The sequence below is a fragment of the Lentzea albidocapillata subsp. violacea genome (genome assembly GCF_900100275.1).
Classification (GTDB): Bacteria; Actinomycetota; Actinomycetes; order Mycobacteriales; family Pseudonocardiaceae; genus Lentzea; species Lentzea violacea.
Map to the genome: position 1 here is coordinate 1 of NZ_FNET01000020.1, position 113,567 is coordinate 113,567.

Annotated in this window: 106 protein-coding genes and 1 tRNA gene (1 of these 107 running past the window's edge); 53 read left to right on the forward strand and 54 right to left on the reverse strand. The window is 68.0% G+C overall.

Going from position 1 to position 113,567, the window contains the following annotated elements:
* Positions 1-324 (forward strand): transposase (locus tag BLR21_RS32315; RefSeq protein WP_143027974.1); only part of this gene is annotated, 324 nt, incomplete at its 5' end.
* A 380-nt stretch (positions 325-704) separates the two neighbouring features.
* On the opposite strand, the gene rpsA is transcribed toward BLR21_RS32315, so the two are convergent.
* Positions 705-2,195 (reverse strand): 30S ribosomal protein S1, encoded by a 1,491-nt coding sequence (rpsA, locus tag BLR21_RS32320; protein WP_030476833.1) that lies wholly within the window; start codon positions 2,193-2,195, stop codon positions 705-707.
* A 181-nt stretch (positions 2,196-2,376) separates the two neighbouring features.
* Here rpsA and BLR21_RS32325 point away from each other — a divergent pair, with 181 nt between their 5' ends.
* The 6 genes from BLR21_RS32325 to BLR21_RS32350 all read left to right on the forward strand — a co-directional run bounded on the left by BLR21_RS32325 (position 2,377) and on the right by BLR21_RS32350 (position 7,833).
* Entirely contained in the window at positions 2,377-3,210 is an 834-nt protein-coding gene (locus BLR21_RS32325; RefSeq protein ID WP_090012042.1) for a class I SAM-dependent methyltransferase, read from the forward strand.
* A gap of 11 nt (positions 3,211-3,221) precedes the next feature.
* On the forward strand, positions 3,222-4,142 hold the full coding sequence (locus BLR21_RS32330; RefSeq protein ID WP_090012044.1) for a GNAT family N-acetyltransferase: 921 nt from the start codon (positions 3,222-3,224) through the stop codon (positions 4,140-4,142).
* Positions 4,143-4,220: 78 nt separating this feature from the next.
* Complete coding sequence (locus BLR21_RS32335; RefSeq protein ID WP_090012045.1) at positions 4,221-4,847, forward strand: hypothetical protein; 627 nt, start codon at positions 4,221-4,223, stop codon at positions 4,845-4,847.
* Complete coding sequence (locus BLR21_RS32340; RefSeq protein ID WP_090012047.1) at positions 4,844-6,718, forward strand: YhgE/Pip domain-containing protein; 1,875 nt, start codon at positions 4,844-4,846, stop codon at positions 6,716-6,718. Before BLR21_RS32335 ends, BLR21_RS32340 begins: the two co-directional genes overlap by 4 nt.
* On the forward strand, positions 6,715-7,290 hold the full coding sequence (locus tag BLR21_RS32345; RefSeq protein ID WP_030476838.1) for a TetR/AcrR family transcriptional regulator: 576 nt from the start codon (positions 6,715-6,717) through the stop codon (positions 7,288-7,290). The genes BLR21_RS32340 and BLR21_RS32345 overlap by 4 nt, the downstream gene beginning before the upstream one ends.
* Positions 7,291-7,371: 81 nt before the next feature.
* Positions 7,372-7,833 (forward strand): hypothetical protein, encoded by a 462-nt coding sequence (locus BLR21_RS32350; protein ID WP_143027975.1) that lies wholly within the window; start codon positions 7,372-7,374, stop codon positions 7,831-7,833.
* A 4-nt stretch (positions 7,834-7,837) separates the two neighbouring features.
* Here the strand turns inward: BLR21_RS32350 and BLR21_RS32355 are convergent, their stop codons facing one another.
* The 4 genes from BLR21_RS32355 to BLR21_RS32370 form a co-directional block, all read right to left on the reverse strand.
* Positions 7,838-8,350: a Rossmann-fold NAD(P)-binding domain-containing protein gene (locus tag BLR21_RS32355; protein WP_256335087.1), complete on the reverse strand. Its 513-nt coding sequence runs from the start codon at positions 8,348-8,350 to the stop codon at positions 7,838-7,840.
* Positions 8,347-8,919, reverse strand: coding sequence for a P-loop NTPase family protein (locus BLR21_RS42855; RefSeq protein WP_090012053.1), 573 nt, complete (start codon positions 8,917-8,919; stop codon positions 8,347-8,349). Before BLR21_RS42855 ends, BLR21_RS32355 begins: the two co-directional genes overlap by 4 nt.
* Before the next feature lie 212 nt (positions 8,920-9,131).
* The gene (locus tag BLR21_RS32365) at positions 9,132-9,335 is read right to left on the reverse strand and encodes a cold-shock protein (RefSeq protein ID WP_030476842.1); all 204 of its coding nucleotides are present in this window, start codon (positions 9,333-9,335) and stop codon (positions 9,132-9,134) included.
* Positions 9,336-9,505: 170 nt separating this feature from the next.
* Positions 9,506-10,021 carry a hypothetical protein gene (locus BLR21_RS32370; protein ID WP_143027978.1) on the reverse strand — a complete coding sequence of 172 codons (516 nt, stop codon included), beginning with the start codon at positions 10,019-10,021 and terminating at the stop codon, positions 9,506-9,508.
* A gap of 137 nt (positions 10,022-10,158) precedes the next feature.
* Between BLR21_RS32370 and BLR21_RS32375 the strand changes: the two genes are divergently transcribed.
* Entirely contained in the window at positions 10,159-11,733 is a 1,575-nt protein-coding gene (locus BLR21_RS32375; protein ID WP_143027979.1) for a hypothetical protein, read from the forward strand.
* 4 nt (positions 11,734-11,737) lie between these two features.
* Here the strand turns inward: BLR21_RS32375 and BLR21_RS32380 are convergent, their stop codons facing one another.
* Together BLR21_RS32380 and BLR21_RS32385 are read right to left on the reverse strand one after the other, a co-directional pair.
* The gene (locus BLR21_RS32380; protein ID WP_090012060.1) at positions 11,738-12,784 is read right to left on the reverse strand and encodes a Gfo/Idh/MocA family protein; all 1,047 of its coding nucleotides are present in this window, start codon (positions 12,782-12,784) and stop codon (positions 11,738-11,740) included.
* A 183-nt stretch (positions 12,785-12,967) separates the two neighbouring features.
* Positions 12,968-14,233 (reverse strand): Gfo/Idh/MocA family protein, encoded by a 1,266-nt coding sequence (locus tag BLR21_RS32385; protein WP_090012062.1) that lies wholly within the window; start codon positions 14,231-14,233, stop codon positions 12,968-12,970.
* Between the two features lie 68 nt (positions 14,234-14,301).
* On the opposite strand from BLR21_RS32385, the gene BLR21_RS32390 reads away from it, so the two are divergent.
* Positions 14,302-15,213, forward strand: coding sequence for a nucleoside hydrolase (locus tag BLR21_RS32390; RefSeq protein WP_090012064.1), 912 nt, complete (start codon positions 14,302-14,304; stop codon positions 15,211-15,213).
* On the opposite strand, the gene BLR21_RS32395 is transcribed toward BLR21_RS32390, so the two are convergent.
* From BLR21_RS32395 to BLR21_RS32405, 3 genes are all read right to left on the reverse strand, one after another.
* The gene (locus tag BLR21_RS32395; RefSeq protein ID WP_143027980.1) at positions 15,191-16,654 is read right to left on the reverse strand and encodes a DUF8189 domain-containing protein; all 1,464 of its coding nucleotides are present in this window, start codon (positions 16,652-16,654) and stop codon (positions 15,191-15,193) included. The genes BLR21_RS32390 and BLR21_RS32395 overlap by 23 nt on opposite strands.
* Before the next feature lie 100 nt (positions 16,655-16,754).
* Positions 16,755-17,222, reverse strand: coding sequence for an NlpC/P60 family protein (locus tag BLR21_RS32400; RefSeq protein ID WP_090012069.1), 468 nt, complete (start codon positions 17,220-17,222; stop codon positions 16,755-16,757).
* 24 nt (positions 17,223-17,246) lie between these two features.
* A complete protein-coding gene (locus BLR21_RS32405) occupies positions 17,247-17,759 on the reverse strand; it encodes a GNAT family N-acetyltransferase (RefSeq protein WP_090012071.1) in 513 nt (170 codons plus the stop codon).
* A 77-nt stretch (positions 17,760-17,836) separates the two neighbouring features.
* Between BLR21_RS32405 and BLR21_RS32410 the strand changes: the two genes are divergently transcribed.
* Together BLR21_RS32410 and BLR21_RS32415 are read left to right on the forward strand one after the other, a co-directional pair.
* Positions 17,837-18,283: a winged helix-turn-helix transcriptional regulator gene (locus BLR21_RS32410; protein ID WP_090012073.1), complete on the forward strand. Its 447-nt coding sequence runs from the start codon at positions 17,837-17,839 to the stop codon at positions 18,281-18,283.
* 86 nt (positions 18,284-18,369) lie between these two features.
* Positions 18,370-19,830, forward strand: a complete 1,461-nt coding sequence (locus BLR21_RS32415) for an alkaline phosphatase family protein (protein WP_090012075.1) — start codon at positions 18,370-18,372, stop codon at positions 19,828-19,830.
* Between the two features lie 23 nt (positions 19,831-19,853).
* On the opposite strand, the gene BLR21_RS32420 is transcribed toward BLR21_RS32415, so the two are convergent.
* Positions 19,854-20,456 (reverse strand): TetR/AcrR family transcriptional regulator, encoded by a 603-nt coding sequence (locus tag BLR21_RS32420; protein ID WP_256335088.1) that lies wholly within the window; start codon positions 20,454-20,456, stop codon positions 19,854-19,856.
* A 63-nt stretch (positions 20,457-20,519) separates the two neighbouring features.
* Between BLR21_RS32420 and BLR21_RS32425 the strand changes: the two genes are divergently transcribed.
* Both BLR21_RS32425 and BLR21_RS32430 read left to right on the forward strand, forming a co-directional pair.
* Positions 20,520-20,966, forward strand: coding sequence for a hypothetical protein (locus BLR21_RS32425; protein ID WP_090012078.1), 447 nt, complete (start codon positions 20,520-20,522; stop codon positions 20,964-20,966).
* On the forward strand, positions 20,953-22,170 hold the full coding sequence (locus BLR21_RS32430) for an aminotransferase class V-fold PLP-dependent enzyme (RefSeq protein ID WP_218131033.1): 1,218 nt from the start codon (positions 20,953-20,955) through the stop codon (positions 22,168-22,170). The genes BLR21_RS32425 and BLR21_RS32430 overlap by 14 nt, the downstream gene beginning before the upstream one ends.
* Here the strand turns inward: BLR21_RS32430 and BLR21_RS32435 are convergent.
* From BLR21_RS32435 to polA, 3 genes are all read right to left on the reverse strand, one after another.
* Positions 22,151-22,954 (reverse strand): hypothetical protein, encoded by an 804-nt coding sequence (locus BLR21_RS32435; RefSeq protein WP_090012082.1) that lies wholly within the window; start codon positions 22,952-22,954, stop codon positions 22,151-22,153. The two genes, BLR21_RS32430 and BLR21_RS32435, sit on opposite strands and share 20 nt — an antisense overlap.
* A gap of 98 nt (positions 22,955-23,052) precedes the next feature.
* On the reverse strand, positions 23,053-23,685 hold the full coding sequence (locus tag BLR21_RS32440; RefSeq protein WP_090012084.1) for a SecDF P1 head subdomain-containing protein: 633 nt from the start codon (positions 23,683-23,685) through the stop codon (positions 23,053-23,055).
* Positions 23,686-23,814: 129 nt separating this feature from the next.
* The gene (gene polA, locus BLR21_RS32445; protein WP_090012086.1) at positions 23,815-26,601 is read right to left on the reverse strand and encodes a DNA polymerase I; all 2,787 of its coding nucleotides are present in this window, start codon (positions 26,599-26,601) and stop codon (positions 23,815-23,817) included.
* Here polA and BLR21_RS32450 point away from each other — a divergent pair.
* Positions 26,594-26,953 carry a hotdog fold thioesterase gene (locus BLR21_RS32450; RefSeq protein ID WP_090012088.1) on the forward strand — a complete coding sequence of 120 codons (360 nt, stop codon included), beginning with the start codon at positions 26,594-26,596 and terminating at the stop codon, positions 26,951-26,953. The two genes, polA and BLR21_RS32450, sit on opposite strands and share 8 nt — an antisense overlap.
* A 70-nt stretch (positions 26,954-27,023) precedes the next feature.
* On the opposite strand, the gene BLR21_RS32455 is transcribed toward BLR21_RS32450, so the two are convergent.
* From BLR21_RS32455 to BLR21_RS32475, 5 genes are all read right to left on the reverse strand, one after another.
* Positions 27,024-27,740: an ABC transporter ATP-binding protein gene (locus BLR21_RS32455; RefSeq protein WP_090012089.1), complete on the reverse strand. Its 717-nt coding sequence runs from the start codon at positions 27,738-27,740 to the stop codon at positions 27,024-27,026.
* Entirely contained in the window at positions 27,737-28,558 is an 822-nt protein-coding gene (locus BLR21_RS32460; RefSeq protein ID WP_090012091.1) for an ABC transporter ATP-binding protein, read from the reverse strand. Before BLR21_RS32460 ends, BLR21_RS32455 begins: the two co-directional genes overlap by 4 nt.
* Positions 28,555-30,267, reverse strand: a complete 1,713-nt coding sequence (locus BLR21_RS32465) for a branched-chain amino acid ABC transporter permease (protein ID WP_090012093.1) — start codon at positions 30,265-30,267, stop codon at positions 28,555-28,557. The genes BLR21_RS32460 and BLR21_RS32465 overlap by 4 nt, the downstream gene beginning before the upstream one ends.
* Complete coding sequence (locus tag BLR21_RS32470; RefSeq protein WP_090012095.1) at positions 30,264-31,178, reverse strand: branched-chain amino acid ABC transporter permease; 915 nt, start codon at positions 31,176-31,178, stop codon at positions 30,264-30,266. The genes BLR21_RS32465 and BLR21_RS32470 overlap by 4 nt, the downstream gene beginning before the upstream one ends.
* A gap of 76 nt (positions 31,179-31,254) precedes the next feature.
* Positions 31,255-32,484 (reverse strand): branched-chain amino acid ABC transporter substrate-binding protein, encoded by a 1,230-nt coding sequence (locus BLR21_RS32475; RefSeq protein WP_090012097.1) that lies wholly within the window; start codon positions 32,482-32,484, stop codon positions 31,255-31,257.
* Between the two features lie 225 nt (positions 32,485-32,709).
* On the opposite strand from BLR21_RS32475, the gene BLR21_RS32480 reads away from it, so the two are divergent.
* Positions 32,710-34,338: a hypothetical protein gene (locus BLR21_RS32480; protein WP_143027981.1), complete on the forward strand. Its 1,629-nt coding sequence runs from the start codon at positions 32,710-32,712 to the stop codon at positions 34,336-34,338.
* Here the strand turns inward: BLR21_RS32480 and BLR21_RS32485 are convergent, their stop codons facing one another.
* The 4 genes from BLR21_RS32485 to BLR21_RS32500 all read right to left on the reverse strand — a co-directional run bounded on the left by BLR21_RS32485 (position 34,339) and on the right by BLR21_RS32500 (position 36,974).
* Positions 34,339-34,950 (reverse strand): ANTAR domain-containing response regulator, encoded by a 612-nt coding sequence (locus BLR21_RS32485; protein WP_030476865.1) that lies wholly within the window; start codon positions 34,948-34,950, stop codon positions 34,339-34,341. It abuts the gene before it with no gap.
* 42 nt (positions 34,951-34,992) lie between these two features.
* Positions 34,993-35,814 carry a hypothetical protein gene (locus BLR21_RS32490; RefSeq protein WP_090012102.1) on the reverse strand — a complete coding sequence of 274 codons (822 nt, stop codon included), beginning with the start codon at positions 35,812-35,814 and terminating at the stop codon, positions 34,993-34,995.
* Between the two features lie 204 nt (positions 35,815-36,018).
* On the reverse strand, positions 36,019-36,561 hold the full coding sequence (locus BLR21_RS32495) for a signal protein (RefSeq protein WP_143027982.1): 543 nt from the start codon (positions 36,559-36,561) through the stop codon (positions 36,019-36,021).
* A gap of 56 nt (positions 36,562-36,617) precedes the next feature.
* Positions 36,618-36,974 (reverse strand): PLDc N-terminal domain-containing protein, encoded by a 357-nt coding sequence (locus BLR21_RS32500; RefSeq protein ID WP_090012247.1) that lies wholly within the window; start codon positions 36,972-36,974, stop codon positions 36,618-36,620.
* A 297-nt stretch (positions 36,975-37,271) separates the two neighbouring features.
* On the opposite strand from BLR21_RS32500, the gene BLR21_RS32505 reads away from it, so the two are divergent.
* From BLR21_RS32505 to BLR21_RS32525, 5 genes are all read left to right on the forward strand, one after another.
* Positions 37,272-38,858, forward strand: coding sequence for a thiamine pyrophosphate-binding protein (locus tag BLR21_RS32505; protein ID WP_090012106.1), 1,587 nt, complete (start codon positions 37,272-37,274; stop codon positions 38,856-38,858).
* Positions 38,859-38,886: 28 nt separating this feature from the next.
* Positions 38,887-40,266, forward strand: coding sequence for an ArnT family glycosyltransferase (locus BLR21_RS32510; protein ID WP_090012108.1), 1,380 nt, complete (start codon positions 38,887-38,889; stop codon positions 40,264-40,266).
* Between the two features lie 110 nt (positions 40,267-40,376).
* Positions 40,377-41,210 (forward strand): helix-turn-helix domain-containing protein, encoded by an 834-nt coding sequence (locus tag BLR21_RS32515; protein ID WP_090012110.1) that lies wholly within the window; start codon positions 40,377-40,379, stop codon positions 41,208-41,210.
* 13 nt (positions 41,211-41,223) lie between these two features.
* Positions 41,224-41,394, forward strand: a complete 171-nt coding sequence (locus BLR21_RS32520; RefSeq protein ID WP_090012112.1) for a DUF397 domain-containing protein — start codon at positions 41,224-41,226, stop codon at positions 41,392-41,394.
* Entirely contained in the window at positions 41,391-41,876 is a 486-nt protein-coding gene (locus BLR21_RS32525; RefSeq protein ID WP_090012114.1) for a DinB family protein, read from the forward strand. The genes BLR21_RS32520 and BLR21_RS32525 overlap by 4 nt, the downstream gene beginning before the upstream one ends.
* Before the next feature lie 29 nt (positions 41,877-41,905).
* Here BLR21_RS32525 and BLR21_RS32530 read toward each other — a convergent pair whose 3' ends face one another.
* Complete coding sequence (locus tag BLR21_RS32530) at positions 41,906-42,823, reverse strand: LysR family transcriptional regulator (protein WP_090012116.1); 918 nt, start codon at positions 42,821-42,823, stop codon at positions 41,906-41,908.
* An 81-nt stretch (positions 42,824-42,904) separates the two neighbouring features.
* On the opposite strand from BLR21_RS32530, the gene BLR21_RS32535 reads away from it, so the two are divergent.
* The 6 genes from BLR21_RS32535 to BLR21_RS32560 all read left to right on the forward strand — a co-directional run bounded on the left by BLR21_RS32535 (position 42,905) and on the right by BLR21_RS32560 (position 49,708).
* Positions 42,905-44,389 carry an aldehyde dehydrogenase family protein gene (locus BLR21_RS32535; protein WP_090012118.1) on the forward strand — a complete coding sequence of 495 codons (1,485 nt, stop codon included), beginning with the start codon at positions 42,905-42,907 and terminating at the stop codon, positions 44,387-44,389.
* A 43-nt stretch (positions 44,390-44,432) separates the two neighbouring features.
* Positions 44,433-45,530 (forward strand): NAD(P)/FAD-dependent oxidoreductase, encoded by a 1,098-nt coding sequence (locus tag BLR21_RS32540; protein ID WP_218131039.1) that lies wholly within the window; start codon positions 44,433-44,435, stop codon positions 45,528-45,530.
* Positions 45,531-45,538: 8 nt separating this feature from the next.
* On the forward strand, positions 45,539-46,657 hold the full coding sequence (locus BLR21_RS32545) for a Glu/Leu/Phe/Val family dehydrogenase (protein ID WP_218131034.1): 1,119 nt from the start codon (positions 45,539-45,541) through the stop codon (positions 46,655-46,657).
* A 157-nt stretch (positions 46,658-46,814) separates the two neighbouring features.
* Positions 46,815-47,900 carry a CaiB/BaiF CoA transferase family protein gene (locus BLR21_RS32550; protein ID WP_090012122.1) on the forward strand — a complete coding sequence of 362 codons (1,086 nt, stop codon included), beginning with the start codon at positions 46,815-46,817 and terminating at the stop codon, positions 47,898-47,900.
* Position 47,901: 1 nt separating this feature from the next.
* Positions 47,902-49,062: an acyl-CoA dehydrogenase family protein gene (locus BLR21_RS32555; protein ID WP_090012124.1), complete on the forward strand. Its 1,161-nt coding sequence runs from the start codon at positions 47,902-47,904 to the stop codon at positions 49,060-49,062.
* Positions 49,063-49,165: 103 nt separating this feature from the next.
* On the forward strand, positions 49,166-49,708 hold the full coding sequence (locus BLR21_RS32560; RefSeq protein ID WP_176929903.1) for a TetR/AcrR family transcriptional regulator: 543 nt from the start codon (positions 49,166-49,168) through the stop codon (positions 49,706-49,708).
* A gap of 24 nt (positions 49,709-49,732) precedes the next feature.
* On the opposite strand, the gene BLR21_RS32565 is transcribed toward BLR21_RS32560, so the two are convergent.
* Genes BLR21_RS32565 through BLR21_RS32580 form a run of 4 tightly spaced genes read right to left on the reverse strand, consistent with a single transcriptional unit; the run spans position 49,733 to position 52,568 of the window.
* Entirely contained in the window at positions 49,733-50,428 is a 696-nt protein-coding gene (locus BLR21_RS32565; RefSeq protein ID WP_090012126.1) for a peptidylprolyl isomerase, read from the reverse strand.
* A gap of 50 nt (positions 50,429-50,478) precedes the next feature.
* Positions 50,479-50,811 (reverse strand): hypothetical protein, encoded by a 333-nt coding sequence (locus BLR21_RS32570; RefSeq protein WP_090012128.1) that lies wholly within the window; start codon positions 50,809-50,811, stop codon positions 50,479-50,481.
* A gap of 60 nt (positions 50,812-50,871) precedes the next feature.
* Positions 50,872-51,498 (reverse strand): response regulator, encoded by a 627-nt coding sequence (locus tag BLR21_RS32575; protein ID WP_090012252.1) that lies wholly within the window; start codon positions 51,496-51,498, stop codon positions 50,872-50,874.
* On the reverse strand, positions 51,495-52,568 hold the full coding sequence (locus BLR21_RS32580) for a sensor histidine kinase (protein ID WP_176929904.1): 1,074 nt from the start codon (positions 52,566-52,568) through the stop codon (positions 51,495-51,497). The genes BLR21_RS32575 and BLR21_RS32580 overlap by 4 nt, the downstream gene beginning before the upstream one ends.
* A 108-nt stretch (positions 52,569-52,676) precedes the next feature.
* Here BLR21_RS32580 and BLR21_RS32585 point away from each other — a divergent pair, with 108 nt between their 5' ends.
* The 5 genes from BLR21_RS32585 to BLR21_RS32605 all read left to right on the forward strand — a co-directional run bounded on the left by BLR21_RS32585 (position 52,677) and on the right by BLR21_RS32605 (position 58,280).
* Positions 52,677-53,360 (forward strand): ABC transporter ATP-binding protein, encoded by a 684-nt coding sequence (locus BLR21_RS32585; protein ID WP_256335091.1) that lies wholly within the window; start codon positions 52,677-52,679, stop codon positions 53,358-53,360.
* Positions 53,357-55,132: an FtsX-like permease family protein gene (locus tag BLR21_RS32590; protein WP_090012132.1), complete on the forward strand. Its 1,776-nt coding sequence runs from the start codon at positions 53,357-53,359 to the stop codon at positions 55,130-55,132. The genes BLR21_RS32585 and BLR21_RS32590 overlap by 4 nt, the downstream gene beginning before the upstream one ends.
* A 54-nt stretch (positions 55,133-55,186) precedes the next feature.
* Positions 55,187-55,381: an antitoxin gene (locus tag BLR21_RS32595; RefSeq protein WP_090012134.1), complete on the forward strand. Its 195-nt coding sequence runs from the start codon at positions 55,187-55,189 to the stop codon at positions 55,379-55,381.
* Between the two features lie 147 nt (positions 55,382-55,528).
* Positions 55,529-57,544 carry an NACHT domain-containing protein gene (locus BLR21_RS32600; RefSeq protein ID WP_143027983.1) on the forward strand — a complete coding sequence of 672 codons (2,016 nt, stop codon included), beginning with the start codon at positions 55,529-55,531 and terminating at the stop codon, positions 57,542-57,544.
* Between the two features lie 52 nt (positions 57,545-57,596).
* Positions 57,597-58,280: an RlpA-like double-psi beta-barrel domain-containing protein gene (locus BLR21_RS32605; RefSeq protein ID WP_090012137.1), complete on the forward strand. Its 684-nt coding sequence runs from the start codon at positions 57,597-57,599 to the stop codon at positions 58,278-58,280.
* Positions 58,281-58,285: 5 nt separating this feature from the next.
* On the opposite strand, the gene recQ is transcribed toward BLR21_RS32605, so the two are convergent.
* Together recQ and BLR21_RS32615 are read right to left on the reverse strand one after the other, a co-directional pair.
* Entirely contained in the window at positions 58,286-60,268 is a 1,983-nt protein-coding gene (recQ, locus tag BLR21_RS32610; protein ID WP_090012257.1) for a DNA helicase RecQ, read from the reverse strand.
* Positions 60,269-60,408: 140 nt separating this feature from the next.
* Positions 60,409-62,259, reverse strand: coding sequence for a Xaa-Pro dipeptidyl-peptidase (locus BLR21_RS32615; protein ID WP_090012139.1), 1,851 nt, complete (start codon positions 62,257-62,259; stop codon positions 60,409-60,411).
* 101 nt (positions 62,260-62,360) lie between these two features.
* On the opposite strand from BLR21_RS32615, the gene BLR21_RS32620 reads away from it, so the two are divergent.
* From BLR21_RS32620 to BLR21_RS32635, 4 genes are all read left to right on the forward strand, one after another.
* A complete protein-coding gene (locus BLR21_RS32620) occupies positions 62,361-63,299 on the forward strand; it encodes a maleylacetate reductase (RefSeq protein WP_090012140.1) in 939 nt (312 codons plus the stop codon).
* A 91-nt stretch (positions 63,300-63,390) separates the two neighbouring features.
* Positions 63,391-64,689, forward strand: coding sequence for an alpha/beta hydrolase (locus tag BLR21_RS32625; protein WP_090012142.1), 1,299 nt, complete (start codon positions 63,391-63,393; stop codon positions 64,687-64,689).
* Positions 64,686-67,151, forward strand: a complete 2,466-nt coding sequence (locus tag BLR21_RS32630) for a DUF2156 domain-containing protein (RefSeq protein ID WP_090012143.1) — start codon at positions 64,686-64,688, stop codon at positions 67,149-67,151. The genes BLR21_RS32625 and BLR21_RS32630 overlap by 4 nt, the downstream gene beginning before the upstream one ends.
* A 64-nt stretch (positions 67,152-67,215) precedes the next feature.
* Entirely contained in the window at positions 67,216-69,369 is a 2,154-nt protein-coding gene (locus BLR21_RS32635; protein ID WP_090012145.1) for an ATP-binding protein, read from the forward strand.
* Here the strand turns inward: BLR21_RS32635 and BLR21_RS32640 are convergent.
* The 4 genes from BLR21_RS32640 to BLR21_RS32655 form a co-directional block, all read right to left on the reverse strand.
* A complete protein-coding gene (locus BLR21_RS32640; protein ID WP_090012147.1) occupies positions 69,366-69,974 on the reverse strand; it encodes a LysE family translocator in 609 nt (202 codons plus the stop codon). The genes BLR21_RS32635 and BLR21_RS32640 overlap by 4 nt on opposite strands.
* Before the next feature lie 19 nt (positions 69,975-69,993).
* Positions 69,994-70,602: a LysE family translocator gene (locus BLR21_RS32645; RefSeq protein ID WP_090012149.1), complete on the reverse strand. Its 609-nt coding sequence runs from the start codon at positions 70,600-70,602 to the stop codon at positions 69,994-69,996.
* Positions 70,603-70,680: 78 nt separating this feature from the next.
* Complete coding sequence (locus tag BLR21_RS32650) at positions 70,681-71,352, reverse strand: response regulator (protein ID WP_030476897.1); 672 nt, start codon at positions 71,350-71,352, stop codon at positions 70,681-70,683.
* A complete protein-coding gene (locus BLR21_RS32655; protein WP_256335094.1) occupies positions 71,349-72,857 on the reverse strand; it encodes an ATP-binding protein in 1,509 nt (502 codons plus the stop codon). The genes BLR21_RS32650 and BLR21_RS32655 overlap by 4 nt, the downstream gene beginning before the upstream one ends.
* 204 nt (positions 72,858-73,061) lie before the next feature.
* On the opposite strand from BLR21_RS32655, the gene BLR21_RS32660 reads away from it, so the two are divergent.
* From BLR21_RS32660 to BLR21_RS32675, 4 genes are all read left to right on the forward strand, one after another.
* Positions 73,062-74,036, forward strand: coding sequence for a Bug family tripartite tricarboxylate transporter substrate binding protein (locus BLR21_RS32660; RefSeq protein WP_090012153.1), 975 nt, complete (start codon positions 73,062-73,064; stop codon positions 74,034-74,036).
* Positions 74,033-74,524, forward strand: a complete 492-nt coding sequence (locus BLR21_RS32665; RefSeq protein WP_090012155.1) for a tripartite tricarboxylate transporter TctB family protein — start codon at positions 74,033-74,035, stop codon at positions 74,522-74,524. Before BLR21_RS32660 ends, BLR21_RS32665 begins: the two co-directional genes overlap by 4 nt.
* Complete coding sequence (locus BLR21_RS32670; protein ID WP_030476901.1) at positions 74,517-76,013, forward strand: tripartite tricarboxylate transporter permease; 1,497 nt, start codon at positions 74,517-74,519, stop codon at positions 76,011-76,013. The genes BLR21_RS32665 and BLR21_RS32670 overlap by 8 nt, the downstream gene beginning before the upstream one ends.
* A 155-nt stretch (positions 76,014-76,168) precedes the next feature.
* Positions 76,169-76,516: a helix-turn-helix domain-containing protein gene (locus BLR21_RS32675; protein ID WP_090012157.1), complete on the forward strand. Its 348-nt coding sequence runs from the start codon at positions 76,169-76,171 to the stop codon at positions 76,514-76,516.
* On the opposite strand, the gene BLR21_RS32680 is transcribed toward BLR21_RS32675, so the two are convergent.
* Genes BLR21_RS32680 through BLR21_RS32695 form a run of 4 tightly spaced genes read right to left on the reverse strand, consistent with a single transcriptional unit; the run spans position 76,513 to position 80,611 of the window.
* Positions 76,513-77,103: a ClpP family protease gene (locus BLR21_RS32680; RefSeq protein ID WP_030476903.1), complete on the reverse strand. Its 591-nt coding sequence runs from the start codon at positions 77,101-77,103 to the stop codon at positions 76,513-76,515. The two genes, BLR21_RS32675 and BLR21_RS32680, sit on opposite strands and share 4 nt — an antisense overlap.
* A complete protein-coding gene (locus BLR21_RS32685) occupies positions 77,100-77,714 on the reverse strand; it encodes a ClpP family protease (protein ID WP_090012159.1) in 615 nt (204 codons plus the stop codon). Before BLR21_RS32685 ends, BLR21_RS32680 begins: the two co-directional genes overlap by 4 nt.
* Positions 77,715-77,771: 57 nt before the next feature.
* Positions 77,772-79,061 carry a salicylate synthase gene (locus tag BLR21_RS32690; RefSeq protein WP_218131035.1) on the reverse strand — a complete coding sequence of 430 codons (1,290 nt, stop codon included), beginning with the start codon at positions 79,059-79,061 and terminating at the stop codon, positions 77,772-77,774.
* On the reverse strand, positions 79,058-80,611 hold the full coding sequence (locus BLR21_RS32695; protein ID WP_090012161.1) for an SIP domain-containing protein: 1,554 nt from the start codon (positions 80,609-80,611) through the stop codon (positions 79,058-79,060). The genes BLR21_RS32690 and BLR21_RS32695 overlap by 4 nt, the downstream gene beginning before the upstream one ends.
* A 214-nt stretch (positions 80,612-80,825) precedes the next feature.
* Between BLR21_RS32695 and BLR21_RS32700 the strand changes: the two genes are divergently transcribed.
* Complete coding sequence (locus tag BLR21_RS32700; RefSeq protein ID WP_176929905.1) at positions 80,826-81,707, forward strand: ABC transporter substrate-binding protein; 882 nt, start codon at positions 80,826-80,828, stop codon at positions 81,705-81,707.
* Positions 81,708-86,675 carry a non-ribosomal peptide synthetase gene (locus BLR21_RS32705; RefSeq protein WP_090012166.1) on the forward strand — a complete coding sequence of 1,656 codons (4,968 nt, stop codon included), beginning with the start codon at positions 81,708-81,710 and terminating at the stop codon, positions 86,673-86,675.
* On the opposite strand, the gene BLR21_RS32710 is transcribed toward BLR21_RS32705, so the two are convergent.
* From BLR21_RS32710 to BLR21_RS32720, 3 genes are read right to left on the reverse strand one after another with little or no spacing between them, the layout of a single operon-like run.
* Positions 86,662-88,236 (reverse strand): (2,3-dihydroxybenzoyl)adenylate synthase, encoded by a 1,575-nt coding sequence (locus BLR21_RS32710; RefSeq protein WP_090012168.1) that lies wholly within the window; start codon positions 88,234-88,236, stop codon positions 86,662-86,664. The genes BLR21_RS32705 and BLR21_RS32710 overlap by 14 nt on opposite strands.
* The gene (locus BLR21_RS32715; protein ID WP_218131036.1) at positions 88,223-90,109 is read right to left on the reverse strand and encodes a phosphopantetheine-binding protein; all 1,887 of its coding nucleotides are present in this window, start codon (positions 90,107-90,109) and stop codon (positions 88,223-88,225) included. The genes BLR21_RS32710 and BLR21_RS32715 overlap by 14 nt, the downstream gene beginning before the upstream one ends.
* Positions 90,110-90,114: 5 nt before the next feature.
* Complete coding sequence (locus tag BLR21_RS32720; RefSeq protein ID WP_256335095.1) at positions 90,115-91,554, reverse strand: AMP-binding protein; 1,440 nt, start codon at positions 91,552-91,554, stop codon at positions 90,115-90,117.
* Positions 91,555-92,098: 544 nt separating this feature from the next.
* Between BLR21_RS32720 and BLR21_RS41935 the strand changes: the two genes are divergently transcribed.
* Both BLR21_RS41935 and BLR21_RS32725 read left to right on the forward strand, forming a co-directional pair.
* A complete protein-coding gene (locus tag BLR21_RS41935; protein WP_143027984.1) occupies positions 92,099-93,439 on the forward strand; it encodes a hypothetical protein in 1,341 nt (446 codons plus the stop codon).
* A 48-nt stretch (positions 93,440-93,487) separates the two neighbouring features.
* A complete protein-coding gene (locus BLR21_RS32725) occupies positions 93,488-94,060 on the forward strand; it encodes an NUDIX domain-containing protein (protein WP_090012175.1) in 573 nt (190 codons plus the stop codon).
* Here the strand turns inward: BLR21_RS32725 and BLR21_RS32730 are convergent.
* Both BLR21_RS32730 and BLR21_RS32735 read right to left on the reverse strand, forming a co-directional pair.
* On the reverse strand, positions 94,028-95,116 hold the full coding sequence (locus BLR21_RS32730; RefSeq protein ID WP_256335092.1) for an NsdA family TPR-like regulatory protein: 1,089 nt from the start codon (positions 95,114-95,116) through the stop codon (positions 94,028-94,030). The two genes, BLR21_RS32725 and BLR21_RS32730, sit on opposite strands and share 33 nt — an antisense overlap.
* A 230-nt stretch (positions 95,117-95,346) precedes the next feature.
* Positions 95,347-95,721, reverse strand: coding sequence for a helix-turn-helix domain-containing protein (locus BLR21_RS32735; protein ID WP_090012262.1), 375 nt, complete (start codon positions 95,719-95,721; stop codon positions 95,347-95,349).
* Between the two features lie 154 nt (positions 95,722-95,875).
* On the opposite strand from BLR21_RS32735, the gene BLR21_RS32740 reads away from it, so the two are divergent.
* The 5 genes from BLR21_RS32740 to BLR21_RS32760 are packed head-to-tail and all read left to right on the forward strand — an operon-like array spanning position 95,876 to position 99,852.
* Positions 95,876-96,160, forward strand: a complete 285-nt coding sequence (locus BLR21_RS32740) for a helix-turn-helix domain-containing protein (RefSeq protein WP_090012179.1) — start codon at positions 95,876-95,878, stop codon at positions 96,158-96,160.
* Positions 96,157-96,513, forward strand: a complete 357-nt coding sequence (locus BLR21_RS32745; protein WP_090012265.1) for a WhiB family transcriptional regulator — start codon at positions 96,157-96,159, stop codon at positions 96,511-96,513. Before BLR21_RS32740 ends, BLR21_RS32745 begins: the two co-directional genes overlap by 4 nt.
* Positions 96,514-96,515: 2 nt before the next feature.
* The gene (locus BLR21_RS32750; RefSeq protein ID WP_420843927.1) at positions 96,516-96,845 is read left to right on the forward strand and encodes a hypothetical protein; all 330 of its coding nucleotides are present in this window, start codon (positions 96,516-96,518) and stop codon (positions 96,843-96,845) included.
* Positions 96,842-97,687: a hypothetical protein gene (locus BLR21_RS32755; protein WP_090012181.1), complete on the forward strand. Its 846-nt coding sequence runs from the start codon at positions 96,842-96,844 to the stop codon at positions 97,685-97,687. The genes BLR21_RS32750 and BLR21_RS32755 overlap by 4 nt, the downstream gene beginning before the upstream one ends.
* Positions 97,684-99,852, forward strand: a complete 2,169-nt coding sequence (locus BLR21_RS32760) for an FtsK/SpoIIIE domain-containing protein (RefSeq protein WP_090012183.1) — start codon at positions 97,684-97,686, stop codon at positions 99,850-99,852. The genes BLR21_RS32755 and BLR21_RS32760 overlap by 4 nt, the downstream gene beginning before the upstream one ends.
* 228 nt (positions 99,853-100,080) lie before the next feature.
* Here BLR21_RS32760 and BLR21_RS41940 read toward each other — a convergent pair whose 3' ends face one another.
* From BLR21_RS41940 to BLR21_RS32785, 5 genes are all read right to left on the reverse strand, one after another.
* Positions 100,081-100,434, reverse strand: coding sequence for a hypothetical protein (locus BLR21_RS41940; RefSeq protein ID WP_143027985.1), 354 nt, complete (start codon positions 100,432-100,434; stop codon positions 100,081-100,083).
* A 131-nt stretch (positions 100,435-100,565) separates the two neighbouring features.
* On the reverse strand, positions 100,566-101,210 hold the full coding sequence (locus tag BLR21_RS32770; protein ID WP_143027986.1) for a hypothetical protein: 645 nt from the start codon (positions 101,208-101,210) through the stop codon (positions 100,566-100,568).
* Between the two features lie 71 nt (positions 101,211-101,281).
* On the reverse strand, positions 101,282-102,163 hold the full coding sequence (locus BLR21_RS32775) for a helix-turn-helix domain-containing protein (RefSeq protein ID WP_143027987.1): 882 nt from the start codon (positions 102,161-102,163) through the stop codon (positions 101,282-101,284).
* A gap of 113 nt (positions 102,164-102,276) precedes the next feature.
* Positions 102,277-103,053 carry a DUF5753 domain-containing protein gene (locus tag BLR21_RS32780; RefSeq protein ID WP_090012191.1) on the reverse strand — a complete coding sequence of 259 codons (777 nt, stop codon included), beginning with the start codon at positions 103,051-103,053 and terminating at the stop codon, positions 102,277-102,279.
* Positions 103,054-103,157: 104 nt separating this feature from the next.
* A complete protein-coding gene (locus BLR21_RS32785) occupies positions 103,158-103,391 on the reverse strand; it encodes a hypothetical protein (protein WP_090012193.1) in 234 nt (77 codons plus the stop codon).
* A gap of 110 nt (positions 103,392-103,501) precedes the next feature.
* On the opposite strand from BLR21_RS32785, the gene BLR21_RS41945 reads away from it, so the two are divergent.
* On the forward strand, positions 103,502-104,668 hold the full coding sequence (locus BLR21_RS41945) for an NsdA family TPR-like regulatory protein (protein WP_176929906.1): 1,167 nt from the start codon (positions 103,502-103,504) through the stop codon (positions 104,666-104,668).
* Here BLR21_RS41945 and BLR21_RS32795 read toward each other — a convergent pair.
* The 3 genes from BLR21_RS32795 to BLR21_RS32805 all read right to left on the reverse strand — a co-directional run bounded on the left by BLR21_RS32795 (position 104,665) and on the right by BLR21_RS32805 (position 106,437).
* Positions 104,665-105,942, reverse strand: a complete 1,278-nt coding sequence (locus BLR21_RS32795) for a tyrosine-type recombinase/integrase (protein ID WP_090012197.1) — start codon at positions 105,940-105,942, stop codon at positions 104,665-104,667. The genes BLR21_RS41945 and BLR21_RS32795 overlap by 4 nt on opposite strands.
* Before the next feature lie 82 nt (positions 105,943-106,024).
* Positions 106,025-106,101: transfer RNA gene (locus BLR21_RS32800), tRNA-Leu, on the reverse strand.
* A 54-nt stretch (positions 106,102-106,155) separates the two neighbouring features.
* A complete protein-coding gene (locus tag BLR21_RS32805) occupies positions 106,156-106,437 on the reverse strand; it encodes a metal-sensitive transcriptional regulator (protein WP_090012199.1) in 282 nt (93 codons plus the stop codon).
* A 324-nt stretch (positions 106,438-106,761) separates the two neighbouring features.
* Between BLR21_RS32805 and BLR21_RS32810 the strand changes: the two genes are divergently transcribed.
* Positions 106,762-107,103: a histone-like nucleoid-structuring protein Lsr2 gene (locus BLR21_RS32810; RefSeq protein ID WP_030476951.1), complete on the forward strand. Its 342-nt coding sequence runs from the start codon at positions 106,762-106,764 to the stop codon at positions 107,101-107,103.
* A 110-nt stretch (positions 107,104-107,213) separates the two neighbouring features.
* Here BLR21_RS32810 and pabB read toward each other — a convergent pair whose 3' ends face one another.
* From pabB to BLR21_RS32825, 3 genes are all read right to left on the reverse strand, one after another.
* On the reverse strand, positions 107,214-109,199 hold the full coding sequence (pabB, locus tag BLR21_RS32815; RefSeq protein ID WP_090012201.1) for an aminodeoxychorismate synthase component I: 1,986 nt from the start codon (positions 109,197-109,199) through the stop codon (positions 107,214-107,216).
* A gap of 89 nt (positions 109,200-109,288) precedes the next feature.
* Positions 109,289-110,140, reverse strand: a complete 852-nt coding sequence (locus BLR21_RS32820; RefSeq protein WP_090012203.1) for a hypothetical protein — start codon at positions 110,138-110,140, stop codon at positions 109,289-109,291.
* A complete protein-coding gene (locus tag BLR21_RS32825; RefSeq protein WP_090012205.1) occupies positions 110,137-110,634 on the reverse strand; it encodes a SigE family RNA polymerase sigma factor in 498 nt (165 codons plus the stop codon). Before BLR21_RS32825 ends, BLR21_RS32820 begins: the two co-directional genes overlap by 4 nt.
* An 89-nt stretch (positions 110,635-110,723) precedes the next feature.
* Between BLR21_RS32825 and BLR21_RS32830 the strand changes: the two genes are divergently transcribed.
* The 3 genes from BLR21_RS32830 to speD form a co-directional block, all read left to right on the forward strand.
* On the forward strand, positions 110,724-111,908 hold the full coding sequence (locus BLR21_RS32830) for a metallophosphoesterase (RefSeq protein WP_338061080.1): 1,185 nt from the start codon (positions 110,724-110,726) through the stop codon (positions 111,906-111,908).
* A gap of 108 nt (positions 111,909-112,016) precedes the next feature.
* On the forward strand, positions 112,017-113,183 hold the full coding sequence (locus tag BLR21_RS32835) for a type III PLP-dependent enzyme (RefSeq protein WP_090012208.1): 1,167 nt from the start codon (positions 112,017-112,019) through the stop codon (positions 113,181-113,183).
* Positions 113,184-113,217: 34 nt separating this feature from the next.
* Positions 113,218-113,567 carry the 5' portion of an adenosylmethionine decarboxylase gene (speD, locus tag BLR21_RS32840; protein ID WP_030476957.1) on the forward strand. It continues 46 nt past the right edge of the window, so 350 of the gene's 396 nt are visible here — the first part of the coding sequence; its start codon is at positions 113,218-113,220; its stop codon lies beyond the right edge, outside the window.

The window sequence follows — 113,567 nt, forward strand, 5'->3', positions numbered from 1 at the left end:
CAGCTCCTCGTCACCGCCGGCGACAACCCCGAACGCCTGCACAGCGAAGCCTCCTTCGCCAAACTCTGCGGCGTCGCCCCACTACCCGCCTCATCCGGACGAACCGACCGCCACCGCCTCAACAAAGGCGGCGAACGCCAAGCCAACCGCGTCCTGCACATCGTCGCCGTCGTCCGCCTGCGCTACTGCCCACGCACCCAGGCCTACCTGCAACGACGCACCGAACAAGGCCTCACCAAACGCGACATCATCCGCTGCCTCAAGCGCTATATCCTCCGCGAAGCCCACACAGCGATCATGAAAGACCTCGCACTCACTGCTTGACATCTATAGGAGCGTCCCTCAAAGCAACAGGCAGCCGCCCACAGCAACAGGCGTGCCATCTACCTACGTGCGGCGCTACCCCCTGATCAGATTGCCGGGGTCTGGGGCAGAGCCCCAGGGGAAGCACGCAACCGCAAGCTCGCCGCCCGCAAGGCGACCACCCGCCCGGTCGCGGCACGCCCGGTCGCGGCACGCAAAGGCGACCACCCGCCCGGTCTCGGCCCGCAAGCCCGACCACCCTCCCGGTCGCCACCCACCCGGCCGCCGCCCACCCGGCCGCCGCCCGCAACCCAACCACCCACAACAGCCGTGCCCCAAAACAACAAAGACCCCCACACCCAAAACCGGGTGCAGGGGCCTTCGAAGGTCTAACTAGCGACTCACATGCCGCCCGACAGCTTCTCCCGCAGAGCAGCAAGCTGCTCATCGGAGGCAAGCGTGCCACCGGACTGAGCCGGCGCGCCCACGGACGTGGAAGGAGCCTCGCCACCGGAGGTGTAGTTGCCCGCACCCTCGGCCGAAGCCTCTTCCTCGGCCTCGGCGGCCTTGCGGATCTGCTTCATGTGGGCCTCGTAACGAGTGTGCGCCTCGGCGTACTGGCGCTCCCACTCCTCACGCTGCTTGTCGAAGCCGTCCTGCCACTCCTGGGTCTCCGGGTCGAAGCCCTCGGGGTAGATGTAGTTGCCCTGGTCGTCGTACTCGGCGGCCATGCCGTACTGGGTCGGGTCGAACTCGGTGTCGACCGTGAAGCCCTCGTTGGCCTGCTTGAGCGACAGCGAGATGCGGCGACGGTCGAGGTCGATGTCGATGACCTTGACCATGACGTCGTCGCCGACCTGGACGACCTGCTCCGGGATCTCCACGTGGCGCTCGGCCAGCTCGGAGATGTGGACCAGGCCCTCGATGCCCTCGTCCACGCGGACGAACGCACCGAACGGAACCAGCTTGGTGACCTTGCCCGGCACGATCTGGCCGATCGCGTGGGTGCGGGCGAACTGGCGCCACGGGTCTTCCTGCGTCGCCTTGAGCGACAGCGACACGCGCTCGCGCTCCATGTCGACGTCGAGGACCTCGACGGTGACTTCCTGGCCGACCTCGACAACCTCGGACGGGTGGTCGATGTGCTTCCAGGACAGCTCCGACACGTGGACGAGACCGTCGACGCCACCCAGGTCCACGAAGGCACCGAAGTTGACGATCGAGGACACGACGCCCTTGCGGACCTGGCCCTTCTGCAGCTGGTTGAGGAACTCGCTGCGGACCTCGGACTGGGTCTGCTCCAGCCACGCGCGGCGGGACAGGACCACGTTGTTGCGGTTCTTGTCCAGCTCGATGATCTTCGCCTCGAGCTCACGGCCGACGTACGGCTGGAGGTCGCGGACGCGACGCATCTCGACGAGCGAGGCGGGGAGGAAGCCGCGGAGGCCGATGTCGAGGATGAGACCACCCTTGACGACCTCGATGACCGTGCCCTTGACGGGCTCGTCCTTCTCCTTGAGGGCTTCGATGGTGCCCCACGCGCGCTCGTACTGGGCGCGCTTCTTGGAGAGGATCAGACGGCCTTCCTTGTCCTCCTTCTGGAGAACAAGCGCCTCGACCTCGTCACCGACCTTGACAACCTCGTTGGGGTCGACGTCGTGCTTGATCGACAGTTCACGCGAGGGGATGACGCCCTCGGTCTTGTAGCCGATGTCGAGCAGGACCTCGTCCCGGTCGACCTTGACGATGGTGCCCTCAACGATGTCGCCATCGTTGAAGTACTTGATCGTCAAGTCGATAGCTGCGAGGAAGTCCTCCTCCGTCCCGATGTCGTTGATCGCGACCTGCTTGGGAGCAGCGGCAACGGGGGCGGTGGTGGTGTCGGTGGACATTAGGTAGGTGGCTCCGGTACGGATTGGCATCGATTGGCTGGGTGGTGGTGCGCGCGCAGCGACTCAGAGACCTGGAAAGCCGGCACTTCTGGATCATGGGCAGCGCTAACCCACTACGCACGCGATATCGTACGCGGCCGTGAGACGCGCAAGCAAACCAGCCCCCATGTGAAGGAGCAGTGTGTCCAACCAGCACGCGAGCGCGGAACAAGCGCTCGGTACCGCCGGCATCGTCAAGCGCGGGGCGGACGCCGCGGAGTCGCGCGTGGCGAACCAGATCTGGTGGGACGCGGACGCCGACGACTACCACGAGACGCACGGCGAGTTCCTCGGCGCGGCGGACTTCGTGTGGTGCCCGGAGGGCCTGCGCGAGGCCGATGCCCGGTTCCTGGGTGAAATCGCTGGTCAGCGCATCCTGGAGGTGGGCTGCGGCAGTGCGATGTGCGCCCGCTGGCTCAAGGAGAACAAGGCCGACGTCACCGCGTTCGACATCTCCGCCGGCATGCTCCGCCACGCCCGCAGGAACAACGCCGAGACCGGCATCGACGTGCCGCTCGTCCAGGCCAGCGCGGACCAGCTGCCGTTCCGGGACGACTCCTTCGACGCCGCGTGCAGCGCGTTCGGCGCCGTGCCGTTCGTGGCGGACGTCCAGGAGGTCTTCGGTGAGGTCGCCCGTGTGCTCAGGCCCGGCGCGCCCTGGGTGTTCGCGGTCAACCACCCGATGAGGTGGATCTTCCCCGACGACCCCGGACCGCTCGGTCTCACCGTCACGCAGTCGTACTTCGACCGCACGCCCTATGTAGAGGTGGACGAGGAGGGCAAGGCGACCTACGTCGAGCACCACCGCACGCTCGGCGACTACGTCCGGGCGCTCACGAACACCGGTTTCGTGCTCGAGGACCTGGTCGAACCCGAATGGCCGAAGGGCCACACGCGCAACTGGGGCCAGTGGAGCCCGCTGCGCGGCAAGCTCTTCCCCGGCACCGCGATCTTCCGGACCCGCCTGACGTCGTAATCTCACCTGCCATGACCTCGGCACGCGGACTAGTGGCGGCCCAGTCAGCCCGTTTCGCCTCACTGGACCCGTTGCTTCCGCCCGCCACCGAACCGCCCACGGACGGCCACGTCATCTCGGCGGCGCTGGCGGACGGCACCCGCGTGGCCGGGATCATCAGCCACCAGAGCTTCGAGCCGCACACGACCACGCGGCTGTGGTCGGCGGCCGAGGTGTGGGAGATGCTGCCGCTCGTCGGCGAGTCCCAGGGCATGGACGCGCTGCTCACCCGCTTCCGCCGGCACCTCGACACGCAGGAAGTGCACGACGACACGGCGTGCGTCGTGCACTGGCCGAGCCGCGACACCAAAGCCGCACGGGCGTTCCTCGACCACGGACTCGTGCCGCTGTCCGTGCTCGCCGTGCGCCTGAGGACTCCGGCACAGCACATCTCGCGCACGCTGACGATGCGCCGTGCGACCCCGCACGACCTGGAGACCGTGCTGGAGCTGTCGCTCACGGAGCTGGAGTACTCCTCCTACGTCGGCTCGACGATCGTGCGCCCGAACGCCGCCCAGGTGAAACGCCATGCGCTGATCGAGCGACTCGAGAACGCGAGCCCCATCTGGCTCGCCGAGCGCGACGGCATCGCGGTGGCGCTCGCCGAGTGCGCGATCGTGTCGTCCGAACCCGGCACGGCCGCGGCCGCCAGACTCCCCCGCGGCCGCTGGGGCTATGTGAACTGCGTCTCGGTCCTGCCGGGCGCCCGTGGCACCGGCATCGGCCAGCAGCTCCTCGCCTACGCCCACCAGGAACTTCACCGGATGGGCACGGTCGGCACGTACCTCTACTACAACCCGCCGAACCCGCTGAGCAGCGTCTTCTGGCCCCGTCAGGGCTACCGGCCGCTGTGGACCGTCTGGGAAGTACGCCCCGCGTCAGCCCTTAGGTGACCTATGTCCGAGTTGCAGGGCGCCGAGGTCTGCGCGAGAATTTGTACTGACCGGTCAGTTTAAAAGGAAGGTAAAGCCGTGGAGATCCACGCAAGTCGCGCAGGCGTCAACGGGGGCCATGGTCCCCTGCTCCGGCCGACTTCGCTGACCGTGCAGCCCGGCGAGCTCACGCTGGTCGCGGGCGAGCCCGGCACCGGTCACACGGCGTTCGGCCTGCTGCTCTCCGGCCGCATCAAGCCCTCGACGGGCACCGTGTCCCCGGACGCGAAGACGCTGCGCAAGCGCGTCGTCCTGGTCGACGCCCCCGAGGTGAACGAGCCGGAGGAGGCGCTGAGCCTGTCCGCCGTCGTCGGCGAGGAGCTCGCGATGAACGGCATGCCGTCCGGCAAGAAGGCGGTGCACGACTGGTTGGTGCAGCACGCCGCCGACGAGCACGCGGACAAGCGCTTCGAGCACGTTCCGGCGCGGACGCGGTGCGCGGTGCTCCTCGAACTGGCCGCGTCACGTCCGGGCGTGACGGCGCTCGTCCTCGACTGCCCCGACCGCTACCACCCCGACCCGCGCGAGTGGTTCGCCCTGGCCCACGACCACGTGACCCCCGAACGGTCCGTCGTCGTCCTGTGCTCGAACTCCTCCGCCCACATCCTCGACATCCCGCACGCGCGCCTTGGTGAGGACAACACCAAGATGGAGATCACCGCATGAGCGCCCTACGCATGGCCTTCAACGAACTTCGCCGGGTCACGTCCGGCAAGCTGCCCAAACTCGCCGTTCTGGCACTGGCGCTCGTGCCCCTGCTGTACGCGTCGCTCTACCTGTACGCCAACAAGGACCCGTACGCGAACCTCGACCACGTGCCCGCCGCACTGGTCGTGAAGGACAAGGGCGCCAAGGACCTCAACGCGGGCAAGGACGTCGCGGACGAGCTGCTCAACGGCAAGAAGTTCAACTGGAAGGTCGTCGACGACGCCGACGAGGGCGTCCGGAAGGGCGAGTACATCTTCGCCCTCACGCTGCCGGAGGACTTCTCCGAGGCGCTCACGTCCGCGGAGCAGAACAAGCCGCGCCAGGGCGTGCTGACCCTGACGACCAACGACGCCAACAACTACCTGGGCAGCACGATCGCGAACCAGGTCGTCTCCGAGGTGCGCCGCGCGGTGACCGCGAAGGTCTCCACCGAGGCCGCGGACAGGCTGTTGCTCGGCTTCTCCACGATCCGCCAGGAGACCGCCAAGGCCGTCGACGGCGCCAAGCAGCTCGCGGACGGCAACGCCGAGCTGCGCGACAAGATCACCGAGCTGGACAAGGGCGTTCAACAGCTCTCCACCGGTGCCGCGCAGCTCAATGGCGGCACACGGGAGCTGCGTTCCCAGACCGCGCCGCTGCCCGACGGCGCGAGGAAGATCGCCGACGGGGCCCGCCAGGTCGCGAACGGCAACGAGACCGCCGCGACCCAGGCCGAGGAGTACGCGAAGAAGGCCCAGGCCCTCGTCGGCGTGCTCGACCAGGCAGACGGCGACATCGCGGAACGGTTGCGCGCCTTGGGATTCACCGAGGACCAGGTGCAGAACGTGCTGACCACGATCGGTCAGGTGCGCAAGCCGGTCGACGATGCCAACGGCAAGGTCCAGGGTGCCGCCGGCGACCTGCGCAAGCTTGCCACCGGCGCGGACCAGGTCGCCGACGGCGCCGAGCAGCTCTCGGCGAAGATGCCGGGGCTGGTCGACGGCATCGCGAAGCTCGACGACGGCGCCACCAGGCTCCGTGAGGGCCTGCAGACGGCCGCGCAGGGAACGCCGCAGCTCAAGGACGGCGCCGCGAAACTGGCCGACGGATCGGTGCAGCTGCGGGACGGCCTGTCCGGTGGCGTGGACAAGATCCCGAACCAGGACGACCCGACCCGGGCGGCCATCGCGCAGGCGATCGGCGACCCGGTGGCGGTGCGCGGGCTGTCCCAGACGAAGGCCGCCACGTACGGCGCCGGCCTCGCCCCGTTCTTCCTGGGCCTGGCGACGTGGATCGGCGCGTTCGTGCTGTTCCTGCTGCTGCGCCCGCTCTCACGCCGTGCGCTCGCCGCCGGTCAGTCAGCGCTCAGGGTCGCGTTGGGCGGTTGGCTGCCGGGTGCGTTGCTCGGCATCGTGCAGGTGCTCGTGATGTTCACGGTCGTGCGATTCGTAGTGGACATCGAGCCGTCGAACCCCATCGGCACGTTCGGGTTCCTCGCGCTGATGTCGCTGACGTTCGTGGCGATCCTGCACGCGCTGAACGCCGCGTTCGGCGCCGTCGGCAAGTTCCTCGGCCTGATCCTGCTGATCCTCCAGCTGGTCAGCGCGGGTGGCACGTTCCCGTGGCAGACGATCCCGGTGCCGCTGTACCCGCTGCACTACGGCCTGCCGATGGGCTATGCGGTCGACGGCCTGCGCCACCTGATGTACGGCGGTGACCTGGGCAGCGTCGGAAAGGACGCCCTCATCCTTCTCGCCTGGCTGGTCGGAGCCCTAGCCTTGACGTCCGTGGCGGCCTACAAGCAGCGCGTGTGGACAGCATCCAAGCTGAAGCCGGAGCTCGTGCTGTGAGCGCGCGGACGACGGCGACCAGGCAGAAGCTCTTCGACGCGGCGTTGAAGCTCGTCGGCGAACGGGGCGCGGCCTCGGTGACGGTCGACGAGATCGCCGCGGAGGCGGGCGTCGCCAAGGGCACGATCTACTACAACTTCGCCTCGAAGGACGCCCTGGTCGAAGCGCTGCTGCACCACGGCGTGGAGATCCTCGCGGGCCGGCTGCGGTCCGCGGAGGGGTCCGAGGACTCGCTGGAGGCGCTGGTCGACGAGATGCTCGGCTTCTGGGCCGAGTACCCGGCGTTCGGCCAGCTCCTCGTCTCGGAGCTGTGGCGCACACCGGGCCAATGGCACGGCACTCTCTCGTTGCTGCGCGACGACATCGTCTCGATCGTGCGCGGCCAGATGAAGCGCCTGGCCGACGCGGGCCGCCTGCCCGCGGGGGTCGAGGTCGGCACCGCGTCGGCGGCGTTGTTCGGCACGTTGCTCGTGATCGCGCTGGACTGGCAGGTGTTCCAGCCGGAGCGGTCACGGGCGGACGTGCGCGAGTCGGTCATGCTGCTGGTGCGCGGGATGCGTTCGGCGCGTTAGAGCTGAGCGCGCGGAGTCACCCCCGAACGAGCGACGCGTTTGAGCGAGCAGGGCCACCTGCCCGCCGGTACGAACGAAGACATGCCGAAACTGCTGAACATCGCCACCGCCCTGCTCGCGACCATCGCCCTCACGGCCTCCCCGGCGCTGGCCGAGCCCGAGCCGGTGAAGGCCACCGCCGACTTCCAGGAAGCGCTGTTCACGCCCGTCGACGGCGTGCTCGACCTGGAGGAGACAGCCGAGGGCATCAAGGTCAGCGGCGTGTTCCAGAAGGGCTTCTCCTCCGACGTGCCGTCGGACTACCAGCTGGTGGTCCTCGACGGCGCGGAGGTGGTGCTGGACTTCAGCAAGGACTTCCAGAAGGTCGCCGAGATCGAGGCGGCGGAGGTCGCGGAGTTCGAGTTCGTCACGGAGACGAGGCAGAAGATCGCGGACCTCCGCAACGAGGACCTGGTCGTCCGCCAGCTCGTGGACGTCGCGGCCGGCATCAAGGTGCTGGCGGAGATCGGCCGGGCCAGGATCGTGAAGACCGAGGTCCGGTAGGGCTTCAGCGGGCGTCCTCGTGGTGCAGCGAGGGCACCCGTCCCTCCAGTCCTCGTTCGACGGCCTGCAGCACCGCACGGTTCGTGCGCAGCGTGGCGTCGTGGGCGAAGTGACCGAGCAACACCTGCTGCGTCGGGTGCGGGAGCACTGGGTCGGGCACCGGCGCGGACGTGTGCACCTCCACCACCGGCGCTCCTTCTGCGAGAAGGTGTCGCACGGCGTTGAGGACGCTCACGCGATAGCTGTCGTGCACCCACGCCACGAGCAGGTTCACCAGGTGGCCGTCGAGCTCGTACTCGACCTCCGACGCGAGCTTGGCGGGCTCCGCCCAGTCCGCCCGCACCCACGTCGGCCGATGGCCCAGTGAGAGCGACGCCCGCGCCGCCCGTCCGGGACCGTCGTCGGCCATCAGCGGCTGCGTGCGTGAGGGCAGCACCACCCGCCATCCACGTGCCACGAGCTGGCCCGCGCAGCCTGCCAGCATGCCTGTCCCGCCGAGCACCAGCGCAGTTCTCACCGAGCACGCTCCTCCCCGACCGAGGCGAGCGGTCCCGAGAGCCACCGCTCCACCTGCGCCTGCCCGCGCAGCCGCACGACCACCACGTCGTCGACCAGGGCGAGCACCCTGGCCCGGTTGCGCCGGTAGCTCTTCCAGCCCCACCGCAGGATGTGCTCCGGGTCGGTGAACGCCGACCACAGCGACGACTCCCGATTACCGTTCCACAACTCCACCCCTGCCGCGCGACGTCTGATCGTGCGACTCACCAGCCGTCCCATCACCACCGGGAACCGGTGGTCGAGCCACACCACCGTGTCCGCCCTGGCGAGCAACGCGGGCCGTGCCGACCGGTACTGGTATTCGGTAACCCAGTGGTCGTCCTGTGCGAACGCGGCGACCTCCGCGAAGAACTCCGGCCGCGGCGTCCACTGCGGACCCCAGTAGAGGCTGTCCAGCTCGACCCGCCGCAGTTCGCGCTGCTCGGCGATGCGCAGGCAGAGCGTCGACTTGCCGGATCCGGCGTTGCCGGCGACGAGGATGCGCCGGGGCACGTGCGGCAGCGGATCAGCTGGTCCGAGCAACGGCATCGGGTCAGGCTAGTGGAGCGACCCGGAACGTCGGCGAGGTAATCCACGCTCAGCAGGGCACCTCGCGGCGCGTCTGACCGCGAATTCCCCCGGCAACGTTCCGGGCCACACCACCAACGAAAACCCGATGAGCACGACACGGTGCGGAGCGGGCCCGGAAACGCCCGAAGGGCCCCCGGAAAACTCCGGAGGCCCTTCGGGGTGAAACAACGTCAGAGAGCGGTGACGTTCGTCGCCTGCGGGCCCTTCTGGCCCTGCGTGATGTCGAACGAGACCTTCTGGTTCTCCTCGAGGCTGCGGTAGCCGCCGCCGTTGAGGGCCGAGTAGTGAACGAAGACGTCAGCGCCGCCGTCCTCGGGGGCGATGAAGCCGAAGCCCTTTTCAGCGTTGAACCACTTGACGGTGCCGTTTGCCATGTACTGCTTCTCCTTGATTACTGAAGAGCGAGCCGCACTGTGCGGCCACTCCGTGGTTGGTCATGAGCCTTGCCCCAACCGTGAAGAAGGAGAAGCACTCGCAACTGAAGTTAGGCGAGCGTGTAAGACACGAACACGAAACTGCAACCAACAAAGAAGTATACCCCAACCTAGCCGCGTTTGCGTTGAGGTACCGCGAACCTCCGCTGCATGATCGAGATGCGGAAGACGAGGAAGCACGCGAGCCCGCCCGCACCGATCGCGCACAACGTCGACAGGGTCGAAAACACCACGTAGAAGGGGGTGTCGAGCAGCAACGACTCGAGCACGTCGCACAGCACCATGGCGAGGAACGCGTACTGCCAGGGCTTGATCAACGGGCTCGCCACGCGCTGGGCGAACGGCACTTCGCGCTGCGCCGGGTCGCTCGCCTTCCATACCTGCGAGACCGTCCGCACGCCGTGCAACGCGATCGCCTCGGCATTGTGGGTCACACCGCGGAACCACACGATGGACGCCACGCCCGCCGGCACGACCAGCATGATGGCAAGGAAGCTCCACGACGACGAGCCGCCCTGCCAGTCGTTGATCGTGCCCCAGATCGACTCGGCGGCGACCAGCGCGATCAGGCCCATGCTGACGTAGCCGGTGACCCGGACGTCCTTCAGGTCGATGTAGGCGCTCACGACCACCCCCGGTAAGTACGGACCTGGGCGCGCAGGGTACTCGGCGAGCGGCTGGTGCTGTCCGAGGCCCGCTGGCCTGCGCCGATCTGGCGCTGAGCCGTGTCACGGCCGTGATCGGCGCACCGCAGGCTGTACCGATGCGAACTGGGGGGTTTCTGCGCTGGGTGGCACATCCGCTGACAGTCGGCGCCACCGTGGTGCTGCTGCTCAACGACCACGTGTTCAAGCAGGCGTGGCCGGGGCTCGTCACCGGCAAGCTCAGCGACGTTGCCGGACTGGTGGTGGCACCGCCGGTGCTCGGGCTGCTGGTGAGCCTGTTCCTCGCCGACCGGATCGCCGCCGGAGTTTCGGTGCTGTTGACCGGCGCCGGATTCGCGGTGGTCAAGCTGACCCCCGCGGGCGCCGAGGTCGCGTCGGCGGCGTGGTCGGTCGTCAACGGGCCCTCGGGCGTCCTGGCCGATCCGGCCGACCTGGTCGCGCTGCCCGCGCTGGGCCTCGCCTGGTGGGCCTGGCGCCGGGTGTCGGCGGCCCCGCCGCTGCCGGACGGTCTGGTTTCCAGGGTGCGGGTGCTGGTCGCGGTGCCGTTCGCGGTCCTGGCGATCGCCGCGACGTCGGCGCCCGGCGACACGGTCCCGTCGGTCGACTCCGTGACCGGCGCGGACGAGGGCGGCACGCGGGTGATGATCCAGGTGGACAGGCGGACCTACACCTCTGCGTCGGGCGTCGGCGACTGGACGCCTGTGCCGGAGACCCCGGAGAGCCTGCTGACGTCGCCACCGCAGCGTCAGCGGAAGACCGAAGCCTGCGTACCCGATGACCCCGCACACTGCTACCGCGTGCACGGCGGCGGTGACCTCTCCGGTTATGCGAAGTCGGCACGCGGGGGCCGCCTGCTCGGCGTCGACGAGACGACCGACAACGGCCGGACCTGGCGCACCGCGTGGGAGGTGCCGGCCGCCCGGTGGCCGTTCGTCCTGAGCCAGCACCGGTTTCCCCGCGGGTTCGAGCGCCCTGGCGAGGTCGCCAGTGTGGAGGTCCTGGTCCGCGCCGTCCCAGGTGGGCACGAGGTGTTCGTGGCCAACGGGGCGGAGGGTCTGGCGGTCTGCGGCGTCGACGGCACCTGGCGCCGCGTACCGGTCGTGGTCGCCGAGACCGGGCTGGAAATCCGGCCGGTGCCGCTCACCGCGTTCGGCCACGGGCTCGGGGAGGAGATCATCGATGCCGGACTGATCGCCCTGCTCGCCCTGCTGATCGGGGTGTCGGTGGCGGCCGGCCGAGCTCGTGCCCGTACCGGATATGGCCTCGTCGCCGTACTTCCGGCCGGCCTTCTCCTCGTGGGGGCTGTCCCGCTCACCGCCATGGTGTCGTTCTTCAGCAACTCCACCGCGACGATCGGGCTGGGGCTGGTGGTGGCGCTGTTCCAGGTCATCGCCGGTACCGGGCTCACGATGACGGTGGGGGTGCTGCGCCGATCACGCGTGCTGGTGGTCGGCGCCGCCGCCGTGCTGACCGGCCTGGCATTCCTAGGTCCCGTCTTCGGCTGGACCGCAGGTCAGCCGACCGAGCGTGATCCCGCCATCGGGCTCGGTCTGGTCCTCGCGGCGGTGAGCCTGGTCCTGGTCGTCGCGGCCGGATGGTGGGCCGGGCGTGACCCGGTCCAGCGGCCGGTTCCGAAGGACCCTGGCTGGCCTCCGCTGCCGTCTCCCCGGTAGCCGGCTACCTGCCGAAACCGCAGCCCAGCTCGGTGAAGGTCGCGATCTTCTCGGCCGCCCGCACGACGACCTCGTCGATGCCGTCGAGCACCACCCGTTCACCGACGCGGCGGGCGGGCAGCAGCGGTACGTCGGCCTTGCCGCACTGCTCGGCGATCGACGTGAACGCCCGCGCGGCGGCCAGCGGCGCGACCAGGGGCTCGCCGGTCTGCCGGTGCCGGATGAGGTTCTCCAGGAGGTCGACCGACGGTGCCACGGCCATGCGGTGGTCGTTGACCGTCAGCCTGTCGTCGTCGTACCACCAGACGGCCTGCCCGAGCGTCCCGTGCACCAGGACGACCGGTGGCAACGATGTCGCCGCGCAGAGCGTGGTGGCGACCACGACCGGCGGCGCACCATCAGCCGTCACCCGGACACAGGCCGTGTCGTCCGCACTGATCGTGTCGCGGCACCGGTACAACTCCAGTTCGACAGCAATGTCGGCTCGTTCCTCGACATCGGCGAGCAGCAGCGCGTTCTGCAGCGCGTGCGCGAACGGGTTGACGAGCGTCCCGTCCTCGCCCTGCCGTCCCGCCCACTCGGAGCGCTCGTAGTAGGAGTCCGAGCGCACCCAGCGCCCGGCGGCGCCGATGCCCGTGATGTCGCCCAGCGCCCCGGAGCCGATCAACGAGCAGAGCCGCCGGTACGAGCCCGTGCCCTGCGTCTGGAAGCCGATCTGGCACACCATGCCGCGGTCCAGCGCCACCGCGGAGATCTCGTCGAAGTCGGTCACCGACAGCACCGCCGGCTTCTCGACCAGCACGTCGCAGCCCAGTTCGAACGCCGCCAGCACGTGGTCGCGGTGTGTCGCGGGCGGTGAGGAGACCACGACGACCTCGGGGTGGAGCTCGGCCGCCAGCGACGGCAGATCGGGGTAGGACGGCACCGGCACGTCGACGTCCGCCACGTCGACCACGCCGACGAACGTGGCGAGCCCGTCGTGGCCGAGCCGGACCAGGTTCTCCACGTGCCGCGCCCCATGTCCCCGAGCACCGACCAGCGCAACACGCATCGCTCTCACCCTTCTCGGGCGGACTCCGCCACCAACGCGGCCACCAGCATCAGCCGAGGTGCCGGTAATTTCAATGCGCCGCGCCAACCAAGACTCGTTTGCGGCAGCATCCCGGCACCAACGGCGCCCGAAGCGTCAACACAGCCACCCGAACGGGCAATGGCGCCGGGACCACGGTGACCGCTATCGGAGGTCGAGGACGTCGGCGACGTGGACCGGCTGCCCGGTCTCGAAGCTGCGGTTGGCGGCGAACCCGGTCAGCAGGGAGAGCGTGCCGTCGTAGTGCGTCGCCTTGCGCCCGAGCGGGTCCTCCTGCCCGGCGGGGCCGTACAGCGCGTCGACCATGCGCTGGTCGGCGCCACCGTGCCCGTGCCGGTCGTACTCCAGCGGGATGTCCTCGCGTTCGGCGAACAGCCGTTGCACCGAGAGCTTCGCCCACCCCTGCTCGGGGTTTGCGGCGACGCCGTGCACAGACGGGTCCTGACCCGACACCCAGGAGTTCTCGACGACCTCCAGTTCGAGACGACCCCTGCTGCCGTTGACCATCAGCCGGTAGCCCTCCCACGGCGAATAGGCCGTGAGGTGGTAGGTCAGATTCGCCCCGCTGGCGTAGCGCACGAGCACGGACATGTCGTCCTCAATGGACACGCCGGGCTCGAACGGGTTCTGGTCGCGGCGATAGCCGTCCTCGTGCCGTGCGTCGACGTAGAGCTTCTTGAGCCAGGCGTTCTGCTCCAGATCGACATCGAACCTGCCGTCGTGCGTGTACCCGTGACGCTCGCCGTTCTCGCTGCCGTAGAAGAACAACCGGCCGTGCGCGTACACGGTTTCGGGCACCGAGCCGACCCACCAGTTGAGCAGGTCGAAGTGATGGGTCGCCTTGTGGACCATGAGACCGCCGGAGTTGGCCTTGTCACGGTGCCAGCGGCGGAAGTAGTCGGCGCCGTGCCGGGTGTCCAGCAACCATTCGAAGTGGACGGACCCGATCTCACCGACAGCGCCGTCCGCGAGCAGCGCGCGCACCTTCTCGTGGATCGGGTTGTAGCGGTAGTTGAAGGTGACCGTGACGCTGCCTTCGTTGCGATGCACCGCGTCCAGGATCTTGCCGGCCGACGGGACGTCCGTCGTCATCGGCTTCTCCGTCACGACGTCACAACCGGCGTCCAACGCCTCAACGATGTACGTGTCGTGGAAACGGTCGACGGTGGTCACCACCACCACGTCGACCCGTTGCTCGTCGAGCATCTTCAGGAAGTCTTCGGCGTCGTACGTGGGAACCGGCTCGACGCCCAGTTCCGCGAGGCGGTCGTTGTGGACGTCCATCCTGGTCCGGTTCACGTCGGCGAACGCCACGAGCTCGCAGGTGCCCGCGTGTTCGACCGCGATGGCGCGGACGTGCCGCTCCGCCCGCGCTCCCGTGCCGACCACCGCGTACCGCCTGCGCGCCATCCCGACCTCCGCTGAAAACGTTTTCTCCACGCTAGCGGCACGCGCCCCGACCTCGTCAAGATGAGGTCATGCCGACTCCTGTGGTGCTCGACTGCGACCCCGGCCACGACGACGCGATCGCGATCCTGCTCGCGGCCGGCTCACCCGAGATCGACCTGCGCGCGATCACCACCGTGGCCGCGAACCAGACGCTGGAGAAGGTCACCGCGAACGCCCAGCGGATCTGCTCCGCCGCCGGTATCTCGGTGCCGATCGCGCGCGGGTGCGCACAACCGCTGGTGCGACCGCTGTACGTGGCGGAGGACATCCACGGGGAGTCCGGAATGGACGGTCCGGCGTTCGGCCCGCTGACCGTCGGAGTGGTGGAGGAACACGCGATCGAAGTGATGCACGCCCACATGCCGGCGACCCTGGTGGCCACCGGCGCGCTGACGAACGTGGCGATGTACCTGCGGCGGTACGGGCCTGCCGCGGTGCGCGAGATCGTGCTCATGGGCGGGTCGACCGAGCGCGGCAACACCACGCCGTACGCGGAGTTCAACATCTACGTCGACCCGGAGGCGGCCGCGATCGTCTTCGGCAGCGGCGTGCCGATCACGATGATCGGGCTGAACGTGACGCACCAGGCGTTGGTCACGCCGGACATCGTGGCTCAGTTGAACGCCCTGGGGCCGCTCGGGCGGACGTGCGGGGAGCTGATGACGTTCTTCGCGGCGACCTACCGCGACGTGTTCGGGTTCGCCGCGCCACCGCTGCACGACCCGGTGGCGGTGGCGCGGGTGATCGATCCGACGCTGGTGACCTGCGTCGAGGCGTTCGTCGGGATCGAGACCACGGGGACGTTCACGCGCGGCGCGACGGTCGTGGACCTGCACGGCCGGCTCGGCCGGGAGCCGAACGCGCAGGTGGCCGTCGGGCTGGACGTGGACCGGTTCTTCGATCTCGTCGTCGAGGCTCTCAGGACACTGTCTTGTCGCTGAGCTTGGCCCACTGGCTCCAGCCCGCCTTCTCCTTGTAGAAGCGGCGGATCAGCTTGCCGTCGTCGGTGCGGGCGAAGACCTCCACGGTCTTCGTCTGCGCGTGGTACATCGCGGTCGGCGCCTCGGCGACCTTGGTGGTGCCGAGCCTGGCCCACGTGGTCCAGCCGCCGTCGGTCGCGCGGGAGTGCTCGACGATGCCGCCCTCACCGAGCTGCACGACGTCGATGGACCCGGTCGTGGAGTTGAAGACCGCCGACGGCGCGCCGGTGCCCTTGCCGCCCAACGACTTCCAGACGCCCGCCCCGTACTGCTCGACGCTGCCGGACTCCGTGCGCACGAAGACCTGGTCGACGGCGACGCTCGGGTCGCTGACGATCTTCTTGTCGCCCTGGTCCGCCCAGGTGCTGCCGTCCCACTTCACGAGCTTGCCGTCGGCGGAACGCGCGTAGACGTCCTTGTCGGCGACGGCCGGGTTGCCCTCGATCCTGCGGTCGCCGACCGGCGCCCACCTGTCGGTGAAGCGGAGCAGGAAGCCGTCCGCGCCGCGGGCGAGGACCTCGACGGCCTTTGTCTTGTCGTTCCAGAACAGCGTCGGCTCACCCGCGACGGCCGTGTCGCCGAGCGCGAGCCACCTGCCGTCGACGCGGCGGTAGATCCTGTCGTCCGTACCGCGCGCGAACACCTCGACGATCTTCGTCTGCGGGTTCATCAGCGCGACCGGCTCGCCGGCGAAGAGCTCGGGCCCGAGCTGCTGCCAGCCGTTCCAGCGGCTCGTCTTGTGGAAGTTCGTGACGATCGTGCCGTCGGCGGCGCGCGCGAAGATCTCGAGCTGCTGCTGGCCGGTGTTCGAGATCTGCGGGCCGGCGCTGACGACGAGCTTGTCCGTCACCGGCGTCTCGCTGCCGGCGCTACCGGCTTCGAGAATGTTGTTGTAGCGCAGGGGCACGTACTTGCGAGCCGTGCCGGCACTCCACACGCGCTGCACGGGCCTGCTGCCGTCCGGCCCGGCCTGCTCGCGCACGATGGGCCGCGTCTTGGCCGCGTCCGCCCAGCCGATGAACAGCGCGACGTGGTTCTCGCGGTCGTTGAGCGCGTCGCCGGGACGGAGGTCCTTCCAGTCGATGCGGTGCGCGACCTGCTCGAGGATGTGCGTGGTGTAGGAGATGCGCAGGCCCCAGGCCATGGAGACGAAGCCGGAGCAGTCGGTGCGGTAGGCGCCGTACTTGTTGCCGAAGCAGTCGCTCTGGCTGTACGGCACACGGGCGCTGATCCACGTCCGGGAGCGCGCCAGGATCTCGCTGCGCGTGATCTTGGAGTTGGCCTCGTACGTCCCGCAGACCACCCCGTCCTCGGCAGCGGCGACCGCGACATCAGGCATGGCCAGCGTCGAGCCGAACGTGATGGCCGCCGCGGCGACCGCCAACATCCCCCACGATCTCATGCGGGTCACCGTAGCAAGGCGATGTGAAGTTTTGGTCCGGTCGAACGTCCTGTCTTCCGACGGTCAACCGTGAACGCGCGGGCACCCGGGTGGATGATCGTCACGCCTCGTCGAGCACGCTCAGATACCGGCGAGGCACGTACAGCTCCGCTTCGGTCTCATAGGGATAGGCGAGGGCGCGCAAGCGTGTGCTGTATCCACCGGCTTGCTCGTAGGCCCAGTACCGTCCGGGCTCCTCCGCCCACGACGCGAAGATCACCACGTGCCGCGTCAGGTTGGTGCCGTCCGCGCGGATGACGACGTCGCCCGGCCGCAGTTCGCGCGCGGGGATCAGGCCGCTCACCGAGACCAGGGCCGGGGTGTCGAACCCGCCGTGCCGGTCGTCCGGTTTGCCGGGCAGCCCCCACGCCATCGACACGAACCCCGAGCAGTCGGCGCGGTAGATGCCGTGTTCGTTCTGATGGAACCTCTTCTGGCTGTACGGGACCGAGTCGCGCAGCCAGGAACACGCGCGCTCCATGATCTCGGAGCGGCGGATCAGGCGGCCGGCGGCACGAGCGGTGGTCACGCGGACATGGTCGGGACCTGATCTCTAAGTTCCCTGCAAACTCTCTACAAGGTCGGCGTCACTGATCTCGGCGGTGACCCAGGCGAGCGGGTAGCTCAGTTCGATCGTGTCGATCTCCCTGGTCAGCCGCACGCCGGGCAGCACCCTGCGCACCAGCGCGAGCATCGCGTGGTTGTCGGGCAGGACGTTGCCGTGCAGTTCGGCGACGCCCATCCGGGCCGCGATCGACGTCAGTTCCTCCAGCAGGAGACGGCCGACGCCACGGCGCTGCCACAGGTCGATCACGGCGACCGCGATCTCCGCACCGCACTCGCCGGTCCTGATGACCCTCGCGATGCCGATCGGCTCACCGCCGACCGTCGCGCACACGGCCGCGTGCCGTTCGCCGTCCACGTCGGTCAGCACTCGGCGCGCGGACGCGGTCAGCCTCGGCGTCGGCGAGTGGAACCGCAGGTAGCGGCTTCGCGCGGACAGTCCTGCGAACACCGCGTCGACAGCTTCCGGCGCGGTGTCGCGGTTGAGCTCGGTGACGCGCATGAGGATCGACCCCTCTGAGTTCGGAATCCGAACTGTAGCTGAGTTCGAAAATCGAACGCAAGGGATATCCTTGACTCATGCCGTACTCGAGTTTCGCGAGCATGCCCTGCACGCTGAGCCGCCCCGCGGCGCTGCTGGGCGAGCGCTGGACGCTGCTGCTGCTCCGCCAGATCTTCCTGGGCACCCGCCGCTTCGAGGACTTCCAGGCGACGATGGACATCTCGCGGAGCGTCCTGACCGATCGGCTGAACGTGCTGCTGCAGGAGAACGTGCTCAAGCGCGTGCCCTATCACGAGGATGGCCGCACACGGCACGAGTACCGCCTCACGGAGAAGGGGCGCGACCTCTACCCCGTGCTGATGGCTCTGCGGACGTGGGGCGAGAAGTGGATGGCTCCAGAAGAAGAGGAGTCGTTCCACCTGCACCACCGCGACTGCGGCGGAGACGTGCGGGCGAAGGTCGAGTGCACCGAGTGCGCCGCCGAACTGACCGCCCGCGACGTGCAGGTCACGGCCAAGCGGTGAACTTGTACTGACAACTGCCGAATCCCAGGTGAACTCGAGATCCACACCATTGCTGAATACGGTTGCAGGCAGCGAGTGTTCCTGTCATGACAAGAGCTGCTCTTGCGGTACTGCTGCCCCTCCTGCTGGTGACCCCGGCTGCTGTCGCGGCACCGGCGAAGACGCCGAAGGTGCTCGTGATCGGGCTCGACGGCGCCCGCTACGACAAGCTGGTCAGCGGTGACAACCCCAACATCAAGGCGCTGCTGAACCGCGGCTACGGCGCCCGCAGCGCGCTGTACGGGTCGGGCATGGCCCAGACCTCCAGCGGCCCCGGCTGGTCGACGATCCTCACCGGCGTCTGGCCGGACAAGCACAAGGTGAAGGACAACTCCTTCGCCGGCAACGCCCTCACGTCGTACCCGAGCTGGCTGGAGCGCGCGAACACCGCGAACCCGGCCCTGTCGACGTACGCGGCGGTGGACTGGAAGCCGATCAGCGACCACGTCCTGCGCACCGGCCAGGACCGCAAGTACGTGCTCGACGGTGACGCGGCGGGCTACACCGGCTCGGACGAGAAGATCACCGTCGACGCCGAGCGGCACCTGAGGACCGACGCCGCCGACGCGTCGTTCGTCTACCTCGGCCAGATCGACATCGCGGGCCACAACAGCGGCGCCGACTCCTCCCAGTACGCCGCGGCCATGCGCACCAACGACGCGCAGATCGGCCGTCTGGTCAAGGCCGTCGAGGCACGGCCGTCGTACGCCTCCGAGGACTGGCTGATCATGATCACCACTGACCACGGCCACACGGCGGCGGGCGGCCACGGCGGTGACTCACCCGAGGAGCGGATGACGTTCGTGATCTCCACCGGCCCGGCGCGCCCCGCCGTGGCACCGAAACTGGTCGACGTGGCAGCGTCCGCGCTGCAGCACCTCAACGTCCCGGCGTCGCTCGACGGCTACGCGCTCGGCACCGCGCCGGTCGACCCGTTCGACTCGGTGACGCTGAAGCCACGGCAGGACGAGACCGGCGTGCCCGCTTCGGTTCTCGGCTGGACACACCAGGGTCCGGCGGGCTGGACCGTGACCACCGCCTCGTCGATGCCGCAGGGCGTCGCGGAGTGGCAGGGCTGGTCGTTCACCACCGACGACTTCTGGACCCGCACCGCGCCCTCTCAATCGCGTGAGGCGAACGTGCGCGCACGTGGCGTCTTCGCCGTCGCCGACCCCGACGAGTGGGACGACAAGGGTTCGCCTTCCGCGCGCGGCAAGTTCGACTCGACGCTGACCTCGCCCGCCCACGACGTGACGGGCAGGCCGAGCCTCAAGGTCGGCTACTTCTCGCACTACCTGCAGGAGGGCACGCAGCGCGGCACGGTCAGCGTGTCGTTCGACGGCGGCCCCGAGCAGGTCGTCCGCACCCACAACACGGACGGTCTCGCCCAGCAGGTCTCGCTGACCGTGACCGTCCCGGCGGGTGCCCGCACGGCGCGCGTCTCCTGGCGCCTCTTCGACGCCGGCAACAACTGGTACTGGGCCGTCGACGCGCCTCGCCTGTCCTGATCCGGCGGTGTGGGTCGTGGAGGCTACCGCAGCGAGTCGAGGTGCCTGCGCAGCAACGACACCGTGAGCTCCCGTGTCATCCGGTCCGGGTGCAGCACCCCGTCGAGGGTGATGCCGTTGAGCAGCGACGCCAGCCGTTCGGCCTCCAGGTCGACGTCGTGCGTGGCCCCGATGGTCCCGGCCTCGGTCATCACGGTCAGCGCGCGGCGGCAGAGCATGCGCAGGCCGTCGTAGAGCCGCTCGGCGTGCGGCACGAGCGACGGCCGGGTGCGCGCGGCGGTGACGAAGGCCAGCCACAGCACGGCTTCGTCGCGGCGGCGGTCGTCGAGCGGGAGTACCTCGGAGAGCACGCGTTCGGCCGGCCGGCGCGGGTCGGTGCGGTCCGGCAACCGCCGCACGTGGGCGAAGACGCGCTGTTCCGTCGAGTGGATGAGGGCCTCGACAGCGAAGATGATCATGTCGTCGTGGCTGTCGAAGTAGTGGCGGATCGAGCCGATCGCGAGGCCCGCCTCCACCGCCACGTTGCGCAGCGAGGCCTGTTCGACGCCGTCCCGCACGACCACGCGGAACACCGCCTCGGCGACGGCTTGGCGGCGGGCGGCGGGATCCACGACTCTCGGTGACACCTCCCGTTTGTAGCATGACCCTGCTAGTTTAAGTAGCAGGGTCATGCTACATAGGGGGAAGCAATGACATATCTGCTGATCGCGGCCGGTGTGCTGTACGTGCTCGTACGCCGGTTCCGGGGAGAACCGCTCAACGCCAGGGACCTGCTGGCGCCGCCCGCGTTCCTGTTGTTCTTCGGCATCCGTGCGGTCGACGAGTTCCATCTGGTCTATCTGCTCCCGCTCGCCGCCGGCTTCGCGTTCGGGGCGATCCGGGGGATGACGATCAAGCTGTTCGAACGCGACGGCCACCTGTGGCAGCGGTACACGCCGTGGACCTTGCTCGTGTGGGTGGCGTCGATCGGCACGAGCTTCGGCTTCCTGCTGCTGCTCGACCACCACGCGCCGACGCAGCTCTCCATCGGCGTGAGCATGCTCGGCGAGCTGTGCGCCGTGGGCGTGAAGGCGTTGAACACCGGCCTGCCGTTCGCACCGGAACGGGTGTCCAATGGCAGGCATGGAACGTCGTGACTTCCTCGTGGGGGCAGGGCTGCTCGCCGTCGCACCGACCGCGTCGTCAGCCGCACAGGGAGCGGACTGGGGCGCCGTGCGCCGCGAGTTCCGGCTGGACCCGGATCTGACCAACCTGGGGCTCTTCTACCTCGCGTCGAACCCGCGCGAGGTGAGGGACGCGGTCGAGGAGTTCAAGCGCAGGCTCGACGCCAACTCGCACGACCTGATGCCCGAGCAGGCGCAGGAGGTCGCCGTCGCGCTCGGGCAGTACGTCGGTGGCGCCGCGGACGACATCGCGTTCGTGCCCAACACGACCATGGGTCTCTCGATCGTCTACGGCGGCCTCAAACTGCGCCCGGACCAGGAGTTGCTGCTCAGCGACCAGGACCACGCGTGGCACCAGCAGGCGGCCAGGCTCGCGGCGGGGCGGGTGGGCGCGAAGGTCCGGGTCGGCACGCTCTACGAGAACCCGGCGAAGGCCACCGAGGACGAGATCGCGACCCGGCTGCGGAACTCGATCACGCCGCAGACCCGTGCCGTCGGCATCACGTGGGTGCAGTCGAGCACGGGCCTGCGCATGCCGGTGCGAGCCTGCGCGCAGGTCGTGGCCGAGGCCAACAAGGGCCGCAAACAGGAAGACCGCTGTCTCCTCGTCGTAGACGGCGTGCACGGACTGGCGGCCGTGCACGACGACGCGGCGCGCATGGGCGCGGACGTGTTCGTCGCCGGCACGCACAAGTGGCTGTTCGGGCCGCGTGGCACCGGCATGGTGTGGGTGAATCCCGAGGTGCGCGGCGAGATCGTGCCGATGCTGCCGAGCCTGAGCGACCGCAGCGAGACGGCGTTGCTCGGGCCCGGCGGCTTCCACGCGTTCGAGCAGTACTTCGGGGTGCAGGCGGCGGTGCGGTTCCACCAACGCCTCGGCCGCGACCGCGTGGCGGCCCGGATCGCCGAACTGTCCGGGCGGTTCTCCGACGGGCTGGCCGAGATCCCCGGCGTCGTCGTGCACACGCCACGCGACCCGGCGACGTCCGCGGGCATGGTGTGCTTCGACGTCACCGGGCACAGCGGCCCCGAGGTCGTGGGACTGCTGGCGCGCAAGCAGATCCAGATCACGACGGCGTCCTACCGGATCCCGTACGCGCGAGTCGGCACGTCGATCCTCAACACACCGGAGGAGATCGACCGGACGGTGCGGGAGATCAGCGCCCTGGCTCGGTGATGCGGGGCAGTTCGGCCGTTCCCGGCGGTTCGAGCTGCACGCTGGTGTTCTCCGTCCTCACCTGTGGCTGGTTCATCGCCTCGTGCGCGAACCAACCTCCTCCGAGAACGAGCCCGAGCAGTCCCGCCGCGATGAACGGCGTGGTCGGAATCCGCTTCTTCTGCTCTTCCTGGCGCGGCACGGGCATCTCGACGGTGGACTGCTCGACGGGGTCGGGTTCCAGCTGTCTGGCTTCGAGGTAGGCACCCGTCGCGGCCGCACCGTCCGGAGCCCTCAACACCGGAACGCGCAGGCGTTCCGCAATCTCCAACGGAATCCGTGACGACCCACCCACGAGCAGGACGACGTCGGGCAGGCACAGCCCCGCGCTGCTCGCCACGCGTTCCAGCCGCCCGGCCGGCAACACACCTTGCTTGCGCAGCACCGTGACGTCGCATCCGGAGGCACCGAAGTCGAACACCGCCACCGTGCTGTGCTCAGGCATCTGCACATCAGCGTCGAACGCGATGGCGACGGCGTGCGGCGCGGGCACGAACAACACGTCCGCACGCCCTTCGTTGATGAGGTCCTGACGCAACTGCTCAAGATGCTCGTGCGGCCAGCACAGGGGATGCGCCATCGCGACGCGGCTCGGCGGCTCCCCGTGCCGATGCGTGAGGTCGTCGAGGACGTTCGCGATCTCCCTGGCGGCCGCCTGGTGACGCCGGCCGTGGGTCGTGACGCCACTGCCGGTGGCGACGGTGGTATGTGCGGATCCGAGATCGAGCCCAACCTGGTACGACATCGCGGGTCACCCCTCACTGCGGACACCCACCACACGTACGTCTCAGATGGCTCGGTTCAGTCCTTCCCGCCGGTCCGTACACGGCGTCGTGGTCCGGATCATCGGCCGACCAGTTGCCTCGCGAGCTGATCGGCCTCGTCCGCGGTGAACCTGCCGGTGATCTGAGTGGCGCCACCGGTGATCGGCGACTGGATGCCGGGTGCGCTGAGCACCCGTCCGTTGATCAGGATCGCGACCTGGTTCCCCACGTTGGCGGTCGTGAAGTCGCTCCAGGTCCGTGCGCCCTCGGCGTCGAACTCGGCCGTCACCACGTGGCCGGTGCCGTACTCGCTGGGACTGGCCTTCGCCTTGACGACGCGGTCACCGTCGAGGAAGACCGGGCCGAGGTCGTACTTGAACCCGTCGGCGTCGCACGTCACCAGCGGGGCGGCCGCGTCGTCGTTGCCGGTCAGCGGGTCCGGGGCACCGCAGTCCAACGTGCCGAGCGCCTGCTCGCGGACGGTGGCGTCCGTGCTCTGCCGGGTCGCCCGCGCCGTCTGGACCGCCGGGTCGCCGGCTTCATTCTGGGGCACGGGGTAACCGGACGACGGCGTGGAGGCCGGCGTGACGCTCTGCACCTTGCGGAAGGTCAGCTTGCCCGTGAGCCACGCTTCCCGCTTCGGCTCGCCCTGCGGGGTGGTCGTGCAGGCGGCGACGGCGAGGAGCAGCACCACCACGGCAAGGATCTTCATGCCGTTGACTTACCACGCGGCCACCGCCCGCAGCAGGCGAATCAGAGCGCCATCAGCCGTTCTGCCCCGTCCGCACCCGCGCGGCGATCTTGGCTGCCTGCCCGGAAGGTTGAAGTGCCTCGGCGAGCCCTAGTGGGCGGCGTCGTCCCAGGAACGGCCCACGCCGACCGAGACCTCCAGCGGCACCAGCAGCTGGTAGGCGTTGCCCATCTGGTCGCGCACCAGTGCCTCGACGGCCTCGCGCTCGCCCTCGGCCACCTCCAGCACCAGTTCGTCGTGGACCTGCAGCAGCATCCTCGAGCGCAGGCCGGACGACTCCAGCGCGCGGTAGACGCCCAGCATGGCCACCTTGATGATGTCCGCGGCGCTGCCCTGGATCGGCGCGTTGAGGGCCATGCGCTCGGCCATCTCGCGACGCTGGCGGTTGTCCGACGTCAGGTCCGGCAGGTAGCGGCGGCGGCCGAGAACGGTCTCGGTGTAGCCGTCCTTGCCGGCCTTCTTCACGATCTCGTTGAGGTAGTCGCGCACGCCGCCGAAGCGGGAGAAGTACGCCTCCATCTGCTCGCGGGCCTCTTCGGTCGGGATGCGCAGCTGCTGCGACAGACCGAACACCGACAGGCCGTACGCGAGGCCGTACGACATCGCCTTGATGCGGCGGCGCATCTCCCCCGTCACCTCGGCGGTGGGGATCGAGAACGCCTGCGACGCCACGTAGGTGTGCAGGTCCTCGCCGCTGTTGAACGCCGCGATCAGGCCCTCGTCGCCGGACAGCGTCGCCATGATGCGCATCTCGATCTGGCTGTAGTCCGCGGTCATCAGCTCCGCGTAGCCCTCGCCGACGACGAACGCCTGGCGGATGCGGCGGCCCTCGTCCGTGCGGATCGGGATGTTCTGCAGGTTCGGGTCCGTCGAGGACAGCCGGCCGGTGGCGGCGATCGTCTGGTGGAACGTCGTGTGGATGCGGCCGTCGTCGGCCACCGACTTCAGCAGGCCGTCCACAGTGGACTTCAGGCGCGTGACGTCGCGGTGCGAGAGCAGGTGCTGCAGGAACGGGTGCTCGGTCTGCTCGAACAGGTTCTGCAGCGCGTCCGCGTCCGTGGTGTAGCCGGTCTTGGTCTTCTTCGTCTTCGGCATGTTCAGCTCGTCGAAGAGGACCGTCTGCAGCTGCTTCGGGCTGCCGAGGTTGATCTCCTTGCCGATGACCGAGTACGCGTCCTGCGCCGCCTGCTTCACGCCGGCCGCGAAGTGCGCCTCCAGCTCCGAGAGGTGCTCGACGTCGATCGCGATGCCGACCGCCTCGACCTCGTCGAGCACGTTCATCAGCGGCAGTTCGAGGTTCGCGAGCAGGTCGGTGCCGCCGATCGTGACCAGTTCCTCGTCGAGGCGGTCGGCGAGCTCGGCGACGGCACGCGCGCGCAGGATCGTGCTGGTGGCGACCTTCTGGGCTTCCTCGGACTCGTCGGAGAGCAGCGACAGCTGGCCGTCGCCGGACTCCTCGGCGCGCAGCTCGCGCTTGAGGTAGCGCAGCGCCAGGTCGTCCAGGGCGAACGACCGCTGGCCGGGACGCACCAGGTAGGCGGCCAGCGCCGTGTCGGAGGACAGGCCGCGCAGCTTCCAGCCGCGGGCGCGCACGCGGCGCAACGGCAGCTTAAGGTCGTGGCCCGCCTTGGACACCGACTCGTCGGCCAGCCACGCGGCGAGCGCCTGCTCGTCGGCCTCGTTCAGCTCCTCGACGGCGACGTACCCGCCCTCACCGGTGGCCGTGCACAGCGCGACGCCCTCCAGGTCGGTCGTGATGCGCAGCGCGACGCCGACCCGCGTGTTGCGGGCGTGCTGGTCCAGCCACTTCGCGAGCGTGCCCGCGGGGATCGCGCCGCCGGAGACCTCGAAGCCCTCCTCGGCCTCGGGCTCGGCGGTCGTCAGCGTCTGGAAAAGACGGTCGCGCAGGACGCGGAACTCCAGCTCGTCGAACAGGCGGTGCACCGCGTCGCGGTCCCACTGCTGCACCACGAGACCGTCGATCGTGTACGGCAGCTCGACGTCCTTGATCAGCTCGGTGAGCTGGCGGTTCATGATGATGTTCGCCAGGTTGCCGCGCAGAGCCTCGCCGACCTTGCCGGGCACCTCGTCGATGCGGTCGACGAGCTCGTTGAGGCCGCCGAACTGGTTGAGCAGCTTGATGATCGTCTTCGGGCCGACGCCGGGGGTGTTCGGCAGGTTGTCCGAGGAGTCGCCGCGCACCGCCGCGTAGTCCGCGTACTGGTCCGGGCGCACGCCGTGCTTCTCCTCGACGTAGGCCGGGGTGAAGCGGCCCATCTCCGAGACGCCCTTGACCGGGTACAGCACCGTGACCTGGTCGTTGACCAGCTGGAACGCGTCCCGGTCGCCGGTGACGATCTCCACCTCGACGCCCTGCGCCACGGCCTGCGTGGTCAGCGTCGCGATGATGTCGTCCGCCTCGTAGTTCTCCTTCTCCATGGTCGGGATGGCCAGCGTGGCCAGCACGTCCTTGATCAGGGAGACCTGGCTGCGGAACTCGTCCGGCGTCTTCGTGCGACCGGCCTTGTACTCGGGGTACTGCTCGGAGCGGAAGGTCTTGCGCGAGACGTCGAACGCCACCGCGACGTGCGTCGGCTTCTCGTCGCGCAGGATGTTGATCAACATGGACGTGAAGCCGTACACGGCGTTCGTGACCTGGCCCGTCTTCGTCACGAAGTTCTCGGCGGGCAGGGCGTAGAACGCTCGGTAGGCCATCGAGTGACCGTCGATGAGCAGGAGCCGCTTCACGTCTGAGGTAGTCACGGGCCCGAGTCTAGGGTGGGGGTCTGACAGTTTTGCTTGAGCCCTTGGAGCCCGTGTGACCCCGGACCTGCCTATCGAGTTCGCCGACGAGCAACTGCACGTACGGATGGGCATCGAAATCACCCAATGGGATGTTCAGGAGATGATCGGCACGATGCCGGTCAAGGGCAACCGCCAGCCGTTCGGCCTGCTGCACGGCGGCGCGAACGCGGTGCTCGCCGAACAGCTGGGCTCCGTCGCGTCCGCGATGCACGCCTCCCAGTTCGACTGCATCGCCGTCGGACTCGAGCTGTCCTGCACCCACCACCGAGCGGCGCGCGAGGGCACCGTCACCGGCGTGGCGCGCCCGATCCACCTGGGCCGCAGCACGACGACGTACGAGATCGTCATGACCGACGAAGACGGCAAGCGCACCTGCACCGCACGCCTCACGTGCCTCATCCGCCCGAAGCCTCCGGGCGCCTGAGCACTGCCATCACACGAACGAAAGCGGGGCGGAGGGAAATTCCCTCCGCCCCGCTCCCACCAGCCGAACCTCAGTGAGCCTCACCCAGGTACGCGTCGCGCACCCGCTGGTCGGCCAGGAGCGAGTGCCCCGGACCGTCCAGAGTGGTCCTGCCGAGGTCGATCACGTACCCGTGGTCCGACAACGCCAGCGCGGCAAGGGCGTTCTGCTCCACCAGGAGGATGGTGGTGCCGAGCGACTGCAGCTCCTTGATGGTGTCGAAGATCTTCTGCGTCATGATCGGCGAGAGACCCATCGAGGGCTCGTCGAGCATCAGCAGACGGGGCTTCGACATCATCGCGCGGCCGATGGCCAGCATCTGCTGCTCACCACCGGAGAAGAGCCCGGCCTTGTTCTGCCGCCGCTCCCCCAGCACGGGGAAGAGGTCGTACACGCGCTGGATGTCGGCCTCGACGCCGTCGTCCTTGCGGACGTAGGCACCGAGCTGCAGGTTCTCCTCCACGGTCATCCGCGGGAAGAGCCGGCGGCCCTCGGGGCAGTGGGCGATGCCCTCTCCGAGGATCGCGTGCGCCGGGTCGTGGTGGATTTCCTTGCCCTGGAACCGGATCGAGCCGGACGTCGGCCGCAACAGACCCGAGATGGTGCGCAGGGTCGTGGTCTTGCCCGCACCGTTCGAGCCGATCAGCGACACGATCTGGCCGGCCTCGACGGTGAACGAGATGTCGCGGACGGCCTCGATCGCGCCGTACGAGACGGAGAGGTTGCGGACTTCGAGCAGCGCGGTCATGCCTGCTCCTCCTCAACAGAAGCAGCGGCGGCCTCGACGTCGTGCTGGACTTCCTCCGGGGGCTTGCCGAGGTAGGCCTCGATCACCCGCGGGTCCGCCCGCACGACCTCGGGGCTGCCCTCGACGAGCAGTTCGCCCTGCACGAGCACGGAAACCGAGTCGCACAGCCCGAAGATGAACTTGATGTCGTGCTCGATGACCACGACGGACACACCCGTGTCGCGGATGCGGAAGATCAGCTGCTGCGTCGCTTCCGTCTCCTGCGGGTTCATGCCCGCGGTGGGCTCGTCCAGCAGCAGCACCGCCGGGTCCGTCGCCAACGCGCGCGCGATCTCCAGACGGCGCTGGTCGCCGTACGGGAGGTTGCGCGAGAGCTCGTCATCGACGCCGTTCAGGCCGACGAACGCGAGCAGCTCCCGCGACCGCTCGCGAGCGGCCTTCTCACCGCGCTGGTACGCCGGGCCGTGGAACAGCGAGGCCAGCGGGCCCTGCTTCATCCGCACGTGGCGGCCGACCATGACGTTCTCCAGCACGGTCATGCTGGGGAACAGGCGGATGTTCTGGAACGTGCGGGCCAAGCCCGCGGCCGTCACCTTCGCCGGGTCGCCGTGCAGGACGTTGCCCTTGAGCAACACCTCGCCGGTGGTCGGCGTGTACAGACCCGTCAGGCAGTTGAAGAACGTCGTCTTCCCCGCGCCGTTCGGACCGATCAGACCGACGATCTTGCCTTCTTCGAGCGTCAGGGTGACGCCCTTCAACGCCTTGAGGCCACCGAAGACCATCGAGACGTCACGCGCCTCCAATACCGGAGTGCTCATGCTTTCTTCGCCTCCACATGCGCCTCTTCGGCATTCTCGTCGGCGCGTTCGACCATCTCAGCGCGCCTGTGCGCATCGGGGATCAGGCCGACCGGCCGGAACCGCATGATCAGGACCAGCGCGAGGCCGAAGATCATGAGGCGGTAGTCCTCGAAGTCGCGGAGCTTCTCGGGCAGCACGAACAGCAGCGCGGCACCGAGAACGGCGCCGGGGATAGAGCCCATGCCGCCGAGGATGACCGCCGCGAGGAGCGTGACCGACTCGAGGAACTTGAACGACTCGTACGAGACGGTGCCGTTCTTGTGCGCGAACACCGCGCCCGCGAGACCCGCGAGCATGGCACCGATGAGGAACGCGAGGATCTTCATCTTGCCGGTGCGGATGCCCATCGCGCGGGCAGCGTCCTCGTCCTCGCGGATCGCGATCCACGCACGGCCGATGCGGCTGAACTTGAGGTTCGCGAACACCGCCATCGTCGCCGCGACGAGGAGCACGATCAGGACGTAGTAGAGGACACCCGCGGGGAGCTTCACCGCGCCGATCGAGATCGACTTGTTGAACTCCGCGCCGAACAGCGACAGCGCCGGAACACCGGGGATCGCGTTGGAGCCGTTGGTGAAGCCACCGATGTCGTTCTGCGCGGAGCGGGTGAAGATCTCACCGAACGCCAGCGTCACGATCGCCAGGTAGTCACCGCGGACCCGCAGCGTCGGCGAACCGACGATCGCGCCGAAGATGCCGGCCACGACGGCCGCGATCACGGCGGCGACGGGGAACGGCAGGGCGAAGCCGAAGTACGCGGTGGCGGCACCGGAGAAGTTCGCTGCCACGAGGGCACCGATGCCCATGAACGCCACGTACCCGAGGTCGAGCAGACCCGCGAGGCCGACGACGATGTTCAGGCCGATCGCGGTGGCGGCGTAGATGCCGATGTTCGCGGCGACGGTCATCCAGTACTCGTTGCCCGCCTCGGTGAACGGCAGCAGCAGCGCGCACGCCGCCAGCACGATCACGCTGAACACGCGGTGCTGCTCGGACAGTGCCGAGAGCCAGCGGACGTAGCCGACGCCGCTCAGCGCGCCGAGCACACCGGTCGCGAACCCGAGGAACGACAGGAAGATCGCGCCCGCGTACGGGTTGGCGGAACCGACGCCACCGGTGGTCAGCATCGCGGCGACGGCGTAGAGCACCGCGCCGAACGACAGCAGCAGCACCAGGTACGCGACCGGGGTGGAGATCTTGAACTTCCACTCGCCCACCGGCTCGATGCCGATGCCGTAGCCCGCGAGGATCGTCAGCACGCCGGCGACGAGGCCGACCACGCCACCGAACGCGGTGGCACCTTCGAGGGCCGTGATGGCACCGAGGCCACCGCCCTTGACCGTGATGTACGCGCAGTTGACGAAGGAGACGAGGGTGAGGCCCCAGCCGAGCGCCCGGACGACGCGGCCCCTGGACGGAACCGGCGCGAACGCCGCGACCAGGATGAGGATGCCCAGCACCAGGACGTGCCAGCGGAACCCGGTGACACCGAACGGTGCGTCGAAGTACTGCAGCGTCGAGTTGTCCGGCCAGTTGCCGTCGTTGAGCGGGAACGTGACCCACGGCAGCAACGCCGCGACGATGCCGAGAACGCCGCCGGCGGCCGCGAAAGGCTTGCCGAGGGGTGCGAGCGCGGAGCGCTTCGCAGAAGTGTCGACCGTACTCATGCGCGCACCCTTTCCGGCTCACCGAACAGACCCTGCGGGCGGAAGACGAGCACGAGGATCAGCACGACGAAGATCCACACGTAGTCGTACTGGGTGCCGCCCGGCATGTACTGACCGGCAACGGTCTTGATCAGACCGATGATGAACGCGCCGATGACCGCGCCGCGGATGCTGCCGACGCCGCCCAGGACGGCCGCCGTGAAGGCGAAGATGCCGTTCTGGAAGCCCATGTCGATGTTGATGTTGTTCAGGTAGCCGCCGAACATGATGCCCGCGACACCGGCGAGAACGGCGCCGATGACGAACGTCAGCACGATCACGCGGTCGGGGTTGACACCCATGAGCTTCGCGGTGTCGGGGTCCTGCGCGGTCGCCCGCATCGCGCGTCCCATGCGGGAGCGGTTGATGTAGGTCTGCAGGATGACGGCGAGACCCACCGAGAGCGCGACGAGCAGGATGCCGGTCCACGAGATGTTGACCGAGCCGATCGTGAGGTTGCCCTCGGGGAACACCTTCGGGTAGGGCAGGTTGGACTTGGCGTTCGGGTAGAAGACGCGCACAGCCTCCTGCAGGAACACGGACACGCCGAGCGCTGTGATGAGCGGTGCCAGCCGGGGCGCGTTGCGCAGCGGCCGGTAGGCGAACCGTTCCATGATCACGGCGACGATGACCGCCACCACGATGCCGCCGACGAACATGAGCGGCAGGGCCACGGCGGGCGACTTCTTGAGATCGTCAGGAAGAAGCGTGAACGTGGCAAGGCCTCCGTACGAGGCCACCATGAAAACCTCGCCGTGGGCGAAGTTGATCAGCTGGATGATGCCGTACACCATCGTGTACCCGAGGGCGATCAGGGCGATCAACGCACCCTGAATGACCCCGTTGGCCAGCTGTTGGAACAGGACTGACACGACTACCTCCGTAGACGGCGGGGGCGAGCAAAGAACGCCCGCCCCCGCCGTTGCTCAATCAGTTTTTCGGTAGTCGTCAGCCGGTGAAGGTGCCGGTCTGAACGTCCTTCCACTTGGCCGAGGTGACCTGGTAGACGGTCAGCACCTTGTTCGTGCTGTCGCCGTACTGGTCGAACTTGATCTCGCCAGTGGCACCGGAGCCGCTGAAGGCACCGACGTTGGTCAGCATGCCGTCACGCTTCGACTCGTCCCAGGCAGCGCCACCCTCGAGGGTCTTGGCCAGACCACCGATGATCGCGTTCGTGGCGTCGTAGGAGAACGCACCGTAGGCGGCGTAGTCCTCCTTGCCGAACTTCGCCTTGTACGCGTCGACGAAGGCCTTGGCCGTGGCCAGGGACTCGGTCGGGGCACCGACGGAGGTGGCGAGGTCGCCCTCTTTACCGCCGAGCTCGATGAACTTGGGGTCGAAGATGCCGTCGCCGCCCATCAGCGGAACGTCGAGGCCGTTGTCCTTCATCTGCTTGGACAGCGGACCGGCGACCGGGTACTCACCGCCGTAGTAGACGGCTTCCGGGCCGAGGGCCTTGATCTTGGCGATGACGCCGGAGAAGTCGGTGTCCTTCTCGCCGACCTTCTCGGAGCCGACGATCGTGCCACCCTTCTTGGTGACCTGCTTCGACAGCTCGGCGGCCAGGCCCTCACCGTAGGTCTTGCCGTCGGTGATGATGGCGATCTTCTTCTTGCCGGCCTTCTCGACGAGGTAGTTGGCCGCGTACGGGCCCTGCAGGTCGTCGGTCGTGCAGACACGGAAGTAGTTGTCGAACTGCCGCTTCGGGGCCGTCAGGAAGTCATTGCCCCTGGTCAGCGACGGGTTCGTGTTGGCGGGCGATACCATGGGGATCTTCTTGTCCCGCAGGATCGGCTGCACGGTCTGGGCGACCGACGAGTTCAGCGTGCCGACGACACCGACGACGTTCGGGTCGGTCGACAGCTTCGTGGCGGCCTGGGCACCCTTGGCGGGGTTGGCCTCGTCGTCCTGGGCGGACACGGTCAGCTTGAAGCCCGGAACCGTGCACTTCTTGTTCGCCTCGTCCACGGCGAGCTCGGCGGACTGCTTGATGCCGACGCCGAGAGCGGACAGGTTCCCGGACAACGGGGCGACAACACCGACGGTCAGAGTGCCCTTCGACGTGTCGCAGCTGCCCCCGTTGGTGCCGCCGCCCTCGGTCTTGTTCGAGCCACAGGCTGCAAGAACAAGCAGCGAGGCGCCGACGATCGCTGCGGACTTCACAGAGTGCTTACGCACGTGATGTCCCTCCTATATCCCTGCTCCCGGCCACGCGAGATCTCCGCGCGCCGCTCCATCACCCTCTCCTGAGGGATGGCCGGAACCTAGGCGATGACTGTGACCCCAGTCATCAAAGCCAATGGGCTCGTGACCATAACGCAACGCGGCGTTATGTTTCACTTAAGCAATGTCACAGACTGTAACCTTCGTTCACTCTTTGGACGGCTGCCATAACGTGGACGTATGACTCCGCGTCGCCGGATGATCACCGCGTTGGGCATCGTGGCGGTTCTGGTCGCATCGGTGCTGGTACTGCGTGCCACCGATGATGCCTTGAAGAAGCCCAGTTCAGAGGCCGTTCGCTTAACTAAGTACACGGCGGATTTCGTCGAGGTTTCGGCTCAGCCGGCGCGGCCCAGCCCTCCGTCCACCGTTTGGAGCAGCGACGGACGGGTCCAATGGACTCCCGTGGACGGCGCGGCCGGCTACGAGGTCGCCGGGAAACTCGTCGCGTCTCCTGAGGTCGCGGGCTCCGGACGGCCTGAGGTGCGCGCCGTGGACGCCTTCGGCCAGCGATCCCAGCCGGTCAGGGCCGAGGAACGGCCGAGCGACGACAGCTGGCGCCAGAAGATCAACGGCTGGATCGACGACTTCGACGACACGTTCCTCGAACGCCGCTACCACCTGAGCGGCCGGAGGGGGTGCGTGAACCCCGGCTCGGGCTCGGGCGGCCGCCTGGTGCTGGACATGCCATGCGGGAACGACACGGCCGTGTTGCGCGCACGGTCGCTTCTGCAGTTGAACGACTCGGGCGAGCTGGGCCGCGTGGCCGTGGTGACGGACGCGGCGGGACCGCGCGGGAAGCTGGTGCTCGACCTGGTCCCCGGAACCCCCGATCGCCTCGGACCCATACCTCCTCCTGATGCGATCCGCGTGGTGGTGGACGACTCCGTGGCCCCCGGAACGCGCGGTGCGGGCGTTCTGCATCGATTCGAAGCGGTGCTGACAGATAACGATGTGCGCGTTGTGCAAGATGGCGTGCAGATCGCGACGATGCCGGTCGCGCCGAAGTGGCGTGAGGCGAGCGTGTTGATCAGCGTGACCCCGCCACCCAGCTATCCCGGGCGTGTGGAGATCGACGCTGTGGGCATCACCGGTTCGCGCGGCCCGGTGGACGAGGTGATCGAGACACCGCTGGTGGCGGGGACGTTGCGCGTGCTCGAACCCGACGAGGAGGCGCCGAGCATTGGCGTAGCGCGCGCACCGTTGCGTGCGGCCTCTTCAGCTCGATTACGAACGACGGTGCGGTTCGGCGACGGCGGCGACCCGAACGGCCTGGTCGCGCAGCTCGGACCGGCGAAGCTGCCGTTGCGGCCGGTGGTGAGCGGCTGGTCGGCGGCGGAGGACAGCGAGGTGACGCTGGCCGGGGACGTGCCCGCCGAGTTGCTCGGAGAGACCGGGACGCACGCGCTGACGCCGTTCGTGCTGCGGATGCCCGGAGCGTCGCAGGCCCAGGTGCTGGAGAGCTACCTGGAGGTGCCGGGCCGGTCGCCGGTGAAGCTGGAGAACGCCCCGGACGAGCCGCCGCCCGTTTTGCCCGTCATGACGGCTGAGTTCGCCACTACGGGCCCGAACGACACGACACTGGTGATCACCCTTGACGCCTCCACCGCACGCTCTGTGGCGCCGATAGCGGGCTTCGAGGTGTACGTGGACAGCTCTCTCGCGGCGACCGTGCCGATGCCCGGCGGCATAGGTGGCCGGCACGAGCTGCTGCTCTCGCTGAAAGGCAGCCACCACGTCGAAGTCCGCCTGCGCCCCGAGGATCCGGGGCGGCAGACGGACTCCGTGTTGCTCGAACTCAGACGCTGATCAGCCGAAGTTCTCGATGACTGCCTCTGCGACGGCCTTCATCGTCGTGCGGCGGTCCATGGCGGTGCGCTGCACCCAGCGGAACGCCTCCGGCTCGCTCAGACCCTGCTTGGTCATGAGAATGCCCTTGGCCCGCTCCACGACCTTGCGGGTCTCCAGGCGCTCGGTGAGCCCGGCGACCTCCTGCTCCAGCGCGGCCAGTTCGCTGAACCGGCTCATCGCCAGCTCGATCGCGGGCACGAGGTCCCGCTTGGCGAACGGCTTGACCAGGTAGGCCATCGCACCCGCGTCTCGGGCGCGCTCGACCAGGTCGCGCTGACTGAACGCGGTGAGGATCACGACCGGCGCGATCCGATTGCCCGCGATGTGCTGCGCCGCCTCGATCCCGTCGACCTTGGGCATCTTGACGTCCAGGATCACCAGGTCGGGGTCGAGTTCGGTCGCGAGCTTGATGGCCTCTTCACCATCTGCGGCCTCGCCCGCCACGTCGTAGCCCTCTTCGCGCAACATCTCCACGAGGTCGAGGCGGATCAACGCCTCGTCCTCGGCGACGAGCACGCGGGGGGCCTTGCGCGTGGCTTCGGACTGGGCCTCGGCAGCCTGCTGGGTCACCGGGGTCCTCCTGACGATCGTTCCTGCGGGCGAAAGCGCAGTCTACCGGCGGCCGGGCCGATCATCGGGCTGACCAGCCGTGACGGCAGACACGAACTCCTCAGGCCACGGATAGGTCCGCATGCCCTCCTCGACGTCCTCGGCCGGCGCGTCGATGCGGCGCAACGTGATGTCGCGGGTGGTCCCGAAGTCCGGGTGGCCGAGCTTCTGCCTGATCTCGTCCTCGGTCGGACCACCGGGCCACTCGACGAACCAGGCCCCGCCCATCGGGAGTGCTCGCAACCAGCTGGCGTCATGCCACAGGTGTACCCGGCGCAGCAGGGCGCTCCCAGTGGCCGGTTCCGCGATCTCGTCGTCGTTGCCGCCGCCGTCGGTGTACTCGACGCCGCGGTGCGCGTGCATCCAGCGCACGTAGCGCATGCCGAGGTCCCAGGCCTGCTCGTCGACCCCGGCCAGCACGACGCCGGCGTCACCGGTGGTCAGCTCGGCCGACCTGCGGTACTGCCGGTGCTCGAGACCGGCGACGCCCATGCCGAAGCCGCCCTCGGTGCGCGGCAGCAGTTCGAACAGCAGCGGGCCCAGAGCCCTGTCGCTCAGGTGCAGCCTCAGGGTCTCCCCCGGTTCCACCGTCCGGAACGCGTGGGCGGGCCTGACGATGCTCGCGGGTGGCATCAGCTGGAGCATGCTCGCGGCGGCGCAGCCCGCGACCAGGACCTTGGCCTCCAGCCGCCGCTGGGCCTCGGTGGTGGCGCCGGGCAGCACGGAATCCCCGTCGCGGACGGCCGGGACCGCCTGGGACAGGTTCTCGCCCGTGTAGGTGCGCCGCAGATCGGCGAGCTGGTCCGTGGTGGACAGACGTGCCATGACAGCAGTCCTCGTTTCCGCCGCCCGGCTCGGCCGACAAGGACGCATGTGTCACGCGTCTACGTGGTCAGTTCGCTTCGGTGAGCAGGAGTTGCTGAACACTGCGGCGGAGAGTGCCGCTCACTGCCGGGGAGCGGCTCCAGCCTCACGTCTGCTCGGACGCCGTCCACCACGTTACCGGACCGGCGCACCCCGTTTTCCGCCCTAGTCGGCGCCCACGATCAGCTTGTACCTCACGTCGACTTCCTTACCGTCCGCCGACCCGCGGATCACGAGCTCGTGCTCACCGGACGCGGGCGCGGGGATCCAGGCGTAGAGACCGCAGCCGACGGAGTTGATCCGCCCGGCCGAGGTGCCGTACGGGTTGCCCGCGCGCGCCTCGTAGGTGAACGGCGTGGCGGACACCTTCGTGAGCGTCTGCGTCGAGCCGTCCAGCAGCACCTCGCCCTGCGCACCCTTCATGAACGCCTCGCAGGAGGCGACGTCGCTCGCGAGGTTCACGACCGGCGCGAGCAACGGCTTGGAGGCGGGGACCCGGCACTGGCGCTCGACCGGCGCTTCGCCGAGCGACCCGGCGAGCAGCCAGACCTCGACGGGCTGGTCCCGCATGCAGAAGCGTCCGGAGGTGTCGGACACCGGGTTGCTGCCCGAGGGCTGGGAAGCCCAGGTCCACCAGCGCGCCTGGAAGTCGGCCGGCGCCAGCTTGTCCGAAGTGGACGATTGGGAGGTGGAGGGTTGTGCCGCCATTTGCGCGTTTCCGCCACAACCGGCGAGCAGAAAAACCAAGAACAGCAGGACAATCCTCACTGGTTCTCGCGTCCCTTGCGTCGTTGTTCCTCCGCGCGCTCACGGCAGCGGCGCAGGAACTCCTGATCGTCGTCAGCATCGGTGGCCGCGAACCGTCCCGGCCGGTCGTACTCGGGAAAAGCAGGAGTACCTCGTTCGTGCGCTCCGAATCGCACCCGTCCGGTCCCCACCACCGGACGGCCCGCAAGGAGCCACGCGATCGAACCCACCAACGGGAACAGCAGGACCAGGAGAAGCCACACCATCTTCGGCAGGTTGCGAACCGAGCCCTCGTCGGTCGTGATCACATCAACGACGGCGAAGATCGTCAGGCCCAGCATCAGCACTCCGAACAGCCCACCGAAGTACAGCATCTCCACCCCCAGGTCGTGCGGTCGCCGCACATGGTGGCACAACGGACCACTCCCTGAACACAGTTCACATGTCAATCATCTGAGACCAATTCATGAAGCCCGCGAATCCGCCGAAACTGGCGCGGCCGAATTCGACACGTCTTCACACGGGCCGAATTGCGTTTCACCGGATTCGAACGAGGCTTCGCGGACGGAACGTCCCAGTTGGACTGGAGTTCGTGAGGAGAGCTGAGGCTGAGCGCCAGACCTGCTGCGCACCCGTTGCCCAGGTAGTAAGCGGGCCTTAGCGTCGGACACATGCCCAGGGGTGCCGAGAGCTTGCTGGAAGTGCTGGCCGCGCACGACGTCGAGGTGGTGTTCGGGCTACCCGGCGTGCACAACCTCGCCATCTGGGAGGCACTGCAGAAGTACCCAGGCATCCGCATGATCGGCGTGCGCCACGAACAGACGGCGGTCTACGCGGCAGACGGCTACGCACGGGCCACCGGCAAGCTCGGTGTAGCGGTCGTGACCACCGGGCCCGGCGCGGCGAACACCCTGGGCGCCACGGGCGAGGCGTGGGCGTCCGGCAGCCCGGTGCTCGTGATCGCCACGGACATCCCCTCGACCCTCCGGCGGCCGGGGGTGTACCGCGGCGTGCTGCACGAGACACGCGACCAGAAGGCCATGTTCGCGCCGGTCACCAAGGCGTCGTTCGACGTGCCGTCCGCCCAGGAACTCGGCGCGTACGCCGACAAGGCCGTCCAGCAAGCCACGCGAAGCCCGCACGGCCCGGTGTACCTGGGCGTCCCGACGGACTTCCTGTCCGCCGACGTCCCGCACCACACCGTGACCAAGGTGGCGCCCACGCACGTCGTCGCCGACCTCACCGAAGCCGAGAAGCTCGTCGCCGGGTCGTCGAGGCCTCTGATCTGGGCAGGTGGCGGTGCGGCACGGTCGGGCGCGGGAGCAGCCATCGGTGCGTTGGCCGCCAAACTGCAGGCACCGATCATCACTACGTACGGCGCCCGCGGCCTGACGGACAGCCCTTACGTCGTGCGTGGTCCGGTGCACGCACCGCCCGTAGGAAAGCTGTGGGACGACGCCGACCTCGTGATCGCGATCGGCACCGACTTCGACGGCATGATGACCCAGAACTGGTTGCAGCCGAAGCCGCGCGCCCTGCTCGCCATCAACATCGACAAAGCCGAGGCGAACAAGAACTACCCCGCTGACGTCACGCTCGAAGGCGACGCGGCCGCCGTCACCACCGCTCTCGCCGCGGAAGTGACCGCCAAGCCAGGCACCGTCGACATCGAAGCCGTCAACGCCGAGGTGCGCGCACTGGCCGAAGCCGACTCCTCCGAAGCCGCGAAACTGTTGCAGGCGTTGGAAAACACCGACGCCACGATCGTCACCGACATGTGCATCCCCGGCTACTGGATCGGCGGCTTCCACCACGTCACCAAACCGCGCGGCCTCGCCTACCCGGTCGGCTGGGGCACGCTCGGCTTCGGTTTCCCGGCGGCCATCGGCGCGGCCGTCGAACACCGCACGATCGCGGTAGTCGGCGACGGAGGCTTCCTCTTCGCGTGCGGCGACCTCGCGACGTTGAAACAAGAGGGCCTGCCGCTCACCATCGTCCTCGTCGACGACGGCGGCTACGGCATGCTCCGCTACGACCAGCAGATCGCGAACCACGCCATCAGCGGCGTCGACCTGACCCGCCCGGACTTCGCCAAGCTCGCCGAGAGCTTCGGCATCCCCGCGGTCACGCTCAACGGCTTCGACGACCTCAGGTCCGCCCTCGCCGACGCCGAGGGCCCCACCATGATCGTGGTCAACGCCGGCCTCAAGCCCCCGATCAACACTTCCCCGCGCTGGTACCGCAAAACCGCCACCTGATCGGACCCACCCTGGGTACCGTCCGTCCATGAGACGTGGGCTGGGGATCGTGCTCGCCGTGCAGGCGGTGGTGCTGACCGCGTTGTCGGGCCGCTACGGCTTCCACCGCGACGAGCTCTACTTCATCGCGGCGGGCAAACGCCTCGACTGGGGTTACGTCGACCAGCCTCCGATCACCCCGGTGCTGGCCCGCCTCACGACGGAGGTGTTCGGGGAGACCCCGGTCGGCCTCCGCGTGATGGCCACCCTCCTGGCCCTGGCCATCACGGTCGTGATCGCCCTGATCGCGAGGGAACTGGGCGGCGGCTCGGTCTTCGCGGCGGCCGCCTCGGCAACGTCGACGTTCGTCCTGGCCGTGAGCCACATGCTCTCCACCGCCACGGTCGACCTGCTGATCTGGGTGCTCATCGGCTACTTCGCGATCAAGCTCCTGAAAACCGGCGACGGCCGCTGGTGGCTCGCCCTCGGCGCGACGGCCGGCGTGGGCCTGGCCAACAAGTGGTTGCTGCTCCTGTTGCTGGCGGCCATGACGATCGCACTCCTCGCCGTGGGCCCACGCAACGTCCTGCGCACCTGGTGGCCGGCCGCAGGCATCGCCGTGTGCGCCGTGATCGCCGCTCCGTTCGTGGCGTGGCAGGCGCTGCACGACTTCCCGCTGCTGACCGTCGCCCAGGGCATCAGCGAAGACGACGGCACCGAGAACCGCGTCATGTTCGTCCCCATGCAGATCCTGCTGCTGTCACCACTCCTGGTACCGGTGTGGCTGATCGGCTTCCGGAACCTGTGGCACGACAGGACCTTCCGCTCGATCGCACTCGCCTACCCGATCCTCTGCGCCCTGTGCCTGATCACCGGCGGCAAGCCCTACTACGCCGTCCCGCTGCTCCTGGTACTGACGGCCGCGGGAGCACGCCAAGCCCAAGAATGGCTGGCACGCCGCAAGACCACCGGCAGCGTCCTGGTCGCCCTGAGCGTCGTGCCGGCCTTACTGGGCTCCTTGCCGATCCTGCCGCCCAGCGCACTGGCACCGGTCATCGCCATCAACCCCGAACAGGGCGAGCAGGTCGGCTGGCGCGAACTGGCCCTGACCGTCCAGGACGCGTTCTTCGCGAACGACCACCCGACCGTCATCACCCGCAACTACGGCCAGGCCGGCGCGATCGAGGCCTACACCGAGGTGCACGTCTGGTCCGGCCACATGTCCTTCTACGACTGGGGACCTCCCCCGTCCGGCCGCGCGAAGGTGCTCCTGGTCGGGTTCGACGAGCCGCCGTTCAGCGACTGCAAGGTCGTCGCCCGGCACCACAACCCCGTGGAGAACGAAGAAGACGGCACGGAGATAAAGCTGTGCACGGCACCAACGGAACCATGGGAAACCCTCTGGCCGAAACTCCGCCACTACTACTGAAACAACACCGGCCACTTAGGACGTTGGAGAACCTCCAACACAAACCCCTCTTCGGCTGAACTTGCTCGAACCTGTTGGTATTGCCCGATGTATGGCTCTAGCTTCATTTCATGCCAAAGAGAGACTCCACGGTACGAGGACGTGAATTCGGCGCGGGCATACGCGCGGCCATCGAGAAAGCGGGCCTGACCGGACGCGGCGCCTCGCAACTCGCCGGCTGGGACCCCGCCAAGCTGTCCGATCTGATGAACGGCAAGGGCGGCATCAGCGAGCACGACCTCATCCGCCTGCTGGGCGTCTGCCGCACCCCGCTCGAGGAGTCCGACCACCTCGTGACGATGTACCGCGAGGCCGAACGATCCGGCTGGCTCCAGATCCACGGCGAAAGGTCTCCCGGTTGGCCGCGCACCCTCGGCGAGAACGAGAAGGTCGCCACCGAGTTGATCTGCTGGAGCCTGCACCTCATCCCTGGCCTGCTCCAGCTCCCGGACTACCTGCGTGCGCTGATCGAAGGAAATCCGAACTCGCCGGCGAAGGAAGCCGACGAACGCGTTGCCGCCAGGACCGCACGCCAGCAACAGCTGATCAACCGGCGGTGCGCGATGACCTTCTTCATCCACGAACAGGCGCTGCACCTTCCCATCGGCAGCCCTGAGCTGATGTCGGATCAACTGGACCACCTCTTGACCATGGGAATCCGGCCGTACATCACCTATCGGATCGTGCCCACGTCCATCGGAGCCCACGCGGGCACAGCAGGCTCTTTCACCTTCATGAAGTTTGACAAGCTGGAGTCCGTCGTCTTCATCGACGCCGAGAACCACGGCGTCTACCTCGACGACAAGGCCTCCATCGAGGCCTACTCGCGCATCCTCAAGGCACTCGATCAAACCGCGCTGGGCGTGGAAGAATCGAAGGAGTTGATCGCCAGCATCATCTCCTGAGGAGCCGATCGCGATGACCGAATGGCGCAAGAGCAGCTACAGCCCCAACGGCACCGACTGCGTGGAGATCGGGCACGGAGTCGGCCTGCGGGACAGCAAGGCTCCGGCTGCCCACATCGCGCTCGGAACGGACGCCTGGTCCGCGTTCCTCGCGGCGGCGAAGGCTGACAAACTCGCCCGGTGACCCGAACCTGGCCCGAGAAGCGCGCCACCGACGAAGGCGCGCTTGCCTGGGAGTTCCTCGACTTCCTGCGCAAGACCGCCGTGCTGAAGGTCGACGGCCTGACTCGCGACCAGGCCGCGGCGGCCCCGATCGCCACGTCCCCGAAGCTGACGGCGCTCGGCGTGCTCAAGCACCTGACGGCCGTCGAGCGGTACTGGCTCGGCATCGCGGGCGCCGGCCTCGACCTGCCGTCGCTGTGGAAGGGCGACCCGGACCCGTCGTGGAACCTCGAAGACGACGACACCCCGGCGTCGCTCATCCAGGCCTACCGCGAGGAATGGGCGAACGCCGAGGCGCTGAAGAAGCTTGCCCCCGACGCGACGGCCGCGGACGGCGAACGCACCGTGCGGTGGATCCTGGCCCACGTGGCACAGGAGACCGCGCGCCACGTCGGACATCTGGACCTTCTCCGCGAACTCGCGGACGGGCAGACCGGCGAGTAGCAGCAAGAACTGGCCCAGGCAAGCCGCCTTCACGGCTGGTACAGATGGCCGGCCACGGCGTTCTTACAGACTTCCTGGAGTGCGTTCACCGCGTCTCGCAGCAGCGGATTGGTGTTCGCGGTGCGGTGGACGGCGTGCACATGTCTGCGCACAGGCTTGTGTCGCAACGGCATCGCGTGCGTGCCTGACAGCTCCTTGTACCCGAGCGCGGGCACAAGCGCGACACCGACGCCGGCCGCCACTAGCGACTGCACGACCTCGTAGTCGTTGCTCCGGAAAGCGATCTTGGGCGCGAAACCCGCCGCCGCGCACAGACGTGTGAGACAGGTGGCACCGGAGGTGCCGTCGCGTGACGCGATCCAGCGTTCGTCCTTGAGGTCTTCGAGTCTGACGTTGTTCTTCGCGGCCTGGTGCGCGGACGGCACCATGACCAGCAGGGATTCGTCCAGCAACGGCAGCACCGTCAGTTCTTCCGGCCACGTGCGCGGAACGAGGTCGTACGCGTAGACCAGCGCGAGGTCGAGCTCGCCGGACAGCACGAGCGGCAGGACGTCGTCCGGCTCCGCCTCGTCCAGGCGGATCTCGGCGCCCGGCAACTCGGCCTGCAGCTTCGCCAGCGCCTTCGGCACGACCCGCGCGCTCGCGGTGGGGAACGTGCCGATCCGCAGGCGGCCCCGCAGGCCCTGCACCATCGCCTTCACCTCGTGCTCGAAGCCGTCGAACGCGGCGAGCAACTCGCCGCCGCGGTCGGCGATCAGCAGAGCGGCGGCGGCCGGCCTGATCGAGTGCGCCTCGCGTTCGAAGAGCGTCACGCCGACCACCCGCTCGAACGCCGAGATCTGCTGCGACACGGCCGACGACGTGTAGCCGAGCCGGCGGGCGGCCTCGGCGAAGGAACCCGTCTTCACGACCTCGACGAGCGTGCGGAGATGGACCGGGTTGAGCACCAGAGCAGCTTATGCTCGACGTCGCGAGGTTTCGTTCTGCGCCCTCTGGCGCATCCACCGCGCACCTACCAGGGTGGATGCATGCCCTACATCTCCACGAACCCGTCGAACACCTCCGACGTGGTCGCCGAGATCGAGCTCGGGACCAGCCGCGACTTCGTCGACGCCGCCCAGCGGGCCAAGGCCGCACAGCGCGCGTGGGCACACGTACCCGCGCCCGTGCGCGGCCAGGTCATCGGCAACATCGGCCGCCTGGTCGAGGCGAACTTCGAACCCCTCTCCCAGCTCGTGACCCGCGAGATCGGCAAGCCGATCGCCGAGGCCCGCGGCGAGGTGCAGGAGATCGTCGACACCGCGAACTTCTTCCTCGGCGAAGGCAGGCGCCTCTACGGGCAGACGGTCCCTTCGGAGATGGCGGACAAGCAGCTCTTCACCTTCCGCAACCCGGTCGGCGTCGCGGCGATCATCACCGCCGGCAACTTCCCGGTCGCCGTGCCGTCCTGGTACATCATCCCGGCGCTGCTGTGCGGCAACTCCGTCGTCTGGAAGCCCGCCGAGTACTCCGCCGCGTCGGCCCAGGCCTTCTACGACGTGTTCCAGGCCGCCGGCATTCCGGCCGGTGTGTTCGAGATCGTCTTCGCCGAGGGCTCGGAGACGTTCGACGGACTGGAACAGTCGCTGCGGCAGGGACTCGTCGACAAGGTCGGCTTCACCGGGTCCACCGAGGTCGGTGTGCGCATCGGCGAACTGTGCGGACGCCACCTCCAGACGCCGTGCCTGGAACTGGGCGGCAAGAACCCGATGGTCGTCACCGAGGACGCGGACCTCGACCTGGCCGTGCAGGGCGCGTTGTTCGCCGGCTTCGGCTCCGCGGGCCAGCGCTGCACCTCGCTCGGCACGGCGATCGTGCACGAGTCGGTGTACGACGAGTTCCTGACCCGGTTCGTCGAGGCCGCCGCCGGCGCCACCGTGGGCGACCCGACCGGTGATGTCCTCTATGGACCGTTGCTGGACGAGAAGTTCGCGCTGGCGTACGAGAAGTACCTCGGCTGGATCGGCGGGCACCACACGGTGCACGGCCCGACCGGCCGCATCTCGGCCACCAGTCCCCGCGACGGCTTCACTGGTGAGAACGGCTTCTTCTACCACCCCGCAATCGTTTCCGGTGTGCGCGACGACGACGAACTGTTCCTGCAGGAGACGTTCGGCCCGATCGTCGGCGTCATGAGGTACTCGGACCTGGACGAGGCGATCGAGCTCGGCAACAAGCCGGGCTACGGCCTCTCCTGCTCGATCTACACCACGGACCCGAACAAGGCCTTCCGGTTCCGCGCCGGCATCTCCGCCGGAATGGTCAGCGTCAACAACTCGACGTCCGGGGCCGAGGCGCACCTGCCGTTCGGCGGCAACGGCAAGAGCGGCAACGGCTCCCGGCAGTCGGGCATGTGGGTGCTCGACCAGTTCACCCGCTGGCAGTCCATGAACTGGGACTACTCCGGGAAGCTGCAGAAGGCGCAGATGGACACTCTCGCGATCGAGGCGAACCTTGACTTCCGACTCGCCTGAGCTGCCCGCTCAAGCAGAGGTCGTCGTCATCGGCGGCGGGGTGATGGGCACATCCATCGCCTTCCACCTCGCCGAGGCAGGAGTCCGGGACGTCGTGGTCGTGGAGAGGGATGACCTGGGGTCCGGCTCCACCTGCAAGGCAGCGGGTGGAGTGCGCGCCCAGTTCTCCGACGAACTGAACATCAGGCTCGGAGCTCGATCCATCGAACTGTTCCAGCGCTTTCCGCAGCGCCCCGGGCAGGAGATCGATCTGCACCAGGTCGGCTACCTGTTCCTCCTTTCCTCTCGGGAACACGTCACGGCGTTCGAGCGCAACGTCGATCTCCAGAACTCCCTCGGCGTGCGCAGTCGCATGCTGACTGTCGAGGAGGCCCGGCGGATCTCGCCGCTGATCGAAACGGACGGCCTGCTCGCGGCGACCTTCTCGCCCGACGACGGACACTGCACGCCTGAGTCCGTCGTACTGGGCTACGCCACCGCGGCCCGCCGATCCGGTGTCCGCTTCCACACCAGAACAACCGTGAGATCGATCGTAGGGACGGGGTCCGACAGTTTTCGCGTCGAAACCGACCGCGGGACGGTTTCGGCGGGAAATGTGGTCTGCGCGGCGGGTGCCTGGTCGCGGGAGATCGGCGAGATGGTGGGCGTTGACCTGCCTGTTTCTCCCCTGCGACGGCAGATCATGTTCACCGAACCCATGCCGGAACTACACGATCGGGTGACTCCCTTCACCATCGACTTCGGCAGCACCTTCTACTTCCACCGCGAGGGCCAGGGGCTGCTGTTCGGCATGTCCGACCCCGACGAGACACCGGGTTTCAAGCTGGACATGTCCGACGCGTGGCTGCCCCGCCTCACGGAGGCGATCGGCAGGCGTGCGCCGAGACTGCTGGACGTGGGGGTGCGCGACGGGTGGGCCGGGCTGTACGAGGTGACGCCGGACCACAACGCGCTGATCGGCTCGGTGGGCAGGTTCTTCTACGCCACGGGCTTTTCGGGGCACGGGTTCCTGCAGGGTCCCGCGGTCGGCGAGGTCGTGCGCGACCTCGTGCTCGGCCGCGAGCCCTTCGTCGACGTGTCCAGTCTGGACGCCTCCAGGTTCGCCGCCGACCAGGCACGGCCGGAACTCAACTGCGTGTGAGGAATGTGATGGACGTTCTCGAGCTCATGGACGAGTGGGGGCCGGAGAAGGTCGTCTGCGTGTCCGACCGGCGCACCGGCATGAAAGGTGTGCTCGTCATCGACAACACCGCGCGCGGCATGGGCAAGGGCGGCACCCGGATGAGCCCGCACGTGACGGTCGCGGAGATCGCCCGTCTCGCGCGCGTGATGACGTGGAAGTGGGCCGGCGTCGACCTGTTCTTCGGCGGCGCGAAGGCGGGGATCGTGTTCGATCCTTCTTCTCCCGGCAAGGAAGCGGCGCTGCGGGCGTTCGCGCGCAAGCTCTCCAACGAGGTGCCGCGCGAGTACGTGCTCGGGCTCGACATGGGCCTCACGGAACGGGACGCCGCGATCGTCCAGGACGAACTGTCGGACCGCGGCGCTATGATGGGCGCACCGGCTCAACTCGGCGGTCTTCCGTACGACGAGCTGGGCGTCACCGGGTACGGCGTGGCCGAGGTGGCGGACGAGTTGGTGGTGCTGCGCGGAAAACGCGTGGCGATTCAGGGTTTCGGCGCGGTAGGTGCCGCGGCGGCGAAGCGGTTCTCCGAACTGGGCGCTGTCGTCGTCGCCGTGTCGTCGGTGCACGGGGCGCTGGTGGATGCCGGCGGTCTGGACGTCGCACGACTGCTGAAGCTGCGAGGCGAATTCGGTGACCTCGCGGTGAAGGAGTACGGCGCCGTCCGCGCGCTCGGTGCCGAACTGCGGGTGCCGTGCGACGTGCTGGTGCCGGCCGCCCTGCAGGACGTGATCGACGCGGAACTCGCGGGCGAGCTAGACACCGCCCTGGTGGTCGAGGGTGCGAACCTGCCGACTTCCGCCGCGGCACAAGAGGTTCTCGCCGCGCGCGGGATCACGGTGGTGCCTGACTTCATCGCGAACGCCGGCGGCGTGGTCGCGGCGGCGTTCGGGATGGACGCGCGGTACTCGCCGTTCCCGGTGAATCCCGCGACGGTGCTGGAGGCCGTGTCCTCGAAGCTGAGGGCGAACGCGGCGAACATCATCGCCGAGGCACGAAGTCGTGGCACCACGACACATGTGGCGGCGCGCGAGCTGGCGCAGGAACGCGTGCTGGCCGCGATGAAGCTGCGGGGACGGGTCGCATGAGCTCCCTCGAAAGCGTGGTGACTGCGGGCCGCTCTGCGGTGAAGGCATGCACGACGGCGGACGACGAAGCGCGAAGCGGCGGCACCAGATGCGAGCCGCGGCAGGAACAGGTGCCGACCGCGGTGCAGGCGACGACGAAGCTGCGGGGACGGGTCGCATGAGCTCCCTCGAAGGCGTGGTGATCGCGGACTTCAGCCGGGTGCTGGCGGCGCCGTACGCGACGATGATGCTGGGCGACCTCGGTGCCGAGGTGGTCAAGGTCGAGCTGCCCGGCAGGGGCGACGAGACCCGCGCGTGGGGTCCGCCGCACTACGAGGACGAGGCGACGTACTTCCTGTCCGTCAACAGGAACAAGACGTCCGTGCAGATCGACCTGTCGACCGAGGCGGGCCGGGAGGCGGCGCGCGAGCTGATCGCGCGGGCGGACGTCGTGGTCGAGAACTTCAAGCCGGGCACGATGAAGAAGTTCGGGCTGGACTACGAGTCGCTGGGTCGTGCCGACCTGATCTACTGCTCGATCTCGGGTTTCGGTTCGGGCAAGGGTGCGGACCTGCCCGGCTACGACCTGCTCGTGCAGGCCGTGGGCGGGTTGATGAGCGTGACCGGGCCCGGTCCGTACGAGCCGGTGAAGACCGGAGTGGCGCTGGTCGACGTGCTGACCGGGTTGCACGCGTGCGTCGGCATCCTGGCGGCGTTGCGGCACCGGGAGGCGACGGGGCTGGGGCAGCTCGTCGAGCTCGACCTGCTGACGGTGTTGTTGTCGAGCATGGTGAACCAGAGCGCGGGTTTCACGCTGGCCGGGTCGGTGCCCAAGCCGATGGGCAACCGGCATCCGTCGATCGCGCCGTACGAGGTGTTCCCGACGGTCGACCAGCCGATCGTGCTCGCGGTCGGCAACGACCGGCAGTTCCGCCGGTTGTGCTCGGTGCTGGACGTGCCGGAGCTGGCCACGGACCCGCGGTTCGTCACGAACTCCGATCGGGTGGAGAACGTGGACGAGCTGTTCGAGATGCTCGCGGCGCGGCTGCGGACGCGCCCGGCGCAGCACTGGTTCGAGACGCTGACGCCGCTGGGTGTCCCGTGTGGTCCCGTCAACGATGTCGCGCGCGCGTTCGCGCTGGCGGAGTCGCTGGATCTCGGTCCCACCGCGACGATCGACGGCATGACGCTCGTCGCCAACCCCATCCGCCTGTCGCGCACGCCGGTGACCTACCGGCTGCGCCCGCCGAAACTGGAGCAGTGACGTGCAGGACCCGTTGGAGTTGCTGGACATCCCGTCGTTGCTGGGCGACGAGGAGCGCGACATCCAGGCCACCGTCGCGGCCTACCTGTCCGACCACGTCCGGCCGCACATCGCCTCGTGGTTCGAGGCGGGCATCCTGCCGCGCGAACTGGCTCAGGAGCTGGGCAAGCTCGGGGTGCTGGGCATGCATCTGGAGGGGTACGGGTGCGCGGGGACGTCCGCGCTCGCGTACGGGCTCGCATGTCTGGAACTGGAGGCGGTCGACAGCGGCATCCGCAGCTTCGTGTCCGTGCAGGGCTCACTGTCGATGTACTCGATCTGGAAGTACGGGTCGGAGGAGCAGAAGCAGGAGTGGCTGCCACGGCTGGCCGCCGGTGAGGCGATCGGGTGCTTCGGGCTGACCGAGCCGGACTTCGGCTCGAACCCGTCCGGCATGCGCACGCGCGCCGCGCGCGACGGCGCGGACTGGGTGCTGAACGGCACCAAGATGTGGATCACCAACGGTGGACTCGCGGACGTGGCGACGGTGTGGGCGCGGACCGAGGAGGGAATTCGAGGATTCCTCGTTCCCCGTGGCACGCCCGGATTCTCCACACGGGACATCAAGCAGAAGCTGTCGATGCGAGCATCCGTCACCTCCGAGTTGGTCCTGGAGGACGTGCGGCTGCCGGAAAGCGCTCGGCTGCCGCTCGCGACTTCCCTGCGCGCACCGCTGACGTGTCTGAACGAGGCGCGGTTCGGGATCGTGTTCGGCGCTGTCGGTGCCGCACGGGATTCGTTGCAGGCGGCGCTCGGCTACGCCGGTACGCGCATCCAGTTCGACCAGCCGATCGCCTCGTTCCAGCTCACCCAGCGCAAGCTCGCGAGCATGACGGTGCAGGTCAGCAACTCGATGCTGCTGGCGTTGCACCTCGCCCGGCTCAAGGAGGCCGGCACGCTCAAGCCCGAGCAGATCAGCGTCGGCAAGTACAACAACGTCGAGTCGGCCATCGCGATCGCACGGGAAAGCCGGACCATCCTCGGCGCGAACGGCATCTCGCTCGAGTACTCGCCCTTGCGTCACGCCAACAACCTGGAATCCGTCCTGACTTATGAGGGCACTTCCGACATCCACCTGCTATCCATCGGCCACGCGTTGACCGGAATCGCCGCTTTCCGTTGATCGTTCGCCCTATCCTGCACTCCGCAACGGGGATCGCGGGTGGGAGGACGTTCTGCCGGAGGAGACAAACAGCCGCAGTGACGCGCGTCGCAACCGCAAGCGATTGCTGGACGCCGCGACGCACGTCCTGCGGGCTGAACCAGCAACGGCGACGATGCAGTCGATCGCGCGCAAGGCCGCGCTTTCGCAAGCGACGGCGTACCGGCACTTTCCATCCGTGGAAGCGCTCGTGGTGGCCTATCACGAAGACGTCATAGCGTCGTTGGTCGAACACGGCGAACGGTCTCGCAAGACCGGCAAAGAACTGTTCGAGCATCAAGCCGCACGGTGGGTGAAGCTGCAGAACGTGCACGGCCCGGTGATAGTGCGGTTCTCGTCGCAGCGCGGGATTCTGGAACGGATGCACAACGCCGAGGAGGTGGCGGCCTTGACGTGCAGCGCGTGGGACCAGGCGTTGCGCGGCGTGCTGATCGACCTGGCGCTCCCGGACGCCCTGCTGAACGTGGCGCGGTTCCTGCACCACGCGTTGTTCGACCCTCGGGAGATCCTCGACCTGACGAAAACCGCCGGACTACCTGACGAACAGGTGGTCCGGCGGCTCTCGGACGCGTTCTACGGCGCGTTGAAGGGCTGGGCTTCTCACTAGATCCCAGGCATTAGATCCCAGGCGCTAGATCCCGAGCGGGAGCACCCACTTCAGCTCGGACTTGACGTTCGGGCGGCCGTCGAGCGGGTTCTCCCCCGCGATGCCGCCGGCCGCGATCTTGTCCAGGGTCTTCAGGCCCTCGGGCAGGATCTGGCCGAACACGGTGTAGTTGGGGCGCAGGATCGAGTCCGACTGCACGAGGAAGAACTGCGAGCCGTTCGTGTCCGGGCCGGCGTTCGCCATGGCGAGCGTGCCGCGCGGGTAGATGCGGCGCTGCCCGGTCGGGTCGTTCGGGGCGGGCCGCAGGTCGGTCGGTAGCTCGTCCTTGTACTTGTAACCGGGGCCGCCCTCACCCGTGTTGGACGGGTCGCCGCACTGCAGCACCTTCAGCGTCGGGTACGCGGTGAGCCGGTGGCACTCGGTCTGGTTGTAGAACCCGCGGTGCGCCAGGTGGATGAAGCTGTGCGCGGTGCACGCGGCCTTGGAGCGGTCGAGCACCAGCGGGATGTCGCCCTGGTTCGTCTTCACCTTGACCAGGACCCTGCCCCTGGTGAACCACGGGTCGTGCGGGATCGACACCGGACGCGCGGCCGGTTCCTCCGGGGTCGCGGTGTAGCCGCAGTCGGGCCGGGCCGTCTGAACCTCGGCGGACGCGGTGCCCGTCGTGATGAAACCAACGGCCAGCGCCGCCACTGCCAGTCCAGCTGCGATTCGCCTCATGCGCGTTTCCTAGTGGAGCCGGGGTGAACGGGCAAGGTTTAACGGATCACTCAGTTGTCCGTGGACTCGGTGATCTCGTACTCGCACTTCGCTTCCGCGCCGGCGTTCGTGATCTCCTTCTCCTTCTCCACGCGGAGTTTGCACGTCGCCTGGCCGGTCTGCGGCTTGACCGTCAGCGTGATCCTGCCCAGCGCGTTGGCGAGCATGGCCCGGTTCTTCACCGGCAGATCCACGGTCTCGGACTGGGACGCGCCACCGGGAACGGTGAGTGTCAACTCGGCCTTGCCGGTGCCCTCGATGTCGTAGAACGCCTCGTAGGTGTAGCTCTTCGGGCCGCACGCGGTGAGCGCCAGCACGGGGATCAGCAGGAGAAGTTTCTTCATGACTCGAATTCTGGTGATGGACGCGGAGCGCGGCTTCTGTCCGCAGACCGGTTGTGGGTCCTACTTTTGGCCGACCAGCCGGGATTCCCACGCCCAGGCGGCGATCTCGACACGGTTGCGGGCGTCCAGTTTGGTCTGAACGCTCGCCAGGTGCGTCTTCACCGTGCCGATCGAGATGAACAGTTCCTGTGCGATCTCGGCGTTCGTGCGGCCGATCGCGGCGAGCTTCACCACGTCCAGTTCACGCGCGGAGAGGGTGTGAGGTTGTTGCTGCGCAGGCGAGTTCATGTGCTGCAACAGCCTGACCGTGATCGACGGACTGATGAGCGCATCGCCCGTGACGGCCGCACGCACCGCCTCGATCAGCAGGTTCGGACCGGCGTCCTTCAACAGGAACCCGCACGCGCCGTTCTTCAGCGCTGTGTGTACGTACTCGTCGTGGTCGAACGTCGTGCACACCACCACGTTGACGTCGTTCGCGATCTGTTTGAGCGCTTCGAGTCCGTCCATGCGCGGCATGCGGATGTCCATCAACGCGACGTCCGGCTTGGTGCGCCTTGCCTCGGCAACGGCCTCGACGCCGTCCCGCGCTTCCGCCACGACCTCGATGTCGGACTCGGCCCCTAGAATCATGCCGAACCCTGTGCGCACCATCGCCTGGTCGTCCGCGACGAGAACCCTGATCACGCGGTCGCCCTTCCCGTCGGGAGCGCGGCGTCGACGACCCATCCGCCGTCGATGCCCGGCCCCGCCTTGATCCTGCCACCGAGCGCCTGCACGCGTTCGGTGAGTCCGACGAGCCCGAAACCGTTGCCCTGCCTCGCGGGCTTGCCGTCGTTGGAGACCTTGACCGTCACCCAGTCCGGTGTGGTCTGGATCTGGACGTCCACCGTGGTCGCCTCCTGGGCGTGTTTTCTGATGTTGGTCAACGACTCCATGACGACGCGGTGGACCGAGCCGGCCACTTCGAGCGGCAGCGCCGTGGTGTCGCCGTGGATTTCCAGGGTGGCTCGCGGTTCGGCCGCGACCAACGGCTCGATGTCGGCGATGCCCGCGACCGGTGCCACGGGGGCGTCGTCGCGGAGCATGCCGATCATGCGGCGCATGGCGGCCATGGCCTCACCGCCGGCCTCCTCGATGCGGTCGAGGGCCTGTTTGGCCTGCGCCGGGTTGCGTTCGACGATCCGGCCCGCGCCCTGGGCGAGCACGACCATGCCGGTGATGTGGTGGCCCACGAAGTCGTGCAGATCGCGCGCGAACTCGGCCTTCTGCTCGGCTTTGACCGCCGCGACTTGCTTCTCCCTGGCGTTGCCCAGCAGCCGCAGGTAGCCGACGGACGCGACCACGCCCGTGGCGACGACCGTCAGGGCCATCGCCAGGGTCAGCTCGGTGGGGCCGAGCGGGTACCGCAGCGGCTGGGTGACCAGCGCGATCACGATCCAGCCGATCAGCGGCACGTCCCGGCGCGACCTCGCCCGATGGGTGGTGACGGCCAGGACGCCGGTGAGCGCCAGCGTCTCGGCGACACCGAACTCCTTGTCGAGCGGGTTGACCAGGGTGAACGTGAGGCTCGCGGTGGCGGCGACGGCGGCCAGGGCTCGATGGGGGCGCAGCCAGGCCGACGCGGCCAGCACGATGCAGCCGAGCGCGGCCCAGCCGGTCCACGGGTGCAGGCCCGGCGACCTGAACAGGCCGTAGTAGAAGTCGACGAACGCCGCGGCGAGCAGTGCGGCGATCCCGCCGAACCTCCAGAGCATGGCCATGACCTTATGCACTTGTGCCCGGTCCGCAGATCGGCCGAAAGACAGAGGCGAACCCTGCTCGGGACCGAGGTTTTCGCCTCCACTCCGGACTTTGCTGACCATGTGAACAACTTCGCTTCCGCCGCGGTCGACCTCGTGAAGGTGTACGGCTCCGGTGCCACCGCGGTTCGAGCACTCGACGGGGTGACCGTCGGGTTCCGGCCCGCCGCCTTCAGCGCGATCATGGGGCCGTCCGGCTCCGGCAAGTCGACACTCATGCACTGCCTGGCGGGCCTCGACACGGCCACGTCCGGCGCGGCCCTGCTCGGCGGCAAGGACCTGACCCGGCTGCCGGACAACGCACTGACCAAGGTGCGCCGGGATCGCATCGGGTTCGTGTTCCAGGCGTTCAACCTGCTGCCCGCGCTCACCGCCCGGCAGAACGTCCTGCTGCCGTTGGCCCTGGCTGGGCGGCACGTCGACAAGGCCTGGTTCGCGCAGCTCGTGGAGGCGCTGGGGCTGTCGTCGCGGCTGTCGCACCGGCCCTCGGAGATGTCCGGCGGACAGCAGCAACGCGTGGCGCTGGCGCGGGCGCTCGTCACCCGGCCCGAGGTCGTCTTCGCCGACGAACCGACCGGCAACCTGGACTCGCGGTCGTCCGCGGACGTGCTGAAACTGCTGCGTCAGGCCGTGCGCGAGTTCGGTCAGACCATCGTGATGGTCACACACGACGACAGGGCCGCCTCTTATGCCGACGCCGTGGTGCACATGGTCGACGGACGGGTCGTTCAGGCGGTCGCCGCATGAGGAGGTTCCTGCCCGTCCTGTCGATCACGATCGCGGCGTTCTTCGCGTACTCGACCGTGCTCGCCAAGGACGTCACCGAACGTTCCCTGGCGGTCAGGGCGGCCCGCCTGGTCGAGGTGTTCGCACTGCTCGGCGCGTTCGTCACGGTCGCGATGATCGTGGCCGCCCTGGTCTCCACCTCGACGTTCCGGATCGTGTTCGCCCAACGGATGCGGGAACTCGCGCTGTTGCGGGCGGTCGGTGCCTCACGGGCTCGGCTGGCGCGTGGCCTGATCACGGAGGGAGCGCTGACCGGGTTACTGGCTTCGGTCGCCGGCGGCGCGCTGGCGGCGGGCGCCGGTCAGCTCGTGCCGCTGGCGGGCCTGGTGGCGCCGGGCTTCCCGCTCGCGCCCGCGTTGGTCGTGGTGTCCGGGTCGTTCGTGCTGACGACGCTTGCCGTGCTGGCCCCCGCGTGGTCCGCGGCCAAGGTCTCGCCGCTGGAGGCACTGCGCACCTCGGCCGTGCAGGACACGAAAAGCCGGATCGGCCGGCCTCGCTGGGTGCTCGGAATCCTGATGGCGGTAGGTGCGGTCGCGCTGCTGGTCCACGTCGCGATCGACGGGCTTGCCACCGCACAACGGCCGAGCGGGATGACTGAGGACCTGCTGCTGCGCACCACCATCAGCGGTGCGTTGGCGTTCGGCGCGTTGATCACGCTGGGGCCTGCGTTGATCTCACCGGTGCTGAGACTGATCGGCCTTCCGTTGCGGCGCAGCACCATCGCATCGCTCGCGGTGAGCGGTGTCGGTGGCGCGCCTCGCCGGGCCGCCTCGGTCACGGCGGTGGTGGCGCTGGGGGTCAGTCTCATCATCGCGACGCTGACGGGCGCGAACACGTTGCAGGGGCTCGGTAAGGCCGAGATGGCGAGCGCTTATCCGGCTGATCTGGAGATCGTCGGTCCGGTCGACGCCGGAACGCTGAGAGCCGCCGGGCTCACGGACGTGCTCCCCTACCGCCGCACCGAGATCACCATCAACGGCACGCTCACGATGCGCGCCACCGACCTCGACATGACCAAGCTCCGCGACCTCACGGACTTCCGCGCCGACTCCGGCGCTCTCCGGGACATGGGACCACGCAAGATCATCCTGTCGACCTCGACCGCGAGCCGGCTCGGCTTGACCGCCGGGTCACGTGCCGAGGTGAACGGCGTGCGGATGACCGTGGCGGCGACGTTGTTCGGCGGAGTCCCGCTCGGCAGCGCGTTGCTGCATTCGTCCGATGTGGAGGGTGCACCGGCCGGCGTGCTCGCCAACGGCGCCAGGGAACGCGTGCCCGCGGGGCTGGAGGTCGAGTCGCTTGCCGCGCATCGTCTTGCCCAGGAGAACTGGTTCGCCTCTTTGGTGGCGATCGCGGTAGGGCTGCTGTTCCTCACGGTGTTGATCGCCGTGGTCGGGGTAGGCTCGACCACGGCGTTGTCGGTGCTCGAACGGACCCGTGAGTCCGGTCTGCTGCGCGCGATCGGCCTGACCCGCAAGGAGCTCGGCCGCATGGTCACGGCCGAGGCCGGCCTGTACGGGGTCGTCGGCGCGGTGATCGGCCTCGTCATCGGCATTCCCTACGCGTGGCTCGCGATCATCTCGCTCGGCATCGAGTGGCCCCTGCAGGTGCCCGTTGTGTCCGTCGGCGTGGTGGTGCTCGCCCTGGCCGCCCTCACCGCGGGTGCGGGCCTGCTGCCGGCCCGCCGCGCGGCGCGGGTGAGCCCGGTCGCGGCACTTCACTCGATCCAGTGACGTGTACCGGATCCGGGACCGGGTACCCGAACTGCATAGGGAGGTAATGCAGTCATGGGATTCGACGAGTTGAAGAACAAGGCCAAGGACCTCGCGGGCCAGCACGGTGACAAGGTCGACGACGGTGTCGAGCGCGCGGGGCAGTTCGCCGACGACAAGACCGGCGGCAAGCACAGCGAGCACATCGACAAGGGCGAGGAGAAGCTCAAGGAAGGCCTTCGCAACTTCGGCGGCCAGCAACAACAGTGACAGGACCTACCGAGAGTGGGCTCCTGAGGCGGCGCGGGCGATTGGTTCGCGTGTGAGTTAAGCCTGATCGGATTCACTTCCGCGATCCCGGCGGCCCGGTTACCGTCGTTCGCCGGGATCGCGGAGGTGAAGGTGGATCCGAGCGGGGTGACAAGAGCGGCACGGCTGACTGCGCTGGCCGCGTTGTGCCTGGTCACCGTCGTTTTGCTACTGCCGGCGGCCATCAGCGTGAGCACCGGCGGGGCCGTGCCGGGGTTCATCGGCGAGTTCGGCCGGTGGTTGTGGCCCGCCGTCGGCGTGATGGTCCTCGTCGCGGTCGGCCTCGCTCTCTGGGAGCGCGGCCGCGGCCACGAGACCAGCAACCGCACCGCCGCCCTCGCACGGGTCGAGTCGCGGGTGAAAGCGCTGCTCGCCGCCTCCCTGGCCGGGCAGACGCAGATCAAGCTCGGTGTCCTGAAGCAGCCCGCGATCTCGGTGCGGGTCGACGGCGAAGAAGTCTCCTCCCAGGACCTGGAGGCCGTCTACGACCGCCTCGGCCACACGATGGTCCTGGTCGGGCCGGTGGGCAGCGGCCGGTCGACGTTGCTGCGCGAGCTGTGCCTGGTGCTGGTCGACCGGGCACGCAACGACCCGGAGGCGCCCATCCCGGTCGTCGTGGACCTGGCGACGTGGCGGGCGTACGGCACGCGCAAGCCGACCGAGTTCACCGCATGGCTGTTGCGCGAGATGAACCGCCGGTACGGCATCAGCCGCTCGGCCGGCACGATCTGGCTGCGCCGCGAGCGGGTGGCCGTGCTCATCGACGGACTGGACGAGGTGCCACGCGTGGACCGCGCGCACTGCGAGTCCGAACTCGCGCCGTTCGCCTCGGTCGTGAGCTCGACAGGTCCGATCGACAACCTGCCGTCGGTGTTCGTGGAGCCGTTGACCCGTGGTCAGGTGCTCGAGTACATCGCTTCGGTCAGCCCTCGGCTCGACAGCCTGGAAGCAGCCCTGACCCCGGAGATCTGGGAGCGGCTCGACTCGCCACTGGCGTTGAACCTGCTGGCGCTGACGCACCTGGACAAGCAGGTCGACACGATCGGCACCGACTTCGTGGGGTCCTTCGTCGTGGAAAGGCTGTCCGGCCAACGCGGCGCAGGACCCACCATCCGTGCGTTGAAGTTCCTCGCGCGGTTGGGGCGGCCGGACCTCGGTGCACCCGTGCACATGCCTCATCGCCGTGCGTGGCTTCCGCTGCTGCCGACACGCCCCTTGTGGTTGCTGTTCGTGCGCGCGGTGCCTGCGGCATATGCCGGTGGTGTGTGTGCCGTGTCGTTCATGACGGGGCTGCGCCTCGGATTGTGGCCCGCATTGGTGTTCGTGGTCGCCGCTTCCGCCTTGCTCGTGCTGGTGAACAAACTGCCTCGCGTCTTCCACCCGCCTGGACGCGCGCACGGCATTGTGACTGCCGCGCTGGGATTCCTCGCAGGAGTGCTCGCGGGATTGCTGGTCGGTCTGGCCGGCCTGTGGCTGGGCGCAATCGGGACGCCGTGGCCGTATTTGGTGGCGTACGTGTTTGTGGTGGTGGCGTCATTCTTCTTGGCGTTGGGTTTCATACCGGGCGACGCACCCGTGCCGTGGGCGTTGCTGATCGCTGCCGCGCCGGGCGTCTCGATGATCTGGACCGGTCCCTACGCGGTGCTGGCGGGCATGGGGGTCGGGTTCTCGGCCGGCGTGGCGGGCGGAATTTTTGCTGCCGCCGTGGGGCGTGTGTGGCGCACGGTGCGCCCGGTACAACAACAACGTATGCGGCAAGGGCGCCCGTGGTGGGTTCAGCCGGTCGTCCCGGTACTCGGCACGGTCGGTCTGCTGGGCGGGATCGGCGCGCTGGGATCCTGGGGAACAGCACTGGGAGTAGCCCTCGGTCTGCTGGTGACCCCGACCGCCGCCCGCGACTACGTCTGGCCGTTCGACGCGCTCGCCGAAGTCGCCGCCGAGGCCGTCACACGGCCCCTGTCGCTGGGCGAGTTGTCGTTCCGCCGCAAGGCTTTGCTGCACCTCGCACAGGACAGGCTGCTGCTCACCCGCGTCGACGGCGAGTACCGCTTCGCACACGTCGCGCTGCGCGACCACCTGGCGTCGTGCGACCCGACGGCGCTGGTTCGAGCCACGCGCCGTTGAACCTTCCCGATCTGCGGGCCGTACGGCCTGACAGAAAGGTCGGGTGTTGCGCATGCGCTGGTCGAAGGGCTGGATCGTGGGTGCCGGGGTCTTCTCGGTAGTCGCGGCCATCGGGGGAACGGCCTTCGCTCTCGCCGGATCCGGTGCCTCCTCGTCGCAGCCCGCGGTGGCGGGCAAAGAGGTGTGCACCGGGCAGCAGGTGAAGACGACGAACGTTAAGGGGCCCGCAACAGTCCTGTCGGACAAGTTCCCGGTCGGCACGCTGTTGCGAATCACGAATCCCGCCAACGGGCGGGCGATCACCGTCTCGGTCACCGGACCGTCGACCGGATGCGCGGTGCTGAACACCGCGGCATTCGATTCACTCGGGACCGGCGAAGCGGAAAGCGTTCTCCGGCGCATGCGGGTGGAGATCGTCGGAAACGCACCGGCGCCGGCACCCACCACCCGCACCTCCACGGCGCGAGTGCGGGCTTCCGGAACAGTCGGGCAGGTCGTCTGCGACGGCGCGACCGTCGGGTTGTCGGCCGTCGGCGGGGCGCCTGGGGCGTTCTCGTCACAGCTCCCGGTCGGCACCGCGGTGCGGGTGACCAATCTGGACAACGGAAAGCAGACGACCATCCGCGTCGTCGGCGTCGGGCCGGCCTGCGTCGTGCTGAACAGTGCTGCTTTCGAACTCGTCGGGGAGTCCGGGAAGAACGTGATCAAGCGGGTGCAGATCGAGAAGGTGACCTGACCCCGTCACCAGTCCATCGGCTCGTCCGGCTCGTCCGGCTCCGGCCACTCGTCCACGGCGTCGCCCGAGCCCCACGCGGCACCACCGGGGCTCGTGGCCTTCGGCTTGGGCTTGGGTGCCGCGGCAGGTGCGGCCGCCTCCGGTGCGGGACCGCCGGCCGCCACCACCTCCAGGATCTGCTCGCCGTACTTCGTGAGCTTCGCCTGGCCGACACCGCTCACCGCGCCCAGGGCGGTGAGCGAGCCGGGGCGCGACGCCGCGATGGACTTCAGCGTGGCGTCGTGGAAGATCACGTACGCCGGGACGCCCTGTTCGCGGGCCTGACCGGCCCGCCACTCGCGCAGCGCCTCGAAGAGCGGGCCCGCGTCGGCCGGGAGGTCGATCTTCACCTTGGCCGCGCCGGACGAGGAGGACGCCGTGCGCGTCGTCGAGCGGGCAGGCGTCGGGTCCTTGCGCATCTTGACTTCGCGCTTGCGGCCGAGGACCTCGGAGCTCGCCTCGGTGAGAACGAGCGTCGAGTACTCGCCCTCGACGGCCAGCAGGCCCTGCGCGAGGAGCTGGCGGACCACGCCGCGCCACTCGCCCTCGCTCAGGTCCTCACCGATGCCGAAGGTGCTGAGCTGGTCGTGGTCGAACTGGATGATCTTGGCGGTCTTGCGCCCCAGCAGGATGTCGATGGCCTGACCGGCGCCGAACTTCTGGTTGCGCTCCTTGCGCAGCCGGTAGACCGTGGACAGGACCTTCTGCGCGGCGACCGTGCCGTCCCACGACTCGGGTGGCGTCAGGCAGGTGTCGCAGTTGCCGCAGGGGGCACCACCGGGTTCGTTGAAGTACTCGAGGAGCCTGGTGCGGCGGCACGTGACCGTCTCGCAGAGGGCGAGCATCGCGTCGAGGTGCGCCTGCGAGCGGCGGCGGAACGCCAGATCGCCTTCCGACGACTCGATCATCTTGCGCTGCTGCACCACGTCCTGCAGGCCGTAGGCGAGCCACGCGGTGGACGGGAGGCCGTCGCGACCGGCCCGGCCCGTCTCCTGGTAGTAACCCTCGACCGACTTCGGCAGGTCGAGGTGGGCGACGAAGCGGACGTCCGGTTTGTCGATGCCCATGCCGAACGCGATGGTGGCGACCATGACCAGGCCGTCCTCCCGCAGGAACCGGGCCTGGTTGCGCTGGCGGACCGACGAGTCGAGCCCCGCGTGGTACGGCAGCGCGGGAATCCCATTGGCCACCAGGAACTCCGCCGTCTTCTCCACCGACGCGCGGGACAGGCAGTAGACGATGCCCGCGTCGCCCTGGTGCTCGCCGCGCAGCAGGTCCAGCAGCTGCTTCTTCGGCTCCTTCTTGCCGACGATGCGGTACTGGATGTTCGGCCGGTCGAAGCTGGAGACGAACTGCCGCCCCTCGTTCAGCTCCAGGCGCGTGAGGATCTCCTTGCGCGTCGCCTCCGTGGCGGTGGCGGTGAGCGCGATCCGCGGCACCTTCGGCCAGCGCTCGTGCAGGTGCGTGAGCGAGAGGTAGTCGGGCCGGAAGTCGTGACCCCACTGGGAGACGCAGTGCGCCTCGTCGATCGCGAACAGCGCGATCTCACCCTGCTCCAGCAGGCGCAGCGTCGCCTCGGACGTCAGCCGCTCCGGCGCCAGGTAGAGCAGGTCGAGCTCGCCGTTGACGAACTCGGCCTCGACCATCCGGCGTTCGTCCCAGGACAGCGACGAGTTCAGGAAGCCCGCGCGCACGCCGAGAGCACGCAGCGCGTCCACCTGGTCCTGCATCAGCGCGATGAGCGGCGAGATCACCACGCCCACGCCCGGCCGGACCAGCGCCGGCACCTGGTAGCAGAGGGACTTGCCACCACCGGTCGGCATGAGCACGAGCGCGTCGCCACCCGCGATCACGTGCTCGACGATGGCGGCCTGGTCGCCGCGGAACTCGGGGTACCCGAAGACGCGCTGCAGGACCTGCAGCGCGTCGCCGTGGTCGGTTGAACCCATGCCGCCGATGCTAGCGAGCAGCACCGACACTCCGTGCCGCTAGGCCCCGTCCTGCAAGTCTCGTCCGCGACAGTCGCGGCCGAGGGCCCCGGAGGGTCTCTCGACCGTGACTCTCATCGAACGGACCCGCAGGACGCGGCCTAGCCCAACGCGCCCTTCGTACCAGCGGAAACGCTGCCCGCGACCAGCGGAGCGGACGAGGCGGCCGGCACCGAGCCCTTCAGCGGGATCCGCACCGACGTGTCCGCCAGGTCGACGGTCAGTCTCGGCAACTGGCTCGGCCGCACGATCGCGGTCGAGTCGGTGCCGCCGATGACCAGGCCCAGACGATGTCCCGCCTTGACCAGATGGTCCGTTGTGGACAGTCGGAACGTCATGCGGTACTTGGTTCCCGGCGTGATCGTGCGCGGAGTCGAGAGAGACTGGTAGTTCGCGAGATCCGCCCAGCCACGCGCGATGATCTGCGCGTCGACGTTGCCCGTCGTCGCTTCCGTGTTGCGATAACAGGCGTCATCGCCCGTGCGGCTCTCTCCCCAGCACGACTCCGTGGTGAGGGTCCGGATGCCCTCGCCGGTCCGCACCGTCGCCGGCCCGTAGTCGACGAGGTACGCCGTGAGGTGCGCGGTCGGCGTCGAGGACGACACCCCCAGCGTGATCGAGGACGTGCCCGCGACGCGCAGGTCGGAGGTCAGCGGCGCCGTCGAGTAGATCGTCCTCCCGGTGTTCGAGCCGGAAAGCCAGTTCGCCGGCGTACCGCTGCCGTTGTCGGTGAACGCCGACGTGCCCGTGCCAGGCGTCGTGCCGAGTCCCGAAGAAGAGGGACGCAGCACGGTGCTGACGGTGCCCGCAGGAGGCCACGTCTGGTCGTCCGCCCACTGGTTGGGCGCGCGTTCCGCCGACACCTGCGGCTCGTTCTCGATGCCGTTCTGCACGTTCAGCAACCACCGGTCGAACCACCGGTGCAGCGTCGGGACCCACTCGCTACGCCGGAAGTCGAACGGGTCGACGTGCGCCGTCTGCGAGAACCACAGCTTCTTCGGCACCGACGCGGGCACCGCGTCCCAGAACTGGCCGTACTGCAACGTCTTCACGTTGAGGTCGTTCAGCCCGTGGATCGCGAAGATCGACGCCTTCACGTTCGACGCGTTGCGCACGAAGTCGCGCGTCTGCCACATCGCCGTGTAGTCGCCGTTGGCGGGAGAACCGTTCGTCATCTGCCTGCGCACCGCACCACACCGTGAGCGCGCGTTGGAGTTCTCGAACTGCGAGCCCAGGCCGGTCGGCGAGCTGTAGCCGGGGTACGCGACGCCGTCCGAGCGGAACCAGTCGTACCAGGAGCTGATGGCCGCGATCGGCACGATGGTCTTCAGCCCGTCGATGCCGGTCGACGCGACGCCGTTCGCGATCGAGCCGTCCCACGACTTGCCGATCATGCCGACGGCGCCGGTCGACCAGGACGCGGTCTTCGTGGTGGCGCCGGTCAGGGTCGAGTAGCCGGTGCGCCGGCCGTTCAGCCAGTCGATCACGGCCGTGCCGGAGGCGATCTCCGACCGGCCGCCGACGTCGACGCAGCCGCGCGACCGGTTCGTGCCGAGGAAGTCGACCAGCACGACGGCGTAGCCTCGTGGCACGAAGTAGTTGTCGTAGAAGAGCGGGAACTTGACCGGCACCCCGGCGGAGTCGTAGGTCTTGACCTCGCTCTCGTTGCCGCGCCCGGCGCTCTGGTAGTAGGGGCTGGCGTCCATGATCACGGGCACACGCCCGGTCGTGGACGGCCTGATGATGTCGGCCGCCACCCGATCGCGGGTGCCGTTGCCGTCGAGGTCGAGCCCGGAGTCGACGTAGACCGTCTCGCGGACCGCGTCGGCCATCGAGTGGATCGGCGCGGTCACGCCGCCGGACAGGGTGAACGCTGGTGTCGCCGCTGTGGCAGGGATCGGCGTCAGGGTCAGGGCCCCTGCTAACGCCACTACAACACGAACACGCTTCATGAAGATTCACGCTAAGGAGTGACGAAGTCGCCCCGTCAGAGCCGAAAGGCTTGACCCTCTGCTGTTGCGCCCGGCACTTCCCTCACGAATATTCGTTTCTCGTGAGCTTCACCTTCGAACCCGGCCGCGCCCGCGTCGTCTTCGGCCGCGGCACCGTCTCCTCCGTGCGCGCCGAGGCCGAGCGGCTGGGCGCGCAGCGGGTGCTGCTGATCGCGCGGCACGGTGGCGACAGGGTGGCCACCGAACTCGGCCCGCTGCTGGTCACCCGGTTCACCGGTGCGGCCATGCACACGCCGGTCGAGGTCACGGAGCGCGCGCTCGCGTCGTTGCGTGAACACGGCGCGGACTGCATCGTGTCGGTCGGCGGCGGATCGAGCACAGGGCTGTCGAAGGCGCTCTCGGTGCGTGCGGGCGTACCGCAGATCGTCATCCCCACGACCTACGCGGGCTCCGAGGTCACACAAGTGCTCGGCGAGACGGCCTCGGGGCTGAAGAAGACACGACGCGATCCGGCGATCCAGCCGAACACGGTGATCTACGACGTCGACCTCACGCTGGACCTGCCGCTCGACGTCACGGTGACGAGCGCACTCAACTCTCTCGCGCACGCCGTCGCCGCCCGAGGCAACGAGAACCCTCTGATCGACGCTGTCGCGACCAGAGCGATCGAGGGCGTTTTGCACGCTTTGAGCGGAAATCCGTCCACTGTGGAGGCGCGGACGGAACTGTTGTCGTCGGCATGGCTCGCGGGCACGTGCCTCGCGTCCGTCCCCATGGGACTGCACCACAAGCTCGCGCACGTTCTGGGCGGTACGTTCGGACTGCCGCACGCCGCCACCCACACGGCGCTGCTTCCCCACACGGCACCGTCCGATCTGGCCACCCGCGTCCACGACACGGCCACCCGGTTCGGCGCGGCGACGTCGTTGCGGGAACTGGGGATGGCGGAGTCCGATTTGTCCGGTGCCGCGGAGATCGCCGAGCATCCGGACGCCCTGAGGGTGCTGACGAACGCCTGGCGCGACGCGTCGACCGGCTGAGCGGTTGTCATTCTCCAGGCTGATGTTCACAGCTCTGGACCGAGACGAATCTCCGATGTGCTTCCTGAAGACTTCCTGAAGCATCGAGGACATGCTCAGCCCGTTGGACCTGTCCCTGATAAACGGACCGATCCCCAAGCTCGCCACGGCCGCAGCCGTGCTCGCGCTCACCTACCTGGCAATCCGGAAGAACCGGACGTGGTGGATCCGCGTGCTGCCGATCGTCGTGCTGGCGTGCGCGCTCGTCGTGACCGGGCTGGTGCTCGTCGTCGACCACGTGTGGAAACCGTGGCCGGAGCCGATGCCGGTCGTTCTGGCGGTGTGGCTCGGCGCGGTCCTCATCGCTCTGACCCTGGCGGCCATCAGGCTGCGCTCCGGTCGATGGTTCGGCCGGGTCTTCGGCGTCCTGCTGGCGCTGGGCGTGACGGCGAGCGCGGTGGTCGCGACGAACGCACATTTCGGGCAGTACCCCACCACTCGCGCGGCGCTGGACGTCTTCAGGAACGACAGGGTCGACCTGAACGACGCCGCTCCCCCGCCCACGGGCATCGTCGAGGTACCCCCGGGCCAGCAGCTCGCCGACGTCTGGAAGCGGCCGGCGAACCTGCCGGACAAGGGCGTCGTCACCGAGGCGGAGATCCCCGGCGCGTTCAAGGCGCGGCCGGCGTGGATCTACCTGCCGCCCGCCTACCACACGACCCCACGCCCGCGACTGCCCGTCATCGTGCTGATGGCGGGCCAGCCGGGCAGTCCACGCGACTGGTTCGACGGTGGCCGGATCCTCGACAACCTCGACGCGTACGCGCGTCAGCACGACGGGCTCGCACCGGTCGTCGTGGTGGTCGACCAGCTCGGCACGCCGACCGCGAACCCGCTGTGCCTCGACTCGAAGCTGGGTCAGTCGGAGACCTATCTGGCACGCGATGTGCCCGCGTGGATCAAGCACCGGCTGACGGTCGACGAGCGCCGGGAGTCGTGGACCGTCGCGGGCTTCTCCCAAGGCGCCACGTGCTCGGTGCAGCTGGCCGTGCGCGCGCCGGACGTGTACGGCAACTTCGTCGCCCTTGCTCCCCAGCCCGAACCGTCGCTGGGCACGCGGCAGGAGACGGTCAAGGCGGCGTTCGACGGCGACGAGGCCGCGTTCGTGCGGGTCAACCCGATGGACGTCCTCGCGCGCCAGCGATTCCCGCACACGGCGGGCATGGTCGTCGCCGGACGCGACGACGTCACGTACCGCAAGGCGGACGCCGAGGTGTTCGAGGCGTGCCGGAAGGCCGGAATGGACGTGCAGTGGAAAGAACTGCCGAACAACCACGACTGGAACATGGCCCGCGAGGGCCTCTTCGGGTCGCTGCCGTGGCTCGCGCAGCGAACAGGGCTGGTCAGATGATCGCCAGGCTGTTCCGCACCGCGCCTCTGACGTGCGCGTTCCTGATCGTCTTCTGGACGGCCGGGGCGTTGAGCGGGGCGATCGGCGGCGCGAGCGACGAGCTGCTCACGCAGACCGGGTTCGGCACCGGGAGTCCGTGGTGGACGGTGCTCACCTCGGCGCTGTGGTCGATAGACCTGCTGGGCTACGTCGCGACCACCGTGCTGCTGGCCGTCACCGGACCGCTGGCGGAGCGCGAGTTCGGTGCGCTGCGCACCGCGGCGATCTTCCTGACCACGCACGTGCTCGGCTCGTTCCTGGGGCTCTGCCTGGTGCTGGTCGGCGGCGACCTGCACTGGGGCTGGCTCGAGTCGCTCGTCGGCGAGTCGGCGGCCGGGCCGTCGATCGGCGGGGTCGGGCTGACGCTCGCCCTGACGTTCCGGATGCCACCGCTGTGGAGGCGTCGCGTCCGACTCATGATGATCTTGTCGGTGCTGGTCCTTACGCTGTACTCAGGTTGGCTCGAAGACCTCCTCCGACTGTCCGGTGGCGTGGCCGGGCTGGTGGTGGGAGCTGCCCTCTCCGAAAGCAACAGTCCGAAGAGCGGGCCGGTGCACAAGGCGCGTTCGCTGCAGGAGACGCGGGTGCTGGTGGCGTTGCTGCTCGCGGCGTCGGCGCTCGGGCCGGTGGTGTCGATGATGTCGCCGTACCCGAACGGACCGCTGTGGTGGTTCGCGGACGTCGTCGCGGTCGCGCAGCCGTCGCAGGACGACGTCGACGCGATCTGCGGTTCGGACGCGGTCGAGCTGTGCCGGACGATGGTGGTCCAGCTGTCGTACGGCCGGTTCCCCGCGCTCGTGATGTCGTTGCTGCCGGCGTTGCTGCTGCTCGTGCTGGCGGAAGGGCTGCGGCGCGGGCGGCGGTTCGCGTGGCGGGCGGCGCTCGTGTTCAACGTGGCGTTCGCGGCGTTCATCGGTTCGTACGTCGTGTACGTCGCGCAGTTCCCGGACGCGAGCGTGCTGGAACTGGCGGTCTCGTTCGGTGTGCCGATGCTGGCACCGCTCGCGATCACCGTGGTGTTGTTGTTGACGCGCAAGTATTTCGACGTGCGTCTACCTCGGCATGCCGTCGTGAGGTTCTGGCGGTTCACGGCGATCAGCGTCGCGTCGCTGTCGGCGCTGTACGTCTTCGGCGGGTACCTGGTCCGCGACCAGTTCACGCCGGAGCCGGGCTTCGGTGCGCTGCTCGCGGACCTGCCGACGCGGTTCCTGCCGCCGGGCTACCTCGACCTGGTGCCGCTGCGGTTCTCCGCCGAGGGGTTGGCCGGCACGCTGCTGTTCGAGTACACCGGCGTGGTGTTCTGGCTGATCGTGCTGGCCGGGCTGCTGATGGCGTCGTGGCGGACGTGGCCGTCGTCGTGCGAGAAGGAGGCAGCGCATGCCCGCGAACTGATGCGGCGCCACGGCGGTTCGTCGTTGTCGTACATGACGACGTGGCGCGGCAACCAGTACTGGTTCACGCCTGATGGTGAGACGGCCATCGCGTACCGCGTGGTGGCGACCATCGCGCTGACGGTCGGCGATCCGATCGGCCCGGCGCGGCTGGACGCCGTGCGCGGGTTCGCGGAGTTCTGCGCGCGCAACGGCTGGACGCCGTGCCTCTACAGCGTGGGCGCCGAGACGCGGGCCGCGGTGGAGGAACTCGGCTGGTCGGCGGTGCAGGTCGCCGAGGACACGGTGATCGAGCTCGACGAGCTGAGCTTCACCGGCAAGAAGTGGCAGGACGTGCGCACGGCGTTGAACAAGGCCGCCAAGGCCGGGATCACCGCCGAGTGGTGCACGTACGCCGATGCGCCGTACGCAATCACGGACCAGATCCGCTCGATCTCGGCGGAGTGGGTGGCGGACAAGGGCCTGCCCGAGATGGGTTTCACGCTGGGAGGGCTGGAAGAGCTGACCGGTGACGGGGTCCGCTGCCTGCTGGCGGTGGACGGCGACCGGACCGTGCACGGCATCACGAGCTGGCTGCCGGTGTACGCCGACGGCGAGGTCGTCGGGTGGACGCTCGACTTCATGCGCCGCCGCTCGCACGGCTTCCGCGGCTCGATGGAGTTCCTGATCGCCTCGGCGGCACAACAGCTCCAGGCCGAGGGAGCGCGGTTCCTCAGCCTGTCCGGGGCACCGCTCGCACGGCTGGACCGCGGTGAGCGGCCGCGGGCGTTGCAGCGCGTCCTGGACTTCACCGGGCAGGTGCTGGAGCCGGTGTACGGGTTCCGCTCGCTGTTCGCGTTCAAGGCGAAGTTCCAGCCGACCTATCAGCCGATGTTCATGGCGTATCCGGACTCGGCGGCACTGCCGCGCATCGCGAACGCGGTGAGCCGCGCGTACCTCCCGCACCTCAACGCGCGGCAGGGACTGCGGCTCGCGACCAAGATGATCATTCGGACGCGTGAGCGCGTGGCCACGCCTGGTCGAACTCACTAGTCCGAAAGGGTGGAGAGGTGATGCTCGTCATCACACTCCCGCACCACTAGGCGAAGATGCGCCGATGACCGTGCGGGGCGATCTGCCTGCCCAGACCACGACGTTCATCGGCCGCCGGGCGGTGCTCGCCGAAGCCGAGGCACTTCTGCGCCGATCCCGGCTGGTCACGCTGGTGGGTGCGGGCGGTGCCGGCAAGACGCGGATCGCCGCGGAGACGGGGCGCGCGCTGGCTGGGGCGGGGACGTTCCAGCACGGGGTGTGGCGGGTACGGCTCTCCGACCTCCAGGACCCGGCGGCGCTGTCCCGCACCGTCGCGGCCGAGCTCCGGATCGTCGACAACTCACCCGAGGCCGGGCTCAACCGGCTCGTGGAGTCGTTGCACGACAAGCACTTGCTGCTCGTGCTGGACGGCTGTGAGCACCTGCTGGAGGCGGTCCGGCATCTGGCGCACCACCTGTTGCGCGACTGCGAGGGGCTGACGATCCTCGCCACCTCGCGGGAGCCGCTCGGCGTCTACGGGGAGCATCTGCTGCGGGTTCCGCCGCTGAGCGTGGACGAAGCGGTGGAGCTGTTCCTGGACCGGGCGGAGGTGCCGCCCTGCTCACCCGACGTCACGACGCTGTGCCAGGCGGTCGAAAGGCTGCCGCTCGCGATCGAACTCCTGGCGGCGCTACCGGCCGACGTGGTGTCGCGGCAGCCCGCCTCTCTGGAGCAGGTGCTCGAGTGGGCGGCGCAGCAGTGCACGGACGAGGAACGGCGGTTGTGGGCACAGCTGTCGGTGTTCCGGGCGGACTTCGACCTCGCCGCGGCCGAGGCGGTGGCGGACGCGGACGTGCTGAAACCGTTGTCCGCGTTGGTTCTCCGGTCGATCGTGGCGACGACGACGAGTCCCGTCACCGGTGAGACCCGCTACCGATTACCGAACACCGTGTCGCAGTTCGGTGCCCGTCTGCTGAGGGATTCGGACGAGCCGTTACGCCGCCACGCCGTGCACTACAGCGAGTTCGTCGACGAGGCCGCCCGCTCGTGGTTCTCGCCGGGTGAAACGTTGTGGATGGGCCGGTTGTGGGAGGAATGGCCGAACATCCGCGCGGCCGTCGGGCACGCGCTCCGGACACCCGGCCTGGCCGCGGCCGGCGCGGTCGTGACGATGAACGTGCAGCGGGCGCGTTTCACCTCGTTCGCGGGAATGCTCGGGCAGGCGTGGGACATGCTCGGCGCCGCCCGTGAGGTGATCACCGAGGCACCGCTGCGGACGTCGTTGCTGGCGCACAGCGCGTACATGGCGCAGGTGCGTGGCGATTCGGCGGTGGCGTTCCCGTTGATGAGCGAGGCACGTGCGTTGCCGCGGCTGCCGGTCACCGACGTGCACCTGGTTCTGGCCGAGGCCACGCATCTTTTCTTCGTGGAGGGCTCACCGGACTGTGTGCCGTTGTACGCGCACGTCGTGGAGCTGTGTCGTCAGTACGCGTCGCCGGGCGACACCTACGTCTCCGAACTGATGCACGCGATGGCGTCGTGCTTCCTGCTGGACGCCGAAGCCGCGGACAAGGCCACGACGGCGCTCGCCAGGCAGGCCGAGAGCAACGGCGTGAACTGGTCGCACGCCTGGGGACTGTGGCATCGCGGCCTCTACGAACTGGTGCACGGCGACCCGGCACAGGTGCATCCGCTGGTGATCGAGGCGTTGCGGATCCAGCTGACGCTCGGCGACAGGTGGGGTGCGCCGTTCAGTCTGTGGCTGCTCGCCTGCGCGTGCGCCGAACTCGGGGCCTTCGACCGCGCGGCACGGCTGCTCGGCGCGCTGCGGTCGCAGGAACGGATCTCGCGGATCTCGTTCGGTGGCATGAGCCCGTTCCACCGGCTGCTGGACCGCGCCGGCCGGACCGTCCGCCGCTCCCTCGGCGACGACTACCAGGTGATCTCGACGCTCGGCGCCGACCTGCGACCGGAGCAGGCGATGGCGTTCGCGCTCGAACCGGTGCCGGACTCCGAACGCCGACCGGCGAAGCCGTTGCTGCCCGGCGGCCTGACCCGGCAGGAGTTCACCATCGCCGGGCTGGTCGCGGACGGGTTCACGTCGAAGCAGATCGGGGCACGGCTGTTCATCTCGCCGCGCACCGCGGACCGGCACGTGGTCAACATCCGGGTGAAGCTCGGACTGCCGAGCAGGGTCGCGCTCGCGGCCTGGCACCGCTCGGTCACCGGGGAGCGTTAGCGCGCCTCGAACGCCAGCTTCAGTCCCAGCGCGACGAACACGGACGCCGTCAGCCGGTCCAGCAGAACCCGCTGGCGCAACAGGAAAGCACGAGCTCGACCGGCCACCGCGACGAGGATGGGCAGCCACACCAGGCCGAGTCCGAGGTGGATGGCGACGAGCGCGGCGCCCCACGCGGGCTCACCGGCGGGCATGAACTGCGGCAGCAGTGACAGGTAGAAGACGCCGACCTTGGGGTTGAGCAGGTTCGTCAGCAGTCCGGCGCGCAACGACGCCCCCGCGCCCGGCACCGGACGGGAGTCCTCGAGGGACACGGCCTTCCGGGAGTTCCACAAAGCCTTGGCGCCCAGGTAGATCAGGTAGGCGGCGCCGAGCCAGCGGACGATGTCGTAGGCCAGTTCGGACGCCCGCAGCAGCGCGGTGAGGCCCGCGAGGCTCGCCACCGCCCACACCAGGCAGCCGAGCGTGATGCCGAGGACCACGCCCATCGCCGCGCGTTTGCCGCTCAGCAACGCCGTGCGCAACACCATCACCGTGTCCAGACCGGGCGTCAGGACGGTGAGCAGTGCGATGAGCGAGAAACTCAGGAGTGCGGCGGCCGACATGCGGACATCACATCACACGTCAGCGCGCGTCCGCCGCCGTCTTCAAGCCGAACGCGATCAGCGCTGAAGCGGACAACCGGTCCAGCAGAAGCCGTTGCCGCAGCAGGAAAGCACGTGCCCGGCCGGCCGCCGTGATCAGGATCGGGAACCACACCAGCCCGATGCCGAGGTGGATGGCCACGAGCACCGCGCCCCACGCGGGCTGGCCGACCGGCAGGAACTGGGGCAGCAGCGAGATATAGAAGACGCCCGGCTTCGGGTTGAGCAGGTTCGTCAGCAGTCCGACCCGGACGGCCGCGCGCACCGACGGCACGGGCGCGGGTTCGTCGATCTCGACGGGACGCCTGGACTGCCACAACGCCCTGACGCCCAGGTAGATCAAGTACCCCGCGCCGAGCCAGCGCACGATGTCGTAGGCCAGTTCGGACGCCTGCAACAGGGCGGTCAGGCCGACCAGTCCCGCGACCGCCCACACCAGGCAGCCCAGCGTGCTGCCCACCACGACGCCCATGGCCGTGCGGCGGCCGACCAGCAGGGCCGTGCGCAGCACCAGCAGCGTCTCGAGGCCCGGCGTGATGACCGTCAGCAGCGCGACGAACGTGAAGCTCAGGAGGGCGGTGGTCGACATGACGCCATGAGAACACGGAAGAACAGCGCCGCCAGAAGAATTAACACACCCGACACGACCTGCACGACGCCGGGGCGCTCAGGTCAGCCGGTAACCGTGCGCCGGGCGGTTCGCCATGCCGTACCGCGGCTGCACCTCCGCCTTGCCGATCGTCACCAGGTGCTCCAGATACCGGCGGGCACTCACGCGGGACAGTCCCGCCCGATCACCGACCTCCTGGGCGGACAGGTCGTTCGCGCTGTCCCGCAACGCATCGGTCACCAGCCGCAACGTCACGGCGGACAGCCCCTTGGGCATGGCCGGGGTTCGCGGCCGGTGGTGCATCAGCGAGTCGACCTGGTCCTGGTCCAGCACCTGTCCCAGCCGCTGCACCTCGATCCGCTGCGCGAGGTACTCCCGCATCCGGTCGAGGAACGCCGTGCGCGTGAACGGCTTGACGAGGTAGTTGTCGACTCCGCGGGACATGGCCTGCCGCACGGTCTCCCGCTCACGCGCCGCCGTCACCGCGATGACGTCCACGGGCGGCCCACCGCGGGCGCGCAGCCGCGAGAGCACCTCCAGCCCGGACATGTCCGGCAGGTGGATGTCGAGCAGCACCAGGTCCGGCCGCAACGCCTCCACGGCCCGCAACGCCTCACCACCGCGGTGGGCCTCGCCGACCACCTCGAACTCGGGCATCGCCTCCAGGAACCCGCGGTGGATCGCCGCCACGGCGAAGTCGTCGTCGACCACGAGCGTTCGCACGCTCATCGGTTCCCCGTTTCCGGCAGCCACACGTCGAACGACGCGCCGCCGAGCTCCGAGTCGGTGATCGCGACCCGGCCGCTGCGCCGGGTCACCACCCTCGACACCAATGCAAGTCCAATTCCTCTGCCGTGCGCGCCCTGGACGTCCTTGGAGCTCACGCCCAGGTCGAAGATGCGGCCGCGTTGCGACTCCGCCACTCCCGGCCCGTCGTCGTCCACGACCACCCGCACGCCGGTGACCGACGAGCGCACGAGCACCCGCACGGTTCCACCGGTCTCCACGGCGTCGACCGCGTTGTCGACCAGGTTTCCCAGCACGGTCAACGCGTCGTCGCCCGCACGAATGTCGACGGAGCTGCCGGGATCGAGCCGGAGCTCCACACCTCGTTCGTGCGCGGTGGAGGATTTTGCCAGCAACAACGCCGCCAGGGCGGGATCGGCGTTCGCTCCGTCGATGATGTCGGCCGTGACCGAGCCGGCGCCACCGACCCGTTCGATGTAGGCGACGGCGTCCGGGCCGCGGTCCAGGTCCAGCAGACCGCCGATGACGTGCAGGTGGTTCGAGAACTCGTGGGCCTGCGCACGCAACGCTTCCGTGACGGTGCGCTGCCCGTCGAGCTCGCGCAACGCGTCGTGCAGCTCTGTCCGATCGCGCAACGTCAGCACGACGCCGACAGCGCGTTCGTTCGTCTTGGCCGTCATCCGGTTCGCGACCAGCACCCGTTCGCCGGCGAGGACGAGCCGGTCCGCGACGTCGTCGTCACCACGGGCGAGATCCAGCAGGCCGGCGTCGAGCACCTCCGCCGCCGGACGTCCGCTCGGGTTCTCGGCCAGGCCCAGCAACCGCAGCGCCTCGTCGTTGACCAGCGCCAGCTTCTCCTGGTCGTCCACGGCGACCACGCCTTCGCGGATGCCGTGCAGCATCGCGTCCCTGGTCTCGAGCAGCTGCGCGATCTCGGCCGGTTCGAGCCGGAACGTCCGCCGCCGCACGTGCTGCGTGATCAACGCGGCACCGAGCACACCGACCAGCGCGGCCGCCGCCAGCCAGCCGATCAGCTCCGGCAGGTCCTCGGCGAGGTCGGCCGAGAGCTGGCTCTCCAGGATGCCGACCGACGCCATGCCGATGACGCGCCCGTCCTCCGTCCGCACCGGCACCTTCGCGCGGAGCGACGTGCCGAGCGTGCCCGTCTCCGTGCCGACGAAGACCTCGCCGGACAACGCGCTGGTCGGGTCGGTCGACACGCGCTCGCCGATGCGCTTCGGGTCGGGGTGGGCGTAACGGACCCCGTTGTGGTCGGTGACCACCACGTACGTCACGTTGGACGCCCTGCGGATCAGCTCGGCCAGCGGCTGGATCGTCGCGGGCGGGTCAACCGATCCGAACGCCTCGATCACCGTCGGTAGCCGCGCCACGCTTTCGGCGACGGACAACATCCTGTCCTTGTAGGAGTCGCGGATCCGGTCGCTCTGCAGTTTGGCGGCGAGCAGCCCGGCCGCACAGGTGGTCATGAGCACGATGACCACCTGCAACGCCAGAAGCAAAGCCCCAAACGAAACAGACCGACGAAACATGGATGGAATTCTGACGCATCAGCTGTGAAACGGGTCACGAACAAAACGACCAATACGGAACTTACGACCTAAGCCTTACCAGCCGCACGGCCGTTACCTAGCGTCCCCGCCCAACGTTCGCAACGAAGCGAGGAGTACTCGATGGGTACGGCATGGAGACGAACGGTGGCGGTCGCCGCCACCGGACTGGTGCTCGCCGGATGCGGTCAGGGGGCCAAGAGCGCGAGCAGTGGTGACTCCATCGCGAAGCTGGAGATCATGGCCCCCGCTGACCCCGGTGGCGGCTGGGACCAGACGGCGCGGTCGATGCAGTCGGCGGTGAGCGGCGCCAAGCTCGCCAACTCGGTGCAGGTCACCAACGTCGGCGGCGCGGGCGGGACGGTCGGCCTGCAGAAGCTCCTGAACGAGCGCTCCGAGTCGTTCCTGATGATCACCGGCCTGGTCATGGTCGGCGCGGTGGAGACCAACGCGTCGGCGGCCCGGCTGGAGGAGACCACGCCGATCGCCCGGCTGACGGCCGAGGACGAGGTCGTCGTGGTGCCCGCCGACTCGCCGCACAAGACGATCGACGACCTGCTGGCCGCGGTCGCCGAGAAGGGCAAGAGCGTCTCGATCACCGGCGGTTCGGCCGGCGGCACCGACCACATCCTCGCCGGGATGCTGCTCAAGGCGAAGAACATCGAGCCCTCGAAGCTCAACTACGTGCCGTACTCCGGCGGCGGTGAGTCGCTGGCGGCGCTGCTGGGCAACAAGGTCGACGCGGGCATCTCCGGCGTCGGCGAGTACAAGGAGCAGATCAAGGCGGGCAAGCTGCGCGCGCTCGGCACGTCCGGCCCGAACCCGGTGCCCGACCTGAACGTGCCGACGTTCAAGGACCTGGGCGTCGAGCTGATCAACTGGCGTGGCGTCGTGGCGCCCGCCTCGATCTCGGCCGAGGCCAAGCAGCGGCTGACCAAGCTGGTCACCGACATGCACGCGAGCCAGCAGTGGAAGGACGAGCTCTCCAAGAAGGGCTGGACGGACACCTTCCTGACCGGCAGCGAGTTCTCCACGTTCATGGCCAAGGAGATCGGCCGGGTGAAGCCCGCACTGCAGGACATCGGGCTCGTCAAGTGATTGCTGCAAAAGTCGAGGAGTACGCGTTCGGCGGTCTGGTCGCGGCGGTCGGGGTCTTCACCCTGGTCGACGCGACCACGATCGCCGGGCGTGACGACAACGTCGTTGGACCACGCGCGTTCCCTTACGCAGTGGGGATTCTGCTCGTCGTGACGGGCATCGCGGCGATCATCGCGACCGCCCGCGGCAAGCTCGGCCAGGCCGAGGAGGCCGAGGACGTCGACGAGAACGTCCGCACCGACTGGCTCACCGTGGCCAAGCTGGTGGCCGTGCTGATCGTGCACCTGGTGCTCATCGACGTGGTCGGCTGGCCGGTGGCGGCCGCACTGCTGTTCTTCGGCGCGGCCTGGACGCTGGGCGCGACCTGGTGGCGGGCGCTGCCGATCGCGGTGGTGCTCGCGCTGCTCGTGCAGGTGGTGTTCGCGTACGGCCTGGGCCTGTCGCTGCCCGCCGGGATCTTCGAAGGGGTGCCGTTCCTCGATGGATAGCATCACCATGCTGCTGGAGGGTTTCGCGACCGCCGCGCAACCCGAGTACCTGCTGTACGCGCTGCTGGGCGTCACGCTCGGCACGGCCGTCGGCGTGCTGCCGGGCATCGGGCCGGCGATGACAGTGGCGTTGCTGCTGCCGCTGACGTACACGCTGGAACCGACGGCGGCGCTGATCATCTTCGCCGGCATCTACTACGGCGGCATGTACGGCGGCTCGACGACGTCGATCCTGCTCAACACACCGGGCGAGTCGGCGTCCATCGTCACTGCCCTAGAGGGCAACAAGATGGCCAAGGCCGGGCGCGGTGCCGCCGCGCTCGCGACGGCCGCCATCGGCTCGTTCGTGGCGGGCACGATCGCCACGGTGCTGCTCACGTTGCTGGCGCCGGTCATCGCGGACCTCGCGGTGCAGCTGGGTCCGGCGGACTACGTGGCCCTGATGGTCGTGGCGTTCACGACCGTGGCGGCACTGCTCGGCTCCTCTCCCGTGCGCGGCCTGGCGTCGCTGGGACTCGGCCTGTTCATCGGGCTCGTCGGCACCGACACGCTGACCGGTCAGCAACGCTTCACCCTCGGGGTGGCGACGATGTCCGACGGCATCGACGTGGTCGTGGTGGCGGTCGGCGTGTTCGCGGTCGGCGAGGCGCTGTACGTGGCGTCGCGGCTGCGGCACGGGCCGATCGAAGTGATCCCCGTGGGCGGCAAGTGGATGACGCGTGGTTTCTGGGCGCGCTCGTGGAAGCCGTGGCTGCGCGGCACGTTCATCGGCTTCCCGATCGGCACCGTGCCGGCCGGTGGCGCGGACGTGTCGACGTTCCTGTCGTACGCGGCGGAGAAGAAGCTCTCGAAACGGCCCGAGGAGTTCGGCAAGGGCGCGATCGAGGGCGTGGCCGGTCCGGAGGCGGCCAACAACGCCGCCGCGGCAGGCGTTCTGGTGCCGTTGCTGACGCTCGGGCTGCCGACGACCGCGACGGCGGCGGTGATCGTGGCCGCGTTCCAGAGCTACGGCATCCAGCCGGGACCGTTGCTGTTCACCAACAACGGCCCGATGGTGTGGGCACTGATCGCGTCGCTCTACATCGGCAACGTGATGCTGCTCGTGCTGAACCTGCCGCTGGTGAAGATCTGGGTGAAGGTGCTGCAGATCCCGCGGCCGTACCTCTACGCGGGCATCCTGCTGTTCGCGGCGCTGGGCACCTACGCGGTGAACTTCGTCGTGGACGACCTGATCGTGCTGCTGGTGATCGGTGTGATCGGCTTCTTCATGCGGCGCCACGGTTATCCGGTCGCGCCGCTGGTCGTCGGCCTTATCCTCGGGCCGATGGCGGAGGAACAGGTCCGGCGCACGCTGCAGATCAGCGAGGGAAAGCTCAGCGCGTTGGTGACGAGTCCGTTCGCGGCGGTCGCCTACAGCATCCTCGTCGTGCTTCTGGTGGTCGCGGTGGTGCTTCGGTTGCGCCGCAAGAAGTCCGAAGTGACGGTCTGACCGCGCACGGCGGCAAGCGCCTGTTCGTACAGCTCGAACGCATCGGCCTTGCCGCCGTGGCGGACCCACTGTCACTTTCGGGTGAAGTCGGCCCCGGCTTCTGCTGGTAGCAGAACGGCCCCTGGTGGTGACCAGGGTGCTGTCACCATGGCGACATGGCGGAGATCCTGGACTTCAAGCGCACCCCGGAACCCCTGTGGCGTGAAGCCCTGGGCCGCAAGCTTCGCGAGACGCGGGAGGACCGCGGCGACCGCCTGGTCGACGTGGCCGACCGCGCGGGCATCTCGGTGCAGTACCTGTCCGAGATCGAACGCGGCCGCAAGGAGCCGTCGAGCGAGATGATCGCGGCGGTCGCCGGTGCCCTGGGCATCGACCTGGCCGATCTGCTGATCGGGGTCGCCGGCCAGGTCCGCCACCTGCGCGTCCAGCAGGTCAGCCACTTCCACACCTCACGCCCGGCGGGCCGTCCCTCGGGTCCCGTGGCCATGGCCTGGGCGGCTTAGCCCCGCTGGTCCAGCACCTGGTCCACCAGCCCGTACTCGACGGCGCCCGCCGCGTCGAACACGCGGTCCCGGTCGGTGTCGTGGCGCAGTTCGGCCACGGTCCGGCCGGTGTGCCTGGCCAGGATCACCTCCAGCTGCGTGCGCACCCGCACCACCTCGTCCGCCGCGAGGATGAGATCCGGGATCGTGCCACGCCCCTGCGCCGCGGGCTGGTGCAGCACGACCCTGGAGTGCGGCAGGACGGACCGGCGTCCTTCCGCGCCCGCGGCCAGCAGCACCGCTCCCGCCGCCACCGCCTGGCCCACGCAGGTCGTCGCGACCGGCGCCTTGATGTAGCGCATGGTGTCGTACAGCGCGAGCATCGCCGACGGGTCGCCGCCCTCGCAGTTGATGTAGAGGTTGATCTCCAGGTCCGGGTTGTCCGCTTCGAGGTGGAAGAGCTGCGCGATCAGCGCGTTGGCGACGCCGGAGTCGATCCCGGTGCCCAGGTAGACGATCCGCTCGGACAGCAGGTGCGAGTAGACGTCCATGACCCGCTCGCCGCGCGCGTCCCGCGTGATGACGTTGGGAATGGTGTAGGTGCTCATGCCACGGCTCCCGAGTGCAGTCCCAGCTTGTGCATGCGGACGGGGACGACCTGCCCGAGGTCGCTGACGACGTGGTCGATGAACCCGTACTCACGGGCCTGCTCCGTCGTGAACCACCTGTCGTGCAGCGAGTCCGTGAAGATCCGGTCGAACGGCTGCCCGGTGTCCTGCGCGATCAGGCCGAGCACGGTGTCCCTGGTGTGCCGCAGGTCGTCCGCCTGCACCTCCACCTCGACGGCCGAACCGCCGATGCCCGCACTCCCCTGGTGCATCAGGATCCGCGCGTGCGGCAACGCGAACCGCTTGCCCGGCGTTCCGGCCGAGAGCAGGAACTGCCCGGCGCTGCAGGCAAGGCCCAGCGCGAGCGTCGCCACGTCGCACGGCACGAGCCGCATCACGTCGCGAATCGCCAGCATCGAGGGCACCGAACCACCCGGCGAGTTGATCCACAACGCGATGTCCTGCCGCGGGTCCTCGCTCGCCAGCGAGAGCATCTGGGTCGCCAGCACCGTGCCGTTGTCGTCGTCGAGCGCGCCGTCGAGAATCAGCACCCGCTGACCGAAGAACCGTTCTCGCAGCCCTGGGCTGAAGAGCTTCTCGCTGTTCGTCATGGCACTGACGATGCCCGCCGCCCCAACGGTTGCGCCGCTTTCTCTGCTGAGGGCAGATCAGCTCACAGCAGGCACCGCGGGCTGCAGTGCCGGCACGAGGAACCGCGAGACACTGCACAGCTTCTCGCGCGTCTCCTCCAGTTCTCGTTCCGGAGTGGACTGGGCGACGATGCCCGCCCCCGCCCGCAACCAGGTCTCGCCGTCGCGCCGGAACACACTGCGCAGGATCAACGCCGCGTCCATCGCTCCGTCCGGCTCCACAGTCAGCACCGCGCCGCTGTAGAGCCCTCGTGTTCGTGTTTCCGCGCGCCGGATCAGCTCGCACGCCGGCGCCTTCGGGATGCCGGACGCCGTGACGGCGGGGAACAGGGCGGCGAACGCGTCCCAGCTCGTGCGGCCCTCCGCCAGGGTCCCGGACAGCTGCGAGGCGAGGTGCTGGACGCTGCCGCGTTCCTTCACGCTCATGAACTCCTCGACCCGCACCGACGACGGCGTGCAGACGCTGGACAGCTCGACCGCCGCGAGCCGCACCGAGATCGCGTGCTCGAAGACCTCCTTGGCGTCGCGGTAGAGCTCGTCCCGACGAGCCTGGTCGGCCTCCTCGTCACCGAAGAACGCGCGGGTGCCGGCGAGCGGCTGCGTGACGACCTGCCCGTCCGGGCTCACCCCGATGACGATCTCCGGGCTGAACCCGAGCGCCTCCCAGCCGCCCAGCCGCAGTAGGAACGACCGCGCCGGGGAGTTCTGGACCCGTCCGGTCAGGTAGGTCGCCGGCATGTCGATGTCCTCGGGCACCGGCACGACCCGCGAGAGGATCACCTTGTCCAAGGCGCCGGATCTGATCTCCGCGACGCCCAGCGCGACCGCCGCCCGGTAGGTCTCGGCGTCGTGGTCGTCCACGTCCACGACGACCCTGGCGTCGGCCGGTTCGATCCCGCCGGTCAGCACGGCTTCGGCGAGCCGCGACTCCAGAGCCTCCACATCGGACACTGTGAGCGCTCGCAGCAGCACCGACCCGTTCTCGAACCGCACCTCCCGCCGCGGGATCATCAACGTCACCACGTCGACGTCCGGCAGGTCACCGAGGTCGTGCAGCGCATAGGAAAGCTCGAACGCCGCCCACCCGTAGGCCCGCCAGTCCTCGACGTCGACCTCGGCCAGCCGGGAGGCCACCACCGACAGCGGCTCGCCCGCCCGCACCGTCACCGTGGCGTAGGCGCCCTCACCCCAGCTGATCGTGCCGTGGTTCTCGTAGAGCACGTTGTCGTCGGTCGACGTGGCCGCGAGCGTGGCCGCGACGCGCAGCGGATCGGCCGACAACGCGACCTGACGTTCCCAGTACCTCACTGCGATTCCCCCCGGTTCGGACGGTTCCAGTAGCCGAGCACGCAGACCTGGTCGCGGGTCAGGCCGCGTTCGTGCACCAGGTGCCTGCGCAGACTCCGGATGAGCGACGACTCGCCGCCGCCCCACACCTGGGCCCGACCCTGCGGGAACTCCAGGCCGCGCACGGCCTGTTCGATCGCGTCACCGACGCCCGGTTCGCGGTCGCCGCGCAGGATCCAGTGCACCTCGACGTCACCGAGGTCGATCTTCTCGGCCTCATCGCGCACCTCGATGACGGCGACAGCGCGTTGACCGGCCGGCAGCGTCGCGGCGATCGCGGCGATGGACGGCAGCGCGGTCTCGTCCCCGGCGAACAGCACCCAGTCCGCGGTCGGGTCGGGCACCCAGTGCACCCGGCTGCCGCCGAAACCGATGCGGTCACCCGGTTTCGCCGCCGCGGCCCAGCGCGACATCCGCCCGTGCTCGCCGTGCAGGAAGAAGTCGGCGGTGAGCTGATCCCCGTCGAGCGACCGAATGGTCAGGTTCGCGGTGTGCTGACGGCCCGCGTTCGCCGGGAACCGCCACCGCCCGATCTCCGGCAGCACGATCTGGTCCGCCCCCTCGGCGGGCCAGATCACGGTGATCGTCTCGGCGGGCTGGGATGGTTCGAGCTTCGGAGCGTCGACCCGGAACCGGATGCGGCGCATCAAAGGCGAGAGGTTCTCGACCGAGGAGACCTCCAGATGCCCTACGGACAACGGGAAACGACGTACCGCCGGCTGCGTCACGTTCGGGCGCCGCGCGATGACCCTGGCGTTGTGCGGGTTCAGCGCACCCGAGTCGAGCAACGCGTGGATGACCTCGTCGATGAACTTGTCCGCGTCGTCCCCGAGCGCCTCGGCCTGCGTGTGGAACGCCGCCGCCTTCAGTCCGCGCCGCAACGCCTCCGGGTCGCCGTTGCCCTCCTGCGCCTGCACGTCCGTCTCGACGTGCAGGACGTCGAGCCCCTCGGCCCGCAGCAGGTCGGCGACCTCGTCGTGCGGGTGCTGGTAGGTCGCGAACGGCGCGTCCTTCAACCGTTCCTGCCACGCGGGCCGGGCGATCACCGAGTTCACGACGTCCCGCAACGCGAAGCCGTCCGCGCGCTTCTGCCCGCAGCTCCACTGGAGCACGACCAGGCCACCGGGTGTCGTCGCGCGGGCCATGGCGCGCACGGCGGTGGTCGCGTCGCTCAGCCAGTGGATCATCCACGACGAGTGCACTACCTGGAAGCTGTTCTCCGGCAACGACAACTCGTGCGCGTCCTGCACGGAAGCCTCCACCGGCAGATCCGCGCAACGTTGCCGCGTGGCCTCCACCATGGACGGCGAGTAGTCGTTCGCGACGACCTCGAAGTTGCGCGTCGCCATCGCCTGGGCGAGCTCTCCCGAGCCGCATCCGACGTCGGCGAACCGGCCACCGGAGTGCAGGTGCGCTCCGGCCAGCATGAGCGCTTCGAGGGCGGTCAGGAACTGTCCTGAGTTGCCGGACTGATACGGATCGGCGTTCCACGGTCGGGCACGCTCGGTCACCGGTGGTCCTCCCCTGGTTAAGTAAGGCTGCCCTAAAGAGTGGTTGACGATCCACCGGAAAGCAAGGTTAGGCTTACCTATGCCTACAAGATCATTTGCTCGTGGCGCGACCCTCGCGATCGCCGTGTTCTCGCTGGTCGGAACACTCGCTGCCTGCGGCTCCAGCACGCCGGCGTCCACATCGGACTCGCCTTCCGCGTCTCAATCGGGAGGCGTGTTCCCGGTCACTATCAAGAATGCCTATGGCGAGACGAGGATCGAGAAGAAGCCCGAACGGGTGGTCGTCCTCGGCTGGAACGACCTCGCGGTCGCGTCCGCGCTGGGCGCTCCCGTCGTCGGCGCGGTCCGCTACTTCGACCCCGCGAACCCGAACCTTCCCTACATCACCCAGAAGTACGGCGAGGACGTCCTCGGTCTCGACGCGGCGAACGTGAACCTGGAGAAGGTCGCGTCCTACAATCCCGACCTGATCCTCGCCGTCACGAGCAACCAGCTGGACCAGGCCCGGTACGACAAGCTCAGCCAGATCGCGCCGACGGTCGCCTACCCGAAGTCCCTCTACGGCTCCACGATGGCCGAGGAGACGGAGCTGATCGGCAAGGCGCTGGGCCGCACCGAGGAAGCGGCGAAGCTCCTCGCCGACGCCAACGCCAAGATCGAGGCGACGAAGCAGGAACTGCCGAAGCTCGCCGGCCGGACCTACCTCTTCGGCCAGGCCCGCGGCACGGTGCTCCCGCTCGTGGTGGGCAAGGACAACCTCTCGACGAAGTTCATGAACTCGTTGGGGCTCAAGGTTCCCGACGCGTTCGCGAACGTCCAGGCCAGTGACCAGCTCGCGCCCGGAACGATCGGCATCTCCTACGAGGAGGCCGCCAGGCTCGACAGCGCCGACGTGCTGTTCATGACCTTCGCCGGCGGTCAGGACCTGGAGACGTTCAAGACCAACCCGGTCACCCGTGAGCTCAAGGTCGTGAAGGAAGGCCGTTACCAGGCGACGGAGATCTCCGTCGCCCAGCTGCTGCAGGCCCCGAACGCCGCGGGCGTCGGCTGGCTGCTCGACCAGCTGAAGCCGACCCTGAAGACGATCGGCGCCTGAGTGACCGACGTCGAGACCCGTCGTCAGGAACTGTTGCGGCGCAAGCTCGCCGCACGTGGCGTGGCCGCCGCGAAGAGCACCATTCCGCCGCGGCCGCCCGGCGCCGCACCGCTGTCGCACGCGCAGGAGCGGATGTGGTTCTTCCATCAGGTCGACCCCGCCGCCTCCGCCTACAACGTGTGCGTGCTGTGGCGGCTGAGCGACGGGCTCGACGTCGCCGCGCTGCACCGGGCGTTCGACCGGCTGGTGGAACGGCACGAGGTGCTGCGCACGATCTACGTGGCCGACGAGTCCGGTGTGCCACGGCAGGAGGTGCTGGACTCGCTACCCGTCGAGTGGTCCGAAATGGACGGTGACGAGGAGTCGCTGCGGCGGATCGCGTACGAGGCCGGGCGCGCGCCGTTCGACCTCACCGCCGCCAGTCCGCTGCGGCTGGTCCTGGTGCGGCTGCCGGACTCGTTCGCGCTGGTGATGGTCGCCCAGCACATCAACTGGGACGGCCCCGCGTTCGGCGTCTTCTCCCGCGAGCTGAGTGTCCTGTACGCCGGCGCCGAACTGCCACCGCTGCCGTTGCAGTACGCGGACTTCGCGGCGTGGCACCGGAACAGGTGGGTCACGGCACCGGACCAGGCCCAGCTCGGCCACTGGCGCCGGGCCCTCACCCCGCTGCCGGAACCGGTGGAGATCCCCACCGACTTCGAACGCACCGCGGAGGTCACCGAGGCCGGCGGCTGGCTCGTCCGGTCGCTCTCACCGGCACTGACCACGCGGATCGGTGAGCTGGCCGCGGCCGAGCAGGCGACGCCGTTCATGGTGCTGGTGGCCGGGATCGCCGTGCTGCTCGGCCGGTACGCCCAGGCCGACGACATCACGATCGGCACCGTCACGCAGAACCGCGACGAGCCCGGCCTGTCGGCGTTGATCGGCAATCTCGGCAACACCGTGCCGCTGCGGGTGGATCTGAGCGGCCGGCCGTCGTTCCGCGCGCTGCTCGGCCGCGTCCGGGAGACCTGCGCGGGCGCCTACGCCAACGCCGACGTGCCGTTCGACCTGCTGCTCGACGAGCTGAAGGTGCCCCGTCACCTCGGCCGCACGCCCCTGTTCGACGTGACGGTCATCTTCCTGGCGCAGGACATGGAAGGCCCGCGGCTGCCGGGCGTCGACATCCGGTGGGAGAAGTTCCACAACGGCACCTCGCAGACCGACCTGTCCTTCGACGCCCTGCTCAAGGACGGCCAGCTGCACCTGCAGGCCACCTACCGCACGGCGTTGTTCCGCGAGGAGACCGTGCGGAAGCTGCTCGCCCGGCTGGAGCTGATGTTCGTCCAGGCCGTCGAGCACACCGATCGCCGGATCGACGAGTTCGCGCTGCTGCTGGACGGTGAACGCCGGTACCTCGACCGCACCCGGCCGCTCGCACCGGACACGGTCGTCTCGTTGTTCGAGAAGCAGGTCGAGCTGTCGGCCGGCGAACCCGCCGTCGTCTCGGCCGACACCGTGCTCACGTTCGCGGAACTGAACTTCCGCGCGAACCAGCTCGCCCGGCACCTGGTAGCGCAGGGCGTGGGGCCGGAACGGATCGTCGGCCTGTCGCTGCCGCGTTCGGCGGACTTCGTCATCGGCATCCTGGCGGTGCTCAAGGCAGGCGGCGCCTACCTGCCGCTGGACCCGCGCTATCCGTTGGCGCACCGGGACTTCGTGCTGGCCGACGCCGCACCGGCGCTGGTCCTGGACACCCTGCCGGAACTGGACCTGCCAGGCGACGACCTCGGTCTGCCGCTGCACCAGGACCTTCCCGCGTTCGTCATCTACACCTCGGGCTCCACCGGCCGTCCCAAGGGCGTGCTCGCGCTGCACGGCGGCCTGGTGAACCTGTTCCACAGCCACCGCGAGGAGCTCTACGCGAACCTGCCCGGCCGCGGCCGGATCGGGCACGCCTGGTCGTTCTCGTTCGACGCGTCCTGGCAACCGCAGCTGTGGCTGCTCGACGGACACGCCCTGCACGTCTTCGACCACGACACCTACTCCGACCCGCAACGCCTCGCCGCGCAGATCACGGCGCACGGCATCGACTTCATCGAACTGACCCCGAGCCTGCTCGAAGAAACACTGCGGTGGCTGCCGGACCCACCGGCGGTGCTGGGTTTCGGCGGCGAGGCCGTGACTCCCGCGCTCTGGCACCAACTTCAGGGCAGGGCCGCGTTCAACCTCTACGGCCCCACCGAGTGCACGGTCGACTCGCTGGTCGCGAGGGTCGGCGAGGGCGACCCTGCCGTCGGCCATCCCGTGGCGGGCGCCCGGATCGCCGTGCTCGACCCGGCCCTGCAACCGGTGCCGCCCGGGGTTCCCGGCGAGCTCTACATCTCCGGCGCCGGTCTTGCCCGCGGTTACCTGAACCGGCCGGGCCTGACCGCGTCCCGGTTCGTCGCCGACAGGTTCGGTCCACCAGGCTCCCGCGCCTACCGCACGGGCGACCTGGTGCGCTGGCGGCCGGACAGCGAACTGGAGTTCCTGGGCCGGGTGGACGACCAGGTCAAGATCCGCGGGTTCCGCGTCGAACCGGGCGAGATCGAGGCCGTGCTGGCCCGCGTGACCGGCCTGCGTTCGGCCGTGGCCGTCCGCGAGGACACCCCCGGCGTGCGACGGCTGGTCGGCTACGTCGTCGGCGAGGTCGACCCCGGCGCGGTGCGCGACCGGCTGGCCGCGGAACTGCCCGAACACATGGTGCCCAGCGCGGTCGTCGCGTTGACCGAGCTACCGCTGATGCCGAACGGCAAGATCAACCGAAAGGCGTTGCCGGCACCGGTCGTCCGCACGTCGTCCCGTGCCGCCACGACAGGGCCGGAACGCGCGCTGGCCGCGGTGATGGCCGACGTGCTGGGACTGCCGTCGGTCGGTGTGGACGACAGCTTCTTCGACCTCGGCGGCGACAGCATCCTCGCGATCCAGCTGGTCAGCAGGGCGCGGCGGGCCGGGTTCGCCTTCTCCCCCAAGGACGTCTTCGAGCGCCGGACGGTCGAACGTCTCGCGCTGACCGCCGCGAAGGCGTTGGTGCACGAGGACGGCACCGGCGAGGTGCCGCTGACCCCGATCATGCGGTGGCTCGGCGACATCTCGTACTCGACCCAGGCCGTGGTCGTCCGGGTGCCGCTGCTCTCACCGTCCACAGTGGCCGGAGGACTGCGGGCGGTGGTGGCACGGCACGACATGCTGCGGGCGCGCTGGCACGGCGACCGGCTGGTCGTGCCGGCCGAGGTGGTGGCGCCGGAAGTCGTGGTGACGAACGAGATCACGGCGGCGACCGTGCGCACCGCCGTGGACCGGCTCGACCCGGCGGCAGGGGTGATGCTGACGGCCGTGCTCGCGGGCGACCGGCTGTTGCTGGTCGCGCATCACCTCGTGGTCGACGGCGTGTCGTGGCGGATCATCATCGGCGACCTGCAGGCGGCGATCACAGGGGAGGAACTGGCACCGGTTCCGGTGTCGTTCCGGCGCTGGGCGGTGGATCACGCCCAACGCCCGCTCGCCGACGTGGGGACCAGCGGTGGCATCGTGCTGGGCACGGTCGGCGAGGCCCACCAGGTCACCACGCGCCATCCGCGGGCCTCCCCGGAGGTCCTGCGGGCGGCGCTCGTCCAGGCGGTCGCCCGCTGGCGACCGGGCACCGTGATCGACGTCGAGGGCCACGGCCGCACCGGCGACCTGGACCTGTCGCGCACGGTCGGCTGGTTCACCTCGCTCACCCCGGTCGTCGCCGGCACCGACGACCTGGCCGCCGCCATCGCTTCCCTGCCACCACACGCGTCTCCCGGCGGGCAGATCGGATTCAACTACCTCGGCCGTTTCGACGCCACGGAAGCGGACTGGGAGCTTGTCCCGGACCTGTCGCTCGTGGACGTCCGGACGCCGATGAAGCACGCCGTCGAACTGACCGTCGTGGCGCAGGACGATCAGCTGACCGCCCATTGGGCCTGCGCGATCGAGGCGTCGGCGCTCGTCGACGGGTTCGCGGCGGCGTTGGCCGAGATCACGAAGCTCGGCGACGTGCAGCCGTTGACACCGTTGCAGGCCGACATGCTGGCATGGTCGGCGAACGATCCGGGCTCGTTCGCGACCAGCGCATCGTTCCGCATCCCCGGCCTCGACCCCGGCCGGATGCACCAGGCGCTCGACCAAGTCGTGCAACGACATCCGGCGCTGCGCACGAGGTTCACGAACGGCGTGGCCGTGGTCGGCGGGGAACAGTCGGACCTGCTGCGGTTCGGCATCGACGGCGAGCGGCTCACGATCGACTCGCACCGCGTGCTGCTCGACGGCTGGTCGGTCCCGATCGTGCTCGGTGATCTCCTCGCGCTGTACGACGGCAAGGACCTGCCGGAACCCGTGCCGTTCAAGGACTATCTGACCTGGCTCGCCCACCGGCACTCGACCGAATGGGACGAGCTGCTCGACGGCGCCCAGCCGACCAGGGTCACGCACACCCAGGCCCGAGATCGTTCCCAGGACACCTGGGGCACGGCGCCGTCGAGGTCCAGTCAGGAGGTGCTGAATGCCTGGGCGCTGCTGCTGCGCGAGCTCACCGGGCAGGACGACGTGGTGTTCGGGGCGACGGTCTCCGGCCGGTCACCGGAGGTCCCGGGCGTCGAGCGGATGGTCGGGCTGCTGATCAACACGGTCCCGGTGCGCGCCAGGCCCGGTCAGGACGCGGTGCTGCCCCGGTTCCACCACGGCCGCGTCAAGAACCCGGAGTTGTTCGACACCCTCGTCGTGTACGAGAACTTCGCGGGCGCGGACACCGGTCTGCTCGACGCCGGGTGGGACGACGCGCTGCACTACCCGCTGGGTCTCTTCGCCTACCCCGGCGGCGATGGGCTCAGGCTGCGGATGGCGCACCGCCCGGACGTGATCTCCCACGACCGGGCGGCGTACGTCATGACGAGGCTGGTGCACCACCTCACAACCGGCTGAGCACGGCCTTCTTGTCGATCTTGCCCACCGCCGTCACCGGGAAGGTGGGCAAGATCGCCAGCCGGTCCGGCAGCTTGAACCGCGCCAGCCCGCGTGCGGACAGAAAAGCCTTGAGCTCCTTGAGCTTCACCGACGCGTCCGGCACCAGTACGACCGCGGCGCACACGATCTCGCCCAGCGTCTGGTCCGGCACGCCGACCACCGCCGCCTGCGCCACAGCCGGATGCGCCAGCAGGTGCTCCTCGAGCTCGCCCGCGGAGACGTTCTCGCCGCCGCGGTTGATCACGTCCTTGACCCGGCCCTCGACGACCAGGTGGCCGGACGGCAGCCGCCGCACCAGGTCGCCGGTGCGGTAGAACCCGTCAGCCGTGAAGGCGGAAGCGTTGTACTCCGGCACGTTGTAGTAGCCGCGCAACGTGTACGGCCCGCGCGTCCACAGCTCGCCGATGCCGCCGTCCAGCACGTCCACCCCGTCACGGACCACGCGGACCTCGTCGAACGGCGACATCGGCCGGCCCTGCGTCGTGGTCACGAGGTCGTCCGGGTCGTCCAGCCGCGTGTAGTTGAGCAGCCCCTCCGCCATGCCGAACACCTGCTGCAACGTCGTTCCGAGCACCGGCCGCACCTGCCCGGCCAGTTCGGTGTCGAGTTTCGCGCCGCCGACCTGCAGCAGCCGCAACGACGACAGGTCGCGTCGATCCCACTCCACCGTGTCGACCCAGAGCCGCACCAACGGCGGCACGAGAGCGGTCACCGTGACACGCTCGCGTTCGATCAGGCCGAACGTGACGTCCGGCGAGGGCGCGGGCGCCATGACGACCCGTCCGCCCGCACCCAGCGTGCCGAGCAGACCGGGACAGGCCAACGGAAAGTTGTGCGCGGCCGGCAACACCGCGAGGTACACGTCGTTCGCCGTCAACGAGCAGACCTCCGCACTCCCGCGCGCGTTGTACGCGTAGTCGCGGTGGGTGCGCGGAATGAGCTTCGGCTTTCCCGTCGTACCACCGGAGATCAGCAGCACGGCGACGTCACCGGGGTCGATGTCCGGCAACGGGCCCGCGGGCTCCGGCACGTCCGCCAGTGCCGTGTACGGCCCGGGATCGCCGGCCACGAAGACGTGGTCCGGTGTCGGGATCTCGGCCGCGAGCGTGCGGTAGTCGAACCCGCTGTCGTGGTCCGGGATGAAGTACGCCACCGCCTGGGCGTGCGTGACGAAGTGCTCGATCTCGGTGCGCCGATGCGCGGGCAACGCCAGCACCGGAACGATCCCGGCCCGCAACAGTCCGAAGAGGACGATGGCGAACGTCGCCGTGTTCGGCAGCTGGACCACGACCCGGTCGCCCGGCCGCAGTCCCCTCGCCAGCAGCCCGGTCGCCAGTTCGGCGGCCCGGCGATCCAGCGAGGTGTAGCTGATCCGTTCGTCGCCGGAGACGATCGCCGTCGACTCACCGCTGCGTTCGGCCCACTCCGCGAGCAGCCCGCCGAGCGTCTCGTCGCGCCAGACACCGGCCTCGCGGTACCGGTCGGCGCACTCGGCCGGCCAGTTCTCAACGCCCTCCATCAACGTCCTCCAGCGCGGCCACGACGTCCTCGTCCGACAACGCCTCGACCTCCAGGTAGATCTCGGCGACCTGCGCGAGCCTGCCCTGTTCCTCCTCCGCCGCGAGCATCTTCTCGGCCAGACCGGCGACGGTCGGGGCCGAGAACAGCATCCGCACCGACACCTCCGTCGTGTCGAGGCTCTCGCGCAGCCGCGTGACCAGGGACGTCGCGATGACGGAATCCCCGCCCAGCGCGAAGAACTCGTCGGTCACGCCCACCTCGGCGACGTCCAGCACGTCCGCCCACTCCAGCGCGATGACCTTCTCCAGGTCGGTGCGCGGCGCAACGTGTTCGCGCACAACGGACTGCGCCACCTCGGCCGTGGACTCGCCGGCCCCGAAGACCTCCTCCCACGCCTCGTCGCCGGTCAGCGCGTCGACCTGCTCCTGGAACGCGGCGAACATCCCGTCCAGCACGCCGGCCGGGAACTGTTCCTCGCGGGTGTCCCAGTTGACCAGGATTCCGCCGGACACCTCGGTGATCTGCGCGTCCAGCAGCACCTGCGGGCCCTGCGACACGATCCACACCGGCGTGCCGAACGCCTTCTCCACGGCCGGGTCGAACAACTCGCCGAGCCCGAGCGCGCTGGTGAACACCACCGGCGCGAACACCTGCCTGCCGGTGCGGCGGGTCAGGTCGCGCAGCACGTCGACGCCGGAATGATCGGCGTGCGCGGCGTCGGTGTGCATCTGCTTCTGCACCTGCCTGGCGCGGTCGGCGAACGTCGCCGGGGTGCGCAGGTCGATCTCCAGCATCACCGAACTGCTGAAGTCGCCGACCACGCCACCGACGGCGGCGTGCAGCGGTTCGCGGTCGAACAACGGCACGTTGAGCAGGAAGTGCGGGGTCGCGCTCCAACGGCCGATCACCGACGCGAACGCCGTCGCCACCACCATCGCCGGCGTGAGCCCACGTCGTTGCGCGTTGGCGACGAGCAGCGCCCGATCGCCGGCCGTGATGGTGAAGTGCCGGCGAGCGACCTTCGGAGCGCCTCCGGGTCCGGACGGCAGGACGGGCGCGCCCGGCAGCGTGGCGAGACGTTCCTGCCAGTACCGCACGGATTCCGGGCGGGCGGCGGACTTCGCGAGCCGGTAGCGCTGGTAGCTGTACCCGACGGGCGCCGGTTCGTAGCCCACGTCGAGGTAGAAGCGCGCGAGCTCGGCGAGCAGGATCCGGTAGCTCACCGCGTCGGCGGCCACCATGTCGATGTCGAGGTGCAGCCGCGTCCTGCCACCGGGCAGGCGACTCAGCTCGGCCGAGAACACCTGCCCTGCCTCGATGTCGAGCCGCTGGTGCGACAGCCGTTCGCGAATCACACCAAGATCCGGGTTGTCGTGCACCACCAGGCCGGGCCACGGCGACTGCGGCAGCACGACCTGGGCGCCGTTGTCCGTCAGCTGAGCCCGCAGCATGTCGTGCCGTGCCACCAGTTTCGTGAACGCGGCCTGCAACCGGAACGGGTCCAGATCCTCGCCGTCGAACTCGGTGTAGAGGTGCGCGGCGACGCCACCGAGCCGTTGCCCGTCCTCACGGCCGATCCAGTACGCGTACTGCATGGTGCCCAACGGAAACTCGACACCTTCGTCGACACTTTCCAGCTGCGCCACGGCTTCCGGCTCCGCCTGGTGCGAGAGCAGCCTCTCCCACGCGCCCAGCGTCGGTTCCGCCGCCAGCGTGGCGAAGCTGACCTCCGTTCCGGCTCGTCTCCACTCGTTGACCAGCTTCATCAACGCGATCGACTCGAGTCCCAGCTCGAAGAGGTTCGTGCCGGGGTCGATCGAGCCGGGCTCCTCCTCCACCAGGTCCGCGATCGTCTGCCGAAGATCCCGCACGTCCATCAACCTCTCGCCTCAGCCAGTCTGCGTCGGAGCAGTTCCTTGCGCCGGTCGGCCACGCTCGCCTCGGGAGCGGGCAGGGCGGCGCGGTCGAGCTTCCCGTTGGCGGTCAACGGAAGCCGGTCGAGCACCACGACCTTCACGGGCACCATGTGGGCGGGCAGCACCGCGGCCAGGCGCTCCCGCACGTTCTCCGGAGTGCCGGCCGCGTACGCGACGAGCTGCCCGTCCCGCACGACCACCACGCCGTCGGCCACACCGGAACACTCCAGCAGCGCCGCCGTCACCTCACCGAGCTCGACCCGGAACCCGCGGATCTTGACCTGGTCGTCCGCCCGCCCAGCGAACTGCAGCCGCCCGCCCACCCGAACGGCCAGATCCCCCGTGCGGTACCAGCGCTGCCCGTCCGGCGCCGCCACGAACCGCGCAGAGGTGAGCCCAGCCCGTCCGAGATAACCGAGCGCGAGCTGCGTTCCCCCGACATACAACTCGCCGGTAACGCCACCAGCCACAGGCACAAGCTGCTCGTCCAGCAGGTGCAGCTCAAGGCCAGGCAACGCCTCCCCGATGGGGCTGCCCTCCTCGTCGCCGAGCCGCAGAAAGGTGACGTGCACGGTCGTCTCGGTGATGCCGTACATGTTCACAAGGTCCGACTGCGGATACCTCTCACGCCACGGCCCCAGCCGCGCGACATCGAGTGCTTCCCCACCGAACACCACGGTCCGAACCGCAAGGCCACCACCATCAGCGTTCATCACCTGATAAAACGAAGAAGGCGTCTGCGACAAGACAGTAACCTGCTCCCGCCGCAAAAGGTCTACAAAGGACTCAGGCGACCAGGCAACCTCCTTGGGCACCACGACCACCCGCCCCCCGGTCAGCAGCGCACCCCAGATCTCCCAAACGGAGAAGTCAAAAGCCGTGGAGTGGAACAACGTCCACACGTCAACCGACGTAAACCCAAACAAAGGCAGCGCAGCACCCATCAACGCCATGGCGTTGCCATGGGTAACCGCCACCCCCTTGGGCCTGCCAGTAGAGCCAGACGTGTAGATCACATAAGCAACACCCTGAGCCTCACTCAGATCCACATGCTCAGCGCTCGCGCACACCACCGCATCCAGCACAACCCGAGGCCCAGCATCCGAAACCATGAACGCAACCCGCTCACCCGGATAGGCAGGATCCAAGGGCAGATAGGCAGCCCCAGCCTTCAACACCCCGACAAGCGCAACCACAAGATCAAGCCCGCGCGGGAGGCAAAGCCCGACTAAGTCACCCGGCTCGACTCCGAGCCTGATCAACTGCCGCGCAACACCGTTGGCCCGTGCGTCCAGTTGCGAGTAGGTGAGCCGTTCGCCCTCGAACACAACGGCAGTGACATCAGGCGTGACCACCGCCTGGGCATGCAGCGCACGTGACAGCGTGGCGTCCACCACCACCTCCAAGTCAAGTTAGCCTAACCTAACTCGAACCCAGAGCCGTGTCCAGAACATGGCAAACCAAGGCCAGACAAAGAGATCAATGATTCCACAGAGGAATCACCCATGATCAGCTAAAGCGAAGCGAAGCGAGGCCCGCACGGCTGATTGGCCAAGCGAAGCGATGGCCAGGCGGGGGTCCGGGGGCGCAGCGCCCCGGCGGGGGTCTGGGGGCTCGGCCCCCAGAAAACACCACGGACGAGGCACGGTCTGCGCTTTCCGCAGACATACGACACCCGAAGTTCGTGCCCCCGGTGCGACTCGAACGCACACTGGACGGATTTTGAGTCGGCTAGGCACCCCGGGAGGGGGTGACGACGTGCGACAACAGGTGTCTACAGGTCCTATGGACTGGCACCCGACGGCACCGTTGCGCGCCAACTCGCACCCAAAGCCGCACCCCTAGGGTCCACTATGGACAGAAGCCTGAAGCTTGCCGGAGCAGCTCCCGACACACGCTGAGAGTGTCCCACACGGCCCCGCCGGAAGGAGGCACAATCTAGCGATGGAGCCGTGGTTGACAGGCATTGGTGGCGCGCTAGCGCTCCTCACAGGGACCGGCATCTGGATTCATTGGTCACGCCATCAAAACCGAGGATTCAACAAGCTCGCAACGCTAGCGACCTCTCTGGATGCACTCGCAGCCACACTCCTAACAACACGATGGCTCATCGCAACCACGAGCCAAGCTGCCGAGCTTCGAATAATCGGGTCCGTCGCAATTGCATGCGTCCTCGCGAGCATCTCACTCTGGACACTTTGGGGTGCACGAAGCGACAAAAAATCAGAGATGTTTGCTCTCCCCGCCGCATTCTTCACAGCACTCACGGCGCTGTTGGCAGTCATGTTGTGGCTACGCATGACCGAAGTCACAATAAATCGCTCAGAAGCACTTAAGGCTGGAGGTCTCGCCTCCGGTGCAATAGTTGCACTCTACGCGCTTTGGCTCAACGATAGACGACGCAAGGTTGAGGAGTCACGCCGCGACACCGAGGAAGAACGAAGAATTATTGAACACAAGCGACAGGAAGTGGAAAGCGCAAAAGCGGAACACGACCGAGAGCGTGTTGCAAACGAGCATTTCGCGCGAGCCGTTGAGCTTCTGGGCAACGATGCCGACCAGGTCCGAGTGGGAGCCTTACACGCGCTTTCGCACTTGGCCACCACAAGGTCAGAATACAGGCAAACAGTCGCAGACATTATTTGCGCCTACCTTCGCAGGCCGATGCCGACAGCCTCACACCTACTAGCTCCTGCGGAAGCAGAAAAACAACGGGGTCAAATATCTCGTGAGCGTCACGTCAGGGCCACGGCCGAACGCCTGCTAGGACAGCTAACCAAGGAGTCGAAATCCGCAGACACCTACCTCGACTTGGATCTAACAGACGCAGTCCTTCAAGAGTTCACTCTTGAAGAGTGTCTCATCGGAGGTCTAATCGCCAACGGCGCGACCTTCGAGAAGCCAGCTTCGTTTCTTGATTCGACATTCAAGAGCCCAGTTTACCTCAACGGCTGCAAGTTTGAAAACGACCTATCCATAAGCACCTGCCTGTTCGAGCACGTATTGCTCATGATTAACACAACAATAGCAAAATCACTTGCGATCAGCTCTGTCACTTTCGAATGGCCAACCACACTTAGCCACACACAGGTGGGCAAAAGCATCAGAATGCATAACGTTCAATTTAGCAGAACCCTTGATCTAATGCTCAATTCTCCCGTACCGGATATAGAGATGACCGCGTGTAGCGTCTCAGGTGGGGAGAATCCTAGTGTGCACCCGCCAGACGGCTACTACGCGGAAGTAGACAGCGAAACCGGCGAGATCACTATATATCGCCCCTAGGAGCAGCATCCTTCTACTTGCACCACCGCCATAGCTAGACTCCGACCTGTGACGGAGTATCCGGAGGAACTCAGGTGGAAGGTCCACGGCGAGCGGACCATCTACGACAATCGCTGGGTGAAGCTCAATCTCGTTGACGTTGAGCCGCCTGACGGCAGCCGCTTTGAGCATCATGTGGTGAAGCTCGACCACGTGGCCGTAGCGCTGCTATTGAATGAGCGCGAGGAAGTTCTAACGCTCTGGCGATACAGGTTTGCTGTCGACCAGTGGGGCTACGAGCTGATCGGCGGTCTGGTCGAAGAAGGCGAAGAGCCGGCAGCAACGGCCGCGCGTGAAGCCGAGGAAGAAACCGGCTGGCGCCCCATCGGAGAGCCTGAGCACATCGTCAAGTTTCAACCGCTGCCCGGCATCATTGATGCTCCGGTAGACGCTTACCTATGGCGTAACTCAGAGAAGGTCGGCGAGCCAACCGACGGCGAAGAAGCCGCACGACTCGAATGGATTCCTGTCGAACGCGTGCTTGAGCTGGTTCACCGTGGCGAAGTTCTCGGCTCTGGCGCAATCATCCCGCTTCTCTACTATCTAGCCTCACGCAATGCCGGCGCTTCCAACGCCGGGTAGTTCCAAGTTTACGAGTCGCTGCCGCTGGCGTTCAGATCCGATACGCGATGCAAGCTGACGAGCCAAACGCGCGTATTTGAGCGCTCCCTTGCTGTCACCAGCGGCAGCGTAAGCAAAAGCTAGGTCAACGTACATGTTGGTTTGACCTCGAATCGCCCAGTTGTCAGGCGATTCGAGGTCCTTCACTTCCGACTCTAGCTGATTGATCGAATCTGGATTCCCCAAGCGCACCAGCGCACTGCCACGCCAACGCGTCAACTGTCCATCATTCAGCAAGAGAAACGGCATCTCCGGATCAACCGGATTGGCAGGCAGCATCACCTGCGCCTCGTCGAATGCGCGTAGCGACTCGTCGTGACGCCCTGCCGCTGCGAGCCCTTCGCCGTGCGCAGCAGCCAGCCAAGCACCAAGCAACGGAGGAACGCGTTTCTCGGCCACACCTCGGGCAAACTCCAATAGCTCGACTGCCAGAACGGGTTCGCCCATGTCAAGAAGGATTACCGCCTGCTGAGCGGCGGCGTGCGCGAGAAGTTGAGGCGAGTCAGCCTCCATTGCCGAGACCTTCGCGTCCTCGTGATACTGCCACGCCTGTAGTTGCGAGCCCCTATCGAGGGCTGTCCAGCCGGCGAGAGTGCGCGCATCTGTAAGGGTTCTGGCCAACTGCTGACGATGTCGCGTGCTCACACTGAAGGAACGGATGCTCTCCATCTGGCGAACGAGCTGGTTCAGCTGATCGAGAACGACAACGGCGCCGAACCGCTGATCTGACGACCGCAAATCATTGACCTGACGTTGAAACATGTCGAGGGTATCCCGATCGACACTTCGCGCGACAACCAGGCGGTTCCTCAGTTCCTCTACCGACTCGCTCTCCAGCTCGGGAGGAAACCCAAGTTCCTCGTTGGCTCGACCGTAGAACTCTCGGAATAGTTTCCGATACCCCGGCTCGGTGACTTCAACTCCGCCGTTCTCCCAACGAGAGAGCATGATCGGCAGAGATGACTCAGAAGCAACCGATACACCAATGAGCGGCCCACGCTTGAGGAAGAACCTCACCACCTGAGCCTGTGTGTAGCCCAGCTCCTCGCGTACGGCCTGCAACCGCGTCAGCGGCGGGTCCCCGCGCCTTCGTCGCGCCACGTCTCCCCCCGTCTCTAGGGCCGTGACCTGCGGACTTAACTCCTCCTAACACGCGGCCTGCTAGCCGCTGGCAATTATTTCGACCCCCTTTCCGGATGTCTGCTGTTCCCATGACAGCGACACGGAAACACCAGAGCAGAACAGAGCTAGCCCTTTCGACGAGCCCCTTCGTCAAGGCGACTAGTAAGCGTTCCGACTTGAGCCCGGAGCCCGCGGAGTTCACGAATGATCGTGTTCAGCAGCGGAATCACGGGATCGTCGAAAGCAGTGACCGGGGAATCAACCTCCGGCGGCGTCTTTCCCTGCAACACTGCTCCCAGGTGTTGCGGGTGCCAGTCGAGAGCGATCGAAAGCGCTTCGAGCGTCCGCGGGTTTCGACGTCGCTGAATTCTCCCCTGTTGCATCTCGCGAACGATCGCGAGGGACACGCCGGATCTCTCGGCAAGTTCCTTTTGCTTCAAAGCCAGCTCGTCCGCGCGGGCATTGATTGCCTCCGCGACCGCCGACCAGTCCTCCGTCACGTGCGCCTCCGTGCTCCGCCTCAGCGCCGACATTAGCGCGCAACACAGGCAGAAAACGGATGTAGCGCTGACGTCAGCGGCAAATCGGCATGAATCAACGCCAATGTCAGCGCCTTTCCCGAAGAAATCAGTCTTCACGAAAGGCCATACAGCAATGTCTACGAACAGCACGGCAGGCAGTAACCCGCCGACCTTCTACACAGTCCCAGAAGCCGCCGAGATCCTGCGGGTTGACGCGGCGACCGTCTACCGAGCGATCCGGGAGGACGCGTTCCCGGCGGTTCGGGTGCGCACCCGCTACGTGGTGCCTGCCCAGGCAGTCGAGGAGTTGGCTCGCCGCGCCGCCGATGGTGGTGGCGTGGTCGACGTCGCACAGATGACGGCCGAACGGCGAGCGGCCCGTGACTTCGAGCGGGCGACCGGGAGTGCGTGGCGATGACGACCCCGGAGAACTACTACGAGGTGATCGCGGCCGAGCTCGACCGCTACGCCAAGGTGCCCGACGCGGTGCTGATGGAGATCGTCACGCGTGACGGCACGTGCATGTGGTTGTGGTCCACCGAGGAGCAGCCGGAGTGGCAGAGGGAGGAGATCACGGATCGGGAGTTGGCGGCTCGTCTGTGCGAGCCGTGCCCGGTGCGGAGGCTCTGCCTTGAGTGGGAGTTGCGCCTTGCTGGTGAGTACCAGTTCGGCGTATGCGGCGGACTGACCGGAGAGGACCGCCGTGCGCTCTACCGGGTGTGGCGTGCCCGCCGCGACCGGATGAACGAGGACCAGGACGGAGGGCAGTAATCGTGACGATTAACGTGACACCGACGCAACTGCTCGCCGTTCTGGGCGTGGTGCTGCTGGTGCTGTGGGTCTGGCGGGCGAGTTCCCGCCGGGCGAAGGCCGTCGCCGACACGGCCCGCAAGGGTGGCCGTCTGCTCTCGCTGACCGGGCGGGTGCTGGTGATGGCTGGGGTCATCGTGGGTGTTCAGTGGGTGGTGATCACGCATCGGGGCGACACGGTGTTGTTGCTCGTGGTGCTGGGCCTGCCCGCGCTGTTCGCCGCGTACACGCTGACCCGTGCTCTGACGATCACGGCGTGGGATGACTCGCCCCGGCGGGGTGGTCGGCGATGAACACGCTCACTCGGGTGAAGGAAGGGGTGGCCGCCTTCGGGCGGCCACCCGCCGCCCCGGCAGCCGTGCGGCTCGCCGCCGATGCGGTGGAAGCGGCCGAGTTGCGCGCGTACGCCACGCATCCAGACGTGGTGGCCCTGCGAGTCGAGCGCGTCCGGACAGAAGTCGACCGGTTGTGCTGGGCGGGGATCGTGCTCGGTCTCGGGTTCACCATGACCAACGTGCAGTCGTTCGCGGCAGCGGGCACGCCGGCGTGGTCGTTGCCGTGGCTTGCGGCGTGGCTGCTCGATCCCACGGTCTCGCTGGTGCTGCTGGCGATCCTGCGGGCCGAACAGGTGACCGCGCGGTATCAGGTGCGCACGGGTGCGTGGACGCGGCGGGCGAAGTGGTTCACGCTCGCGGCCACGTACGTCATGAACACCTGGCACTCGTGGGCGGCAGGTTCCGTCTCAGGCGTGGTGCTGCACTCGGTTCCGCCGCTCGTTGTGTTCGTCGCCGCCGAGGCCGTGACGGACTTGCGGGACAAGCTCACCGAAGCGGTCACGGCCGCCTTCAGGGAGGCGCAGCAACGTGCGGCACCGGTCACCGCGGATTTGCCCGAGGAGACCACTACCGAGTCTACGAAACCCAAGCGACGCAACAGGAAACGCTCTGGGCAGCGGGTGACGTTCGCCGACTACATGGCGGTTGCGCGTGAAGCGTGGACACCTGGTGTCGTCGTGAGTCCTGCGTGGGTCCGTGAGGTCACCACGTGCTCGCGTGGCCTGTCGTCTCGGCTCGCCGCAACGCTCGCGGCCGAACTGAACGCCGCAAACACATCGGACGGAGGTGACGCGCGATGACGAACGACGATCGGGAGGTAGCTCGCGTGGACTCCTCCCTGCCGGTGCGGGCGGTGCTCGAAGGCGAGTTCGTGAACGACGTCCCGCCGGTCGAGCGGACGCCGTGGCGTGGGCGAGTTGTAAACTGGTGGCGGCGTTCACCGCGTGTGCCGTTGTGGGCGAAGGATCGCGTTAGCGCGGTGCAGGCCGTGAAGGATGTCGTGGTGGCGGTGCTGCGTTCACCGTTCCGGTTCATGGGCGCGGTGCTACGCGGGTTCGTGGTCGCGGTCCGGTGGTGGCGTTCATGGGTGACCGTGCGGGACTACCGGGAGGCGGCCGAGCAGTCGGAGAAGCTCGCGGACAAGTTCACCGACATTCGGGAGCTGACGTTGTTCCGGTGGAAGGTCACCGGGGCGATCGTGGTCACGGTGGCGGTCGTGGTCGCGGTGCTCGATCTCGTGTACGGGCACCGGGTGTTCTGGATCGCCGGCGTCGTGGTCGCCGTGGCGCTGGCGATCCTCGGCAGGCGCAAGGACGGCAGTCCCGGGCGTAAGGCAGTGCTCGCGGGTCCCCGCACGCTCACGTGGACGATGGACCCCCAGGTGCTCGTGGACGCGTTCAGAGACGCCAAGCTCATCGGGAAGGACGAGACCCTGCGCCTGGTCGACCGGGCCACGCGCAGGGGTGAGGGATGGGCGGTCACGGTCGACCTGCCCGCGACCCGCAAGGCGGCCGATGTCGTGAAGCACCGTGAAGCGCTGGCGTCCGCCCTGGCGGTGGATGAGATCCAGCTCAGCGTGGAGCGGGTGCGCGGCAACGGCGGGCACGCCGGACGGGTGGCGATGTGGGTGGCCGATGAGGACCCGTACGCGAAGCCGCCGATCCGGACACCGCTGCTCGGTGTGCACAGGTGGGACGCATGGCGGCCGGTGCCGTTCGGCACCGACGCGCGCGGACGCCGGATCGACCTGCCGTTGGTGTGGACGTCGGTGCTCATCGGCGCAATCCCTAGGCAGGGCAAGACAATGGCCGAACGGCTCGCGGCCGCGGGCTTGATCTTGGACCCGCACACCCGGCTGTACGTGGCGGACTTCAAGAACGGCAAGGACTGGAAGGCAGCCGAGCAGGTCGCGCACCGGTTCATGTCCGGCGACGACAGCGAACACGTGCTGGCGTTCCTGGATTGGCTCGTGGAACTGGTCGCGGACGTCCAGGGCCGCTACCGCAGGATGCAGGATCTCGATGACCTGACGTGTCCCGAGTCGAAGGTGACGCCGGACATGTCGCGTGATCCGTCCCTGGACATGCCGATCACGGCGTTGGTCGTGGACGAGGTGCAGATTCCACTGGAGGACCGTACTCCCGTTGAGGTGCAGGGGAAAAAGCTCACGGCTGGCGAGTACATCGGCGAGCTTCTGACCTGGTTGGCGAAGAAGGCGCCGGCGGCAGGGGTGATCCTGGTACTCGCGACGCAACGGCCGGACAGCAAGACCATCCCGTCCAGCTTGCGCGCAGTACTCGGGTCGCGGTTCGCCTTGCGGGTGATGGACTGGCGCGACAGCAACATCATCCTCGGTGAGCAGATGAACACGCGCGGCTATGACTCCAGTCGTCTGCTGCCGTCTCACAAGGGTGTGGGCATCCTGCGGCCGGACGGCGAGACCCAGGCCGGCGCGGACGTACTCGCGCTGACCGTGCGCACGTTCTACATGCCCAACGAGGACTGGAGGGAGATATGCCTACGCGGCAGGGCGTTGCGGGAGGCCGAAGGCACGCTCACCGGACACGCGGCAGGGCAGGCCACACAGCCGGTGCTCGATCACGCGGCCGTGGCGAAGGCCATTGGTGGCGGTGCACCCGCACCCACCGCCGCCGAACGCGTGGACGAGATCGAGCTACCGGAACCGCTGGCGTCCGTTGTGGACTACCTCGCCGATGATCTCGGCAGCGACGACGGACGGGACTTCGTACCCACGGCCGAACTTGTGGACGCGTTGGGGGTAGAGCCCAAGGGGTTCGGGCTCGACATGGCCGAGTTCGGCTGTAGCCCCACCCGCGACCGCGTGCCCACCGAGGACGGCGTGAAGCAGGTACGCGGCTACGCCGTCGCCGACATCCGCGCGGCGATCCAGCGCGCTCGCGACGCCGCAGTGATCGAAGCAGAGGTGATCGACGATGACCGCTGACCCGTCACAACCCGTCCCACTAGACCCGTCACCCGTCACACACCCTGTGACGGGTGCCAAACCGGCACTCACCAGCGGAAACGGCCCGCCGTGACGGATGTGACGCGTGACGGGTAACCCGTCACAACCACGGGAAAACGGCCGTGTGCCGCGCCATCTCGACACAGGCGCGGCACACGGCCAACCCGTCACTACATGATCATCCAGAGACGCATCAGGCACCACCGGCTACGCCGAGCGGTACTGCGCTGCGAGGCGCCAACGCTGAGGACCTGGGCCAGGAACGAGCTCGGCTACTCCACGTCTCTGCAGCTTGGACAAGGCAGTTCGGATGTTGGGCTCGTCGTTACGAGCGAGAAGCTTGGCGATCTCTCGTGGAGAAACACCTTCATCGCTGTCCATGCCCGGTGCCTCCGCCACCTGACGCTGCAAGGAGCCCAGCTCGACAGCTTCGAGCGATCGTGCACCCGGATGTGCATGATGTTTTTCTAGCGTTTGGGCCAGTTCCTCCGCCGCCACGCTGACCGTGCGAAAGAACTGAGCGAATGCCAGAGCTGCGGGCGTTCCGGGATCGAGTGTCATGCTATGCAGTTTCAATGCATCCTGTAGAGTTGTCAATAGATTATGCATAGGAACTACTGCTTGCGCGTATCCGGTGGCGACTTCGGGCCTGACGAGTGTCGTTGCCGCATGACGAAGCACCGCCAACCGGTTTAGGTGATCGTGCGCCGCCGTGGCTGCGAGGCGGCACGCTGGTAGTCGTCCACGAGCCGGGCCAGAGCTTCCGTCCGGTTTCGCCACGGCCCACCATGTACGCGCGTCAGGCTCGCGGTCTGCGCCTCCCAGCGACTACTACGCCGACCGGTCACAGACAACACCGGCTCCAGGAAACCCACCAGGGCCGGAGCGTCCTCCGTACCTGCCAGCACCCGCCACCCGGTTCGTGTCGGGTCCGCGGAGCGCTCAAGCCGGACCGTGTCCAGGTCCAGCGGCGCAATCCGCGCCGGGCGCTTCGCGCGGCTCGTTCGCGGCCTGTCTTTCGTGACAGGTTCCGTGACAGGCAGTGCAGGCGGCTCGTCCGCCGGGACGGCGGGAGCAGGGGTCACGAGCCGGGCGAGTTCGGCAGCAGCGCCCGCGAGCCGACTCGCAGCCTGCGCCGTGTCGCTGTTCGCCAGTACGGCATGGCGCACCTCGGCAGCAGCCGCCTCCACAGCGGCCACGGCCACCAGCACGTCACCGTGGTCCGTGGTGAGTCGCGCGCGGCGGGCGCGCTGCCGACACGTCGCGTTGTGGTAGCGCGCGGGGCGCCCGCGCTTCGCCCCTAGCGACAACGGTTGCCCGCATCCCACACAGTCCACGACGCACCATCCGATTCGTGACAAGTTTCGTGACGTCTCCGCGAGCGTATCAGGCGGCGTCACGAAACGCGTCACGAAAGCTGGTCGGCGGCGTCTTTCAGCGACTGCGCGGCCTCGATCAGGCGCCCGATGGTGTCGTCGGCAGGAAGCGCTTCGGTCACCAGCCGCTCGAAGGTCTCGGCGTACGGCCGCCGCTCGCGCTGCGCCTCCAACCACGTGCCGCCGTGCAGGGTGTCGAGGTACACCACGTCTTCGAACTCGTCCTCACGGAATGACAACAGGGTGAAGGACGTCATCCCCGCGAACGCGCCCAGCTCATCCGGTACCAGCCACACCCGCACGCCCGGAAGCTCCGCGAACGCGGCCAAGCGCAGCAACTGATCCGCCATCACCAGCGCACCGCCAACCGGCCGTCGCAGAACCGCCTCTCCCACCACGAGATCTAGCCGCAGTGACGGCCCCTCACTGAGGTGCCGCATCACTCGCGCACGGTGAGCGTCGCCGTAGTGGCGGTGCCCCTGCTCGGACACCGCGCCCACCTGGACGCCGCGCAACGCAGCCTCGTACTCCGGTGTCCGGACGATCGGCGGCAACATGTCGAGCGCGACCGCCTGCACGTAGCTCGCTTCGGCCTCGACTTCGGCGTAGGTCCACCCGACGCAGGACGAGGCATCACCGGACAGCAGATCGAACCTCAGAGGATCACGTGCCCGTTGTGCTCCCAGCAGCACAGGTGTCCGTCGCTCGTCGCTGACCCCGTACACGAGGGCAAGCGCGACAACGTCAACGTCAACGATTGGGACAAGCGCGTTCTGCATCATGGACGTCTTCGCCGGCGACCAGTGCACGCGTTCGCCCACTTCCGCCAGACTGAAGCCGCTCTCCTTGCGCCACAACGCAAGTGCACGACCAACCGCGCGGTTCTGAAGGTTGGATTTGAAGTTCTTGGGCATAGTCGGCTCGCTCGGTACGTGGGTGAAGCTGACGCGGTGCCGCACACCGAGTCAGCTCCCCTTGCCAACCCCGGTTGTGAGACGGAGTCCGGAGGCTGGCGGCTCTTGTGTCCTTAACAGACAGACTTGTGCTTTGCCGCATCGTCGCCGGGAGGACAAATGGCGTCGTACAGACGGACAATCAGCGCTTTGGAAGCGGCCTCGTCCAAGCTCTTCGCGTCAAGCGCGCGAATGACCTTCTCGTAGCCCGTGATCGCGTCCTTCGCTTCGGCGAAGAGACTGGAGTTCTCCGTATCCACCCACACCAGCGGTTCGTACTTCGCAAAGGTCATGTGAGTGAACGGCCCCGCCATGCCCGGATGCGCGCCAAGGGCAGCGGGTACGATTCGGATCGTCGTGTTCGCCCACTTCGCCATCAGCAGGAGATGAAGCAGCTGCCCGGCGTGAACCTCGGCACCACCGACGTGCAAGTGCAGCGCCAACTCGTGGATGAAGAACGTGCACTTCTTGCCACCGCGTAGCAGCTCTTGCATCGCAAGCTGCGCCTTCACCCGCTCCTGCAACTCGGCCTCGGGCACCGTGGAGGAAGCGAGCAGCACCTCACGCATGTAGTCGACCGTCTGAAGGAGCAGCGGCACCGCGTGCGTGTGCCAGCTCGTCAGCGTCTCGGCCACCGCCAGGTTTTCGACGGCGGTGCGAAGCCAGACGGGCGCACAGACGCCGTGTGGCTGCCACCACCCCTTGACGTGCGCTACCGGATACAGCGACAGCAGGTGAGCGACCTCGGCGGCCTTGATTCGACAGGCGCCCAACAACGTCGCGATTTCGAGCTGACTCGCTCCGCCCTTACCGGTCACCACATCCGACAGCTTGGCCTCGTCCCAGTCCACGATCTCAGCAGCCGCGCGTGAAGTCAGGCCTGCACCCGCTATAGCCGCGCGGACGCCGGCGCCGAACTCTCGTCCACGCGCCGTGGAAGTCCTCTTTGGCATGTCTAGTTCCTTGCCCTGGTTCGAAGAACGGCCCGGACGCCTTCGAGTGCTTCCCTCAGCTCTTCGCGCGCCCACACGGCCTTCTGCGCGGCGTCAGCGCAGCGACGGAGGTAGTGCCTGCCGAGCAACACGACGTAGAGCGGAGGCAGCACCAGCCAGAGGAGGAACAGCAAGATCCCCGTTGCATCCCACACCACGCCCGTCACCGCCTCCGTCGACCTCAGATCCGCCAACATCAGCTTCTTGGACGGCAGATCAGGTGTAAATGACCAGGCAAAGACCTAAAGCGACTTCTCGCGACCTACACTCATCGGCGCTGACATTAGCGAGACGGAGAGGTCAGCCGATGGGTTCTTCACCTCGGAACGGGCAGCCGCGCACGTTGTTCGGTGAGCTGCTCCGGCAGCGGCGACAGACCGCGCAGGAGTTCAGCGAGGAGGCCGAGACTTTCGCGCGTGAACACGGCTTGGACGGGACGCTCAGCCCGCGCCACGTGCAGCGCCTCGCGTCCGGTGTCACGTCTGAGGGACGTCCAGTCCGGACGGTGCACCAGTCGACGCGCCGACTACTTGAGGAAATGCTCGGAGTTCCGATTGCCCGACTACTTGAGCCGGTGCGGAAGTCAGAGAAGAACTGGCAGGCTCCGACTGATGAAGACCTGGGATTGCGAGCAAGGATTGCAGCGGGGCGAACCCTCGATGCCGAGACTGTCTCTTTGCTTCGCCGCAAACTCGACATCACGCGGATTATTGATCGCCGACTTGGCGCCTCCGCGCTACTCGGCGAGCTACGCGGCCAAATCAGTCAGATCGAGCGTGTGTTGTGCGACGTTCTGAATCAGCCGGTCCGTTCGGACCTTGCCGAGGTTCTGGTAGACGCGTCCGCACTCGCCGGATGGCAGTCACTGGACCAAGGGCTTGTCGATGACTCGTGGGACCACTACAACACCGCGAGAATGGCGGCACGCGAAGCAGACTCGTGCGCTTTGGAGGCGTACGCCTGCGCAGGGCAGGCCGTCGTTCTTCTCGACATCGGAGAAACACGGCTAGCCGTCGAGCTTACCGATTACGCCCGAACAATCGCGAAGGGCCGAGTCCCGAAGCTGCTCTATTCATGGCTCACCGCGGGCTACGGTGAAGCGTGCGCGGCAGACGGCGAGAAACAGTCATGCATGCGGGCATTCGATGAGGCGTTGCACTCGATGCCGGCAACGGTCGATACCTCGGACACACCGTATCTGGTCTTTGACTCAACCCACCTTGCACGGTGGCGAGGTAATGCACTCGCTCGACTAGGAGCACGGGAAGCAATCGATGTGCTAACCGACGTGCTGCGCCGTCTTGATCCGACATTCGCACGGGCCGAGACTGCACTCAGAGTCGACCTCGTTCAGGTCCTGACGATCAATGGCGAGAAAGAAGAAGCAGCCGCACACGCAGAGCGTGCGCGGCTGCTGGCACAACAAATAGGGTCTGCGCGGCAGCGCAAGCGGCTAGCTTCGCTGCTTTCCTAGCTTCTCTTCGTCGATGTCGACGGCACGCGCTTGGGCATGCGCGAGCCGAGGATCTCGGCTGCCTTGCGGTCCGACGCAGCTACCCAGGCTGCGTAAACGCGCAACGTGGTAGCTCCGCCGCCACCGTGGCCGAGGCGCCCGGACACAGTCGGCAGATCCACACCAGCCGTCAGAAGCTCGGTCGCGGAATAGTGACGCAGGGCGTGCAGGCGAGTTTTGATCTTCAACCGGTCCGCCATGTCTTTGTATCGCTGCGTCACGGCGTTCGGCGAATACGGCGCCTTGTGGTCCGGCGTCTTCGTGCCGGTGAACACGAACAGATCATCAGTGAACTTGTTACCGAGATCGCGCACACGTTCCGCTACGCGGTCACGATGTTCGCGGAGCAACACCATCGTTTCCGTGTCCAACGCAATGCGCCGGTTCTGATGGGTCTTCGTGTCCTTCAGCTTGCCGCCAACCCAGTTCATACGTAGGTCGATCAACTCACGGTCGAAGTCGATACGAGAGAACTGGAGTCCACAGAGTTCGCCCCGGCGGATTCCGGTCGTCATGACGAGCCAGACGAGCGTTCCCCAATCGTCGTCCATGCGGAAAGCTTCCTCAGCGAGCTTTGCCGCTTCGGCCGGCGTCGGCGGGTCCGGCTCTGGCGGCTTCTGCTTAGGCTTACGAGCGACCTTCGCCGGATTGACGTCGACCCACTCCCACCGCAAAGCGGCATTCATGGTTCCGCTGATGATGGAGTGGATCTGCCGGACGGTGGACGCACCCATCCCGCTACAGACATGCCACTTGCACTCAGCAGTCTTACAGTCGTGGTCGTCCTTGGTCGCGTGCTTCGTGACGAACGGTGTTCCATCACACCGTATGCGACACCGACGCAGGTCCGTGTAGAAGTTCTCCAGCACCTGCGCGCCGACTTTTCTCGCTGGCTCGTCACCCAAAGCCGGTTTGATCGTGCGCCTGATGTACCCCTCGTACGTCTCGCGCGTGCTGTCCTCAAGTTCGCTCGTTCGCATCCACTCATCAATGGCGTAGCCGAGCGTCACCGACGACGGTGTATTGCGCTGCTTGTCGACCTGCACGACAAACTCATTGCGCTTCTTCTCGGCCTTTTTCCACGCTGCCTTGTCGGTGCCCTGAATGGTCTCGCGGAGGTAGACCCGCTTGCCCGTGACGGGGTCCAGCCCGGCGTACACGACGACGCGGAGCGTGTCCCCTCGCTGCTCGATCGACCCGCGCTTGCGGTCGGAATTTTCGCGCGCAACACCCATAGCCCCAGGCTACTCGCACCCAGGGCCGCACCCAATGATCAAGATCTGATCAACTTTTTCGGTTGTAACGCCTGGTCAGGCGTGGTGCCCCCGGTGCGACTCGAACGCACACTGGACGGATTTTGAGTCCGCTGCCTCTGCCGATTGGGCTACGGGGGCCGTAGCTGGGGTGAACTGTAGCGGATCATCCCAGCGAGTTTCTTGTGGGGACCCCTACGACTTGACGAGCCTGCCGATGGCCGCTGACGCCTCTGCCAGCTTCTCCTCGGCCACGAGACCGCCTTCCGCAGCCGCCTGCGCGACACAATGCTTGAGGTGCTCGTCGAGCAGCCCCAGGGACACCGCTTGCAGCGCCTTCGTGGCGGCGGAGATCTGGGTGAGGACGTCGATGCAGTAATCGTCGTTCTCGACCATGCGCTGGAGGCCACGGATCTGTCCCTCGATGCGGCGCAGTCGCTTGAGGTATGCGTCCTTGTCCGCGGTGTACCCGTGCATCGGCCCCTGACCTTCCCTACCCCTGGCGGGTATGTCGAGGATACCCGCACCGGATGGGGGTGCGATATGTCCGGCGCTGCTCCGTCAGCGGGAATGGGGAAGCGTCCGGCAAGCCCAGCAACGGGTCGAAGTGAGACGACTAGCAGCACATTTTGGACCCATAACACCCCTGTGGTTTACCGGGTAAATGCCCCGACCGGGGGGTTGGGGTCACATTTTAGCGGCGAAAGGTTCGCCGTTTTTCCTCGTGTGTACTACGGTGTTGTCGAAGCACGTGGTTACGTCGAGGATCCGCGTGCTATGTGAGTACCCAACGGAGGAACAGTGGCACAGCAGACCGTCGTCCAACTCATCGACGACCTCGACGGCGGAGAAGCCGACGAGACCGTGACCTTCGCACTTGACGGTGTCGAGTACGCCATCGACCTGTCGAAGGGAAATGCGGAGCGGCTTCGCGAGTCGCTGGCGGACTTCGTCGGCAAGGCTCGTCGTGCGGGTGGCCGCAAGCAGCGCAAGGGCACCGGCAAGTCCACGGTCAAGGCCACCGACAAGGCTGAGGCGCAGCGCATTCGTGACTGGGCTCGCGCGCAGGGGCACCAGATCTCGGACCGCGGTCGCATTCCGCAGAACCTGGTCGTGCAGTTCCAGGAAGCGCACGCCTCCTGACCTGCGCGAACACGCGAGGTTTCCACACGTCGGCCGGTTCGCCGGCCGACGTGTTAACCGCATAGACCCAGCACATACCTGTTCGTTCACACTATCCCCGGAACGCAGGATCAACGGCCTGGAAAGTGTGCTCCGAACAGGCGTGACACAGCAGTGGCCTTGACCGCTGTCTCCTCGAATTCCTCGTCAGGGTCGGACAGCGAGATCACCGCTCCGCCCACACCGAAAGTCACCCGGTCGCCGTTGCTGACCAGCGTTCGGATGACGATGCTGAAGTCGGCTGCTCCGTTGAGCGAGAAGTATCCGAGCGCTCCCGAGTACACCCCACGTGGACCGGCTTCCAGCCCATCAAGGATCTGCATGGTCCGGATCTTCGGCGCACCGGTCATGGATCCTCCGGGAAACGCGACTCGAACACATCGGACAGCAGAACTGTCCGGCCGAAGTCGAGCCCGCACGGTGCTCACCAATTGGTGTACGGTCGCGTAGGTCTCGACGTCGAACAACCGCGTCACCTCGACGGAACCCACTTCCGCGCACGTGCCGAGATCGTTGCGGACGAGGTCCACGATCATCAGGTTCTCCGCGCGGTCCTTGACCGATCGCGCCAGCGTTGTGCGCAACATCTCGTCGTCGGCCGCATCAACACCTCGGGGCCGTGTCCCCTTGATCGGCGATGACTCCACGACGCCATCTCGGTCCACCTTGATAAATCGTTCGGGTGACGTGCTGAGCACGGAGAGGTCACCGAAACGCAGCAACGCGCCGAACGGAACGGGATTAGCGGCGCGAAGCAGCCGATATGTGTCCCACGGGTCGAGCGAGGCACGCCACGACATCATGTTCGTCAGACACGCCTCGTACGTCTCCCCGGCCGTGATCGCTTCCTGGCACGCGCTGATCAGCTTCAGGTAGTGCGCGCGCGGATGGCGCAACGTCACGTCGGAGACGACCGGTCGTGACGGTTCGGCCATTGGTGTCAACTGGGCCAGAACAGCCGAAACCTGGTCGAACCAGCCGTCTTCGGACAACGACAGCAAATAGACGCAATCATCGGCGTGATCGATGACCACGGCACGGTCCGTGAAGACGAACGACGCGTCCGGCTGTTCCGCGCGGTGTGCGAAGTCGCCGCCGCACTCCACCTTCAGCTCGTAGCCGAGGTATCCGACCCAGCCCAGGGCGAAATCGAACGGGACGTCGGGTTGCTCGACGCTCCACGACGCGAGGTCGTCGTCCAGCCAGGAGAAGAAAGACGGGCAGGGGCGCGGTGTGCCGTCGAGCGTGAGCACCTTGTCCTGCACCGAGTACTGCGCGACGTGCGCGAGAGGCCCCTTGGCGTCTCCCATGAAGGAGAACCGCCCGCCCGGCCCGCTGTCCAGCCAGAACGCCGCCTCAGAGGCCCCGTGGAGTGCCGCGAACGCCTCCTCCGCGTTCACGGCCACGGCGAGCTTCCGGACGTGCACAGGACGTTTCTGGGGCGTTGGGCGAACCAATACCGGTTCCGGCACCGCGGCCGTCCTGGTCGGGGTGAGCGCGGCGAAGTTCGCGAGCATCTCGCGGCCGAAGTCCGTGCAGATCGACTCGGGATGGAACTGCACACCCCACGCGGGCCGGTCGAGAGCACGCACGCCCATCAGCACCGAGTCGTCGCTCCACGCGATCGCCTCCAGCGAGGGAGGCAGCTCCGTGACCGCCAGCGAGTGGTACCGCACGACGTCGAACGGCGAGGGCAGCCCCGCGAAGACGTCGACGCCCGTGTGCGTGACCGGAGAGACGATTCCGTGGCGTGGCACGGGCGCAGGCCCCACGACAGCGCCGTACGACAGGCACAACCCCTGGTGCCCCAGACACACGCCCAGCAACGGGATCTCGGCGTGGTCGATCACCGCGCGGCAGATGCCGAAGTCGGCGGGATTGCCGGGCCGGCCGGGGCCGGGCGAGATCACCACGTGGTCGAACGACCGCAGTGAGGCCAGCCGGAAGCGCGGGTCGTCGTTGTGGACGACCACGGGCTCGGCACCGTTCACCTCAGCGAGGTGCTGGAAGAGGTTGAACGTGAACGAGTCGTAGTTGTCGATGAGCAGAGTCCGCATTGCAGGACGGCACTCTACCTGCCAAAACACCCGAAAGGACCAACGAGAGAGGGCGGCCACAGAACGTGACCGCCCTGGTGTTCACCTGCTCAGCTCCCGAGGAGGAACTTCGCGTCCGTGGCCATGGTCGCGAGCTCGCTCGCCAGGAACGGGTTGCCGTCGAGCCCGGGGTAGCCGCTTCCCTCGTAGCTCGCGTTCTGGGCGATGTTCACCGTCCAGCCGTTGGGGGCCTTGTAGGACATCCACTGCATCACGCGACCCTCCTCCTGACTGGAAGCGTCGCCGACCTGCACGCCGTTGACTTCGCGCAACTTGCACGTCGCCTTGCTCATGCCCCAGAACCGCTTGGCCAGTGCACACGGCTCGACCGGATCCGACGGCTTCGGCATCGAGACCTCGGCGAGCATCATGCCGACCTTGCCGTTCTTCCGGACCGGCACGTGTGCCGTGTAGACCCAGACCTCCGGCGTCTGGCCCTTGTCGGTCGAGATCTGCGCCTGGGTGCGCTGCATCTCGCCGTTCTGGTACTCCGGCGCCTGGTACTTCAGCTTGGGCGTCTCGAACCCGCCGGCCTGGGCGGATGCGATGAGCGCGTTCAGCAGCAGCACGCCGCGCTCGGCCTGCGGACCGTTGGTGGCCGTGCGGTCGGACTGCCCGACCGGCCACTTCTCGCCCCACTGCGTGTCCGGCATGCCGGGGTTGGAGCTGCTGCTCTGCCCCGCTCCGACCAGGTAGTTCGTCGTTCCCTGCGGGTTCAGCGCGAACGCCGACCCGAGCCCGACACCGACCACGAGCACGGCGACCACGGCCCCCGTGATGGACGCCCGCCGCTTGGCACGGGCCTTGTGCGCCCTGCCGAGCGCGACGCCCGGATCCATCGAGGGAGGCGGGCTGCTCGCCACCACGTCCTGAAAAGCTCGTTTGAGGTCCTGTTCGTTCATCGAACCCTCTCCTGCTCCGAGAGCAGGCCGCGCAGCGTCTGCAGCCCCCGCGCGGCCTGGCTCTTCACGGTTCCTTCCGAACATTTGAGGACGACGGCCGTCTTCTCGACGGACATGTCCTCCCAGTACCGCAGAACGAGGCACGCACGCTGTTTCGGAGGCACCTTCGCCAGCGCCTCCAGCAACACCATCCGTTCCTCGGGGTAGGCGCCGGGCGGCGCGGCCGCGTCCGCCACGTCGTCTGTCGCCGACTCGAACCGGAACCACCCGCGCCGTCGCTCGGACAGGAACGTCCGCACCAGGATCTGCCTGGTGTAGGCGTCCAGCGCCTCGTGCCGGTCGACCCGTCGCCAAGCCAGGTACAGCTTGGTGAAGGCCTGTTGCACCAGGTCTTCCGCGCGATGCCAGTCGCCGCACAGCAGGTATGCCGTGCCGCGCATGGCGTCGGAACGGGCCGCGAAGTACTCCTGGAACGCGGCGTCCCGATCACTCATCAGGTCTCCCCCTGTCTGCGGTGCCGGGTTAGTCACGCCACCTGGGGCCTGGCGGGTTGCATGGAGATCTCGAAACGCATACTGATGTCGTGATTTTCCTTTTGCTCCTCGGCGTCCCCGTCGCCTTGGGCCATTTGTACCTGTGGCGGCGGCTGGTCGTGGACACGACGCGGCCCCACACGCTCGGGCGCCGCATCGGCGCGGTGGCGGTCGTCGGCGCGTTCCTGATGCTGATGAGCGCGCTGGTCGTGACGCGCAGGGTGCCGCCGGAGTACGGGAAGTTCTTCGCGTGGCCCGGGTTCATCTGGCTCGCGGTGCTGTTCTACCTGGCGATCGCGCTCGGCATCGCGGAGGTGCCGCGCCGGATCCTGCTCAGGCGTGCCACGCTCGCGCCGGTGCCCGTCGCCGCCGGTCCCGCGCCCGCCGAGCCGGTCGAGATCGTGCCGGACCCGTCGCGGCGGCTGTTCATCTCGCGCTCCGTGGCGATCGGATCCGGCATCGCGGCGGGCGGAGTCGTCGGCTACGGCATGACGCAGGCGCTGGGCGACCCGCAGTTGCTGAACGTGCCGGTGACGCTGGACAAGCTGCGGCCGTCGCTGTCGGGCTTCCGGATCGCGGTCGTGAGCGACATCCACCTCGGGCCGCTGCTCGGGCGTTCGCACACGGAGCGGATCGTACGGATGATCAACGAGCAGGAAGCGGACGTCGTCGCGATCGTCGGCGACCTGGTGGACGGCACCGTCGCCGAACTGGGTGAGGCCGCGGCACCGTTGCGGGACCTGGTGTCCAAGCACGGCAGCTTCTTCGTGACGGGCAACCACGAGTACTTCTCCGGACACGAACAGTGGATCGCGGAGCTCGACAGGCTCGGCGTGAACCCGTTGCGCAACGAGGGTTTGACGGTCGCCGGCGGCATCGAGGTCGTAGGTGTGAACGACGTGACCGGCAAGTCCTACAACGACGGGCCGGACTTCGACCGCGCCCTGTCGGGACGTGATCGGAACAACCCCGTAGTCCTGTTGTCACACCAGCCCGTGCAGGTGAGTGACGCCTCTTCACGCGGCGTCGACCTCCAGTTGTCCGGTCATACACACGGCGGACAGATGGTCCCGTTCAACTTCGTTGTGCCGCTGCAGCAACCCAGCACGGCCGGGCTGTCGAAGGTGGACGGCACCTGGCTCTACACCAGTCGTGGCGCGGGTTTCTGGGGTCCGCCGGTGCGCGTGGGCGCGCCTCCGGACATCACGATGATCGAGCTGCGTTCTGCTGGGTAAATCACACTCGCCTGGACTGGCTTGCGCATTCCGGGTGTCCAGGCCGTAGAGTGCACGGCCGTGCCCGCGTACGGAACGCGAGGCGGATGAAGGGGGACTCCTGGGGAAATGACCGAGAGCTTCGCCGTTGATCGGCGCACCGAGGCAGAGGCTCGTATTCGGCGTTTCCTGGACCAGGAGAACCCGTCGACACCATGTCTGGTGATCGACCTCGAGACGATTCGCGCGCGCTACCAGGCGATTCGCGCGGCACTGCCGTCCATCGACATCTTCTACGCGGTGAAGTCGAACCCGGAGTCCGACGTGGTCGGCACGCTGGTCGCGGAGGGTTCGCACTTCGACGTGGCGTCGCCCGCGGAGATCGACCTGTGCCTGGCGCGCGGCGCCGAGCCGTCGTCGATCTCCTACAGCAACCCCATCAAGAAGGCCGCGGACATCGCGTACGCGTACTCGCGTGGCGTGCGGATGTTCGTGTCGGACAGCGAGCAGGACGTCCGTTTCGTCGCTTCCCACGCGCCCGGTTCGTCCGTGCTGGTGCGGATTCTTGTCCACAGCAAGGGTTCCACGTACCCGTTCGGCAACAAGTTCGGTTGCGATCCGGAGATGGCGACGGATCTCTTGCGGCTGGCGCACGAACTTGGCCTCGTTCCTCTCGGTGTCGCGTTCCACGCGGGCTCGCAGCAGCTCTCCGTCGAGGGCTGGGACTCCGGCATCGCCGACGCGGCGCTGATCGCCGCGAAGCTGCGCGCGGAGGGCATCGAGACGTCGACGGTGAACCTCGGCGGCGGGCTTCCGGCCGTCTACCAGGAGGCCACGCCGTCCCTGGAGGCCTTCGCCGCCGCCATCGAGGCATCGGTCGCCCGGCACTTCGGCGCCGCTCGTCCCAGGGTGATGATCGAGCCCGGCCGCGCGATCTCCGCCGAGGCGGGCCTGATCCGTTCCTCCGTCGTGCTGGTGTCGCGGAAGTCCTATTCGGACGAACGCCGCTGGGTGTACGTCGACATCGGCCGCTACCAGGGCCTCGCCGAGACCGAGGGCGAGGCGATCGCGTACCGGCTGCGGACCTCGCGCGACGGTGGGCCGACAGGCCCGATCGTGCTGGCGGGCCCGACGTGCGACGCGGACGACGTGATCTACCAGCACACCCGCTACGACCTGCCGCTCGACCTGCAGGCGGGCGACCACGTGGACATCCTCCACGCGGGTGCCTACACCTCCTCCTATTCGTCCGTGTGCTTCAACGGCTTCCCGCCGTTGGCCACGTACTGCATCTAAGTCCTTCTGCAATTCACATAGTTTGGAGTGATTGATGTCCGAAGCGCCCTGTCAGACCGAGGAGACCGTCGGTTTGTTCGCGGGACAGCACGTACTTGCAGAGCTCTCGGGTGTGAGTGCCGATCTGCTCGACGACGAGCAGTTCCTGAAGCACGCCCTTGGTGAGGTTCTCACGCAGGCCGACGCAACCGTGCTGGAGGTGATCTCCAAGAAGTTCGATCCCCAAGGAGTCACCGTGCTGGCCCTGCTGTCGGAATCCCATGCGTCGATCCATACCTATCCCGAAGTGGGTTCGGTGTTCGTCGACGTGTTCACCTGCGGTACGCGTGCGAAACCCGCACTGGCCGTCCAGCTACTCGCTGACGCTCTGGGCGCTGCTCACGT

What these genes read in the sequence shown, in the direction of transcription:
- rpsA (WP_030476833.1), bottom strand. Translation starts at nt 2,195, where the DNA reads ATGTCCACCGACACCACCACCGCCCCCGTTGCCGCTGCTCCCAAGCAG.
- BLR21_RS32330 (WP_090012044.1), top strand. Translation starts at nt 3,222, where the DNA reads ATGACCTCGGCACGCGGACTAGTGGCGGCCCAGTCAGCCCGTTTCGCC.
- BLR21_RS32340 (WP_090012047.1), top strand. Translation starts at nt 4,844, where the DNA reads ATGAGCGCCCTACGCATGGCCTTCAACGAACTTCGCCGGGTCACGTCC.
- BLR21_RS32350 (WP_143027975.1), top strand. Translation starts at nt 7,372, where the DNA reads ATGCCGAAACTGCTGAACATCGCCACCGCCCTGCTCGCGACCATCGCC.
- BLR21_RS42855 (WP_090012053.1), bottom strand. Translation starts at nt 8,919, where the DNA reads ATGCCGTTGCTCGGACCAGCTGATCCGCTGCCGCACGTGCCCCGGCGC.
- BLR21_RS32365 (WP_030476842.1), bottom strand. Translation starts at nt 9,335, where the DNA reads ATGGCAAACGGCACCGTCAAGTGGTTCAACGCTGAAAAGGGCTTCGGC.
- BLR21_RS32375 (WP_143027979.1), top strand. Translation starts at nt 10,159, where the DNA reads ATGCGAACTGGGGGGTTTCTGCGCTGGGTGGCACATCCGCTGACAGTC.
- BLR21_RS32380 (WP_090012060.1), bottom strand. Translation starts at nt 12,784, where the DNA reads ATGCGTGTTGCGCTGGTCGGTGCTCGGGGACATGGGGCGCGGCACGTG.
- BLR21_RS32385 (WP_090012062.1), bottom strand. Translation starts at nt 14,233, where the DNA reads ATGGCGCGCAGGCGGTACGCGGTGGTCGGCACGGGAGCGCGGGCGGAG.
- BLR21_RS32390 (WP_090012064.1), top strand. Translation starts at nt 14,302, where the DNA reads ATGCCGACTCCTGTGGTGCTCGACTGCGACCCCGGCCACGACGACGCG.
- BLR21_RS32395 (WP_143027980.1), bottom strand. Translation starts at nt 16,654, where the DNA reads ATGAGATCGTGGGGGATGTTGGCGGTCGCCGCGGCGGCCATCACGTTC.
- BLR21_RS32405 (WP_090012071.1), bottom strand. Translation starts at nt 17,759, where the DNA reads ATGCGCGTCACCGAGCTCAACCGCGACACCGCGCCGGAAGCTGTCGAC.
- BLR21_RS32410 (WP_090012073.1), top strand. Translation starts at nt 17,837, where the DNA reads ATGCCGTACTCGAGTTTCGCGAGCATGCCCTGCACGCTGAGCCGCCCC.
- BLR21_RS32415 (WP_090012075.1), top strand. Translation starts at nt 18,370, where the DNA reads ATGACAAGAGCTGCTCTTGCGGTACTGCTGCCCCTCCTGCTGGTGACC.
- BLR21_RS32425 (WP_090012078.1), top strand. Translation starts at nt 20,520, where the DNA reads ATGACATATCTGCTGATCGCGGCCGGTGTGCTGTACGTGCTCGTACGC.
- BLR21_RS32430 (WP_218131033.1), top strand. Translation starts at nt 20,953, where the DNA reads ATGGAACGTCGTGACTTCCTCGTGGGGGCAGGGCTGCTCGCCGTCGCA.
- BLR21_RS32435 (WP_090012082.1), bottom strand. Translation starts at nt 22,954, where the DNA reads ATGTCGTACCAGGTTGGGCTCGATCTCGGATCCGCACATACCACCGTC.
- BLR21_RS32440 (WP_090012084.1), bottom strand. Translation starts at nt 23,685, where the DNA reads ATGAAGATCCTTGCCGTGGTGGTGCTGCTCCTCGCCGTCGCCGCCTGC.
- BLR21_RS32450 (WP_090012088.1), top strand. Translation starts at nt 26,594, where the DNA reads ATGGGCATCGAAATCACCCAATGGGATGTTCAGGAGATGATCGGCACG.
- polA (WP_090012086.1), bottom strand. Translation starts at nt 26,601, where the DNA reads ATGCCCATCCGTACGTGCAGTTGCTCGTCGGCGAACTCGATAGGCAGG.
- BLR21_RS32455 (WP_090012089.1), bottom strand. Translation starts at nt 27,740, where the DNA reads ATGACCGCGCTGCTCGAAGTCCGCAACCTCTCCGTCTCGTACGGCGCG.
- BLR21_RS32460 (WP_090012091.1), bottom strand. Translation starts at nt 28,558, where the DNA reads ATGAGCACTCCGGTATTGGAGGCGCGTGACGTCTCGATGGTCTTCGGT.
- BLR21_RS32465 (WP_090012093.1), bottom strand. Translation starts at nt 30,267, where the DNA reads ATGAGTACGGTCGACACTTCTGCGAAGCGCTCCGCGCTCGCACCCCTC.
- BLR21_RS32480 (WP_143027981.1), top strand. Translation starts at nt 32,710, where the DNA reads ATGACTCCGCGTCGCCGGATGATCACCGCGTTGGGCATCGTGGCGGTT.
- BLR21_RS32490 (WP_090012102.1), bottom strand. Translation starts at nt 35,814, where the DNA reads ATGGCACGTCTGTCCACCACGGACCAGCTCGCCGATCTGCGGCGCACC.
- BLR21_RS32495 (WP_143027982.1), bottom strand. Translation starts at nt 36,561, where the DNA reads ATGGCGGCACAACCCTCCACCTCCCAATCGTCCACTTCGGACAAGCTG.
- BLR21_RS32500 (WP_090012247.1), bottom strand. Translation starts at nt 36,974, where the DNA reads ATGCTGTACTTCGGTGGGCTGTTCGGAGTGCTGATGCTGGGCCTGACG.
- BLR21_RS32505 (WP_090012106.1), top strand. Translation starts at nt 37,272, where the DNA reads ATGCCCAGGGGTGCCGAGAGCTTGCTGGAAGTGCTGGCCGCGCACGAC.
- BLR21_RS32510 (WP_090012108.1), top strand. Translation starts at nt 38,887, where the DNA reads ATGAGACGTGGGCTGGGGATCGTGCTCGCCGTGCAGGCGGTGGTGCTG.
- BLR21_RS32515 (WP_090012110.1), top strand. Translation starts at nt 40,377, where the DNA reads ATGCCAAAGAGAGACTCCACGGTACGAGGACGTGAATTCGGCGCGGGC.
- BLR21_RS32520 (WP_090012112.1), top strand. Translation starts at nt 41,224, where the DNA reads ATGACCGAATGGCGCAAGAGCAGCTACAGCCCCAACGGCACCGACTGC.
- BLR21_RS32535 (WP_090012118.1), top strand. Translation starts at nt 42,905, where the DNA reads ATGCCCTACATCTCCACGAACCCGTCGAACACCTCCGACGTGGTCGCC.
- BLR21_RS32540 (WP_218131039.1), top strand. Translation starts at nt 44,433, where the DNA reads ATGGGCACATCCATCGCCTTCCACCTCGCCGAGGCAGGAGTCCGGGAC.
- BLR21_RS32545 (WP_218131034.1), top strand. Translation starts at nt 45,539, where the DNA reads ATGGACGTTCTCGAGCTCATGGACGAGTGGGGGCCGGAGAAGGTCGTC.
- BLR21_RS32550 (WP_090012122.1), top strand. Translation starts at nt 46,815, where the DNA reads ATGAGCTCCCTCGAAGGCGTGGTGATCGCGGACTTCAGCCGGGTGCTG.
- BLR21_RS32565 (WP_090012126.1), bottom strand. Translation starts at nt 50,428, where the DNA reads ATGAGGCGAATCGCAGCTGGACTGGCAGTGGCGGCGCTGGCCGTTGGT.
- BLR21_RS32570 (WP_090012128.1), bottom strand. Translation starts at nt 50,811, where the DNA reads ATGAAGAAACTTCTCCTGCTGATCCCCGTGCTGGCGCTCACCGCGTGC.
- BLR21_RS32580 (WP_176929904.1), bottom strand. Translation starts at nt 52,568, where the DNA reads ATGCTCTGGAGGTTCGGCGGGATCGCCGCACTGCTCGCCGCGGCGTTC.
- BLR21_RS32590 (WP_090012132.1), top strand. Translation starts at nt 53,357, where the DNA reads ATGAGGAGGTTCCTGCCCGTCCTGTCGATCACGATCGCGGCGTTCTTC.
- BLR21_RS32595 (WP_090012134.1), top strand. Translation starts at nt 55,187, where the DNA reads ATGGGATTCGACGAGTTGAAGAACAAGGCCAAGGACCTCGCGGGCCAG.
- BLR21_RS32605 (WP_090012137.1), top strand. Translation starts at nt 57,597, where the DNA reads ATGCGCTGGTCGAAGGGCTGGATCGTGGGTGCCGGGGTCTTCTCGGTA.
- recQ (WP_090012257.1), bottom strand. Translation starts at nt 60,268, where the DNA reads ATGGGTTCAACCGACCACGGCGACGCGCTGCAGGTCCTGCAGCGCGTC.
- BLR21_RS32615 (WP_090012139.1), bottom strand. Translation starts at nt 62,259, where the DNA reads ATGAAGCGTGTTCGTGTTGTAGTGGCGTTAGCAGGGGCCCTGACCCTG.
- BLR21_RS32625 (WP_090012142.1), top strand. Translation starts at nt 63,391, where the DNA reads ATGCTCAGCCCGTTGGACCTGTCCCTGATAAACGGACCGATCCCCAAG.
- BLR21_RS32630 (WP_090012143.1), top strand. Translation starts at nt 64,686, where the DNA reads ATGATCGCCAGGCTGTTCCGCACCGCGCCTCTGACGTGCGCGTTCCTG.
- BLR21_RS32635 (WP_090012145.1), top strand. Translation starts at nt 67,216, where the DNA reads ATGACCGTGCGGGGCGATCTGCCTGCCCAGACCACGACGTTCATCGGC.
- BLR21_RS32640 (WP_090012147.1), bottom strand. Translation starts at nt 69,974, where the DNA reads ATGTCGGCCGCCGCACTCCTGAGTTTCTCGCTCATCGCACTGCTCACC.
- BLR21_RS32645 (WP_090012149.1), bottom strand. Translation starts at nt 70,602, where the DNA reads ATGTCGACCACCGCCCTCCTGAGCTTCACGTTCGTCGCGCTGCTGACG.
- BLR21_RS32650 (WP_030476897.1), bottom strand. Translation starts at nt 71,352, where the DNA reads ATGAGCGTGCGAACGCTCGTGGTCGACGACGACTTCGCCGTGGCGGCG.
- BLR21_RS32655 (WP_256335094.1), bottom strand. Translation starts at nt 72,857, where the DNA reads ATGACCACCTGTGCGGCCGGGCTGCTCGCCGCCAAACTGCAGAGCGAC.
- BLR21_RS32660 (WP_090012153.1), top strand. Translation starts at nt 73,062, where the DNA reads ATGGGTACGGCATGGAGACGAACGGTGGCGGTCGCCGCCACCGGACTG.
- BLR21_RS32670 (WP_030476901.1), top strand. Translation starts at nt 74,517, where the DNA reads ATGGATAGCATCACCATGCTGCTGGAGGGTTTCGCGACCGCCGCGCAA.
- BLR21_RS32675 (WP_090012157.1), top strand. Translation starts at nt 76,169, where the DNA reads ATGGCGGAGATCCTGGACTTCAAGCGCACCCCGGAACCCCTGTGGCGT.
- BLR21_RS32680 (WP_030476903.1), bottom strand. Translation starts at nt 77,103, where the DNA reads ATGAGCACCTACACCATTCCCAACGTCATCACGCGGGACGCGCGCGGC.
- BLR21_RS32685 (WP_090012159.1), bottom strand. Translation starts at nt 77,714, where the DNA reads ATGACGAACAGCGAGAAGCTCTTCAGCCCAGGGCTGCGAGAACGGTTC.
- BLR21_RS32710 (WP_090012168.1), bottom strand. Translation starts at nt 88,236, where the DNA reads ATGGAGGGCGTTGAGAACTGGCCGGCCGAGTGCGCCGACCGGTACCGC.
- BLR21_RS41935 (WP_143027984.1), top strand. Translation starts at nt 92,099, where the DNA reads ATGGAGCCGTGGTTGACAGGCATTGGTGGCGCGCTAGCGCTCCTCACA.
- BLR21_RS32740 (WP_090012179.1), top strand. Translation starts at nt 95,876, where the DNA reads ATGTCTACGAACAGCACGGCAGGCAGTAACCCGCCGACCTTCTACACA.
- BLR21_RS32745 (WP_090012265.1), top strand. Translation starts at nt 96,157, where the DNA reads ATGACGACCCCGGAGAACTACTACGAGGTGATCGCGGCCGAGCTCGAC.
- BLR21_RS32755 (WP_090012181.1), top strand. Translation starts at nt 96,842, where the DNA reads ATGAACACGCTCACTCGGGTGAAGGAAGGGGTGGCCGCCTTCGGGCGG.
- BLR21_RS32760 (WP_090012183.1), top strand. Translation starts at nt 97,684, where the DNA reads ATGACGAACGACGATCGGGAGGTAGCTCGCGTGGACTCCTCCCTGCCG.
- BLR21_RS41940 (WP_143027985.1), bottom strand. Translation starts at nt 100,434, where the DNA reads ATGACACTCGATCCCGGAACGCCCGCAGCTCTGGCATTCGCTCAGTTC.
- BLR21_RS32775 (WP_143027987.1), bottom strand. Translation starts at nt 102,163, where the DNA reads ATGCCCAAGAACTTCAAATCCAACCTTCAGAACCGCGCGGTTGGTCGT.
- BLR21_RS32785 (WP_090012193.1), bottom strand. Translation starts at nt 103,391, where the DNA reads ATGTTGGCGGATCTGAGGTCGACGGAGGCGGTGACGGGCGTGGTGTGG.
- BLR21_RS41945 (WP_176929906.1), top strand. Translation starts at nt 103,502, where the DNA reads ATGGGTTCTTCACCTCGGAACGGGCAGCCGCGCACGTTGTTCGGTGAG.
- BLR21_RS32795 (WP_090012197.1), bottom strand. Translation starts at nt 105,942, where the DNA reads ATGGGTGTTGCGCGCGAAAATTCCGACCGCAAGCGCGGGTCGATCGAG.
- BLR21_RS32805 (WP_090012199.1), bottom strand. Translation starts at nt 106,437, where the DNA reads ATGCACGGGTACACCGCGGACAAGGACGCATACCTCAAGCGACTGCGC.
- pabB (WP_090012201.1), bottom strand. Translation starts at nt 109,199, where the DNA reads ATGCGGACTCTGCTCATCGACAACTACGACTCGTTCACGTTCAACCTC.
- BLR21_RS32820 (WP_090012203.1), bottom strand. Translation starts at nt 110,140, where the DNA reads ATGAACGAACAGGACCTCAAACGAGCTTTTCAGGACGTGGTGGCGAGC.
- BLR21_RS32825 (WP_090012205.1), bottom strand. Translation starts at nt 110,634, where the DNA reads ATGAGTGATCGGGACGCCGCGTTCCAGGAGTACTTCGCGGCCCGTTCC.
- BLR21_RS32835 (WP_090012208.1), top strand. Translation starts at nt 112,017, where the DNA reads ATGACCGAGAGCTTCGCCGTTGATCGGCGCACCGAGGCAGAGGCTCGT.